The 110,537-nt window shown below is 69.2% G+C and carries 115 protein-coding genes and 1 riboswitch (2 of these 116 cut by a window edge); of the genes, 63 read left to right on the forward strand and 52 right to left on the reverse strand.

The genetic code is table 11. The features are described 5' to 3' along the window. Positions 1-115: the final stretch of a hypothetical protein gene (locus tag ABZ412_RS21420; protein ID WP_357282910.1), read on the forward strand. The gene continues 617 nt to the left of window position 1, outside the view; 115 of the gene's 732 nt are visible here — the last part of the coding sequence; its start codon lies off the left edge, out of view; it ends in the stop codon at positions 113-115. On the opposite strand, the gene ABZ412_RS21425 is transcribed toward ABZ412_RS21420, so the two are convergent. Then, entirely contained in the window at positions 63-980 is a 918-nt protein-coding gene (locus tag ABZ412_RS21425) for a helix-turn-helix transcriptional regulator (protein ID WP_357282911.1), read from the reverse strand. The two genes, ABZ412_RS21420 and ABZ412_RS21425, sit on opposite strands and share 53 nt — an antisense overlap. Positions 981-1,632: 652 nt before the next feature. Here ABZ412_RS21425 and ABZ412_RS21430 point away from each other — a divergent pair. After that, positions 1,633-2,418, forward strand: a complete 786-nt coding sequence (locus ABZ412_RS21430) for an alpha/beta hydrolase (RefSeq protein ID WP_357282913.1) — start codon at positions 1,633-1,635, stop codon at positions 2,416-2,418. Between the two features lie 6 nt (positions 2,419-2,424). On the opposite strand, the gene ABZ412_RS21435 is transcribed toward ABZ412_RS21430, so the two are convergent. Beyond that, on the reverse strand, positions 2,425-3,222 hold the full coding sequence (locus ABZ412_RS21435; protein ID WP_357282914.1) for a thioesterase family protein: 798 nt from the start codon (positions 3,220-3,222) through the stop codon (positions 2,425-2,427). 98 nt (positions 3,223-3,320) lie between these two features. Here ABZ412_RS21435 and ABZ412_RS21440 point away from each other — a divergent pair, with 98 nt between their 5' ends. After that, positions 3,321-3,947, forward strand: a complete 627-nt coding sequence (locus tag ABZ412_RS21440; RefSeq protein WP_357282915.1) for a TetR/AcrR family transcriptional regulator — start codon at positions 3,321-3,323, stop codon at positions 3,945-3,947. On the opposite strand, the gene ABZ412_RS21445 is transcribed toward ABZ412_RS21440, so the two are convergent. Beyond that, complete coding sequence (locus ABZ412_RS21445; RefSeq protein ID WP_357282916.1) at positions 3,934-4,191, reverse strand: hypothetical protein; 258 nt, start codon at positions 4,189-4,191, stop codon at positions 3,934-3,936. The two genes, ABZ412_RS21440 and ABZ412_RS21445, sit on opposite strands and share 14 nt — an antisense overlap. A 579-nt stretch (positions 4,192-4,770) precedes the next feature. On the opposite strand from ABZ412_RS21445, the gene ABZ412_RS21450 reads away from it, so the two are divergent. The 6 genes from ABZ412_RS21450 to ABZ412_RS21475 all read left to right on the forward strand — a co-directional run bounded on the left by ABZ412_RS21450 (position 4,771) and on the right by ABZ412_RS21475 (position 11,492). After that, a complete protein-coding gene (locus tag ABZ412_RS21450) occupies positions 4,771-5,829 on the forward strand; it encodes a helix-turn-helix domain-containing protein (protein WP_357283194.1) in 1,059 nt (352 codons plus the stop codon). A 96-nt stretch (positions 5,830-5,925) separates the two neighbouring features. Then, positions 5,926-6,477 carry a nuclear transport factor 2 family protein gene (locus tag ABZ412_RS21455; RefSeq protein ID WP_357282917.1) on the forward strand — a complete coding sequence of 184 codons (552 nt, stop codon included), beginning with the start codon at positions 5,926-5,928 and terminating at the stop codon, positions 6,475-6,477. A gap of 37 nt (positions 6,478-6,514) precedes the next feature. Continuing rightward, the gene (locus tag ABZ412_RS21460) at positions 6,515-8,206 is read left to right on the forward strand and encodes an AMP-binding protein (RefSeq protein ID WP_357282918.1); all 1,692 of its coding nucleotides are present in this window, start codon (positions 6,515-6,517) and stop codon (positions 8,204-8,206) included. Between the two features lie 70 nt (positions 8,207-8,276). Beyond that, entirely contained in the window at positions 8,277-9,152 is an 876-nt protein-coding gene (locus ABZ412_RS21465) for a lysophospholipid acyltransferase family protein (RefSeq protein WP_357282920.1), read from the forward strand. Between the two features lie 181 nt (positions 9,153-9,333). Next, positions 9,334-10,479, forward strand: a complete 1,146-nt coding sequence (locus ABZ412_RS21470; RefSeq protein ID WP_357282922.1) for an acyl-CoA dehydrogenase family protein — start codon at positions 9,334-9,336, stop codon at positions 10,477-10,479. A 284-nt stretch (positions 10,480-10,763) separates the two neighbouring features. After that, positions 10,764-11,492 (forward strand): enoyl-CoA hydratase/isomerase family protein, encoded by a 729-nt coding sequence (locus tag ABZ412_RS21475; RefSeq protein WP_357282924.1) that lies wholly within the window; start codon positions 10,764-10,766, stop codon positions 11,490-11,492. A gap of 27 nt (positions 11,493-11,519) precedes the next feature. Here the strand turns inward: ABZ412_RS21475 and ABZ412_RS21480 are convergent, their stop codons facing one another. From ABZ412_RS21480 to ABZ412_RS21490, 3 genes are all read right to left on the reverse strand, one after another. Continuing rightward, on the reverse strand, positions 11,520-11,891 hold the full coding sequence (locus ABZ412_RS21480) for a hypothetical protein (RefSeq protein ID WP_357282925.1): 372 nt from the start codon (positions 11,889-11,891) through the stop codon (positions 11,520-11,522). 198 nt (positions 11,892-12,089) lie between these two features. Beyond that, positions 12,090-12,422 carry a DUF732 domain-containing protein gene (locus tag ABZ412_RS21485; protein WP_357282927.1) on the reverse strand — a complete coding sequence of 111 codons (333 nt, stop codon included), beginning with the start codon at positions 12,420-12,422 and terminating at the stop codon, positions 12,090-12,092. Positions 12,423-12,507: 85 nt separating this feature from the next. After that, positions 12,508-13,428, reverse strand: coding sequence for a hypothetical protein (locus tag ABZ412_RS21490; RefSeq protein ID WP_357282928.1), 921 nt, complete (start codon positions 13,426-13,428; stop codon positions 12,508-12,510). A 357-nt stretch (positions 13,429-13,785) separates the two neighbouring features. Between ABZ412_RS21490 and ABZ412_RS21495 the strand changes: the two genes are divergently transcribed. The 5 genes from ABZ412_RS21495 to ABZ412_RS21515 all read left to right on the forward strand — a co-directional run bounded on the left by ABZ412_RS21495 (position 13,786) and on the right by ABZ412_RS21515 (position 18,032). After that, positions 13,786-14,160 carry a hypothetical protein gene (locus ABZ412_RS21495; RefSeq protein ID WP_357282930.1) on the forward strand — a complete coding sequence of 125 codons (375 nt, stop codon included), beginning with the start codon at positions 13,786-13,788 and terminating at the stop codon, positions 14,158-14,160. A gap of 143 nt (positions 14,161-14,303) precedes the next feature. After that, complete coding sequence (locus ABZ412_RS21500; protein WP_357282931.1) at positions 14,304-15,527, forward strand: MFS transporter; 1,224 nt, start codon at positions 14,304-14,306, stop codon at positions 15,525-15,527. 38 nt (positions 15,528-15,565) lie between these two features. Next, a riboswitch (SAM riboswitch) is annotated at positions 15,566-15,675 on the forward strand. Positions 15,676-15,688: 13 nt separating this feature from the next. After that, positions 15,689-16,477 carry an AfsA-related hotdog domain-containing protein gene (locus tag ABZ412_RS21505; protein WP_357282932.1) on the forward strand — a complete coding sequence of 263 codons (789 nt, stop codon included), beginning with the start codon at positions 15,689-15,691 and terminating at the stop codon, positions 16,475-16,477. Then, positions 16,474-17,193, forward strand: coding sequence for an HAD-IB family hydrolase (locus tag ABZ412_RS21510; protein ID WP_357282934.1), 720 nt, complete (start codon positions 16,474-16,476; stop codon positions 17,191-17,193). The genes ABZ412_RS21505 and ABZ412_RS21510 overlap by 4 nt, the downstream gene beginning before the upstream one ends. Continuing rightward, positions 17,187-18,032 (forward strand): hypothetical protein, encoded by an 846-nt coding sequence (locus ABZ412_RS21515; protein ID WP_357282936.1) that lies wholly within the window; start codon positions 17,187-17,189, stop codon positions 18,030-18,032. The genes ABZ412_RS21510 and ABZ412_RS21515 overlap by 7 nt, the downstream gene beginning before the upstream one ends. 6 nt (positions 18,033-18,038) lie before the next feature. On the opposite strand, the gene ABZ412_RS21520 is transcribed toward ABZ412_RS21515, so the two are convergent. Beyond that, a complete protein-coding gene (locus ABZ412_RS21520) occupies positions 18,039-18,365 on the reverse strand; it encodes a hypothetical protein (RefSeq protein WP_357096746.1) in 327 nt (108 codons plus the stop codon). 243 nt (positions 18,366-18,608) lie between these two features. On the opposite strand from ABZ412_RS21520, the gene ABZ412_RS21525 reads away from it, so the two are divergent. Together ABZ412_RS21525 and ABZ412_RS21530 are read left to right on the forward strand one after the other, a co-directional pair. Continuing rightward, positions 18,609-19,271, forward strand: coding sequence for a hypothetical protein (locus tag ABZ412_RS21525; RefSeq protein WP_357282937.1), 663 nt, complete (start codon positions 18,609-18,611; stop codon positions 19,269-19,271). A 76-nt stretch (positions 19,272-19,347) separates the two neighbouring features. Continuing rightward, complete coding sequence (locus tag ABZ412_RS21530; protein WP_357282939.1) at positions 19,348-20,004, forward strand: hypothetical protein; 657 nt, start codon at positions 19,348-19,350, stop codon at positions 20,002-20,004. 3 nt (positions 20,005-20,007) lie between these two features. On the opposite strand, the gene ABZ412_RS21535 is transcribed toward ABZ412_RS21530, so the two are convergent. Next, positions 20,008-21,021 carry an NADP-dependent oxidoreductase gene (locus ABZ412_RS21535; protein WP_357282941.1) on the reverse strand — a complete coding sequence of 338 codons (1,014 nt, stop codon included), beginning with the start codon at positions 21,019-21,021 and terminating at the stop codon, positions 20,008-20,010. A 107-nt stretch (positions 21,022-21,128) separates the two neighbouring features. Here ABZ412_RS21535 and ABZ412_RS21540 point away from each other — a divergent pair, with 107 nt between their 5' ends. After that, a complete protein-coding gene (locus tag ABZ412_RS21540; protein ID WP_357282942.1) occupies positions 21,129-21,824 on the forward strand; it encodes a DUF2993 domain-containing protein in 696 nt (231 codons plus the stop codon). A 24-nt stretch (positions 21,825-21,848) separates the two neighbouring features. Here the strand turns inward: ABZ412_RS21540 and ABZ412_RS21545 are convergent, their stop codons facing one another. Then, on the reverse strand, positions 21,849-22,451 hold the full coding sequence (locus tag ABZ412_RS21545; RefSeq protein WP_357282944.1) for a TetR/AcrR family transcriptional regulator: 603 nt from the start codon (positions 22,449-22,451) through the stop codon (positions 21,849-21,851). A 74-nt stretch (positions 22,452-22,525) separates the two neighbouring features. On the opposite strand from ABZ412_RS21545, the gene ABZ412_RS21550 reads away from it, so the two are divergent. From ABZ412_RS21550 to ABZ412_RS21565, 4 genes are all read left to right on the forward strand, one after another. Next, the gene (locus ABZ412_RS21550; RefSeq protein ID WP_357282945.1) at positions 22,526-23,548 is read left to right on the forward strand and encodes a GlxA family transcriptional regulator; all 1,023 of its coding nucleotides are present in this window, start codon (positions 22,526-22,528) and stop codon (positions 23,546-23,548) included. 106 nt (positions 23,549-23,654) lie between these two features. Next, a complete protein-coding gene (locus tag ABZ412_RS21555; protein ID WP_357282947.1) occupies positions 23,655-24,620 on the forward strand; it encodes an alpha/beta hydrolase in 966 nt (321 codons plus the stop codon). A gap of 29 nt (positions 24,621-24,649) precedes the next feature. Continuing rightward, positions 24,650-25,360 (forward strand): alpha/beta hydrolase, encoded by a 711-nt coding sequence (locus ABZ412_RS21560; protein ID WP_357282948.1) that lies wholly within the window; start codon positions 24,650-24,652, stop codon positions 25,358-25,360. A 38-nt stretch (positions 25,361-25,398) separates the two neighbouring features. After that, positions 25,399-26,364, forward strand: a complete 966-nt coding sequence (locus ABZ412_RS21565) for a DUF1152 domain-containing protein (protein ID WP_357282949.1) — start codon at positions 25,399-25,401, stop codon at positions 26,362-26,364. A 10-nt stretch (positions 26,365-26,374) separates the two neighbouring features. On the opposite strand, the gene ABZ412_RS21570 is transcribed toward ABZ412_RS21565, so the two are convergent. Continuing rightward, positions 26,375-26,986 carry a DUF4126 domain-containing protein gene (locus tag ABZ412_RS21570; protein ID WP_357282950.1) on the reverse strand — a complete coding sequence of 204 codons (612 nt, stop codon included), beginning with the start codon at positions 26,984-26,986 and terminating at the stop codon, positions 26,375-26,377. A gap of 187 nt (positions 26,987-27,173) precedes the next feature. Between ABZ412_RS21570 and ABZ412_RS21575 the strand changes: the two genes are divergently transcribed. After that, complete coding sequence (locus ABZ412_RS21575) at positions 27,174-28,469, forward strand: lipopolysaccharide biosynthesis protein (protein ID WP_357282952.1); 1,296 nt, start codon at positions 27,174-27,176, stop codon at positions 28,467-28,469. On the opposite strand, the gene ABZ412_RS21580 is transcribed toward ABZ412_RS21575, so the two are convergent. The 8 genes from ABZ412_RS21580 to ABZ412_RS21615 all read right to left on the reverse strand — a co-directional run bounded on the left by ABZ412_RS21580 (position 28,442) and on the right by ABZ412_RS21615 (position 36,087). Then, on the reverse strand, positions 28,442-29,659 hold the full coding sequence (locus ABZ412_RS21580; protein ID WP_357282953.1) for an Ig-like domain-containing protein: 1,218 nt from the start codon (positions 29,657-29,659) through the stop codon (positions 28,442-28,444). The genes ABZ412_RS21575 and ABZ412_RS21580 overlap by 28 nt on opposite strands. 160 nt (positions 29,660-29,819) lie before the next feature. Then, complete coding sequence (locus tag ABZ412_RS21585; RefSeq protein WP_357283195.1) at positions 29,820-30,722, reverse strand: metallophosphoesterase; 903 nt, start codon at positions 30,720-30,722, stop codon at positions 29,820-29,822. A 53-nt stretch (positions 30,723-30,775) separates the two neighbouring features. Then, positions 30,776-31,273 carry a cupredoxin family copper-binding protein gene (locus ABZ412_RS21590; RefSeq protein ID WP_357282955.1) on the reverse strand — a complete coding sequence of 166 codons (498 nt, stop codon included), beginning with the start codon at positions 31,271-31,273 and terminating at the stop codon, positions 30,776-30,778. 108 nt (positions 31,274-31,381) lie between these two features. Next, on the reverse strand, positions 31,382-32,077 hold the full coding sequence (locus ABZ412_RS21595; RefSeq protein ID WP_357282957.1) for a Rieske 2Fe-2S domain-containing protein: 696 nt from the start codon (positions 32,075-32,077) through the stop codon (positions 31,382-31,384). Continuing rightward, complete coding sequence (locus ABZ412_RS21600) at positions 32,074-32,646, reverse strand: sigma-70 family RNA polymerase sigma factor (RefSeq protein ID WP_357282958.1); 573 nt, start codon at positions 32,644-32,646, stop codon at positions 32,074-32,076. Before ABZ412_RS21600 ends, ABZ412_RS21595 begins: the two co-directional genes overlap by 4 nt. 124 nt (positions 32,647-32,770) lie before the next feature. Beyond that, the gene (locus tag ABZ412_RS21605) at positions 32,771-33,916 is read right to left on the reverse strand and encodes a TDT family transporter (protein WP_357282960.1); all 1,146 of its coding nucleotides are present in this window, start codon (positions 33,914-33,916) and stop codon (positions 32,771-32,773) included. A gap of 80 nt (positions 33,917-33,996) precedes the next feature. Further along, entirely contained in the window at positions 33,997-34,563 is a 567-nt protein-coding gene (locus tag ABZ412_RS21610) for a DJ-1/PfpI family protein (protein WP_357282961.1), read from the reverse strand. A 75-nt stretch (positions 34,564-34,638) separates the two neighbouring features. Further along, a complete protein-coding gene (locus ABZ412_RS21615) occupies positions 34,639-36,087 on the reverse strand; it encodes an AarF/ABC1/UbiB kinase family protein (protein WP_357282963.1) in 1,449 nt (482 codons plus the stop codon). Between the two features lie 142 nt (positions 36,088-36,229). Here ABZ412_RS21615 and ABZ412_RS21620 point away from each other — a divergent pair, with 142 nt between their 5' ends. Next, the gene (locus ABZ412_RS21620) at positions 36,230-37,006 is read left to right on the forward strand and encodes a GntR family transcriptional regulator (protein ID WP_357282965.1); all 777 of its coding nucleotides are present in this window, start codon (positions 36,230-36,232) and stop codon (positions 37,004-37,006) included. A 387-nt stretch (positions 37,007-37,393) separates the two neighbouring features. Here the strand turns inward: ABZ412_RS21620 and ABZ412_RS21625 are convergent, their stop codons facing one another. Next, the gene (locus ABZ412_RS21625; protein ID WP_357282966.1) at positions 37,394-38,653 is read right to left on the reverse strand and encodes a KasA/KasB family beta-ketoacyl-ACP synthase; all 1,260 of its coding nucleotides are present in this window, start codon (positions 38,651-38,653) and stop codon (positions 37,394-37,396) included. A gap of 248 nt (positions 38,654-38,901) precedes the next feature. Between ABZ412_RS21625 and ABZ412_RS21630 the strand changes: the two genes are divergently transcribed. Then, the gene (locus ABZ412_RS21630; protein WP_357282967.1) at positions 38,902-39,876 is read left to right on the forward strand and encodes an oxidoreductase; all 975 of its coding nucleotides are present in this window, start codon (positions 38,902-38,904) and stop codon (positions 39,874-39,876) included. A gap of 224 nt (positions 39,877-40,100) precedes the next feature. Here the strand turns inward: ABZ412_RS21630 and ABZ412_RS21635 are convergent, their stop codons facing one another. Together ABZ412_RS21635 and ABZ412_RS21640 are read right to left on the reverse strand one after the other, a co-directional pair. Continuing rightward, positions 40,101-40,613, reverse strand: coding sequence for a DinB family protein (locus ABZ412_RS21635; protein WP_357282968.1), 513 nt, complete (start codon positions 40,611-40,613; stop codon positions 40,101-40,103). Positions 40,614-40,656: 43 nt separating this feature from the next. Then, complete coding sequence (locus ABZ412_RS21640; RefSeq protein ID WP_357282969.1) at positions 40,657-40,932, reverse strand: YggT family protein; 276 nt, start codon at positions 40,930-40,932, stop codon at positions 40,657-40,659. A 171-nt stretch (positions 40,933-41,103) separates the two neighbouring features. Here ABZ412_RS21640 and ABZ412_RS21645 point away from each other — a divergent pair, with 171 nt between their 5' ends. After that, positions 41,104-41,358 (forward strand): hypothetical protein, encoded by a 255-nt coding sequence (locus ABZ412_RS21645; RefSeq protein ID WP_357282970.1) that lies wholly within the window; start codon positions 41,104-41,106, stop codon positions 41,356-41,358. 16 nt (positions 41,359-41,374) lie between these two features. Here ABZ412_RS21645 and ABZ412_RS21650 read toward each other — a convergent pair whose 3' ends face one another. Beyond that, positions 41,375-42,415 carry a YbhN family protein gene (locus tag ABZ412_RS21650; RefSeq protein ID WP_357282971.1) on the reverse strand — a complete coding sequence of 347 codons (1,041 nt, stop codon included), beginning with the start codon at positions 42,413-42,415 and terminating at the stop codon, positions 41,375-41,377. Positions 42,416-42,633: 218 nt separating this feature from the next. Between ABZ412_RS21650 and ABZ412_RS21655 the strand changes: the two genes are divergently transcribed. From ABZ412_RS21655 to ABZ412_RS21675, 5 genes are all read left to right on the forward strand, one after another. Then, positions 42,634-43,614: an acyl-ACP desaturase gene (locus ABZ412_RS21655; protein WP_357282972.1), complete on the forward strand. Its 981-nt coding sequence runs from the start codon at positions 42,634-42,636 to the stop codon at positions 43,612-43,614. A 112-nt stretch (positions 43,615-43,726) separates the two neighbouring features. Further along, complete coding sequence (locus ABZ412_RS21660) at positions 43,727-44,035, forward strand: hypothetical protein (protein WP_357282973.1); 309 nt, start codon at positions 43,727-43,729, stop codon at positions 44,033-44,035. 80 nt (positions 44,036-44,115) lie between these two features. Continuing rightward, complete coding sequence (locus tag ABZ412_RS21665) at positions 44,116-45,789, forward strand: alpha/beta hydrolase (protein WP_357282974.1); 1,674 nt, start codon at positions 44,116-44,118, stop codon at positions 45,787-45,789. 291 nt (positions 45,790-46,080) lie between these two features. After that, complete coding sequence (locus ABZ412_RS21670) at positions 46,081-46,728, forward strand: hypothetical protein (RefSeq protein ID WP_357282975.1); 648 nt, start codon at positions 46,081-46,083, stop codon at positions 46,726-46,728. Positions 46,729-46,813: 85 nt separating this feature from the next. Beyond that, positions 46,814-47,278 carry a DUF2231 domain-containing protein gene (locus tag ABZ412_RS21675; protein WP_357282976.1) on the forward strand — a complete coding sequence of 155 codons (465 nt, stop codon included), beginning with the start codon at positions 46,814-46,816 and terminating at the stop codon, positions 47,276-47,278. 68 nt (positions 47,279-47,346) lie between these two features. On the opposite strand, the gene lexA is transcribed toward ABZ412_RS21675, so the two are convergent. Next, entirely contained in the window at positions 47,347-48,039 is a 693-nt protein-coding gene (gene lexA / locus ABZ412_RS21680; RefSeq protein WP_357283197.1) for a transcriptional repressor LexA, read from the reverse strand. A gap of 513 nt (positions 48,040-48,552) precedes the next feature. On the opposite strand from lexA, the gene ABZ412_RS21685 reads away from it, so the two are divergent. The 3 genes from ABZ412_RS21685 (at position 48,553) to nrdR (ending at position 50,746) form a co-directional block, all read left to right on the forward strand. After that, positions 48,553-48,762 (forward strand): hypothetical protein, encoded by a 210-nt coding sequence (locus tag ABZ412_RS21685; protein ID WP_357282977.1) that lies wholly within the window; start codon positions 48,553-48,555, stop codon positions 48,760-48,762. Between the two features lie 178 nt (positions 48,763-48,940). Next, complete coding sequence (locus ABZ412_RS21690) at positions 48,941-50,164, forward strand: hypothetical protein (RefSeq protein ID WP_357282978.1); 1,224 nt, start codon at positions 48,941-48,943, stop codon at positions 50,162-50,164. Positions 50,165-50,269: 105 nt separating this feature from the next. Continuing rightward, the gene (gene nrdR / locus ABZ412_RS21695; RefSeq protein WP_357282979.1) at positions 50,270-50,746 is read left to right on the forward strand and encodes a transcriptional regulator NrdR; all 477 of its coding nucleotides are present in this window, start codon (positions 50,270-50,272) and stop codon (positions 50,744-50,746) included. A 110-nt stretch (positions 50,747-50,856) separates the two neighbouring features. Here the strand turns inward: nrdR and hrpA are convergent, their stop codons facing one another. Then, entirely contained in the window at positions 50,857-55,185 is a 4,329-nt protein-coding gene (hrpA, locus tag ABZ412_RS21700) for an ATP-dependent RNA helicase HrpA (protein WP_357282980.1), read from the reverse strand. A 138-nt stretch (positions 55,186-55,323) separates the two neighbouring features. On the opposite strand from hrpA, the gene ABZ412_RS21705 reads away from it, so the two are divergent. After that, positions 55,324-55,953 carry a Pr6Pr family membrane protein gene (locus ABZ412_RS21705; protein WP_357282981.1) on the forward strand — a complete coding sequence of 210 codons (630 nt, stop codon included), beginning with the start codon at positions 55,324-55,326 and terminating at the stop codon, positions 55,951-55,953. A 9-nt stretch (positions 55,954-55,962) separates the two neighbouring features. On the opposite strand, the gene ABZ412_RS21710 is transcribed toward ABZ412_RS21705, so the two are convergent. Both ABZ412_RS21710 and ABZ412_RS21715 read right to left on the reverse strand, forming a co-directional pair. Beyond that, entirely contained in the window at positions 55,963-56,418 is a 456-nt protein-coding gene (locus ABZ412_RS21710; RefSeq protein ID WP_357282982.1) for a GNAT family N-acetyltransferase, read from the reverse strand. A gap of 336 nt (positions 56,419-56,754) precedes the next feature. After that, positions 56,755-56,949: a hypothetical protein gene (locus tag ABZ412_RS21715; RefSeq protein ID WP_357282983.1), complete on the reverse strand. Its 195-nt coding sequence runs from the start codon at positions 56,947-56,949 to the stop codon at positions 56,755-56,757. A gap of 188 nt (positions 56,950-57,137) precedes the next feature. Here ABZ412_RS21715 and ABZ412_RS21720 point away from each other — a divergent pair, with 188 nt between their 5' ends. Both ABZ412_RS21720 and ABZ412_RS21725 read left to right on the forward strand, forming a co-directional pair. Further along, positions 57,138-57,767 carry a DUF5134 domain-containing protein gene (locus ABZ412_RS21720; RefSeq protein ID WP_357282984.1) on the forward strand — a complete coding sequence of 210 codons (630 nt, stop codon included), beginning with the start codon at positions 57,138-57,140 and terminating at the stop codon, positions 57,765-57,767. A gap of 127 nt (positions 57,768-57,894) precedes the next feature. After that, complete coding sequence (locus ABZ412_RS21725) at positions 57,895-59,121, forward strand: aminotransferase class III-fold pyridoxal phosphate-dependent enzyme (RefSeq protein ID WP_357282985.1); 1,227 nt, start codon at positions 57,895-57,897, stop codon at positions 59,119-59,121. Between the two features lie 12 nt (positions 59,122-59,133). Here the strand turns inward: ABZ412_RS21725 and ABZ412_RS21730 are convergent, their stop codons facing one another. Further along, positions 59,134-60,690, reverse strand: coding sequence for an MFS transporter (locus ABZ412_RS21730; protein ID WP_357282986.1), 1,557 nt, complete (start codon positions 60,688-60,690; stop codon positions 59,134-59,136). A 120-nt stretch (positions 60,691-60,810) separates the two neighbouring features. Here ABZ412_RS21730 and ABZ412_RS21735 point away from each other — a divergent pair, with 120 nt between their 5' ends. Continuing rightward, positions 60,811-61,170: a VOC family protein gene (locus tag ABZ412_RS21735; RefSeq protein WP_357282987.1), complete on the forward strand. Its 360-nt coding sequence runs from the start codon at positions 60,811-60,813 to the stop codon at positions 61,168-61,170. A gap of 4 nt (positions 61,171-61,174) precedes the next feature. On the opposite strand, the gene ABZ412_RS21740 is transcribed toward ABZ412_RS21735, so the two are convergent. From ABZ412_RS21740 to ABZ412_RS21755, 4 genes are all read right to left on the reverse strand, one after another. Then, complete coding sequence (locus ABZ412_RS21740) at positions 61,175-61,867, reverse strand: PhzF family phenazine biosynthesis protein (protein WP_357282988.1); 693 nt, start codon at positions 61,865-61,867, stop codon at positions 61,175-61,177. 21 nt (positions 61,868-61,888) lie between these two features. Then, positions 61,889-62,578 carry an HNH endonuclease family protein gene (locus ABZ412_RS21745; protein ID WP_357282989.1) on the reverse strand — a complete coding sequence of 230 codons (690 nt, stop codon included), beginning with the start codon at positions 62,576-62,578 and terminating at the stop codon, positions 61,889-61,891. 219 nt (positions 62,579-62,797) lie between these two features. Next, complete coding sequence (locus tag ABZ412_RS21750; RefSeq protein WP_357282990.1) at positions 62,798-63,337, reverse strand: carboxymuconolactone decarboxylase family protein; 540 nt, start codon at positions 63,335-63,337, stop codon at positions 62,798-62,800. Positions 63,338-63,361: 24 nt separating this feature from the next. After that, a complete protein-coding gene (locus tag ABZ412_RS21755) occupies positions 63,362-63,949 on the reverse strand; it encodes a peroxiredoxin (protein ID WP_357282991.1) in 588 nt (195 codons plus the stop codon). Positions 63,950-64,056: 107 nt separating this feature from the next. On the opposite strand from ABZ412_RS21755, the gene ABZ412_RS21760 reads away from it, so the two are divergent. From ABZ412_RS21760 to ABZ412_RS21775, 4 genes are all read left to right on the forward strand, one after another. Then, complete coding sequence (locus tag ABZ412_RS21760; RefSeq protein ID WP_357282992.1) at positions 64,057-64,965, forward strand: LysR substrate-binding domain-containing protein; 909 nt, start codon at positions 64,057-64,059, stop codon at positions 64,963-64,965. Between the two features lie 91 nt (positions 64,966-65,056). Beyond that, entirely contained in the window at positions 65,057-65,833 is a 777-nt protein-coding gene (locus ABZ412_RS21765; RefSeq protein ID WP_357282993.1) for an MBL fold metallo-hydrolase, read from the forward strand. Beyond that, on the forward strand, positions 65,830-66,288 hold the full coding sequence (locus tag ABZ412_RS21770) for a gamma-glutamylcyclotransferase family protein (RefSeq protein ID WP_357282994.1): 459 nt from the start codon (positions 65,830-65,832) through the stop codon (positions 66,286-66,288). The genes ABZ412_RS21765 and ABZ412_RS21770 overlap by 4 nt, the downstream gene beginning before the upstream one ends. Positions 66,289-66,322: 34 nt before the next feature. Next, positions 66,323-67,918 carry an acyl-CoA synthetase gene (locus tag ABZ412_RS21775; RefSeq protein ID WP_357282995.1) on the forward strand — a complete coding sequence of 532 codons (1,596 nt, stop codon included), beginning with the start codon at positions 66,323-66,325 and terminating at the stop codon, positions 67,916-67,918. Here ABZ412_RS21775 and ABZ412_RS21780 read toward each other — a convergent pair whose 3' ends face one another. The 3 genes from ABZ412_RS21780 to ABZ412_RS21790 form a co-directional block, all read right to left on the reverse strand. Beyond that, entirely contained in the window at positions 67,919-68,356 is a 438-nt protein-coding gene (locus ABZ412_RS21780) for an RpiB/LacA/LacB family sugar-phosphate isomerase (protein ID WP_357282996.1), read from the reverse strand. Positions 68,357-68,394: 38 nt separating this feature from the next. Beyond that, complete coding sequence (locus ABZ412_RS21785; RefSeq protein WP_357282997.1) at positions 68,395-69,378, reverse strand: aldo/keto reductase; 984 nt, start codon at positions 69,376-69,378, stop codon at positions 68,395-68,397. A gap of 100 nt (positions 69,379-69,478) precedes the next feature. Further along, complete coding sequence (locus ABZ412_RS21790) at positions 69,479-70,063, reverse strand: TetR/AcrR family transcriptional regulator (RefSeq protein WP_357282998.1); 585 nt, start codon at positions 70,061-70,063, stop codon at positions 69,479-69,481. 97 nt (positions 70,064-70,160) lie between these two features. Here ABZ412_RS21790 and ABZ412_RS21795 point away from each other — a divergent pair, with 97 nt between their 5' ends. Beyond that, complete coding sequence (locus ABZ412_RS21795; RefSeq protein WP_357282999.1) at positions 70,161-71,198, forward strand: beta-ketoacyl-ACP synthase III; 1,038 nt, start codon at positions 70,161-70,163, stop codon at positions 71,196-71,198. A 102-nt stretch (positions 71,199-71,300) separates the two neighbouring features. On the opposite strand, the gene speD is transcribed toward ABZ412_RS21795, so the two are convergent. The 4 genes from speD to ABZ412_RS21815 form a co-directional block, all read right to left on the reverse strand. Continuing rightward, on the reverse strand, positions 71,301-72,515 hold the full coding sequence (gene speD / locus ABZ412_RS21800; RefSeq protein WP_357283199.1) for an adenosylmethionine decarboxylase: 1,215 nt from the start codon (positions 72,513-72,515) through the stop codon (positions 71,301-71,303). 12 nt (positions 72,516-72,527) lie between these two features. Beyond that, positions 72,528-73,628, reverse strand: a complete 1,101-nt coding sequence (locus ABZ412_RS21805; RefSeq protein ID WP_357283200.1) for a type III PLP-dependent enzyme — start codon at positions 73,626-73,628, stop codon at positions 72,528-72,530. Between the two features lie 223 nt (positions 73,629-73,851). Beyond that, positions 73,852-76,362 (reverse strand): DUF3516 domain-containing protein, encoded by a 2,511-nt coding sequence (locus ABZ412_RS21810; RefSeq protein ID WP_357283000.1) that lies wholly within the window; start codon positions 76,360-76,362, stop codon positions 73,852-73,854. Positions 76,363-76,408: 46 nt separating this feature from the next. Then, on the reverse strand, positions 76,409-77,362 hold the full coding sequence (locus ABZ412_RS21815; RefSeq protein ID WP_357283001.1) for a PAC2 family protein: 954 nt from the start codon (positions 77,360-77,362) through the stop codon (positions 76,409-76,411). A gap of 232 nt (positions 77,363-77,594) precedes the next feature. Between ABZ412_RS21815 and ABZ412_RS21820 the strand changes: the two genes are divergently transcribed. Continuing rightward, complete coding sequence (locus tag ABZ412_RS21820) at positions 77,595-78,269, forward strand: sensor domain-containing protein (RefSeq protein WP_357283002.1); 675 nt, start codon at positions 77,595-77,597, stop codon at positions 78,267-78,269. A gap of 67 nt (positions 78,270-78,336) precedes the next feature. Here ABZ412_RS21820 and ABZ412_RS21825 read toward each other — a convergent pair whose 3' ends face one another. Together ABZ412_RS21825 and ABZ412_RS21830 are read right to left on the reverse strand one after the other, a co-directional pair. Beyond that, entirely contained in the window at positions 78,337-78,891 is a 555-nt protein-coding gene (locus ABZ412_RS21825) for a hypothetical protein (protein WP_357283003.1), read from the reverse strand. Between the two features lie 123 nt (positions 78,892-79,014). Next, on the reverse strand, positions 79,015-79,962 hold the full coding sequence (locus tag ABZ412_RS21830; protein ID WP_357283004.1) for a YafY family protein: 948 nt from the start codon (positions 79,960-79,962) through the stop codon (positions 79,015-79,017). A 94-nt stretch (positions 79,963-80,056) separates the two neighbouring features. Between ABZ412_RS21830 and ABZ412_RS21835 the strand changes: the two genes are divergently transcribed. Both ABZ412_RS21835 and ABZ412_RS21840 read left to right on the forward strand, forming a co-directional pair. Next, entirely contained in the window at positions 80,057-80,464 is a 408-nt protein-coding gene (locus ABZ412_RS21835) for a VOC family protein (RefSeq protein ID WP_357283005.1), read from the forward strand. A 327-nt stretch (positions 80,465-80,791) separates the two neighbouring features. Further along, a complete protein-coding gene (locus tag ABZ412_RS21840; RefSeq protein ID WP_357283006.1) occupies positions 80,792-82,027 on the forward strand; it encodes a DUF4192 domain-containing protein in 1,236 nt (411 codons plus the stop codon). Between the two features lie 34 nt (positions 82,028-82,061). Here ABZ412_RS21840 and galE read toward each other — a convergent pair whose 3' ends face one another. Both galE and ABZ412_RS21850 read right to left on the reverse strand, forming a co-directional pair. After that, positions 82,062-83,042: a UDP-glucose 4-epimerase GalE gene (gene galE, locus ABZ412_RS21845; RefSeq protein ID WP_357283007.1), complete on the reverse strand. Its 981-nt coding sequence runs from the start codon at positions 83,040-83,042 to the stop codon at positions 82,062-82,064. 3 nt (positions 83,043-83,045) lie between these two features. Further along, positions 83,046-83,732, reverse strand: a complete 687-nt coding sequence (locus tag ABZ412_RS21850) for an iron dependent repressor, metal binding and dimerization domain protein (RefSeq protein WP_357093423.1) — start codon at positions 83,730-83,732, stop codon at positions 83,046-83,048. A gap of 213 nt (positions 83,733-83,945) precedes the next feature. On the opposite strand from ABZ412_RS21850, the gene ABZ412_RS21855 reads away from it, so the two are divergent. From ABZ412_RS21855 to ABZ412_RS21880, 6 genes are all read left to right on the forward strand, one after another. Continuing rightward, positions 83,946-85,202, forward strand: coding sequence for an acetoin utilization protein AcuC (locus tag ABZ412_RS21855; protein WP_357283008.1), 1,257 nt, complete (start codon positions 83,946-83,948; stop codon positions 85,200-85,202). A gap of 55 nt (positions 85,203-85,257) precedes the next feature. Further along, positions 85,258-87,951: a GNAT family N-acetyltransferase gene (locus ABZ412_RS21860; protein WP_357283201.1), complete on the forward strand. Its 2,694-nt coding sequence runs from the start codon at positions 85,258-85,260 to the stop codon at positions 87,949-87,951. A 30-nt stretch (positions 87,952-87,981) separates the two neighbouring features. Further along, positions 87,982-90,744, forward strand: a complete 2,763-nt coding sequence (gene ppc / locus ABZ412_RS21865) for a phosphoenolpyruvate carboxylase (RefSeq protein WP_357283009.1) — start codon at positions 87,982-87,984, stop codon at positions 90,742-90,744. 125 nt (positions 90,745-90,869) lie between these two features. Beyond that, positions 90,870-91,325 carry a hypothetical protein gene (locus ABZ412_RS21870; protein ID WP_357283010.1) on the forward strand — a complete coding sequence of 152 codons (456 nt, stop codon included), beginning with the start codon at positions 90,870-90,872 and terminating at the stop codon, positions 91,323-91,325. Positions 91,326-91,399: 74 nt separating this feature from the next. Beyond that, a complete protein-coding gene (locus ABZ412_RS21875; protein ID WP_357283011.1) occupies positions 91,400-91,768 on the forward strand; it encodes a metalloregulator ArsR/SmtB family transcription factor in 369 nt (122 codons plus the stop codon). Next, on the forward strand, positions 91,765-92,208 hold the full coding sequence (locus ABZ412_RS21880; RefSeq protein ID WP_357283012.1) for an SRPBCC domain-containing protein: 444 nt from the start codon (positions 91,765-91,767) through the stop codon (positions 92,206-92,208). The genes ABZ412_RS21875 and ABZ412_RS21880 overlap by 4 nt, the downstream gene beginning before the upstream one ends. Before the next feature lie 7 nt (positions 92,209-92,215). Here ABZ412_RS21880 and ABZ412_RS21885 read toward each other — a convergent pair whose 3' ends face one another. Continuing rightward, positions 92,216-93,067, reverse strand: a complete 852-nt coding sequence (locus ABZ412_RS21885; protein WP_357283013.1) for an NAD(P)H-binding protein — start codon at positions 93,065-93,067, stop codon at positions 92,216-92,218. 86 nt (positions 93,068-93,153) lie between these two features. Between ABZ412_RS21885 and ABZ412_RS21890 the strand changes: the two genes are divergently transcribed. Next, the gene (locus ABZ412_RS21890; protein WP_357283014.1) at positions 93,154-93,966 is read left to right on the forward strand and encodes a helix-turn-helix domain-containing protein; all 813 of its coding nucleotides are present in this window, start codon (positions 93,154-93,156) and stop codon (positions 93,964-93,966) included. Position 93,967: 1 nt separating this feature from the next. On the opposite strand, the gene ABZ412_RS21895 is transcribed toward ABZ412_RS21890, so the two are convergent. The 3 genes from ABZ412_RS21895 to ABZ412_RS21905 all read right to left on the reverse strand — a co-directional run bounded on the left by ABZ412_RS21895 (position 93,968) and on the right by ABZ412_RS21905 (position 97,491). After that, on the reverse strand, positions 93,968-94,342 hold the full coding sequence (locus ABZ412_RS21895; RefSeq protein ID WP_357283015.1) for a hypothetical protein: 375 nt from the start codon (positions 94,340-94,342) through the stop codon (positions 93,968-93,970). A 229-nt stretch (positions 94,343-94,571) separates the two neighbouring features. After that, entirely contained in the window at positions 94,572-95,540 is a 969-nt protein-coding gene (locus ABZ412_RS21900) for a sigma-70 family RNA polymerase sigma factor (RefSeq protein WP_357093448.1), read from the reverse strand. 433 nt (positions 95,541-95,973) lie between these two features. Continuing rightward, a complete protein-coding gene (locus tag ABZ412_RS21905; protein ID WP_357283016.1) occupies positions 95,974-97,491 on the reverse strand; it encodes a methyltransferase in 1,518 nt (505 codons plus the stop codon). 234 nt (positions 97,492-97,725) lie between these two features. Here ABZ412_RS21905 and ABZ412_RS21910 point away from each other — a divergent pair, with 234 nt between their 5' ends. From ABZ412_RS21910 to ABZ412_RS21940, 7 genes are all read left to right on the forward strand, one after another. Next, the gene (locus tag ABZ412_RS21910; protein WP_357283017.1) at positions 97,726-98,064 is read left to right on the forward strand and encodes a DUF485 domain-containing protein; all 339 of its coding nucleotides are present in this window, start codon (positions 97,726-97,728) and stop codon (positions 98,062-98,064) included. Continuing rightward, a complete protein-coding gene (locus ABZ412_RS21915) occupies positions 98,061-99,692 on the forward strand; it encodes a cation acetate symporter (RefSeq protein WP_357283018.1) in 1,632 nt (543 codons plus the stop codon). Before ABZ412_RS21910 ends, ABZ412_RS21915 begins: the two co-directional genes overlap by 4 nt. A gap of 184 nt (positions 99,693-99,876) precedes the next feature. Continuing rightward, positions 99,877-100,236: a hypothetical protein gene (locus ABZ412_RS21920; protein WP_357283019.1), complete on the forward strand. Its 360-nt coding sequence runs from the start codon at positions 99,877-99,879 to the stop codon at positions 100,234-100,236. Next, positions 100,233-100,997 (forward strand): F0F1 ATP synthase subunit A, encoded by a 765-nt coding sequence (atpB, locus tag ABZ412_RS21925; RefSeq protein ID WP_357283020.1) that lies wholly within the window; start codon positions 100,233-100,235, stop codon positions 100,995-100,997. The genes ABZ412_RS21920 and atpB overlap by 4 nt, the downstream gene beginning before the upstream one ends. A gap of 68 nt (positions 100,998-101,065) precedes the next feature. Then, positions 101,066-101,323, forward strand: coding sequence for a F0F1 ATP synthase subunit C (locus ABZ412_RS21930; RefSeq protein ID WP_040810042.1), 258 nt, complete (start codon positions 101,066-101,068; stop codon positions 101,321-101,323). 26 nt (positions 101,324-101,349) lie between these two features. Further along, positions 101,350-101,838, forward strand: a complete 489-nt coding sequence (locus tag ABZ412_RS21935; RefSeq protein WP_357283021.1) for a F0F1 ATP synthase subunit B — start codon at positions 101,350-101,352, stop codon at positions 101,836-101,838. Next, entirely contained in the window at positions 101,835-102,407 is a 573-nt protein-coding gene (locus tag ABZ412_RS21940; RefSeq protein ID WP_357283022.1) for a hypothetical protein, read from the forward strand. The genes ABZ412_RS21935 and ABZ412_RS21940 overlap by 4 nt, the downstream gene beginning before the upstream one ends. A 90-nt stretch (positions 102,408-102,497) precedes the next feature. On the opposite strand, the gene ABZ412_RS21945 is transcribed toward ABZ412_RS21940, so the two are convergent. Together ABZ412_RS21945 and ABZ412_RS21950 are read right to left on the reverse strand one after the other, a co-directional pair. Continuing rightward, entirely contained in the window at positions 102,498-103,241 is a 744-nt protein-coding gene (locus tag ABZ412_RS21945; RefSeq protein ID WP_357283023.1) for a VOC family protein, read from the reverse strand. Continuing rightward, complete coding sequence (locus ABZ412_RS21950; protein ID WP_357283203.1) at positions 103,238-104,164, reverse strand: helix-turn-helix domain-containing protein; 927 nt, start codon at positions 104,162-104,164, stop codon at positions 103,238-103,240. Before ABZ412_RS21950 ends, ABZ412_RS21945 begins: the two co-directional genes overlap by 4 nt. A 200-nt stretch (positions 104,165-104,364) precedes the next feature. On the opposite strand from ABZ412_RS21950, the gene ABZ412_RS21955 reads away from it, so the two are divergent. Continuing rightward, positions 104,365-105,660, forward strand: coding sequence for an MFS transporter (locus ABZ412_RS21955; protein ID WP_357283204.1), 1,296 nt, complete (start codon positions 104,365-104,367; stop codon positions 105,658-105,660). On the opposite strand, the gene ABZ412_RS21960 is transcribed toward ABZ412_RS21955, so the two are convergent. Continuing rightward, the gene (locus ABZ412_RS21960) at positions 105,657-106,124 is read right to left on the reverse strand and encodes a DUF3099 domain-containing protein (protein ID WP_357283024.1); all 468 of its coding nucleotides are present in this window, start codon (positions 106,122-106,124) and stop codon (positions 105,657-105,659) included. The genes ABZ412_RS21955 and ABZ412_RS21960 overlap by 4 nt on opposite strands. 79 nt (positions 106,125-106,203) lie before the next feature. Between ABZ412_RS21960 and ABZ412_RS21965 the strand changes: the two genes are divergently transcribed. From ABZ412_RS21965 to ABZ412_RS21975, 3 genes are all read left to right on the forward strand, one after another. Beyond that, the gene (locus tag ABZ412_RS21965; RefSeq protein WP_357283025.1) at positions 106,204-106,437 is read left to right on the forward strand and encodes a DUF3039 domain-containing protein; all 234 of its coding nucleotides are present in this window, start codon (positions 106,204-106,206) and stop codon (positions 106,435-106,437) included. A 151-nt stretch (positions 106,438-106,588) separates the two neighbouring features. Further along, the gene (locus ABZ412_RS21970) at positions 106,589-107,968 is read left to right on the forward strand and encodes an FAD-dependent oxidoreductase (protein WP_357283026.1); all 1,380 of its coding nucleotides are present in this window, start codon (positions 106,589-106,591) and stop codon (positions 107,966-107,968) included. Between the two features lie 65 nt (positions 107,969-108,033). Continuing rightward, positions 108,034-108,414 carry a hypothetical protein gene (locus tag ABZ412_RS21975; protein ID WP_357283027.1) on the forward strand — a complete coding sequence of 127 codons (381 nt, stop codon included), beginning with the start codon at positions 108,034-108,036 and terminating at the stop codon, positions 108,412-108,414. Between the two features lie 7 nt (positions 108,415-108,421). Here the strand turns inward: ABZ412_RS21975 and ABZ412_RS21980 are convergent, their stop codons facing one another. From ABZ412_RS21980 to ABZ412_RS21990, 3 genes are all read right to left on the reverse strand, one after another. Then, positions 108,422-109,312: a DUF5995 family protein gene (locus ABZ412_RS21980; RefSeq protein ID WP_357283028.1), complete on the reverse strand. Its 891-nt coding sequence runs from the start codon at positions 109,310-109,312 to the stop codon at positions 108,422-108,424. A 66-nt stretch (positions 109,313-109,378) separates the two neighbouring features. Continuing rightward, positions 109,379-110,284, reverse strand: coding sequence for a helix-turn-helix domain-containing protein (locus tag ABZ412_RS21985; protein WP_357283029.1), 906 nt, complete (start codon positions 110,282-110,284; stop codon positions 109,379-109,381). Positions 110,285-110,528: 244 nt separating this feature from the next. Beyond that, a protein-coding gene (locus ABZ412_RS21990) for a hypothetical protein (protein WP_357283030.1) crosses the window boundary here: on the reverse strand, positions 110,529-110,537 show its 3' portion. 660 nt of this gene lie beyond the right edge of the window; only the last 9 of its 669 coding nucleotides appear in the window; its start codon lies beyond the right edge, outside the window; its stop codon occupies positions 110,529-110,531.

Genomic DNA, 110,537 nt, shown 5'->3' on the forward strand with positions numbered 1-110,537 from the left:
CGTGCTGGCGAACCCGCCCGGATTCCTGAAGGTGCTGACCGATGAGGACCGGGAGATCATGATCATCGGGATCGATCACGTTCGTTCCCGCGAGGAAATCCAGGCGAAGTCGTGACGCCCGGCTCCTGACGGTGGGAGCGGTGGGCCATGTCGGGTCCCAGGGCGCGCAGGACTTCGAGGGCCTCGACGGAGGGGGAGCCGGGCGGCGGGGTGAACACGCGCAGACGCTGGTCCTCGGCCTGGGTGTGCAGGAGTTCGTAGTCGAATTCGATCGTGCCGATGTCCGGATGGCGAACGCGCACATGGCTTTCGCGGCGGACGGCGACCTCGTGGCGTTGCCAGAGGTCGGTGAATTCGGGGCTCGCGGTTTCGAGGCGCTCGATCAGAGCGGTCGAGGCCCGGTCGTAGCAGCGGCGGGTCGCGGCGGCGCGCAGGTCCGCGACGCGCAGGCGGCCCAGCCGGTCGTGTTCCTCGGCGGGATAGGCCTCGCGAACCGACGGGTCGGTGAACCAGCGCCACGCGATATTGCGGTCCGATTCGGCGATGGCGCACACGCATCCGAACAGCGCCTCGGCCAAGGCGTTCTGGGCGAGCAGATCGCCGAGGTCGGTGATGAGCTGGACCGGGGTGTCACTCAACCGGTCGAGCAGGTAGCGCAGCGCGGGCCGCACGGTGTTCCCGGCGCGCACCCCCTCGGGCGGGCGATGACCGGCCAGCAGATACAGGTGGTCCCGCTCGTCCAGGCTCAACCGCAGGCTGTGCGCGAGCGCGGCCAGCACCTGGACCGACGGCTGGGAACTGCGCGCCTGCTCGAGCCGCATCACATAGTCCGCGGACACGCCGGACAGGTGCGCCAGCTCCTCGCGCCGCAGGCCCGGCGTGCGCCGACGCGGTCCACCGGCCAAACCCACATCCCCCGGCTGTAGTCGCTCTCGGGACCGGCGCAGGAAATCCGCCAGCTTGTCGCGGTCCATCGTCATGCCCTCCATCCTGCGCGACCCGAACTCGATCCTCGACCGCCCCGGAGCGCACGCGGTCATCGGACTACTGTCCGGCGGCGGGCGCCGGACAGGAAGCCGTAGCTGAGCATGCGCCGCAGCACCACCCGCTGCCAGTCCTGCCGCTTCAGCTCCTCCACATCACGGGCAAGGGCGTGGTCGCGGTCATCTCGCCGTGGAACTATCCGCGCCGAATCCGGCGTGTGCCCGTTCCTCGGCCGGCCCGTCGTCGAGCGGCTGCTCGGGCGGCAATCTGCTGGATCGCGAACATGCGCGGCATCGGCGCTTTTGATCCTCGACCCTGGCCCTCCGGAACGCATTCCCGCCGCAGGCTGGCGGATTCTCGTGAGTCGTATGGCAGCGCTTCGGCATTGCCGCGGCGCTGACCAGCCGCCGGCTTCGCGGGTCGGGCCGATGGCGTGCGACTGCGCGAGCACCTCGCGCACCGGGGGCGCCGGCCGACGAGTCCGCGTCGGCCGCGTTGAGTGCGGCGCCCACGACGCTCGGGTGCGCGGAGGCTGAGGTCGCCCTCCTCGGGGCTGGGAGCGCCGCTCCTAGGGAAAGCTCTCCGCTCCTCACCGCTCCGAGTTCGCGAGAAGGTCGATCCCGTCGAGCGATACGAGAGGAGCCGGATATGGGTGAGGCGGAAATGCGGGAGGTCGCGGTGGGTGACGCGCGTGTGCCGTATCGGGTGCTGGGTGCCGGGCGTCCGTTGGTGCTGGTGCACGGCGGCGGTGCGGGCGCGCGAGCCTGGGATGGTGTGGCGGACGCGTTCGCCACCGCCAATCTGGTTGTGCTGCCGAATCTGTCGGGCAGTGATCCGGCTCGCGACGATGGCGGTGAGCTCACCATCGAGCTGCTCGCCGAGCAGTTGGCAGCGGTTGTCGCGGACCTGGGTGCGGGGCCGGTCGATCTGGTGGGGCATTCACTGGGCGCGGTGGTGTCGGCCGCGTTGGCGGCGTGGCGGCCGGAGCTGGTCCGCAGCCTGGTGCCGGTCGCGGGTTTCGCCGGACCGGGTGACGAGTATCTGCGCAACTCACTGACCGTGTGGCGTGATCTCCTCGGTGACGCGGACACCTTCGCGCGGTATTCGATGCTGCTGGCGTTCAGCCGAACGCACCTGCGGTCGATCGGTCATGTCGCCGTGGAGGAGCTCGCCAGCCGGTTCCAGTCCACCCCGGACCGCCGTCGCCAGATCGAACTGGCTCTGCGCCTGGACATTCGGGCTCTGCTGCCTCGCGTCCAAGCACCGACGCTGGTGATCGGGGCGGCCCAGGACGGGTTCCTGCCCGTGGAGAACGCCCGGGAGCTGGCCGCCGCCATCCCGGGCGCGGTGTACGAGGAAATCGATACCGGTCACGTCGTGATGGTCGAGCGGCCGCGCGAATTCGTGAAGCTGGTCAGCGATTTCATCGCCTGACCGGGGTCAGCTGGTCGGCTGCGGTCGCAGGGTGAGGCTCTGCTGGGCGTAGCCGATCGGGCCGCGGAGGTCGTGCAGGACCGTGGTGGTCAGGCCCTGGCCGCTGTGGCCGAACACCACCGAGGTGTCCATCCCGACCCACGGGGCTTCGGGCTGCCGGTACAGGTGGATGGTCATGTCGACGTTCGGGAACATCCATTTCGTGGGTTCCTGCCGGACGGCGATGCCGTTCGCGGTGTCGACCAGCGCGATGTAGGAGGCCAGCGGATCGGCGTCCTCGCCCTCGACCAGGTCCACGGCGGTGGTGATCCACGCGGTGGCGCGGCCGGGTTCGGGGACGCCGACCTGCCGGGCCTCGATCGATTCGATGTAGCCGCCGGGCCAGACGGGGGTGAGGGACCACGGTGCGAGCGAGTCGGGGGCGGGCAGCCGGTCCGGTTCGCCGCCCGCGACGATGCCGGTGTCCTGCGCGCCGAGGAACCAGGCCCGCGCGCTGATGGTGTCGCGGCCGCCGATGACCACCGTGGCTTCCACCAGTTCGATGGTGCGGCCCGGTCGGATGGTCTCGACGCGAATCTCGAACTCCTCGAACGCGATCCGGCCGAGGATGTCGAAGCCGATGCGGCTCAGCACCAGGTCGGGGCGATCGGTGCGGGCGCGCAGGATCTCGTGCACGATCAGCCCGGCCACCGGGCTGAAGTGCTGCTCGCCGGAGGACCAGGCCCCGCCCGCGTGGTGAGTGGGGACGAAGCGGCGGTCGCCGACGCGCCGGAAGTAGGCGGTTTCGGGTGCGGTCGTATCCATCACGTTTCTCAACCTACGGGTCGAGTTTTGATATAGCCAGTCGGTAGACCAGCTTTGTGGTTGATCTAACGGACCCTAGGGGCGGATATGATCGGGCGATGAGTACGACCGTGGACGAGGAAGCCGCCCCCACCGGGCGCGCGGCCCGGCGCCGTGATCGCCGCAAGGCGGAGATGATCGCGACCGCGCTGCAGATCCTGTCCGGCAGCGGCTACCAGGGCATGCGCTTCGAGGACGTCGCGGAACGCACCGACATCGCCAAAGCCACCCTCTACCACTACTTTCCGAGCAAGGACGCGCTGGTCTCGGCCGCGCTGGAGAAGCTCACCACCGATGTGCTGACCCGCCTGCGCGAAGCGCTCGACGCCGCGGCCGACCGGTCACCGGCCGAGCAGCTGCGGATTCTGATCGCCGAACAGCTGCACATCCTGACCGTGCTCTACCCCGAAGTGGGCAAGCTGTTCTCGTTCCCCGCCCCCTGGCCCGCCGAGCACAGCGAGGCCATCAAGACCATGCGCCGCCGCCACGACCGGATGTTCCGCGAGGTGATCGACCGCGGCATGGATTCGGGCGCATTCGATTGCCCCGATCCCGCGGTGGCCCTGCACTGCCTGCACGGCATTCTCAATCACGCCTCGATCTGGCTGCGTCCCGACACCGACCCCGACCACCACGCCCGGGACGGGGTGGTCGAGGCCTCCCTGCGGCTGTTCATCCGAGGCTGACCGCGGGCTCGATGGCGCACCGCTTGATCAGCAGGATGATCGCGAGCAGCGGATACACCAGGACCGGCAGCATCGTTCCGGCGTAGAACGTCTGCCCCGCGGTGATGGCGGTACCGGTCAGCAGCGTGAAATCGAGCAGGCCGTGCAGCACGGAGTTGAGCACGTTGCCGCGGCTGACTCGCCGGACGGACAGCGAACGGCGAGTCGGCGAGAGGCGGGCCGACGTGACATCGGTGGTGCTCATGCGCAGAACATACCGGCCGTTTCTTCCGTCTGGTGATATTCCGATCCGTCCCACCCAGTTGGACGATTCGCCCGTTCCTCTTCCGGTCGACCGGGCGGCTCGTCAGTCTGGTCGGATGCCCATCAGTGTGGAGGGAGCAGCGTGACCGATCCGTCGCCCGCGAATCCGCTCCGGCTGTCCGAGCTCGGTTCGGACCCGGCGGCGGTGCTGCGGCTGATCACCCATTTCGACGCCTTCGACGAGTCCGCCGCCAATGCCGACACCGTGATTCGCGCCGCCGCACTCCTGGCCGAATGCCCGGCCGGAGCGAGCTGGCCCTCGGGCACCGTCATCCGCTACGACGCCGCCGGTCGCCTGCTCCCCGCCACGGCCGCCCCCGCCCACGCATCCGGCTCGGACCCAGCCGTCTGGCTGGAGCGTCACCCGCCGACCTCGCTTCCGGCCACACCAGGCGCGGACGCCACCCACGCGCAGGATGCGGATCGTGCGCGCGAAGGGGCGGCTCCCCGACCCGGCGACCGCGGTGTGACGGTTGACGGCACGGGGAATCGTCTGCACGGCAACGAGATCCGGACGGGCGTGCTCGCGTCGCCGCCGCAGCGGTGGCCCGCGGAGACGTCGGCCCGGCCGCATCCCTTGGACGGCGTCGTGCTCGATCGCCTCCGGCATTGTCTGCGTGTGGTGGCGGCGCGGCAGGTGGCCGATCCGCTGCGGATGGATGATCCGGCGCTGCTGGAAGTGGTGCTGTCGGAGAAGGAGCGGCGAGAGGATCGGGTGCGGGCCATGCGGCTGCTCGGTCTGGATCCCGGGCGCGCCACGCGAGTGCTCGCGGTGACCGGGCCAGGGGCGGCGGCGGCCGTGCGGATCATCGGCGAGCACGTGCCGATCCTGCGGCAGGCGGTGATCGGGGCGACGACGGCCGTGCTCGTCCAGGATCTGGCCGCCCTGGGTGGATCCGCCGGTCGTGCCCTCGGCTCGGAGGGTTCCACGCGGCCGTCCGGCCCCCGTACGGCGGGATCCGCGGCGACGCCGCGCGCCGGCGAGGAGTCCGCGTCCGGACCCGGGCGGCCCTCCATGGTGGATCGTGGACTGTCGGATACCTTGAATGCCGCTGTGGTGCAAGCATTCCCGGCGTCCCGGGCCGGCGCGGCCGGTCCCTGGATCGGGGTAGGCGAGCGGTTGCCCGCGCTGGCGGCGGCCGCGTCGTGGGAGCAGGCGCGGCGGGCCTTGCGGTTCGCGTCCTCGACGTGGCACGGGCGCAGGGTGATCGCGTTCGAGCGCTTGGGGGCGCTGGAGCTGCTCGCGGATCTGCCGGTGCAGCGCCTGCTGGGAACCGCGGATGTGACGCGGATCAACGAATTCGCCGCGACCGAGGCGGGCGCGCTCGCGGTCGACACGCTCGAAGCGTTCTGTGTCTTCGGCACGCTGCGGCGCACCGCGACCGAGCTGCATCTGCACCACTCCACGGTGGCCGCGCGAATCGCGCAGGTGGAGGCCGTGATGGGCTGGGATGTCGACGACGCGCTGGACCGGTTCACGGCGACGCTGGTGCTGTTCGTGCGCCGGATGGCGCTGTCGTCCGCGCAGTTGGCGGGTCCGTCCGTGGTCGACCCGACAAGCGTCGGGTCCCGGCGGTGATACCGGCGACGGGCGGCGGGTGATCCGGGTCACGTCGATGGCCGACGATCGATGGGCACGGCACCGCCGCCGTTGCGGGAGAAGGAGATTCACAGCATGGCCATCGTGGAACCCACCAAGACCTGGAAGCTGCTCGAGGAGCGGCTGGCCGTCACCACCAACGAGCGCCACCGTCAGGTGCTCTCGATCGTCATCGATCACATGAAGGCCGAGGCCGTGCCGGATCTCGACGGTCTGATGAAGACCCTGACGGCGGAGCCGGACTACCACTTCTGGCAGTTCGGCCAGGATGTCGGCCCGAAGGGCTGGGACGGCGTGCGCGACTACTACGCGGCGTTCGTGGAGAGCAAGTCCAACATCCTGGAGTTCGAGCTGGACCGCCTGCTGGTCGACGACGACTGCGTGGTCACCGAGGGCTACCTGCGCCAGATCTACCCCGGCGCGTACGCCGGCCAGATCGGCCTCCCGGTCGAGGACCCCGAGGCCGACTACCTGATCTCGTTCCGTCAGCTGCTGCTGTGGCCGGTGGACGAGGCGGGTCTGATCATCGGCGAGGACTCCTACCACTCGGGTCCGGTGGAGATCCGCAAGCTGTCGTTCGACGAACTGCCCAGCGAATACGTCGAACTCGTGTACCCGGGTATGTGACAACGGCGAGACTCGGCAGATGGAAGGCGAATCGGACATGACGGACCTATCAGTGGCAACCCCGGCGGCGCAGGCCCCGGCCGAGCGGCGCGCGGACATCGCGAGCCTGCTGCTCGACCGGCTCGGTGACGAGCGGCTCGGCCTGCGCACCCGGGAGCGGGACTGGACCTGGGACGCGGTGGTGCGGGAGTCGGCGGCGCGCGCCGAACTGGCTCGCGACCTGCGGCGCGACGGGCCGTTCCACATCGGTGTGCTGCTGGACAATGTGCCCGACTTCGTCTTCTGGCTGGGTGCGGCCGCGCTGGCGGGCGCGACCGTCGTCGGCATCAATCCCACGCGCGGCAACGCTCAGCTGGAAGCCGACATCCGCTATGTCGACTGCCAGCTGATCGTCACCGACGCCGCCGGCATGGCCCGGCTCGGCGCCCTGGACCTGGGCCTGGAACCGGATCGGTTCCTGCTGGTGGACGACCCGGCCTATATCGAGCGGGTGGCGGCGCACGCGGCCGAGCCGGTCGCGCACGCCGGCGCCGAGGCGTTGCTGCTGTTGCTGTTCACCTCGGGCACGACCGGCACCTCGAAGGCGGTCAAGTGCACCCAGCGCCGCCTGGCCATCCTCGGCTACGCGGCCAGCGACAAGTTCGGGCACATCCGCGCGGACGTGGACTACTGCTGCATGCCGCTGTTCCACGGCAACGCGATCATGGCGTTGTGGGCTCCGGCCCTGGTGAACGGTGCGACGGTGTGCTTGACCCCGAAGTTCTCCGCCACCGGATTCCTTCCCGACGTGCGGTATTTCGGCGCGACCTTCTTCACCTACGTGGGCAAGGCGCTGGGCTACCTGCTCGCCACCCCGGCGACCCCCGAGGATGCCGGCACCACCCTGGTCCGTGGTTTCGGCACCGAGGCGTCGGTGGCCGACCAGGCCGAGTTCCGCCGCCGCTTCGGGGCTGAGCTTTTCGAGGGGTACGGCTCGAGTGAGGGCCCGGCCCTGGCGGCGCTGGATCCGGAGGCTCCGGCCGCCGCGCTGGGCCGTCCGGCGCATCCGGGCGTGGCGGTCGTGAATCCGGACACACTCGAGGATTGTCCGCGCGCGGTATTGGATGAATACGGTCGCGTATTGAATCCGGACGAATCGGTCGGCGAGATGGTCGACAAGGCGGGCGCGATCGTATTCGAGGGCTATTACAAAAACGATGTCGCGGATGCCGAACGTTTGCGGAACGGTTGGTATTGGACAGGTGACCTGGGCTATATCGACGAAGCCGGATTCCTGTATTTCGGCGGTCGCAAAGGCGATTGGCTGCGCGTCGACGGTGAGAACACCTCGACGCTGTCCATCGAACAGGTCATCCGGCGGCACCCGGCGGTCATCGCCGCCGCGGTCTACGGCGTGCCTGATCCGCGCTCGGGCGACCGGGTGATGGCGGCCATCGAGGTCGCGGACCCGGACGCCTTCGACGCCGCCGAGTTCGCCGAATTCCTCACGGCCCAGGACGATCTCGGCTCCAAGGGCGCGCCGCGCCTGCTCCGGGTCTCCAGCAGCCTCCCGGTCACGGGATCGAACAAGGTGCTCAAACGTGAACTCCAGGAACAGCGCTGGCACACCGGCGAGCTGCTCTTCCGCTGGTTCGGCCGCGGGAAGCCCGAATACGAACGCCTGACCGATTCCGGCAAATTGGAACTCGAAGCCGAGTTCGTCTCATTCGGCCGAGGGAACCTGTTCTAACCCTGATTCGGTGACCTGCGCAGACTTTCGTTAGCATGGCGTAATCGAAGGTTCTGCAGGGAGGGTTGCCTTGTCTCACGACGGTCATGGGTCCGAAGAACAAACGCCGAAGGGGCTGACCGACGGCGCGCCGTTGCACGTCGATCTCACCGATACCGATCGCCGGATTATCGACGCGATCATCGCGCCGTCGCGGGCCTGGTTCAGCCCGCGCTTCTACGGGATGGAGAACTTCCCGCTCGAGGGTCCGGTGCTGCTCGTCGGCAATCACAGCCTGGCGGGCGGCACCGACGCGCCGCTGCTCGCGCACGAGATCCTGGTGCGCCACGATCGGCTGGTGCGGGGGCTCGCCGAGAACGTCCTCATCGACGTGCCGGGGCTGCGAGATGTGTTGCACCGCTGGGGAATCGTGCGCGGCAACCGCCGCAACTGCACCACGCTGCTCGAGCAGGGCGAAGCGGTGGCGGTGTTCCCGGGCGGCGGGCGCGAGGCCATGCGCGGCAAGGGCCAGAAGTATCAGTTGGTGTGGGAGGGCCGCACCGGCTTCGCCAAGATGGCCATCGCGACCGGCGCGCCCATCGTCCCGATCGCCATGGTCGGCGGCGACGACGTGTTCGACATCGTCTTCGACGGCGATCACCCGGCCATGTTCCCGGTGCGCAAGGCCGTCGAGGGCCTGGGCCTGCGCTCGACCCTGACCCCGCCGCTGATCCGCGGGCTGGGTCCCACCCTGGTGCCCAAGCCGGAGCGCTTCTACTTCTCGCTGGGCACGCCGATCGACACCAGCCCCTGGCGCGACATCCCCGACACCGACGCCGCGGCGAACGAACTGCAGGCCGTGGTGAAGAAGGCCCTCGAAGGCGAACTCGACTTCCTGCTCGGCGAACGCGACCGGGACCGCGGGCGCAGCCTGCTGGGTCGCACCCTGGGCCGCCTCGGCCTCTAGATCCGACTCCCCGAACCCCCGGTAGGTTTACCCGGGTTCAGGACCTCCGTTCCGCGACGTCAAGGGCGACTGTCGCAGTTCGGACCACTTTCTCGGCCCGTGAAGTTAACCTCCGTTCGACTTTCGAGTACGGTATTGAGCACAGGCGATGGTGCCGATGTGGTCACTGTAGGAGGTTGGCGTGGAGCGCACCCTTTTCGAACCCGAACACGAGCTGTTCCGGGAGTCGTTCCGTAAGTTTCTCGATCAGCATGTGGCCCCGAACCACGAGCAGTGGGAGCACGACGGCGTCGTCGATCGCTCGGTCTGGCTCGAGGCCGGCAAGCAGGGATTCCTCGGCATGGCGGTGCCGGAGCAGTACGGCGGCGGGGGCGAGGCCGACTTCCGCTACAACGCCATCGTGACCGAGGAGGTCACCAAGGGCATGTACTCCGGCCTGGGTTTCGGCCTGCACAATGACGTGATCGCGCCGTATCTGCTGGAGCTGGCGAACGAGGAACAGAAGCAGCGCTGGCTGCCCGGCTTCTGTTCCGGCGAGATCATCACCGCGATCGCGATGACCGAGCCCGGCACGGGTTCGGACCTGCAGGGCATCAAGACCCGCGCGGTGAAGGACGGCGACGACTGGATCCTCAACGGCTCCAAGACTTTCATCACCAACGGCATCAACGCCGACATCGTGATCGTGGTCGCCCAGACCGATCCGGCCGCGGGCGCCATGGGCTTCTCGCTGCTGGTGGTCGAGCGCGGCATGGCCGGTTTCGAACGCGGCCGCAATCTGGAGAAGATCGGCCTCAAGGCGCAGGACACCGCCGAGCTGTCCTTCGCCGACGTCCGCGTCCCGGGTAAGAACCTGCTGGGCACCGAGGGGCAGGGCTTCATCCACCTGATGCAGAACCTCCCGCAGGAGCGTCTGTCCATCGCCGTCATGGCCGCCGCCGCCATGGAGGGCTGCCTGGAGCTGACCTGCCAGTACGTGCGCGACCGCAAGGCCTTCGGCAAACCGATTGGCGCACTGCAGAACACCCGCTTCGTGCTGGCCGAGCTGGCCACCAAGACCACCGCGGTCCGGGTCTTCGTCGACCGCTGCATCGAACTGCTCAACGATCGCAAACTGAGCGTCGAGGAGGCCGCCATGGCCAAGTGGTGGTCCACCGAGGAGCAGCTCGACCTGATCAACCGCTGCCTGCAGCTGCACGGCGGCTACGGCTACATGCGTGAGTACCCGATCGCCAAGGCCTACATGGATGCCCGCATCCAGACCATCTACGGCGGCACCACCGAGATCATGAAGGAGATCATCGGCCGCAGCCTGAAGCTGACCTGACCCGGGTGCCGGCTTCCGTGGAACGCGACCGGAATGCGTTCCGCGTCAGCGCTTTCCGCGGAGGCCGGGTCGGATGCCGACCCGGGTGGCCCCCGCGACACGCGATGGGTTGCTCTAATACTGGGTGGTCCTCGACGACCGGGCCGTCACGAGGCGGATCCGGCAGTATCCGGAGACCGGCTTCCGAATCACCAAGCGTCCATTTGCCCTGTCGGGGCTCTCGGATCTGTCATGATCCCATCGGGACCGGCGGCGGGCCGGATGACCGAGGAAAGGCGTGTCGCGTGAGTTCAGAGCTGGTTGTCCGCACCCTCGAAGACGGCGTCGCCACCCTCACCCTGAATCGGCCCGAGAAGCTGAACGCCCTGACCGCGGGCAGTTTCGAGGAGCTGCGCGCCCACCTGGACGCGCTGTCCGGCGCGGACGTGCGCTGCATCGTCCTCACCGGCGCCGGCCGCTCCTTCTGCGCCGGGCACGACCTGGAGTCGCTCGCCGCGGGCGACGCCGTGGAATCGCGCTACGACGAGGCCAAGACCGTCACCATGCTCGAGGAGTTCCCGGCCCCGGTGATCGGCAAGATCCGCGGACACTGCTTCACCGGCGGCCTCGAACTCGCCCTGGCCTGCGACTTCCTGGTGGCCGGTGACACCGCGCAGTTCGGTGACACCCACAGCCAGTGGGGCCTGGCCCCGGTCTGGGGCATGTCGGTCCGGCTCCCCGAACGCGTCGGCATGGCCCGCGCCAAGGAACTCAGCTTCACCGCCCGCCGGATCAGCGGTGTCGAGGCCGCCGACATCGGTCTGGTGAACCACTGCGTCTCCGATGTCGGCCTCGACGAGTTCGTCGCCCGCCTGGCCGCTCAGATCGCCGCCAACTCCGCGGGCTCGAACCGAATCTACAAGTCCCTCTACGCCAATTCCCGCGACCTGCCCCGCGCCGAGGCCCTGCAGACCGAAACCGACCTCCCCTTCGGCATGCCCGACGACGCCATGGAGCGCCTGACCCGGCGCTGACGCGACCGCCCCGGGCGGCGCTCCGGATCAGACCTCGAGGGTTTCCTCGATGTCGCGCAGGCGGTGCCGGGCCAGGGCCAGGTTGCCGCGGGTGCGGTCGATGGCCACGTACAGGAACAGGCCGTGGGAGCGGCGGCCGCGCAGGGGGCGCACCAGGTGGTACTGGTTGTTCAGGGTGATGAGCATGTCCTCGATCTCCTCATTGAGGCCGAGTTGCTCGATGGTGCGCAGTTTGGCCCGCACCACTTCGGTATTGCCGGCCGCCGCCACCTCGAGATCCAGGGATTTCGAGCCGCCGAGCATGCCCAGGGGCATGCCGCTGCCGTAGTCGACGACGGCGGCGCCGATGGCGCCGTCGAGCATCATCATGTCCTTCAGGGCAACTTCCAAGTCCGCCATGGGTTTTCCTCTCCTAGCCGTGACGGGTTCTCGCGATCGGTGACGCTACGCCGGTACGGGCCCGGCGGTAGGTGGTTTGCTGAAGAATTCCGCAAGGTACGCAATTAACAACTTACGCAATCAGTTAGGACGGGTGGGCGCGAAAAAACGGCGGGCGCAACCGTTTCCGGTTGCGCCCGCAGGCATCACGTCAACGGGTCAGCCGCAGAGGCTGCCCGTGGCCGTGGCCGCCTCCAAAATCAGCGCGGCCTCCGCGTCCTCGCCCGCGCCACCCGGCAGCCGCGTCGACAGGTGCTCCCGGGGCACGCCGGCCGCCAGCGCCGAGCAGTACGCCTTGCCCAGGTCGACGGCCGCGAGCTTCTGGTCCAGATCGACCAGGATGTCCCCGTGCTCCTCGAGGTAGCTGACGAACACCTGCTCCTGCCCGGTGAGCGCGCGCTCCGCGGCGGCCATTCCGGCGGTCGCGCCCATCGTGGCGGCAGCGGCGGCAACCAGTGCGAAACCCGAAGCGAGACGGCTCTTCTTACCCACGAACTCTCCTTCAACATCGAATGAACCCGGCGAGCGTACCGCGCGCCCGGCCGATGGCCGCGTTGCCGAAGGCGATGGGCTCGGACTACTTCAGCGCCGCGTGCAGCAGCGTCACCCCGGCGGTCAACGCCGCGCCGGCGACCGGCCAGCTGGTGCCCGCCGGTTGGGTCGACAGCACCACGACGGCGTACCGGTAGGGCTGATCCGGCGACGTGCCGACCAGGCCCGTGGTGTCGAGGGTGGTCGACGAATTCAGGTCCATCCAGCCCTGTTTGACCGCCCAGCTCTTGCCGGTGAGCCCGTCGGGGATGCCGAAGAACTGATCGGTGCCGTCGGCGGCGGTCCGGGCGGTGTCGCGCAGTGCGCCCAGGATCAGATCGCGGGTCGCGGCCGGGGCCGCGGTGGTGATGTAGTGGAAGATCGCGACGACATCGCGTGGGGTGGTGAGGGTTTCGCCCCACTGCGCGGTGTCCTCGGGCGCGGTGGTGGCGGTCAGCCCGATCGCCGCGACCATCCGATCGATGATCGCGTTGTCGCCGCCGGCCTCCCAGAGCTGATCGGCGATGTCGTCGTCACTGGCCGAGAGCATCTGGGTCACCCTCGTGGCGGTATCCGGATCTGGTTGCGCGCCTTGGCTTCCCAGGGTGTCGAGCGCGATCAGGAGCTTGACCACCGACGCGGTGTAGAACTGCTGGTCGGCATTGAGACTGGCGATGGCCGTCCCGGTGGTGGTGTCCACCACGTCGATTCCGACCGTGGTGCCCGGCGAGGCCGCCTGGACGGCGGTCTGCATCTGCTGGGCGATGGCGGTCACCGAGATGGGATGCGGCGCGGCCACCGCCGCGGGCGCGGTGGCCTGCGGCGCCTGACCCGGCCCGGCCTGGTCGTGCGAGGTGGCGAAGGCGGCGGGCGCGCCCAGCGCCGACAAGGCGACCACGGCGACGAGACCTCCGGTCGCGATCCACGACCACCGTGCGCGCGGGGTGTGGGCCTGAATCGAGCTCATGCTCCATTACATCGACACGAAGCTCGAGACATTTCCAGCGGAAACCTGTCAATTTCCTGTTAAGCACGCGTCGATCTGATCTCGGTTCGGCGACGGCGCTGACCGGCTATTTTGTGGCGAACTAAGATTATCGCTAGGTCGGGGATTATCCCGATGGAGGCAACCATGAGTGCATACCGTGATATTTTCCGAAATGTCCTCATAAGAAGCCTCGCCCCGGTCGGATTCGGGGTGCTGGCGCTGATTGTCCCGGTGTCCTCGCACGCCGACTCGGACCATGGAAACGGCTGTGTTCTGTACTCCGACAACACATCAGCAACTGTGGACTCGCTCCGGTTCAGATGTGCGCTCGAGCAGGTGGACGCGATCTATCGGGACGCCCCGCGCGGCGACGTCCCGGTCGGCGCGAAGGACGGCTGGGTCGCCGCACCCCTCCAGGCGCAGTCCTGGACATCGCTGGTCTGGATCGGCAAGGACTTCTACACCGGTCCCACCGGCGGATACCTGCACAACCGCATGACCCCCGCGGATCTGGAAGCCTGGCCCGCCACGGTGTATGCCGGGCCGTCCGTCGTCGACGGCGAGCCCGCCTGGATCCTCGACTACGCCCCGTCCCCGACCCCAGCCGTGTACGACGAGATCCGCGAGGTCACCCCCGGCGTGTGGCTCGGCTACACGTGGTTCCGCCTGGGCGGCAACTTCATACCGCAGTTCAGTTTCGTCCTGGCCTGAGCCGCCCGGCGGCTTCGGATCAGCGCGCACGTAACCGTCGTGCCCGGTGGTCTCGGATTGATAGACGTGGACTCCGTTGTCCACGAAAGGAATTCGATGACCACCTCGCTGTTTCTCCCTGCCCGCGTCCGGGTCGTGCGGTCATGAGCGCGCCCGCGGAAACCGAGGTGTGGGCGCCGGTCGGGCGCACCGTGGGGGCGGTGTGCGCGGTCGGTATCCTCGTGGTCGGGCAGTTGTACGTGGTGCTGCCGGTGCTGAATCGGCTGGCGGCGGACTGGGATACGTCCAAATCCGCGGCCACCTGGACGACCACGGCCTTCGGGCTGGCCTACGGGGCGGGCTTCCTGGTGACCGGGCCGCTGTCGGATCGGTGGGGGAGGCGGCCGGTCATCGTCGGCGGGCTGGCGGCCACCGTGGTGAGTACCCTGCTGGTGGCGGCCGCGCCGGGGCTGGTGACCGGGCTCTCGGTGCGAATCCTGCAGGGGCTCACGGCGTCGTTCTTCGCCCCCGCGGCGTTCGCCTATCTGTCGGAGCGGATCGCGCCGGAGCGCAGGATCTTCGCGCTCACCTGCCTGACGAGCTCGTTCCTCGGGGCGGGGGTGGTGGCGCAGGTGCTGGCGCAGCTCATCGGGAACGCGCTGGGCTGGCACGCGATCTTCGTGGCCGGGGCGATCGCGTTCGCGGTCTCGGCGGTGGTGCTGCGGGTGGTGCTGCAACCGCCGGCCCGGTCGGCGGATCCCCTGGCGGACGACGGTGATTCAGGAACCGGTGTCGTGCCGTCGCGGTCGGTGTTCGCGCCGTTCGTGGAGCTGCTCCGGCAATCCCGCCTCGCCCTGCTGTATCTGAGCTGCCTGGCGATCCTCGGCTCCTTCGTGGGCGTCTACACCGGCATCCAGCTCGCCCCGCCCGAGGGCGTGGGCTCCGGCAACGGCGCGCTGCTCGCCCTGCGGGCCAGCGCGATTCCCGCCATGGTGGCGATTCCGCTGCTCGCCGGGCGGCTCGGCGGCATCACCCCAGCCACCCGGCTGGTCGCCGCGCTGGGAGCCGCCGCGCTCGCCGTGGCCGTGACCGCGGTGCCGCTCGGCGGGGTCTGGGTGGCGGTGTGGTTGTTCGTGTTCGTCGCCGCCATCGCGGTGGCCGCCCCCGCCGCCGTCCAGACGATCACGGCCCGCGCGGGCGCGGCCCGCGGCGCGGCCACCGCGCTGTACACCTTCGCCCTGTTCCTCGGCGCGAGCGCGGGCCCGCAGCTGGCCAATCTCGTGGCTCGGCACGGCTATTCGGCGGTGGCCCTGGCCGTCGCGGCGCTTTCGGCGACCGGCGCCGCCCTGGCCGCCGCAGCCGGGTTTCGATCGGCGTGGTTGAAATGATTCTCGAAAAGGTCTGCCCCCCATACTGTTTCGATCACGGTCATGAGTTCCAGCGCGAAGCCCCGGCTCGCTGGGCGGCAACCCTCCGGGCGGTGGGGTGCTCCGGGTGACGACCGGATGGCGGCGAGCGTCGCCATAAGCGTCTTGTTCTCGGAGGGAAAATGTCTGTAGCTCAGCTCGATTCGGCATCCGCGACCGTGGTGGAGACGGCCGTCGGCGAGGTGCTGCTGGTGGCTGATCGGTTCCGCGGGATCGCCGCGGACGATCGCGCCTTCACCGTGTCCGGTCTGGTGGCCGCGCTGCGCGCGGGTCGCTGGCGGACGGCGGAGGAGCCGCTGACCGTGCGGCTCGGGCAGGGGGTCACCCGCCACGATCTCGACTACGTCGAGCACGTGGCGATCGTGCACGCCCCGGCGGGCTTGCGGGTTGCCGGGGCGGTCGCCGAACCGGCCCCGCGCCACCAGGTGCACAAGTATCAGCACTCGAATGTGCTGCTGGCCGGGCTGGTCCGGGAATCGGAGACCGCGTTCCGGGCGGATCTGCGGATCCACGGCGACAACGAACTACTGCTCGACCATCAGACCGGCGAGCACGTGCAGGGGATCGTGATCGTGGAGGCCGTGCGCCAGCTGTTCCTCGGCGCGTTCGAGCTGGAGTACGGCCGCCGCTGGCCCGAACAGCACTTCTACATCGTGTGGAACAGTATCGAATTGGAGTTCAAGTCCTTCCTGTTCCCGCTGCCCGCCACCCTGCACGCGACGCTGACCCCGGTGTCCATCGACGATCCGGGGAAGCTGGAATTCAGCATCGAGGTGGAGGTGCGCCAGCTCGGCCGCGCTGTCGCCACCGCACGCATCGGCTACGCCGCACTGCCCAACGAACGCATCTCGCAGATCGAACGGCACAAGGCGGCCAAGGCGATCGCGGCTTACCTCGACGAGGTGGCATGAGCGCGGGCGCGGCGTTCTTCGACGTCGACGAAACCCTGATCACCGTCAAGAGCATGTTCGCGTTCCTGCGGTTCTGGCTGGCCGAGAACGGCGACGACGGTGGCGAATACGCGCGCCTGACCGGGGAGATCCAGCAGCGGGCCGCCGCGGGCACACCGCGGGAGGAGGTGAATCGGCACTACTATCGGGTCTATCGCGGAGTCGAGGCCGCGGCACTGGACGCGGCCGGGCGACGCTGGTTCACCGAATTCGCCGCGAGCGACACCGTTTACTACACCGACACGGTGGAAAGGCTGCGCGCACACCGTGATTCAGGGCACGCCACGGTGCTGCTGTCGGGCTCCTTCGGCGCGGCCGTCGCACCGGTGGCGGCGGCGGTCGGAGCTGACCACCTCATCACCACCGTGCCCGTCGCCGACGAGCACGGCGTGCTCACCGGCGAGGTGTGGCGGCCCATGATCGGCGAGGCCAAGGCCGCGGCCGTCACCGAGTTCCTGCGCGAACACGCGATCGCGCGGGAGAACAGTTTCGGCTACGGCGATCACGCCAGCGACCTGCCGTTCCTGCGGGCCGTCGCGCACCCCGGCTATCGCGGTGACGACGCGGTGCTCGCCGTCCACGGCACCGGCTGGATCCACCTGTCCGACCGGGTCGGCGCCTCCGTCGACGACCCGGGCCGCCTTCTCTCCGACCAGGAAGTGCTCTCCGTATGGTGACCAAGCGCTACGAACTCAGCCCGACCACGCAGGGGCCGCTCTACCCGCCGAGCGAAGTGCTCGACGCGGACGGCGATTTCATCGTCGTGGGATACCTGACTGTCCCGGGGCCCGGCGGCGCCGTCACCCGACGGTGGGGGCGGGCCATCGTCGCGGCCGACACCCCCGTGCCCGCTTTCGGTGAGTCGGCGGCCTACACGATCGTGCGGGAACTGCCCGACGAGCTGTCGGCGGAGGACGCGGCGGGGGTCCTGCACACGCTGCCGCTTCCGCTGCCCGCCAACAACTATCCGGTGGTCTTCGCGCCCGATCAGCTTCCCGAGGCCGCGAGTGTGACGCGGCCGAGCTACCCGTTCCACGAGACGCCCATCCCGGACTTCCGGCCCGAGGACGGACGCAAGCTGACCGGACCGGTGACACTGGGGGACTGGCTGCGGGCCCGCGGCACCCTGGACGTGACCGTGGATTTGGACGATGCGCGGCAGGCGGAGTTCCTGTTCGAGTTCACCGGGCTCATTCCGGATTCGCTGTACACGGTGATGTCCTTGCGTGCCAAGGACTTGGACCCGGACGCGCCCACCCGGCCCGGGCCGCTGGGCGTGCCCAATGTGTTCGTCACCGACGAGCACGGCACGGCGAGCTACCGGGCGGTGCTGCCCAACCCGTTCCCGGATCCGGCGCTGCCGGGCGCGAACCGCATCATCAGCGTGGTCGTGCTCTGGCAGAGCTACCAGCAGAACTACGGCGGCGCGATAGGGCATTTCGGGCTGGGCGGTGATATCCACGCCCAGCTCAAACTGCCGGACCCGTCCTTCGACGAGTTCCTGACCACCGACTGAGGTCGATCACCGCGCGGCGCGGTACACCCGTCGCGCGGTGAGCACCAGCGGAATCTGCAGCGGGAGGCGGAGCAGGGCACCGGCTTTCAATGGCAGGGCGCGGTCGCTGCTGAGCCAGTCGTAGGCCATGTACAGGTTGCCGGGGAAAACGGCGACGAACAGCAGCGCGGCGAGCCGCGCGCCCAGGCCGCGGGTGCGCGGGATCGCGAGCAGAGCGCCCGCGGTGAGCTCGGCCGCGCCCGAAACGTGGGTGTAGGTGCGGGGTTCGCCCGGCAGCTGGGGCGGGATCAGGGTGTCGAACGGCTTGGGCATGAGGAAGTGCAGGGTGCCCATACCCAGCAGCAGGCCGGCGAGCGCGAGGGCGCGCCCCCGAATTCCATTGGTGCCGACGGGTTGGATTGTCGCCGGAGAGTGCGACAGATCTGCTGTCATTGGTGCAGCATAACCGGTTGGTATGTATTGCTCGACGGGCGGCGGGGATCCGCGTTTCCGCGCGGTGTGTCGTCGCGGGCGAGTGGCCGATCACCAAGGGATAGCGCACAATTAGGCTGCCGTCCGGGTCGAGCAGGGGATGTTATGAAGGCGCACAAAGGGCTTGCGATGGCCCTGCTGGTCCTGAGCATGACGATCGGATGCTCGAAGGAGGCCGCCACCCATCCGGCCAATGTGCCCGCCCAGGCGGTTCCGCAGCCCGCGCCCAAACAGAACAATTCCGCGATCCCGGTCGGACCCGGACCCCAGGGCACCTACACCGTGCAGGCGCAGCCCGCACCCGGCAGCTGCCACTACCGCAAGACCGCCGACGGCCAGCCGCTGCCCGACCCGGCCTGCACGCCGGGCGCGCTGAATCCCACAGTGACAGCGGCCAATCTGGCCGACACCATCTGTAAGTCGGGATACACCGCCTCGATTCGGCCCAACAGTAATATCACCGGCCGCGAGAAGACCGAGAACATCAAGTCCTACGGCTACAACGGCGACCCCCGCGACGGCGAGTACGACCACCTCATCTCCCTCGAACTCGGCGGCGACCCCAATGACGCGCGCAACCTGTGGGTCGAGCCGCCGTCCCCGGGGCACAAGGACGGGGCCGGGCCGAACAACCCCAAGGACGGCGTCGAGTCCAAGCTGCACACGCTGATCTGCGACGGCAAGGTCGCCCTCAGCGACGCGCAGGTCGCCATCGCGACCGACTGGACGACCGCGCTCGCCACGGTGGGCTTCCCTGCCGGCAAGTGAATGCGGCGCGCGCGTCGGCCCCGGCGTGCCGCCGCGAAACCACCTCACGCCGCTGCCACCGGCCTACGATCGAACGATGCCGGCGTCGCAGGACCGCTCGACCATGATCGAGGGCCGGGTCGTGCACAAGCTGAACAACGCCCTGGAGATCACCTTCAGTGTGGGGCCCGAGGACGCGCTGGCCACCGGGGTGCAGGGCGCGGGCAACGGGCTTGCGGCCAAGGCCGCCATCCTGTTCGGCTTCAAGAACGGCGGGACCGGCCGGCATCGCATCACCTACGCCGACGGATCGGTGGTGTGGGTGGAGTCCAAGGACTCCGCGCCCACCGTCATCAGCCGCGGTGACGGCACCTCCATCGGCTCGATCCAGCGCGCCGACACCTCCACGGCCGTCGGGTCCACGGCGGGAACGCTTTTCCACTTCGTGCCAGACCCGGACGAGCCCCGCACACCCGAGCTGTTCCGGCTGCTCGTACTCGACCGCATGGGCGCGGAGGTCGGCCGGCTCGACGTGGTGCGCACCGCGGGCGGCTGGACCGTGCGCCGGCTCGTGAACGACGTCTACAACGAGTCGTTCTGGTGGGATCGAGCGGGACAGCCGCTGCCGGTACCGATCCTGGGCACCCGGCTGTGGCTGAAGCACCCGCTCGACCCCGTCGAACGCGATGTGCTGCTGGGGGTGTGCGTGGACATCGCGCTCGGGCTGCGGCCCTACATCACCGCCATGCGCTAGCCGTCAGTCCGCGACCTTGATGATCAGCTTGCCGACGTTCTTGCCGGTGAGCAGACCCTGGAAGGCCTCGACCGCGTTCTCCAGGCCGTCGACGACGTCCTCGAGGTAGGTGAGCTTGCCCTCCGCGATCCACTGCGCCGCGGTCGGCTGGAACTCGCCGATCTGATCCCAGAACTCCGACACGATGAAGCCGCGCACGGTCAGGCTCTTGCGCAGGATGTTCGAGGTGAGCAGCGGCAGCCGGTCCGGGCCGGGCGGCAGATCGGTGTCGTTGTAGTTGGCGACCAAGCCGCACAACGGAACCCGGGCATAGGTGTTCAGACGCGGCAGCACCGCGTCGAACACCGCGCCGCCGACATTCTCGAAGTACACGTCGATGCCGTCCGGGGTGGCGGCGGCCAGCTGCTCGGCGAAATCGGGTGCGCGATGGTCGATCGCGGCGTCGAAGCCGAAGCGGTCCCGCAGCAGTGCGACCTTCTCCGGGCCGCCCGCGATGCCGACGGCCCGCGCGCCCTGGATCTTCGCGATCTGGCCGACCGTCGCGCCGACCGGGCCGGTCGCGGCCGCGACCACCACCGTCTCGCCCGGCTTCGGACGGCCGATGGTGAGCAGGCCCGTGTAGGCGGTCAACCCCGGCATACCGAGCACGCCGAGCGCGGTGGTGAGCGGCGCGGCCGCCGGATCCAGCTTCTGCAAGGCCTGCACGTTCTCCACCGAATGCGTCTGCCATCCGGCCCAGCCGAGCACGATATCGCCGGGTTGCAGTGCCGGATCGGTGGATTCGATCACCCGCGACACCGCGCCGCCGCACATGGTGTCGCCGACCTCGACCGGCGGGGCGTAGGACGGCGCGTCGCTCATCCGCCCGCGCATGTAGGGGTCCAGCGACAGGTACAGCGTCTGCAACATCGCCTCGCCCGGCCGCGGGGGCTCGAGCTCCACGGTCTCGGTCCGGAAGTTCTCCTGCTCGGGCATCCCGACCGGGCGGGAGGCGAGCACTATGCGGGTGGATTTCATGCGTACATTGTGGCGATTTCGTGGGGATTCGCGCCCGGTTCCGCGTGCCCGTCCTCGTCACCGGGATTCGCCAGCATGATGGGTGGCATGGCTGAACAGATGAACACATGCGCGGACTGCTGATCGTGCTGGTCGTGCTGGCGATCGCGCTGATCGTCGGCGACCGCGTCGCGGTCGGCATGGCCCAGAACGAGATCGCCCGCCAGATCGCCGCCGATTACAAGCTGCCCGAGCAGCCCAAGGTGACCATCGGCGGAATTCCCTTCCTCACCCAGGCCCTGGATGGCACCTACGCCGACATCGGCATCCGGATCGGCGACTGGAGTGACCCCGACATCTCCGTCCGCGACCTGGACGTCAAGCTCACCAATGTCTCGGCGCCGCTGGATGACGTCATCAACAAGCGCACCGAGAAACTCACCGCCGAAACCGCCACCGCCACGGCCCGCGTCCCCTACGACACGGTCCAGCGCTATGCCCCGGCCGGGGTCGAGTCCATCTCCTACAGCCCCGAGGGCCTCCGTGTCTCGGGCACCTTCACCGTGGCCGGTATCCCGGTTCCCGCAACGGTCTTCGTCACCGTGGCTCTTGCCGACAACGGCATCGTCGTGACCCCGACGTCCATCCAGCCGGCGGCGGGCGGCCCCACCCTGTCCCTGGCGGCGCTCAGCGAATCCCTGACCTTCACCATCCCGCTGGAGAAGCTTCCCCTGGGGGCCCGCTTGACGTCGCTCGAGCCCGCTTCGGACGGCCTGCACGTCACCGCCGTGGCTCACACCGTCCGGTTCTCCGACCTGTCCTGAGCCGCTGCTCAGCGGCCGAACAGCTCAGATCCGGGGTAGGTCGGCCCAGTCCGGGGGGAGGACTTCGCAGGACACGTCGGCGATTTCGCCGAGGCGGGACGGGGGGACGCCGATCCGGCTCAGTTGGATGAGGCCCTGGGTGGTCATGATGACGCTCGCGCCCAGGGTCGAGAGCAGGGCCTCGTCGGGGTGCGGCATGGCCGGGCGGAGTCGGTCCGCCACAGCGGTTTCCATGGCCGTGGTGGTGCGGGTGGCGATGGTGGCCACCTCGGGGATGCGGGTGGCGAGGTGGGCGATGCTGTTGAGCATGAGGCAGCCGCGGTGGTCGGGGTGGGCGGCGCAATCGTCGATGACGGCACGGCAGAGGGTGCGCACGGCGTCGCGCGCGGAGCCGGGGGCCGACTCGAGGGTCTCGCGCACGAAGCGGGCGCGCTGCTCGCAGTAGCGCTCGAAGGCGGCCAGGAACAGGCCGCGTTTGCTGGTGTAGGCGGCGTAGATGCTGCCGTTGCCGATGGCGGTCGCGCGGGAGACGTCTTCAACCGACGTGGTGTCGAAACCCTTCGCCCAGAAGAGTTCCACCGCGGCAGCGAGCAATGCCTGCTCGTCGAACTGCCGTGGTCTGCCCATGGGGTCACCGTATCAATCTGCGATCTCGCGCACTCCGCTTGTTATGGAGCCGTGCCTCCAGAATAATAGTGGACATGTCAGCCAAATCTTCCGGTCCGAACCGCCGCCGGGTGGGGATCCTCGTCTTCGATGGTGTGAAGATGCTCGACTTCGCCGGTCCCGCCGAGGTCTTCATGGAGGCCAACCAGGCGGTGCACGGCTACGACGTGGTGTTGCTGTCACCGGACGGACGGGAGGTGCAGACCTCGATCGGCGCGAAGGTGGCGGTGAACGGGGCCGCGGCCGACGCCGGACCCTTTGACACCGTGGTGATCCCGGGCAGCGAGCTGCCCGCTTCGGTCTTCGTGACACCCGAACTGCGGGCCGCGGCCCGGCACCTGTCCGCGCGCACCCGGCGGCTGGTGTCGATCTGCAGCGGGACCGCGGTACTGGCCGAACTGGGCCTGCTGGACGGGCGGCGGGTGACCACGCACTGGAAGTTCGCACCGGACCTGGCCCGGCGCTTCCCGGCGGTCGAGGTGGATGCCGATGCCATCTTCGTGCGCGACGGAAACCTGTACAGCTCCGCCGGAGTCGCGGCGGGCGTGGATCTGGCGCTCGCATTGGTGGAGGAGGATCACGGCGCGGATGTGGCGCGGCGGACGGCGCAGCTGCTCGTGGTCTATATGCAGCGGGCGGGCGGCCAGTCGCAGTTCTCGGCCTCGCTGACCGGTCCCGTGCCGCGCAGCCCGCTGGTGCGCCGGGTCGTCGATCTGATCTGCGCGGATCCGGCCTTCCCGCACACGGTGCAGACCCTGGCCGCGCACGCACAGGTCAGCGTGCGGCATCTGACCCGGCTGTTCCGGTCCGAACTCGAACGCTCACCGGCCGAATACGTGGCCTTCATCCGCTTCGGTGTCGCTCGCGACCTGCTGCACGCCGGGTCCACGGTGACCGAAGCGGCCATGATCGCGGGCTACGGTAGTGGTGAGGCGCTGCGCAGGGCCTTCATTGCGCGCCTGGGCATTTCGCCGCGCAGCTACCAACAGCGGTTCCGGACGACCGGGTCGGCGAGCTGGGCGGATGTCCAGGAATCGGCGGTGGCGGCCGTGTCCTGAATCGTGGATTTCGCGGCCCGTAGGGCGGGGCGGCGCGAGGTGTTTCCGGACGAAAATGACTACCGTGGCGCCTGCCCCCATTCCCGGCGTCGCGGAAAGGATCACAATGTCCGGAAACCCGCACTACCTCTCGCTCGAACCGGCCGCCCAGGAGTTCGTGGACGCCACCTCCCAGCCGCCGTTCCTGTACCAGCTGCCCCCGGAGGAGGGCCGCAAAGCCGTTGACTCGGTGCAGGATTCGCCCATCTTCAAGCCCGAGATCGACGAGGAGTGGATCACCGTCGAGGGTGGTCCCACCGGGTCGGTGCGCGCCCGCATCGTCAAGCCCCAGGGGGTGACCGAACCGCTGCCGGTCATCGTCTACACCCACGGCGCGGGCTGGGTCTTCGGTGACGCGCACACCCACGACCGGCTGGTGCGCGACCTCGCGGTCGGCACGCGGGCGGCCGTCGTGTTCCCCGAATACGATCGCTCGCCGGACGTGAAGTACCCGGTCGCCAACGAGCAGTCGTATCGAATCGCGCAGTGGGTCACCACCGATGGCGCGAGCAAGGGCCTCGACGCCACGCGGCTCGCCGTCGCCGGCGACTCGGTCGGCGGCAATATGGCCATCGCGCTGACCCTCATGGCCAAGGAGCGCGGCGACGTCACCTTCGCCCAGCAGGTGCTGTTCTACCCGGTCACCGACGCCAACTTCGACACCGGCTCCTACCGGCAGTTCGCCGAGGGCTACTTCCTGACCCTCGACGGCATGAAGTGGTTCTGGGACCAGTACACGACCAGCGCCGAGGACCGCGCCCGCATCGACGTCTCGCCGCTGCGCGCCACCGCCGACCAGCTCGCCGGACTGCCGCCCGCCCTCGTCATCACCGCCGAGGCCGACGTGCTCCGCGACGAGGGCGAGGCGTACGCCGCGAACCTGCGCGCCGCCGGCGTTCCCGTCACCCAGGTCCGCTACGGCGGCATCATCCACGACTTCGTCATGGTCAACGCCCTGCACGACACGCACGCCGCGAAAGCCGCTGTGGCCCAGGCCGTCGCGACATTGCGCGCGGCGCTGTACCCGGCCTGACCATCGACCCCAGCTCAGGAGCAAACCGTATGACCACAACCCCGACCGTCGTCCTGGTGCACGGAGCCTTCGCCGATTCCTCCAGCTGGAACGGCGTCATCGAAACCCTTGCCGCCGAGGGTATTCCGGTCCTCGCGGCAGCCAACCCCCTGCGCGGACTCACCTCCGACGCCGACTACATCGCCTCCGTCGTCGACAGCGTCGACGGCCCGGTGGTGCTGGCCGGTCACTCCTACGGCGGCAGCGTCATCAGCGTTGCCGCCCAAGGGAAGTCGCAGGTCACCGCGCTCGTCTACGTGGCGGCGTTCATTCCCGAGATCGGTGAGAGCGCACTGGAACTGACCGGCAAGTTCCCGGGCTCCACCCTCGGCCCGACCACCCGCCCCGCGACCTATCGCCGGGCCGACGGCAGCGAAGCCACCGAACTCTACATCCGCCGGGAAGAGTTCCCCCAGCAGTTCGCCGCCGACGTCCCCACCGCCGCCACCATGGCGGTGATCCAGCGCCCGGTCGCCGTCGCCGCCCTGGAGGAACCGGCCGCGGCCGCCGCCTGGCGAACCATCCCGGCCTTCGCCGTGCTCACCACCGCAGACAAGAACATCCCCGTCGAGGCCCAGCGCTTCATGGCCGAACGCGCCGGAGCCCACACCACCGAGGTCGACGCCTCCCACGCCGTCACCGTCTCCCGCCCCGACGCGGTCGCCGACCTCATCCTGCGCGCGGTCCGCCACAACCTCTGAGCCCCTTCCCGACACGAAGCGTGCCTACACTGGGCCCGGTGTCAGCGCCTACCTTGTTCGATGCTCCGGTCCTGCATCGGCTGCGGGACTGTGAGCGGGTTCTGATCGCCGGGGCCGGTGGGGGTTTCGACGTGCTCAGCGGGCTGCCGATCGCGCTGTCCCTGATCGAGCAGGGGCGCACGGTGTTCCTCGCGAATCTGACCTTCACCGCCGCGAAGCGCACCTCGGCGGTGGAGGTCGGACCGGGGGTTTTCGACGCGCGGCCGGATTCCGATGGGCCGCGGTCCTATTTCCCGGAGAAGCATCTCGCCGCGTGGTTGGCCGAGCGGGGGTATGGCGACCGGGTGTACCTGATCAAGAAGGGTGGGACGAAGGCGGTTCGGGCCGCCTATCGGTGGCTGGCGGACGAATTGGGCGTCGACGGGATCGTATTGGTCGATGGCGGGACCGATCTGCTGATGACCGGCGACGAGGCCGGGCTGGGGACGCCGGTCGAGGACATCACCAGTCTGCTGGCGGTGCAAGCGCTGGATGTGCCGGTGAAGGCGGTGGCGTGTGTCGGATTCGGGGTGGACGCGCATCACGGACTGTGCCACGCGCATTTCCTCGAGAACGTGGCGGCGCTGGCCACAATGGGCGCCTATCACGGGGTTTTCGGTTTGACGCCGGGTATTCGGGCCGTGGACGAGTGGCTCGAGGCGGTGGCGTACGTGCAGGGGAACACGCCTGATCGGGAGAGCATCGTGTGTGCGTCGATCACCGATGCGGCGCGCGGGGAGTTCGGGGATCACCGGTCGGTGCCGCGGACTCGGAGCGGGGATTACGAGCTGTTCATCAACCCGCTCATGTCGATGGTGTGGGGGTTCGACCTGGACGCGGTCGCGGGACGGGTGTTGTACCGCAACGAGATCGAGGATGCGGCGACACCGTACGACGTCGCGGCCGCCATCGAGGCGTTTCGCGATCGGATCCCGCTACGGGCCAGGCGCGCGATTCCCGGCTGACGAAGCGGGGTCACGGCTGTAGTCGGTCCGGTTGGCTGTCCTTGCGGGCTCGCCGGGTGCGGAGCCAGCGGCGGGCTCGGAAAGCCAACCAGCCCAGGAAGATGAGCAGCAGCAGGATGGCGGCGAAGGCGAGGACGGGGACGGCCAGGGCCAGCACCGTCAGGAGCAGGGAGGTGCCGTCCTCGGCGGTGGAGACCACCGGGTTGCCCACGCCCGCAGTGGTTCCCGTGACGAAGGGGCGCGCCACCGTACGGCCCGCGTGGACGCTGCCCGCGGTGACCGCGCCCAGGATGGCGGCGACGGCGGGCGGGAGGTTGGAGGAGATGCTGGTCTCGGCGGTGAAGAGAATCGCGCCGGAGGCCGGCGCCACCAGGGTGCCGATGGCATGGAGGACCGAGTCGATGGCGGGGATCTTGTCGCCGATGAGGTCGAAGACCAGCAGCAGGGCGATCACGATCAACGCGGGGGTGGAGGAGAGCCAGCCGTAGGAGGAGCCGAGGTCGATCCAGCCCATGCGGTCGGCGGCGCCCACCACCAGCAGGGGAAGCCAGGCATTGAGTCCCGCCGCGCCCGACAATCCGAACGCGCCGAGGATCGCTCCGACGGCCGATGTGATCTCCATGGGACCAGTGTGCAGGCATCGGGGGGAGGCGGCCGGTATTTGGGAGCGGTTGCGGGACTGCGCGGTTCATTTGAACAGGGCGTTACGGTTTCCCCCAACCGGGCGGGATCGGGTGGCGGGGCGGGTGGTGCGGCGCGAGAATTTCGTCGTCGGCCCGGGGTGCGCGGTCGGGGAGAGAGGGACCGCCATGGCGGATCGGCGACACCTGGGTGGCGCGTTGGTCGGACGCGTGCGGGCGAAGGTGGCCGAGGACGGGCTGCTGTCGGTCCTGCGCGACATCGGGTTCGTCAGCCTCGGGAAGTACGGGCAGTTCCTGGTGACCGCGGTGACGGTGCCGCTCACCGCGCGGATGCTCGGGGTGAGCGGCGTCGGGCTGCTGGCCATCGGGATGTCGGCGTACTTTCTCGGATCGCTGGTCGTGGATCTCGGGATCAACACCTTCCTGGCCGCGCTGCTCGGGGATGAAGGACTCGATGAACTGCGGGGGAGTTACCTCGCGGTGCGGGCGGCCGGGCTCGGCGCGCTCGGGGTGGCGCTCGCGGCCGGACTGTCTGTCGGAGCCGGAGCGCACCTGCGGATGATCCTGCTCGGATTGTTCGTGGGCGGATTCCTGTCGATGTCCGAGGACTGGCTGCTGGTGGGGCAGGCCAGATTCGGGGCCTCGATGTCGTATCAGATCGCCGGGCGGGTGGTGTATCTGGTGCTGCTGGTCGGGGTGCTGCCGCGACTGCCGCACGCCGAGGTGGTGCTGGTGTGCCTGCTGCTGTCGTCCGCGGTCACGGTCGCGCTGACCTGGTGGGACGCGAACAAGCGGTTCGGGAAACCGGGGCGGCCGAGAAAGGTGGTGATGATCCTGCGCAAGGGCGCGCCCGTGCTCGCCTCACGGCTGCTGGTCACCAGTTACGGGCAGGGGACGGCCACCGTGTACTCGTCGGTGCTCGACGCCGCCTCGCTCGGGTTGTATTCGGCGGGCGACAAACTCGTGCGCGCCACCCAGTCGCTGCTGGATCCGATCGGGCTGGCGCTGCTGCCCCGGATGGCGCGCGAGCGCACCGAACCCGGCTTCTGGCGGCACGAGCTGCGCGCCCTGGCCGCCTGCGTGATCGTGGCGGCCGTTGCGGTGGCGGGGATCTGGATCGCCGCGCCGCTCGCGGTGCGGGTCATCTACGACGACGAGTTCCGCGCCGTGGTGCCGATGCTGCGGGTCGAGGTGTGCATCCTGATCGCGACCGCCACCACCTCGTTCGTCACCACCGCGATCCTGCCCGTCCGCCAGGACACCGTCGGCATCATGATCGGCGCGGTGATCGGGACCGCGGTGGCGGCCACCGCCCTGCTGCTCACTCTGCGCACCCACTCGGTGTGGACGCTGGTGTGGGGCACGGTGGCCGCCGAATTCTGTGTCGCGGCCTGGTATCTCGCGCGCACCGGGCAACTGGCCGCGCGCGAGCGGCGTCAGCCGGCGCTACCGGCCAGCCACTGATCCCACGGCAGCGTCCAGTCGCCGTTCTGCCACACCTCGAGCTGCGCGCCGCCGGTATTGCGCACCTCCACCACATCACCGGGCTGCGCGAAGTTGAAGAACCACTGCGCGTTGTCGAGATTGAGGTTGAGGCAGCCGTGCGAGAGGTTGGTATTGCCCTGCGCCCACACCGTGGAGTCCAGCTGATGCAGGTAGATGCCGTCGGTGCTGATGCGGGTCGCCCAGCCGATGGTCTCCTTGTACCCGAGCCGCGAATTGATCGGCAGCCCGTAGGACGAGGAGTCCATGATCACCGGGTTGGCCTTGTCCATCACCGTGTAGGTGCCGGGCATGGTCCAGAACGTGAACGTCTTGCCCGCGACGGTCTCCGATCCGCCGCGCCCCATGGAGGTGGGCATGGTGCGGATCAGCTGACCGTTCTCGAACACCTGCACCTGTTTGGTGTTGTCGTCGGCGATGGACACGTGCGAGGGCCCGATCACGAAGCGCGACTTCGCGTCCTCCTGCCCGAACAGCCCGTTGCCGACCTCCACGCCGTACAGGTTGGCCGCCACGTTCACCTTGGTGCCCGTCTTCCAGTACTCCTTGGGCCGCCAGTGCGCATTGCGGTTGTCCAGCCAGTACCAGGAGCCCTCCACCGGCGGATCGGTGGTGACGACCAGTCGCTTCTGCGCGGCCGCCCGGTCCGGGATGTCCTCGTCGAAGTGCGCGACGATGACCATGCCCACGCCGTAGCTGTTGCCGTCGACGATGGCCTGCCCGCCCGTGGTGTTGAAATACACCTTGGTCTGGTTCTTCGGGTTGATGGTGGTGAAGGTGGAGGTGACCGGTCCGATGGGGCCGGTCACATCGACACCGGAAGCCTTCAGCGTGTAGGTGCGGCCGTAGCCGAGCTGGTCGTTGGGCTTCCACGCGGTCTTGTCCGGCGTGTACGTGCCCTCGATGACCTTGCCATCGTCATTGGAGAGCACGACGTCGGTCAGCACGCCCCCGGTGGTGCTCACCTTCACCGGCGCCGACGGATCCACCTTGTCCGAGCCCGCCGCGGGCGACACCACGATGGACTGCTCGACCGGCGTGCGCGGACCGACCTTCCCGCTCGGGAGATTGGACGAGCAGGCCGCCAGCACCAGCGTGAGCGTGACCAATACGCTCGCTGCGGCGTTCGTCCGAAAACGGCGGGGTGGCATGGCTTCCCTCCTGTAATCGCCGTGCGCCGCATCGCTGCACAGCATCTTGTTACTGCCCAGCGTAGTAGATTACTCGCCGCTTTCGATCGTCCGTCACGAGGTCATCCCTGAGAAATGACACCGATGTGAGACCCGCGAGCGACACGCCGGTCGGCAGTGGTCATTTCAGCGCCTGTTCCTTGATAGCGAGTTGCTGTTGCCCCTTCTGGAAGGTCACCTCGCGAATTCCCAGTGCCTCGTGCAGCTTGCCTGCGGGCAACGTCACCGGTTTGGGCGCGGGCCCGTCGCCGGGTTTGGGCAGGGGATAGGCGGTGGTGGTGCCGCTGTAGAAGGTGACAGTGCCCTCGGTCTTCGTGAACAGCTGGTGCACATGGCCGTTGAGACAGGTGACCGACGAGAACCGCCGCAGGTAGCTGAGCGCCTGCGTGGCATCGTCTGTGCCCCAGCCCCATTGGGGGTACATGGCGAACAGCGGGATGTGGCTGAACACGATGATCGGTGTGTCGCTGGACAACCCGGCCACATCCTTCCGGACGAAGTCGAGCTGATCCTGCCCGAGATGGCCGAGGTCCTTCAGATTGAGCGTATTGACCAACCCGATCACGTGGACGCCCGCGATGTCGAAGCTGTACCAGCCGTCGCCGCGCGTGCCGTTGCCGAAGACTGACCGGTATCGAGAGCCGCCGTCATCACTCGAATCATGTTCTCCCGGAACCGTGAACACGTGCGGCGTCGACAACCCGCCCATCATCTGCTTGACCTGATCGAACTGCTCCGCCGTCGCCAGGTGGGTCAGATCACCGGTGTGGATCACGAAATCGGGCTGATAGCCCAGCGAATTCACCTGCGAGACGGCCTCGGAGAAGGTGTCGGTGACACTGGTGTTCGCGGTCCCGGTGAACCCGATGTGGCTGTCGCTGACCTGTGCGAACCGCAGCGTCGGCCGGGCCGGGGCGGCCGACACGCTGCCCGCCACGTGCGACACCACCTCGCCGCCCACCACCGCCAGGCCCACCGCCGCGCCGAACCAGGCGCTGTGCCGCATGAGCTGGCGGCGGGTCATCCGCTGCGGATCGCGGGAGTCTTCCGCGTGGTCGTCGCCGGGGAGATCGGTGCTCACGGCGTCACCACCACGGTCGCGTGCATGAACGGATGGATCGAGCAGACGTAGGCGAAGGTGCCCGGCCTGGGGAAAGCGAACGTGTAGGTCGCGCCCGTCCCCAGCGTCGGCGAGCGGAAGCTCCCGTCGTTCGCCACGACGGTGTGCGGCTCCTCGTCCTTGTTGGTCCAGGTCACGGTGGTCCCGGCCGTGACGGTCAGCGAGCTGGGACCGAACGCGAAATTGTCGATGGTGACGGCATCGGGCCCGGCCGGCGCCCCGGGCGCCCCGGCGGCGGAGGTGCCCGCCGCCGAGGTCATCCCGGGCATGGCCGGGCCCCCGCCGTCCGGCACCATGCCGGGCGTGGCGGTGCCGGAAGCGAAGGTGAATCCGGGCGCGGCCGGATCCGCGGCTTTTCCGCCGCCGGTGGAGCCGCACGCGCTCACCGTGAGCAGGGCCGCCGCGGCGACCCCGACGGCGACGGCTACACGTCGCGGGGTACAGGTGGGTCTCATGAATCCGGTCCTCCGTCCGGGATGGGTCCGTTCGCTGTCGCGAACCGGTCATCCATGGATAGGGGAGCGAGTTACACGGGAACCGTTGCGCCCGAACACCATTGATCCCTAGGCGGGCTCGGTGGGCGCGAACACCTCGATGGTGCCGTTGTTCTCGCGCACCTGGACCAGCGGCAGCGGCGCGGGCGCCACCGGCAGCTGATGGGTGACCACCTGACCCTCGATCGAGAACGACGTCGAATGGCAGGGGCAGCGCAGCCGTTCGGCCGGGGCGTCCAGCCACAGCTTGCAGCCCTGATGGGTGCACACGCCCGACACCGCGACCGGATTCCCCTTGTCGCGGCGCACGAATCCGTTCACCGTCCCCACGTCGAAGGCGACCGTCGCGCCCTCCGGCAGATCCGCGGACCGCGCGATCGGCAGCCACGCACCGGAATTGGGCGACAGCGGCGTCTGCCGCGCGGCGGGTGGTGAACCCTCCTGACCGTGCCCGAGCAGGGTGCGATCCACGACCGCGCCGACCGTGGCGGCGGCCGCGGCGGCGGAGGTCCCGATCAGCAGATTGCGGCGACGATGCCCGGTGGGCGCCGCCGATTCCGGCTCCGGCTCCGCCATCTCGGCGGCCAGCCGCCGATGCAGGCCGCTCAGGAACTCCTCGCTGGGCGCGTCACTGCCCAGCCGGGCGGCACGCAGCTCGATGGCCGTACGCATCTCCTCGGCCTCGGCCTCGTCGGGGGTGAACCCCGTGGACCGCTTGCCCGCCAGTAGTTCGTCGACGAACCGCCGCACATCCCGCCCGCTCACCGCACACCTCGCTCAGTCAGCTGGGCCGCCATCCGCACCGCCCGATGCTGCAACACCTTCGCATTCGCCACCGTCACCCCGAGGGTCTGCGCCGATTCCCGGATCGAGAGACCTTGCAGGAAACGCAGTTCCAGGATCCGGCGGTAGCGATCCGGGAGGTCGGACAACACCGCCTTCGCGCGCGCCTCGGCGCCCGAGTCGTGGAACTCCTCCGGCGGATCGTCGGCGATGTCGCCGTCGATGGTGGTGATCTCCCGGCCCATGCGGGCCTTCCAATGCGCGGCCAGCACGGTGCGGGCGGTGGCCCGCAGGTAGGCCCGCACCTCGGGGATGCTGGCCGTCATGCGCAGCGGTTTCAATGCCGCGGTGAACACCTCGGCGGTCAGATCCTCGGCATCGGGCCGGTTGCCGACCTTGCCGAACATCATCGCGTACACCCAGGTGGCGTTGTCGCGGTACACCGCTTCCCAGCCCGGGTAGCTGTCACCGGACACCAGCCGCAACTCCCGACCCGAGCCGGAAGGCGCGTCCGGCCGCGTCCGGCGCTCGGACTCGACCCGTCGCACCATGAACCGCCGCTTCCCGCATCCATCGAAGAACTCGACGCGTGTTCACGTCTGTCAGTAGATAGCGGGCGGGGTTACAGCGCGGCCGTTTCGACCGCATCGGGCACGATCGGTCCCGGACCGTGCCCTAGCGGGCGGGCCGCAGCAGCTCGCCCAGCACCAGCCCGCGGACGGTCTTCGCGGCCACGACCAGCCAGGCGGCGACCAGCAGCGCGTAGAGGGCCACGGCGATGACCGCGAACAGATTCGCGCCGGTGTGGCCGTAGAGGGCGGTGCTGCCGGTGACACAACAGCCGAGCGGGAAGGTGAAGCCCCACCAGGTCAGGTTGAACGGCATCGAGGCGCGGGCGTGCCAGGTGACCGCGACCGCCAGGGCCAGCCACAGCATGGCGAATCCCCAGGTGGGAACGCCGAACAGCACGGTGAAGACATCCATGCCGGCGGCGGTGCGCTCATCCACCACGCCGGGGGCGACACCGGCCAGCGCGCTCGCGGCGGTCACCGACTGGCCCAGCGGGCCCAGCACCAGCCACACGGTCGCGACCATTCCGGCGGGTGGCAGCCCGTGATGCAGCAGCCGCGACCAGACCAGGGTGATGGTGACCAGCGAGGCGATCAGGCTCAGGCCGAACATGGCCAGGCACGCCACGAACATGGTCAGCCGGGCCTGCCCGGAGGGAGTGTGCGGCACCAGCAGCGCGCCCAGCGCCGCCGACACCATGGGCGGCACCACCGGCATGAGCCAGCCGCCGAACGCCGAATCGGGATCGAAGTGGTGCCGGGTGATCATCCGATAGGGGATGCTCGCCGCGGTCAGCAGTCCGAGAACGGTTCCCGCCGACCACAACACCCAGTCGACGGTCACGGCGGCGGACAACCCGATGACGTCCTTGCCCAGCATCAGGGTGCCCGCGCCGACGGTCATCAACGCCATGGGCGCGGCGCCGTAGAACTGCATCATCACCGGATGCATCCCGTGCCCGCGGGCCTCCTCGGGATAGCGCCGCCAGTGCAGCGCCCACGCCCCGGCCAGGACGATCAGGATCAGCGCGGCCAGCGCCCACGCGAGAGTCGCGGCGCCCCGCAATCCGGGAAACTGCACCGGCAGGGTCGCCGCCGCGTTCCCGATGATCCCGGTCCCCATCACCACGGCGAACCAGTTCGGCGCCAGGTACCGCAGCGGCTCCCTGCCACCCGAACGTTCCGCGGTCGCCGTGCCCACGCGGGCGGTGGTCGCGGTGGGAACGGTTCGGCGGAAGGTCACTGTGGTCATGCCTCAACCTTGGCCCGACCGCACTTCCGCCGGTAGCGGCCGCATTCCGATGGATGCATAGACTCGGTCTATGCCCTGGTTCAGTGAACCGATGGGGCCGCCTTGCGCAGGACCTCCAGGAACGCGCGCATCCACCGCGGATGGTCGGGCCAGGCGCGGCCGGTGACCAGATTGCCGTCGACGTGATCCGGGCTGTCGACCCAGCGGGCGCCCGCGGCGGCGATATCCGGTTCCAGGGCCGGGTAGGCGCTCGACGAGCGATCGCGCAGCACCCCGGCCGCGGCGAGGATGAGCGGGCCGTGGCACAGGGCGGCGATCGGCTTGTCGGCCTGGGCGAAGTGCTGGACGATGCGGCGGCAGTCCGGATCGCCGCGCAGATACTCGGGCGCGCGGCCGCCGGGCACCACCAGGGCGGCGTACTCGGCCGGATCGACCTCGCCGAACGCCAGATCGGCGGGCCAGGTGCGACCGGGCTTCTCGGTGTAGGTGTCGAAGCCCGCGGTGAAATCGTGGACCACGAACTGGAGTTGTTTGCGTGCGGGAGCCGCGATGTCGACCTCGTACCCCTCCTCCAGCAGCCGCTGGTACGGGTACATGACTTCGAGGTCTTCGGCGGCATCGCCGGTGATCAAGAGCACTTTCGTCATGGCGCACCTCCCAGTCGATGGTATCGGGATCGGCTGCGCGGCTACGGGTTTTCGGTTCAGCGGAGGGTTCTCGATTCAGCCGACGACCCGGGCGCGCCGGTCGTTCGGCACCGGCCGCAGGTGGCGCACCACCGCCAGGTCGGCAGGCTCGGCGTGCAGGGTGTCGTAGCGGTCGAACACCGCGGCCAGTTCCGGTGACCAGCGGGCGAATTCGGCGCGGATCGCGCCCTCGGTCTCCAGCTGGCAGACCACGCCCAGGGCGGTGAGGAAGCAACGCGCGAAGGGGGTGAAGTAGGCGGGCATGTCCAGTTGGCGGTGGACGTTCGAGAGCCGGGGCGCCAGGACCGAGCGGACGTGGCCGCGCAGCCAGGCGGTAGTGAGGCGGAAGGTGGGCACGGTGAGCGGCTCGCCGACGGCGTCCAACCCCTCGGCGAGCGCGGCGACGTCGTAGTCGCGGCCGGGGCGGACGAAGCCGTGGCGGCGGACCGCCGCGTTCAGTTCCGGGATGCCGCCGTTGAACGCGGCGTCCATCACCTCGCCGACCAGTTCCTCGAATCCCGGGGGCGGCCAGGGCGTGCAGGCCCCGAAATCCACCACGCCCAGCCGCCCGTCCGGGAGGATCCGGAAATTTCCCGGGTGCGGATCGCAGTACAGCAGGCCGGTACGGGTCCACGCCGAGAGCAGGAAGCGGATGATCAGCATGCCGACCCGGCTGCGCTCGGCGGGCGTGCCCGACTCGATGATCCGCGAAACCGGTGTGCCGGTGAGCCATTCGGTGACGATCACATCGCCCTGCTGGACGATCACGTCCGGGATGGCGAAGTCCGGGTCGCCCATGTAGGCCTGCGCGAAGCGGCGCTGATGGTCGGCCTCGGCGACGTAGTCGAGTTCGTCGGCGACGCAGGTGCAGATGGCCTCGGTCACCGCGGGCACGTCCGCCCCGGGCGCGAACACCGTCGCCAGCACCGAGAGTCGGCGCAGCTGTTCGAGATCGGCGAGCACCGCCGCGTGCGCGCCCGGATACATGACCTTCACCGCCACCGGGCGGCCGTCGTTCCACACCGCGCGATGCACCTGCCCGATCGAGGCGGCCGCCGCCCGGCGGTCGTCGAATTCGATGAACCGCGAACGCCACTGCTCGCCCAGGCCCGCGATCATCGCCTCGTGCACGGTGGCGGGCAGCATGGTGGGCACCGATTCCTGCAGCTGGGTCAGCGCGGTCCGGTAGGGCGAGGCGATCTCGGCGGGCAGGGCCAGCTCGTAGAGCGAGAGCAGCTGGCCGAGTTTGGTTGCGCAGCCCTTCAATTCGCCCAGCACTTCGAAGATGTGCTGGGCGGTGCGCAGCCGGATCTCGGAATCCACCTCGGCGGCCGAGCGGCCCAGAGCGCGCTTGCCGACGCCGGCGGCCTGGCGGCCCGCGAATGCGACCGGGAGACTGGCGATCCGGGCATTGCGGACGGCAGCGCGAATCGGCGGGCCGCCGGGGTCGCCCGCTGTCCGTTCCCGGATTCGCCGAATCGACATTGCTCACCCCATTGTGTGCGCGGCAGGGCCATCGTGTGCGCGGCAGCGTCAGGGTCTGCGGAATAGCCCATGCACGTGCAGTTTGGCACACCAGAGCCTAAACTGTCTGGGACGTATCCGAAAGTTGTCGAAAGGTGACGGGATGGGTGCCCAGACGGTCGTGGCCGATGTCGCCGACGAGCTCGCTCGCCGCGTCGCGACCGGGGAATACGCACCCGGTGACCTGATGCCGTCGGTTCGCCAGGTCGCCGAGGAATTCGAGATGAACCGGGCCACGGCGCAATTGGTGCTGGGCCGGTTGGAGTCCTACGGTTTCGTCGACGCCCACCGCGGCCGCGGGTTCAGCGTGCGCGACGTGCGCCGCGCCGGCGGGGTGGACGTGTACCGGCGGCTGTTCCGGCTCAGCCTGCACGCGCCCGAGGTCGCCTCGGAGATGTTCGGCAATATCGTGGCCGCCGAACGCGCCATCGTGCTCGACGCCCTGCTCGACTACACCGCCGCCGAGCGTGGCATCGCCCCCGCGGAACTGGCCGCCCGGGTCGACGCGCTCGAAACCGAGGCCCGCGGCCCGGAACCCGACCACGCCCGCCTGCTCGAGTTCGAGCTCGGTCTGGTGCGCGCGATTCTCACCGACCTGGGCCACACCATGCAGCGCGCGGTGCTGAACTCGGTGGGGGAGATGCTGTTCGAGGTACCCGAAGCGGTCGAAGCGTACTTCGCGGTCTCCGCCGATCTGCACGTCCTGGTGTGGCGTGCCCTGCTCGCGGTCTGGGAAACCGAGGGCGGGCCCTCACCGGCGCAATTGGCGCTGTTCGAGGACCTGTTCGCGATCTATCACGAAAAGGTGCGGGCCCGCTTCGAGGAATCGGTAGGGCTGGACCCGGATTCGGGGACCCGCCCGCACAGCGCGACGGCGTAGGCGTCGCGCTGCGTCGGACTCACGAAACGGGCCGGGATCTCGGGCAATTCGGGAAGATGTCTCAGACGATCAGCCTCCGGCGAGCATGGCCGCCGCCACGAGTGCGCTGATAATGGCTAGCGCCAGCACCGCGAGGATCACCCGGGCGCTCTTGGTGGGTGGTTCGGCGGGCGGTTGGTCGGCCATGCGTTCATCTCCCTCGTCGGTAACGGGTCGTGCGCGGCTATCGTATTCCGGCGGCTCCCAAGATGTTTGGTGTCCCCCGGGTTCCGGCATAAACACTGCCATTTCCCCGGCCACGCCGGGGAAACCGGGGTGGCCGAATACGAAACGCACGACCCGCTGACCTACGGTCGGCCGGGCACCCGCGGCGCCCGACTGTACCGGTCAGTAACGACCGAACAACACCGCCGCATTGTGCCCGCCGAATCCGAACGAATTGTTCAGCGCGAACTCCACTCCGGTCTTGCGCGGCTGCGTGTGCACCACATCCAGCTCCACGTCCGGATCCTGGTTCTCCAGGTTCAGCGTCGGCGGAATCACCTGATCACGCAGCGTGAGCACCGAGATGATCGCCTCCAGCGCGCCGACCGCGCCCACCGAATGCCCCAGCGCCGACTTCGGTGCGTACACCGACGGATGCGTGCCCACCGCGGCGGCGATCCCCTTGGCCTCGGCCAGATCCCCGATGCTGGTTCCGGTGGCGTGCGCGTTCACGTGATCCACTTCCTCGGGCCGCACGCCCGCGGATTCGATGGCCCGCCGCATGGCTCGCGCGCAGCCCGCGCCCTCAGGATCCGGGGCGACCATGTGATAGCCGTCGGCGGTGAGACCGGCGCCCAGCAAGCGGGCCAACGGCTTCGCGCCGCGCGCCCGCGCGTGGTCCTCGGATTCGACCAGCAGCAGCGCGGCCGCCTCACCGAACACGAAGCCGTCACGGTCCCGGTCGAAGGGGCGGGAGGCCCGTTCGGGTTCGTCGAGCCGGGTGCTCAGGGCGCGCGCCATCGAGAATCCGGCGATGGCGACCGGATTGATGTAGCCCTCGACGCCGCCCGCGACCACCATGTCGGCCTCGCCGAGCACGATCGAACGCCAGGCGTGCACCAGCGCCTCGTTGCCGGACGCGCAGGCCGAGACCGGGGTGACCAGGCTCGCGCGCGCCCCGATCTCCAGGCCGACCACGCCGGAGACGCCATTGGGCATGGACATCGGCACCGCGAACGGCGAGACCTTGCGGTAGCCGTGGTCGCGCATGGCGTCATTGGCGTCCACGATGGTGTCCGCGCCGCCGAGCCCGGTGCCGATGCACACGCCCAGGCGGTCCTTGTCGACGTCGGGGTTGCCCGCCATGTTCCACAGGCGTTTTCCCATCACGTACGACATTTGCTGCACGTAACACATGCGGCGCTTCTTGACCCGATCGAGTTCGCCGGTCGGATCAGCCGCGAGTTTGCCACCGATGGTTACCGGCAGGTTCAGCTTGGTGATCTCCGGGTCGTCGAGGGTGCTGATGCCACTGGCTCCGGACAAAAGTCCCTGCCAGGTGCCCTCGGTGTCGGGGGCGATCGAGGTCGTCATCTCCACGGCGGTGACCACGACATTTCGGAATCCGCCATTCCGGGTGGAGAATTCTGCGAGGCTATTCACTTTTCGCGTGTCCTTTTCGGCCAATTGGCAAGTCCTGCAGAGAATTCGCGAGCGCCTGCGAGGTTAACCCGAGAATCGCCGGAGTGTGGCACCGACACTCGGGACCGGTAAGTAACCTGCGTGGCCTCCGATGGAAATGCGACCGACCGGATTTGGGCGGGATTTCCGGCCGCCCGCTCGACTGTCGCGGTCCGGCGGCTCCGGGTACATTGTCTCAGACGGAGATTCGCTGCAAGGAGACCGATCGCATGACCGAGGCCCCGCACCGGCCCACCGTGACCAGCCCGCCCGTGATCGCCCGCCGCTGGACCATCCACGACATCCCCGACCAGACCGGCCGCACCGCCGTGATCACCGGCGCCAACAGCGGACTCGGCCTGCGCACCGCCGAAGCCCTGGCCGCCAAGGGCGCGCATGTCCTGCTGGCCTGCCGCAACGAGATCAAGGCCGCGGTCGCCCTGGAACAGGTCGGGGCCGCCGCCACCGGACCGAAACCCGAAGTGCTGCCACTGGATCTGGCCGATCTGGCCTCCATCCGCCGCGCCGCCGACCACCTCGACGTCCGCGGTACGCCGATCGACATCCTGGTCAACAATGCGGGAGTCATGGCCCTGCCGCGCGATCAGCGCACCGCCGACGGGTTCGACGCCCAGTTCGGCACCAATCACCTGGGCCACTACGCGCTGACCGGATCCTTGCTGCCGTTGCTGCTGCGCGCCCCCGAACCACGAGTGGTGACCGTGTCGTCCATCGCGGCGTGGGGCGGGGTGATCAACTGGCTGGATCCGAACTGGCGGCGGGTGTACGTGCGCTGGCCGGCCTACAGCCAATCGAAACTCGCCAATCTCCTGTTCACCGCGGAACTGCACCGCCGCGCCGGGGCGGCGGGGGTGAATCTGACCGCGGTGGCGGCGCATCCGGGTCTGTCGGCGACCAATCTCTACACGTCCGCGCCGGAAAGGGGTGCGGCGGCGGCCCTCGCGGCGGTGCAGCAGCGAATGCTGTTCTCGCTGGCCCAATCCGACGCGAAGGGCGCGCTGCCGCAGCTCTATGCCGCCACCACGCCCGGGCTGGCCGGAAACTCCTACTGCGGGCCCGCGTTCGAAACATTCGGGTATCCGCGCCGGACGCTGCGGAATCCGATCGCCCACAGCCGTTTCCAGGCGCGACGGCTCTGGGAGCTGAGCGAGAAGCTGACCGGCGTCGCATACGCCTGGTCCTGATCGTCACGTGCTCTCGGTGAGCGTAAGGCTCGGCAGCGGAACGGTTCCCGCCTCGTCGGTGGTGTCGAGCCGACCCTGGGGTGTGGCTCGCTTGCCAGTGGGGAGCGCGGCGACGAAGGCCCGCACCGCCGACGGGTCTGGTCCTCACCAGCCCTCTGGCCCCGGATCCGTCCGGGTCCGCGCCATCGCGAAACACTGTGTCGAAGAACGGAATTGGCAACCGCTCACCGACGGCGCAGGAGCATTCCCCGGATGTAGGCGGCCTGGCCCGCGTGCTGGATGTCGTCGTCGATGACGCTGATGAGGCGGACGCCGAGGGTGACCGGGGGATCCCAGCGGGTATCGACGACGCGGGGGAGATCGGCGTCGGTGAGAGTGGAGACGTAGGTGATGGTGGCGGCGTGGACGGCGTCGTAGTAGGCGAGCAGGAGGTCGGCGGGGACGGCGGCGAGGGCGGCGACGTCGGCGGGGCGCTGGGCGTAGCCGGTGGCGGTGTCGTCGAAGGGAAGGTCGAAGCGGGTGGACCAGCCGCCGGCGGTCCAGAGCTGGTCGGTGCCGGCGACGTCGGCGATGTGGTCGTCCTGGACGCGGGTGAGGTGCCAGATCAGCCAGGCGACGGAGTTGGCGTCGCCGTCGGGCTGGATGCCGAGCTCGGCCTGGGTGAGGTCGGCGACGGCGCCGTGGACGTTCTCCTTGATCCGGCCGAAGGCGTCCACCAGCAGGTCAGCGCTTGTCATGGTGCGATCCGATCGTCGAGGGACGGAGGATGTTCCGGGCTTGCTACAGGCTGAAGGCGATCGCGCGCAGCACCAGCACGGCGATGAAGACGACCGTGAATGCCAGGTCGATCTGGACGCCGCCGAGACGAATCGGCTTGAGGACCCGGCGGACCGGGGCGATCAGCGGCTCGGTCAGGCGGTGCACGACATCACGGGCCTTGCGTAGCGCGGGCGGGGTGTCGCCGAGGACGCCGATCCAGTCGATGATCAGGCGGGCGATCAGCAGCAGCATGAACAGCGTCAGGGCGAGCCCGATCAGTGAACCCAGTAATGACATGGCGGACTCCTTCTTCGTGGCCGGCCTTACGTCGATCAACGCCCGGCGTCGGTCGAAAGTGCCCCCCATCGTCGACCATGACCGTCCGGTTCGCGGGCGGGCTCGCCGGAGCCGTGCGAGAATCTGGGCTGCTGTTCGCCCAGCTCACCCGCGACCGCACAAGGAGTCCCCGTGCGCATGAAGTATCTGGTCGGCCTGCCGGCGGCCGTCCTCTCGCTGACCCCGGTCGTCGTCGCCGTCGACGCCGCGACCGCTCAGGCCGCCGCGCCGACCTGGACCTGCAACGCCCAGACCTGGGACGGCCAGACCCTGCCCACCCTCACCGTCGACGCCAAGCGCGGCAAGCATCAGGCCGCGGGCGTCGCGCAGACCAAGTGGGGCGGCATCGCCAAGTACGCGACCATCGACTGCAAGCCCAACAACTGAGCCCGGACCCGTCGCGTCAGATGGCGCGACGGTGGTTCAGATAGGCGAAGGAGGCGAGGCCCAGCGGGATCTGGCACCAGAAGGTGAGGAGCCGGAACCCCAGGGCCGCGCCCACCGCCACCCCGGCGGTCAGGCCCGCGACCGCGGTGAGGCCCGCCGCGATGGTGATCTCCTTGGTGGCCACGCCGTTCGGGGACGGTAGCAGCGGAGCCAGCGCCACGGTCACCAGTTCGACCACGAAGGTGTCCGGCAGGCTGAGATCCGCCCCGACCGCGTGCAACACCGCCCACAACGCCACCACCATGAGCAGCGGCTGCAACAACGCACAGATCCAGAGCGCCGCCGCCCGCCGCGGCCGGAAAGCGGTGGTGGCCACCGACTTCCACGCGAACTCGGCATCGGAGCGGGCATGCCGCAGCCGTTGCGGCAGTCTTCGCCAACCGCCCTGCGCGGCCACCCGCCGATGCAGGACCAGGCCCGCCACGGCCGCCGCCACACCGGCCGCGATCAGCACCGCGACCATGATCAGCGCTGTGCGCCAAGGATTCTCGCCCGCGAAGTGATGCCACGTACCCGATGTTCGCGCACCGAGGTCGTGCCACGGGGGCTGTGCGCCATTGCGACTCATCAAACTCGGCGCGGCCAGCACCGCGACCACCACCAGCGGCACCCGGACCATGAGCGCGGCGAACCCCATCAATCCCATGGACGCCATCGCCCCGGCATGGCTGAGCCCGGCCCGGCGCAGGAATCGCAGGCGCAGCAGCAGTGAGGCCGCGGGCACCAGCCCGATCGCCGGCACCGCGAGCTGCAGGGCGAACAACTGCCCGGTGGTCGTCGGCCGCGCGGGGATGGAGCCGCGCAACATGAAAACCGAGGTGGGCCACAGGGCGAGGGTGGCCAGCGCGGCGACCAGCAGCCAGCGTGGGTCCGCTCCGGCGAGGGCGTGCACTCCGGTCAGGACCGCGTCCCGCTGCCAGACGGCCGCGGCCGCCACCAGCAGGGTGCACACGACAGTGGGCAGGGCCTTCCTCGCCGTCGCGGGAACGGCCGCCATCCGCCCCTCCTCAGGTATCGCAGACGAAATTTCCCTGGTGAATCGCATACGCGGGGAACATTAACGCGATCGGAGGGCCGTGACCAGGGCTGTCTGAATAGTCCTGTGCGCCATCGGCAACGGAACGGTCGTCTTGTGAACGCGCCCCGGTGATACGCCGTATACCCGAGTAGGCTCACGAACGGATGGGGAGACAAGTCGTAATACAGGGACACGACATGACGAAATCCATGATCACCGAGACCCGCGAGACCGGCTCGATGACTCCGGTGGAGTTGCTGGCGGAACTCGAACCCGTGGCGGAAGCGAATCTGAACCGGCATCTGGGGTTGGCCAAGGAATGGCATCCGCACGATTACGTCCCGTGGGACGAAGGCCGCAATTTCGCCGCCATGGGCGGAATCGATTGGGAACAAGATCAATCTCGACTCAGTCCGGTCGCGCGCGCCGCCATGGTCACCAACCTGCTCACCGAGGACAATCTGCCCTCCTATCATCGGTTGATCTCCCACGCCTTCTCCCGCGACCGCGCGTGGGGCGCCTGGGTCGACCGCTGGACCGCCGAGGAGAATCGCCACGGCATCGTGATTCGCGACTATCTGATCGTGACGCGCGCCGTCGATCCGGTCGCGCTGGAACGCGCGCGAATGATCTGCCTCTCCCAAGGCATCGACGACCCCACCGGGACCGGCGACAACACCATCCTGCACGGCGTCGCGTACGTGACGTTCCAGGAGCTGGCCACCCGCGTCTCGCACCGCAATACCGGCAAGGCCTGCCACGAACCCCGCGCCGACCGCATGCTCACGCGCATCGCGGCCGACGAGAACCTGCACATGGTCTTCTACCGCAATATCTGCGCGGCCGCCCTGGACCTGGTTCCCGACGACGCGCTGGCGGCCGTCGCGGCGGTCGTCCAGAACTTCCGGATGCCCGGCGCCGGCATGCCCGAGTTCCGGCGCAACAGTGTCCTCATCGCCAAGTACGGGATCTACGACCTGCGCCAGCATCTCGACGAGGTGGTCATGCCGGTGCTGCGCCGCTGGAACATCTTCGATCGCACCGACTACTCCGGCCGCGGCGAGCGGATCCGCGACGACCTGGCCGCCTACGTGGAGCGGCTCGGAAACGACGTCCTGCGCTTCGAGGAACAGCGCGACCGCGCCCTGGCGCGCGAAGCCGCCCGCCGCGAGCGGTGAGCTCCCGGCGCCGAAATGTGAACAGCCACCGCGTTGTCCACAGCGCGCCGTTCTCACCGAGCCCACCCGGTCGACCGCCGCTAGGGTGTGGTGCACGACGACAGGGGGAACCATGGCGGACATGCTGCGCGCCGACATCACGGCGCTGCGCATCATGGCGGCGGGTCTCAGGGGTGAGGCCGACGCCGTCACGGATATCGACCCGGTGGATCTGATCGCGAAAGTCGGGCAGGCCATGCCCAATTCGGCGATCGGCGCGGCCGCGGTCACCGTCGGCGAGCCACTGCTCGCCTCGCTCGGGCACATGGCGGATCGGTTCCGATCCTTCGCTGCCGCGGCCGATCACGGAGCCACCACCTACGAAGCCACGCAGCTGGCGCTATCCGCCGAGCTGGACGGGTTACTGCACGCCACCTCCTGACCGGCGGCGTCCAGCCTCGACCGGCACGCATTACCAGGAAGCAGGTTCGGTAGGCGATCCGGTCACGGGCGGGAGGGGCGGTGGCGCGAGCGAGCCTGTCCCAGGTGTGCGGGTGGGATCCCACTGCCGCCGACCGCGCGAGTACCGCTGTGGTGGAAGCCGATTCGGCGTTCTCCGCGGCGCGGACACGGGTGGCGCGAGCGGTCGACACCGCCGTTTCCGGGTGGCGGGGAGCGGCGGCGACCGCGGCGGCTGTGCGGGCCGTGGAATCCCAGCTGGCGGCGAACCATATCGGCGCGGCGCTCATCGAGGTCGCGGACGCGCTCGCCGAGGCGGGCGCACTCGATCGGGTGTGCTCGCTGGTCGGCCACATCCGCGACGAGGCGCACGACAATGGATGCCGGATCGCCGAGGACGGCACGGTCACCGGCCCGCGCTCCCAGATCGGGGACCTGGCGCTGGACTGCATCTTCCAGGCCGGGTTCGACGCGAGGGCGCTGGCCCTGCAGGCGCGGCTGGTGCCGCTGCTCGACACCGCCGGGGAGATCGACGAGCGGGTCGGCGCCCGGCTCGCCGCGGCCGCAATCGCGCTGACGGAATTGCGGGCGGATCCGCGCGGCGGTGGGCCGAGTACCCGGATCAGCGGGTTCCTCGAGGGAACCGCGCTGCTGCCAGAGGACCCGAAAGCGCTGGGTGCGCTGTGGAAGGCGCTCGGCCCGGCCGACCGCGACGAGCTGTTCGCGGCCGATCCGCTGATCGGGAACCGGGACGGACTGCCCGCGCTCGCCCGCGACCACTACAACCGGCTGGTCGTGCGGAAGCTGCGCGCGGCGGCGGTGGCGGAGGACCGACGGCTGGTCGACCGGCACCCCGACTGGTATCGGGGTGAGAATCTGCCCACCAGCAGCGGGGATTGGACGCGGCTGCGGGAGTGGGAGGCGGCGCGAGCCGAGACGCTCACCAGGGTCGCGGGATACGAGGCGCTGGAGGAGCAGCTCGGTCCGGCGCCGCGCGGCCGCCTCCTGCTCGCGGTCGACACCGCTGGGCACGGTGCGATCGCGCTGAACAATCCGGACACGGCCGCGAATGTGGCGACCTTCGTGCCGGGCACCGGCTCACCGCTGACGGCGATCGGGGCCGGGGTGCGACGGGTCCGAGCGCTGCTGGCCGCCGCCGAACGATCCGATCCGCCGGCGCGGACATCGGTCATCGCGTGGTACGGCTACGACGCACCACCGGATCTGGCCGGGGCGCTGGGCGATCGGCGAGCCCACGCGGGCGCGCTCGCACTGGACCGGTTCGAATCCGGACTGCGCGCAAGCCATCTGGGCCTCGCGTCCCATCAGACCGTTCTCGGCCACAGCTACGGGAGCACGGTGATCGGGGCGGCCGCCAGTGGAGCGAACACGCTGGCCGCCGATGACGTGGTACTGGTGGGAAGTCCTGGGATAGAAGTTGACAATGTTTCAGAATTGCGTTTGATGGGTATTCCGGCGGGCCACAACAGCGCGCATGTCTATGCCACTGCCGACCCCGCTGACCCGGTTCCCGTGTTCGGTCAATTAGTACACGGTGTTAACCCGGTCGATCGCGAATTCCGCGCAACGGTTTTCACTTCGTCGGGGGCAACTCTCGACCTGCCTGTGTTGCGGGCCTTGCCATTCGATGTGCTGTCGCACGGAAACTACTGGGAGCCGGGCAATCCGGGCCTTCGCGCCCAGGGTGACATCATTGCGGGCCGCTATCGCCAATGAGGCCGAGCGGCCTGTTCGTTGCGCCGAGATAGCCGCAACTGCGGGTAGCGGATTCGTTGCGGACCATGCCGTACCACTACTGTGGGCGCCCGACCAAACTAGTTTGAAACGGTTGGGTTCATGCTAGGGTTTCGTGAAGTTGGAGTGGGAAGTCGGAGACAAATGCGCACTGAGAACATCAATAGGAAGTTCAAACTGCATGACGAGCGCAGGATCGCCGCCCAACTTCCCGAGCAACTTCTTGGTTTGGATGTTGTTGGATTTGGGAAACCGGATGAGTTTCCGGGCGAGTTGCTGAACTACTTCGGCGAATTCGCGAACGGCTCGATCCCGCCGCGCTCGCGCATCTACCGCAATGCGCAGCCCAATCTCATCGACGCCTGGCTGCTGGAGCTGTTGCGCGGCGCCCGCATCGGTGACCGCTTCTACCTCCGCACCGGACTCGAGTACTTCCCGTGGGCCGACTGCCGCGTGCTCGACCACCGCTGGCTCGAATCCCTGCGCCGGGTCCTGGGTGCCAATCAGGGCTACATCGCGCACGACAAGAGCTCGGCCGTCATGACCCTCGGCACGCAGTACGAGGTGCTCGGCTTCGCGGCGGGCGCGGGCCTGCCCGGCGCCGTCGACGCCGGCCCGGCCGAGGACGTGCCGACCCGTCGGATCGTCCATGCTCCCGCGGTGATGGCCGTCCACGACCTGACCCCCGCCGCCGCTCTCGCAGGCACGCCCGACGTGGCCGCCGCCGCGGTGCCGGATCTATCGATCCCGCAGGTCACCGAGGTGATCCCGGCTCCCGAGCCGGCCGTCGCGCCCACCCCGGAGCCCGAAGCCGCCGCACCGCGAGCCGCCGAACCGGTCGCCGCGGAGCCGGCGGCCCCGGCCGACGAAGCGCCCACCCAGCTGCTGACTCGCATCGTGGAGCCGGCCGAAACCGACTGAACGCCCGGCTCGCGATCGAACCGGTCGGGCCCGTCGTACGTTGTACCGTTTACGCCGGGCATTCACCGAGTTCGAAAGAGTCGATATGTCGACAATCAATGGGCTGCCCGCCCATGTCCTGCTGGTGCACGCGGTGGTGATACTGGTCCCGCTGACGGCGGGCCTGCTGATCCTGTGCGCTGTATGGCCCGCGGCCCGCGCCCGGCTGATCTGGCTCGTGGTCGTGCTGGCCGTGGTGGTGACCGTGCTGACCCCGATCACCGTCGACGCGGGGGAGTGGTTCCAGCGTCAGCTGGGCATGCCGCCGCTGCTCGACGAGCACGCGCGGCTCGGGCGGCAGATGCCGTACTTCGTTGCGCCGCTGCTGGTTCCGGCCGCGCTGCTCGCCTTCGTGCAGCTGCGGTCCCGGCGGGAACGGCCGCTGGGCCGGGCGCTGGTGGCGATGATCGCGGTGCTCGCGCTGGCCGCCGGCGGGGCCGCCACCTGGCAGACCTTCCGGGCCGGGGATTCGGGCGCGCACGCGGTGTGGAACGGCGTGGTGAATCACTGAGAAGGCGACTGTCGTGACCCGGCGGCCGGTCTGCGGGGCGGCCACCGAGTCACGACAGTGCGGCACGGTCAGATCTTGCGGATGACCGTGACGACCTTGCCGAGAACCTGGGCGTCATTGCCCGGAATCGGCTCGAACAGGGGGTTGTGCGGCATCAGCCACACCTGGGAACCGGTGCGCTTGAAGGTCTTCACGGTGGCCTCGCCGTCGATCATGGCCGCCACGATGTCACCGTTGTCGGCGACGTTCTGCTGGCGCACGACCACCCAGTCGCCGTCGCAGATGGCCGCGTCGATCATGGACTGACCGACGACCTTCAGCAGGAACAGCGAACCCTCGCCGACCAGTTCGCGCGGCAGCGGGAAGACATCCTCCACCGCCTGCTCGGCCAGGATCGGGCCACCGGCGGCGATCCGGCCCAGCACCGGGACGTAGGTCGGGATCGGGTGGTCGTCCGAGGGCTCCGCCTCGGCATTGACCGCGCGGAGCTGCGATACCCCGGCGGTGGCGCGCACCACCGTCTCGTCCAGGCCCCGGACGTCCACGGCGCGTGGCCGATTCGGGTCGCGGCGCAGGTAGCCCTTGCGCTCGAGCGCCCGGAGCTGGTGCGCCACCGAGGAGGTGGAGGTGAGGCCGACGGCATCGCCGATCTCGCGGATGCTGGGCGGGTAGCCGCGGTCGTGCACCGAGGTGCGGATGACCTCCAGGACCCGGCGCTGACGCACGGTCAGATCGGCGCCGGCGCCGGACGATTCGGACAGGGGGCCGTTACCTTCGGGACCAAGGGGTCCGTTCTCACCGTCCACGCCGCCGTGTTCGCTCACCGCCGCCGTCCTCCGTTCACTGCTGTCGCTCACCGGAATTCGTTCCCGCACGCGCCGTGTTGTACGTCCGGGCAACTCGTGACTCGACTGTAGACCGTGTGACGCGTGTGATCAAACATCTGTTCGACGCATGTCGCGGAAATCAGTGACATTGGCGGTCCGCCGTGATAGAAATTCGAACATCAGTTCATCGAACACATGATCGAGTCAGTTGTCCAGCACTCTGCGGCCCGCCCTACCTTGGAGGTTACTTCGATGCGCGCCATGGTCAGCGAGATCGACACTCTGGAAAGCGATTTGGGATTCGACAGCCTCCCCTGGGAGCTGCGTTCCGATCAGTCCCCGGCCACCCCGTCCGGGGCCTCGGCACACCCCGTCCGGAACCGCCGGCCCTGCCGCGCGCGCGTGCGGCCGATGCCTCGCCCGGGTGTTCGAACCGATCATGTCGTCGTGCGACACGCCGCGGGACGCGCCCGTGGAACGCATCCGCTGGACCGGGTGCAGCGCGCTCGGACCGGCCTCGCCGCGCTGGCGATCACCGCGCTGCTGAGCGCTCTGGCCGTGGCCGGCCTGATCGGCCTCGCGCAATTGCGCTCCGGTGACTTCGATTCGCAGACCACACCACCCACGGTGCAGATGGTGCAGCCCCCGGTTCGATAGCGGTGGTGATGCTCGGCCGATTGCCCGGTCGTAGCCGGTTTCCGGGATGGGGATCACCGGCCACGACGTGGCCGAAATTGCAGATTGAAAACTGAAACGTGTTGCTACCGTCCCCCTGAATGTGACAGAGGCTACATCCGCGCGACCGCATCGCGGCGCGCGAGCGACAGGGGGCGTAATGCCGAGAGTTCGAGGGTTGGTCCGGGTGGCCGGAGTGCTCACCTGCCTGATGATCGGGTTGGTGACCGCACCGGCGGTGCACGCCGAAGCCGTCTATGCCGAATATCTGGACCTGCCATCGGTGAACGGGGACGGCGCGGCGGGCGGCGGCTTGAATCCCGCCCTGCCCCTGGATCCCGACACCCTGCGCGGCGCGCTCGACGCCGCGCGCGCGGCGGGGGTGCCGCCGCGGCACTACGCCACGCTGCTGCACCAGTACTGGCTGGTGGTCGCCACCCGCAATGCCGAGATCGATCTGGCCGGGTGGGATCCCGGGCGTGGCGTCGCGGCCAACACCGCCACCTTCACCCAGGTGTACGTGAACTACCTGCGGCTGAACAACTCTCACCCGGAATACTGGTGGACCGGCCTGGCCGGATTGGCCGGCGGCTCCTTCGCCTCGGGCTTCTTCGACATGGGCGACGTGTCCGCGATCGTCAGCGTGCCGGGCATCCATCAGCTCGGCGACGCGGTCGCCGACCTGTTGCGCGGCACGCCCGGGCCGCTGCTCGACATCCTGCCCTCCGACATCCGCGCGCTGGGGACCGAGGGAGAGCGGCTCACCGCCGACGATCTGGCCTGGTACCAGACCCGGCTGATGATCATGCAGAAGCACATCTTCATCGACCAGGTGCCCATGCACGAGGCGTACGCCGCCGCGGGCGCGGCCGGGGTCGAGGAGATGTACCAGGCCGGGGTGCTCGACGAGAACGCCATCACGGCCTGGCGGGAACTGGCCGAGGGCGCCCCGGCAGGGCTCGCCGACGCCGCGCTGCGCATGACCGACCGGGAACAGAACCAGATCATCGCCGACCAGTGGGATGTCACCTCGCACGGTCGCGGGGCCATGGGGCGGGTGCTGACCTACGTCAGCACCATCGCCGGGAAGGCCGCCGTCCCCGGCGTGCGGGCGCCCGGCGTGTTCGCGCCCACCACCCTGACGTCGGGAAACATGTCGCTACGGGCCCCGCTGCCCGACTTCAACTGGGCCGACCGCGACACGCGGTGGAACTACATCACCAACGACCTGCTGCCCCGCTACCTGGAACTGTGCGCGAACCCGGCCATCGCGAGACCGGTTCTGGCCGAACCGTTCTCCGTCAAACTGGTCCAGGGGCGGCTCGTCCAGCGGCTGCCGGACCTGCTGGCCGACATGACCTCGCAATGGCGGTTGACGGCCTGATTCGGCGACGCCGACCCGGGCGGACGCCGCAGACCGCGTCCGCCACGGTATCCTCGAGATTGCTCGAGGTTGCTGTGGAACCCAGGCATCGACGAAGGATCCCGGATGCATTGCCCGTACTGCCGCCATCCCGATTCGAGGGTGGTCGACTCGCGTGAGGCCGAGGAAGGCACCGCCATCAGGAGGCGACGTGCCTGTCCGGAATGTGGGCGCAGGTTCACCACCGTCGAAACCGCCATCCTGTCGGTGGTCAAGCGCAGCGGTGTCACCGAGCCGTTCAGCCGTGAGAAAGTGATCCGCGGCGTCAGCCGCGCCTGCCAGGGTCGCGAGGTCGACTCCGACGCCCTGAACCTGCTCGCCCAGCAGGTGGAGGATGCCGTGCGGGCCAAGGGTTCCCCCGAGGTGCCCAGCCACGAGGTCGGCCTGGCCATCCTCGGACCGCTGCGCGATCTGGACGAGGTCGCCTATCTGCGCTTCGCGTCGGTGTACCGATCCTTCAGCTCCGCCGAGGATTTCGAGCGCGAGATCGCCGATCTCCGCAAGCACCGCGACGAGCACGCGGTCGGGGCGACCGCGGAGTAACAGCGTCCCCACAGGGCGCTGCGCCCCGCGTCCCACTGATTCACGGTCCGGCCCCGAGTAATTCGGAGCCGGACCGATCCGTATCCGACGGCGCTGCCGATCGGGATTCGTCAGCGCTTCTGCGGTGGGCGGCGCGCGGCGTCGATCGCCTTCTCGATCCGCTTCGCCGAGACCGGGTACGGGGTGCCCAGCTGCTGGGCGAACAGGCTGACCCGGAGTTCCTCGATCATCCACCAGATCTCGACGATGTCGCGTCCGCCACGACGGCCCTCCGGGAGGTTGGCCACCAGCCGGTCGTAGGCCGCGTGCACGCGATCGAGTTCGGTCATGCCCGCACGGTCCCGATTGGCGGCCGCGGGCAGCGCCTCCAGCCGCAGCCGGGCGGCCTCCAGATACCGTGGCAGTTCCCGCAATCGGGCGCTGCCCCACTCGGAGATGAAGCCGGGGAAGATCAGATCGTCGAGCTGATGGGTGACGTCGTCGGTGGCGTCGCGGTCACGCGAGTCGGCGAGGGCGGCGCGCACCCGATGCGCCTCGGCCAGTACCGGAACCACCGAGCGGACGATATTCGCCACCGCGGTGGTGAACTGCGGGCGGACCTTCTCCACCAGGGCCTGGAACTGCTCGGGGCTGCGCACCGGCCCGCCATTGGCGGCGATCAGTTCATCGGCGGCGCAGGCGCGGCAGTCTTCCACCAGGGCGTGGAGGGTGCCGTACGGATTCTGGCTCAGCGCAAGCCGATCCGTGGGCGGCAGGCCGGCGGTGACGGCGCGGGTACTGGTGGTGATCGCGCCCAGGAGCAGGGCGCGGGTGCCGGTGCGCATGGCGGTGGCCTGCTCGGCGGGGGAGCTGAGCACCCGCACGGCCACGCCCTCGGACTCGGCGACCAGGGCCGGATAGCCGGTGATGGTCTGCCCGCCGACCTGGCGCTTCACCGCGGACGGCAGGGTGCCCAGGGACTCGGAGGTCCACACGGCGGCCGGGGACCGCTCCGCGGCATTGTTGGCGCGCGCCACCGACTTCGAGACCTGTTCGGCGAGACGAGTTTTCAGCTCGGCGAGGCTCTTGCTGCGGGCCACGATCGTGCCCGACGGGTCGATGGCGGCGAAGGTCATGCGCAGATGGTCGGGCAGGCCCGCCGGGTCCAGTGTGGCGGCGGCGATGGTCACCGCGCCGAGCTGGGACAGCTCCCGCGCCAGGCCGGTGCGCAGCGGTTCGGCGCGCGGGGTGAGACGGTCCAGCGCGGCCTTGGCGAAGTCCGGGGCCGGAACCACGGTGCGGCGCAGCTGCTTGGGCAGCGTCTTGATGAACGCCGAGGCCAGCTCCTCGCGCATACCCGGTACCAGCCAGTCGAAGCCGACCGAGCGCACGTGCGCCAGCTGGGCGATCGGAATGTGCACGGTGACACCGTCGTCGGCCTGGCCCGGCTCGAACTGATAGGTGAGCGGGAAGGTCAGCTCGCCCTGACGCCAGCTGTCGGGGTAGGCGGTCGGATCCAGCAGGGCCGCGTCCTCGTTCACCACCGTGGAGGCGGTGAAGTCCAGCAGGTTGGGGTCGGTGCGCTGGGTCTTGCGCCACCAGCTGTCGAAATGCCGTACCGAGACGATGTCCGAGGGGATGCGCTTGTCGTAGAACTCGAACAGCACCTCGTCGTCGACCAGGATGTCGCGACGCCGCGCCCGATGCTCCAGATCGGCGACATCCTCGAGCAATTCGCGATTGCGCGCGAAGAAATCGTGCTTGGTCTGCCACTCGCCCTGCACCAGCGCATGCCGGATGAACAGTTCCCGCGACAGCTCCGGATCGATGCGGCCGAAATCCACCCGGCGCTGGGTCACCAGCGGAATTCCGTACAGGGTGACCCGTTCGTAGGCGGCCGCCGCACCTCGCTTGGCCGACCAATGCGGTTCTGAGTAGGTGCGTTTCACCAGATCCCCGGCCAGCCGCTCGGCCCACTCCGGTTCGATCCGCGCCGCCGTCCGACCCCACAGCCGTGAGGTCTCCACCAGCTCGGCCGCCATCACCCACCGCGGCGGCTTCTTGGCCAGCGACGACCCGGGGAAGATCATGAACTTGGCATTGCGCGCCCCGAGGAACTCCCGGCTCTCCGCCTCCCGCACCCCGATATGCGACAGCATGCCCGCCAGCAGCGCCTGATGAATCGACGTCACATCCCACGGCAGCGAGTCATCCACCGGCCCGGCCTTGGCCGCCGGCGATTCCGCGAGTCCGCGCCTGCCGGAGCCGGATGCGCCGCTGCCCGAGCCGCGCGCGCCACGAGCCGTGTCGCCGGCGGCAGGCGAATCGCCCGAGGTCTTGTCGCCCGCGCGCCTACCGCGCCCAGCGACGCGCCCGCGCTCGCCATCGGCGCGTTGCGTGCCGCCGGACTGCCGGGAGTCGTTGCCGCGCTTGGCTTCCGGGGTGCGGCCCGGGTTCGCGCCCGACCTCGCATCATCGGCTCCGGCGGACCCGCGGCCGCGGCGACCACGGGTGGCCTCGCCGCCGCCGTCGGATCCGGTTGCGGTGCGGTCGAATTGGGCATCGGAGCCCTCCGTGTTCCAGCCCAGGCCGCGGGTGATGGTGCGGAGCTGGCCGTGCAGGTCCTGCCATTCGCGGATGCGCAGGTAGTGCAGGAACTCGTCGCGGCACATGCGGCGGAACTGGTTGGAGGACAGGGCGTTGCGCTGTTCGCGCAGGTAGTCCCACAGGCGCAGGGAGGACAGGAAGTCCGAGCCCTCGATGGTGAAGCGGGCGTGCTTGGTGTCGGCGGCCTGCTGGTACTCGACGGGCCGTTCGCGGACGTCCTGAATCGACAGGGCCGCCACGATGATGAGGACCTCGGCCAGGCAGCCGCCGCGGTTGGCCTCCACCAACATGCGGGCCATGCGCGGATCGACGGGGATCTGCGCCATCTCGCGGCCGATGGGGGTGAGGACGAGTCCGGCGTCCGGGATCTCGCGCCGCGCGGAGGCGTCGGCCTCGGCGCGGGCGAGCGCGCCGAGCTCCTCGAGCAGGGCGATGCCGTCGCGGATGGCGCGGCCGTCCGGCGGCTCGACGAACGGGAAGCCCTCGATGTCACCGAGTCCGAGCGCGGTCATCTGCAGGATGACGGCCGCCAGATTGGTGCGCAGGATCTCCGGTTCGGTGAACTGCGGCCGGGATTCGAAGTCGTCCTCGGAGTACAGGCGGATGGCGATACCGTCGGCGACACGGCCGCAGCGGCCCGACCGCTGCCGCGCCGAGGCCTGCGAGATCGACTCGATCGGCAGCCGCTGCACCTTGGTGCGCATGGAGTAGCGCGAAATACGCGCCGTACCGGGGTCGATCACATAGCGGATGCCCGGCACCGTCAGCGAGGTCTCGGCCACATTGGTGGCCAGCACCACCCGTCGTCCGGTGTGCGCCTCGAACACTCGGTGCTGCTCGGCCGCCGAGAGGCGCGCGTACAGCGGCAGGATCTCGGTGCGCGGCAGGCGCAGATCACGCAACGAGTCGGCGGTGTCGCGGATCTCGCGTTCGCCGGACAGGAAGACCAGGATGTCGCCGTCGCCCTCGGCCTGCAGTTCCCGCACCGCGTCGCCGATGGCGTCGGTGGGGTCGCGGTCGACGATCGCGGTGTCCTCGTCGTCGGGATCCTCGGAGGTGACCGGAACCTCCAGCGACAGCGGCCGATACCGGACCTCGACCGGATAGGACCGCCCCGAGACCTCGACAATCGGTGCGGGCGTGCCGTTCTCGTCACTGAAGTGCCGCGCGAACAACTCGGGGTCGATGGTCGCCGAGGTGATGACGACCTTCAGATCCGGCCGCTGCGGCAGCAGCTGCTTGAGATATCCGAGCAGGAAGTCGATATTGAGGCTGCGCTCGTGCGCCTCGTCGATGATGATCGTGTCGTAGCGGCGCAGCAGCCGGTCGCGCTGGATCTCGGCGAGCAGGATGCCGTCGGTCATCAGCTTCACCAGCGTGCGATCCGACGCCTGATCGGTGAACCGCACCGTGTAACCGACCACGTCGCCCAGTTCGGTGTTCAGTTCCTCGGCGATGCGCTCGGCCACCGTGCGCGCGGCCAGCCGCCGCGGCTGGGTGTGGCCGATGGTGCCGCGAATTCCGCGCCCGAGCTCGAGACAGATCTTGGGCAGCTGCGTGGTCTTGCCCGAACCCGTCTCACCGGCAACGATCACGACCTGGTGCGCGGCGATGGTCGCGGCGATGTCGTCGCGGCGCGCGGAGACCGGTAGTTGTTCGGGGTAGGCGATGGCCGGGACGGCGGCCCGGCGGGATTCCACCCTGCGCTGGGCGGCGTCGAATTCGGCTTCGAGGGAGGTGAGATCGCCGCCGCGGGCCTTGTCGAGCCGGCGACGCAAGCGATGTTCGTCGCGGATCGAGAGATCGGCCAGGCGGGAACGAAGCTCGCGAGAGGTGGCGGCGGTCCTGGTCATTGCACTGTCAACGATAGCGAAGAGTCGGTCCGTGCCGGTCGCCGCGGTCTCGGACCGCCCGGTCGCACGCTTGCCGGAAGTGTGCCGCATCGGCGTATCGTCCGCATTCGAGCGGATCGTCATGCGACGATCTGGGCCATGGTCGTCAGAGGTGGTACGCCCTTGTGGATCCGGGCGCTGCGGGTCGTCTTCGCTGTCGTGGGCATCGTCGCGCTGGTCTGGATCCCGCTGCGCAACCTGGATAATCCGGACTACTCGTACCTGAACTTCTTCAGCTACTTCACCATCCAGTCCAACCTCATCGGCATTGTCGTGCTGCTGGTCGGCGGCCTGCGCGACCCCGGTGGCCGCCGGTGGGAACTGGTGCGGGGCGCGGCCACCCTCTATCTGACGATCACCCTCATCATCTACGCGGTGCTGCTGTCGGACATCGACGTCCAGCTGACCGAGAAGTGGATCAACGACATCCTGCACCGGCTGATCCCCATCGTGCTGATCGCGGACTGGTTGCTGGTGCTGGCTCCCGGCATCAAGCCGACCGTCAAGCTGGTCCTGGGCTGGCTCGCCTTTCCCCTGGCCTACGGCCTGTACGTCCTGATCCGCGGTCCCTTCGCCGACTGGTACCCCTACCCGTTCATCGACCCGCGCGAACAGGGCTACGGCTCCCTGACCATCGGCCTGGCGGTGATGGCCGTGGTCTTCGCGATCCTCGGCGTCATCGTGGCCGCGGTGACCGGCGTGGTACCCCGGGCGGTCGCCCGTCGTTGACCCGCGGGCTCAGATCGCGCGGGTCATGAACACGCTGTGCGGGTCCTCGGCGTAGTCCGCGAACGGCCCGCCGCGCTCGAACCCGTAGCGCTCGTACAGCCGCACCGCGGGCTGATAGAACTCCGACGATCCGGTCTCCAGGCTCAACCGCGCGTACCCGCGGGCCTCGGCCTCGGCGAGGATGTGCCGCAACATCTGTGACGCGACTCCGCGCCCGCGGTACCCGGCCGTGGTCCGCATGGACTTGATCTCCCCGTGCGTCGGATCCAGCTCCTTGAGCGCCCCGCATCCGGCGAGCTCGGTCCCGTCCCATGCGGACCAGAAGGTGATCTCCGGCTTGCGCAGCGCCGCCACGTCGAGCGCGTGCATGCTGTCCTCCGGCGAGTTCGCCAGCATCTCGGCCACATGCGCTTCGAGCAAACCGATCACCCCGGGCCCGGTCAGATCATCGACCACAATCCGCATGTGGTCAGGCTAGCGAGCCGCTGGCCCAGGGTCGTGCGCGGACTGACCTGGAGCGCCAACTCGCCGACCTGGCGTGCCGTCGGTCCCGGTGTGCCCTGTACACAGCCGCCCGACCGGCGATACTCGGTGTGGCCGGAAGGGTTTCGTGATCTTGTCGGGTTACTCCGCCGGTATTCGGAGCGTCGTGGGGCGAACCGTGAAGTGCACATTTCCGAGAGTGCCGGCGCGGGGCGTCGGATACGTGCACGGCGGCCCGAAGCTCGAAGACGGCCCGGTAGCCGCAAGGCTCCGGGCCGTTGCCATGTCAGCGTCCGATCAGCGCTCACCCCACCTCGGTCAGCGCTCGGCGGCACCGGCCTCCAGGGCGCTCAGCCGCGCGTCGACGCTGCGCATCTCCTGCAGGATGCCCTTCATCGCCTCGGTCATCTGCTCGACCGAATGGCGCAGCAGGTTCAGGTTCGCGCGCAGATCGGCGATCGGGTCGACCGGATCGTCGGTTCGACGCGGGCGCTCGGCTCGACTGTGACGCATGGAGCGACTCCTCTGTTCATTGTCTCGATACGAACGTTTCAGGGGCGCCGGGCGAGTGAATCGGCCGGGCAATCGGTCACGAGTGGCGGTGCGGGGCGGGGGATTCGGCAGCGCAAGTTCCGGGCGGCGCGCGCCGAGGATGTCAGCATGGAAGGGGAGCCGGTCGCCGCGGTGAGAGGTGGTGGGGCGTGGGGTTGTTCGTGGAGCAGTACGGGCTGGTGCGGTGGAGCGCGGTGATCGCCTTCTGCCTGGCCGCCGCCCTGGTGGTCGCCAGGCTGGCGCGGGTGCGGCCGGTCGGGTGCGACGGGCCGCGCGCGGACCGCGAATCCGATGCCGCGCATCTGGTGATGTGCCTGGTGATGGTGGGAATGCTGGTGTTCCCGACCGCCGTCGACGCGCACGCGGTGCGCGGGGTGCTGACGGCCATGGTGGTCGTGTACACGCTGGTACTGGGTGAGCGGATCCTGCGGTGGCGCAACGGGATCGGGGACGCCGGGGCGGGTGCCGCCGGGGCGGGTGCCGCCGGGGCGTTCGCGTATCACGTGCTGGCGGCCGCGGCCATGTTGTACGCGATGAGCGGGCACGGGGCGCACGAGCACGGTGTGCCCGGGCTCGGGGGACCCGCGCCCGGGCCGCTGCTGGCGCTCGCGGCGCTGTTCGCGCTCGACGCCGTCGTCATGCTGACGCCGGGCCTGCGCCGCCGTTTGCCGGGAGTGTTCCCGCACCCCGGCGGTACGGCCGGAGCCCCGGCCGTGGTGCCGCACCTGGTGATGGACCTCGGCACCGCCTACATGCTGGTGGCGGCCGCCGCCGGTTGAGCCCGCCGCCCGTTCCGCGCAGCCGGGGGCCGTTCGACCTGTTCACCGTCCTACGGGGTTAGATAGTGAGCAAAGGTCGGTTCGCCCGGTTGGGGGTGGCCGGTATCGGGTGATGGAGGTGCTCTGGATGGGTTCGCTGTGGCATGGCTTCGCCGATATGGGTGCGGTCGAGCGGGACGGGTCGTTCGTGGTGGCGCGGGGCGAGGGCGCCCGCATCTGGGACGAGGGTGGCACGGAGTATCTCGATGCCACCGGCGGACTCTGGTTCGCCAATGTCGGCCACGGCCGCCGCGAGATCGCCGACGCGGTGGCCGCGCAGCTGACCCAGGTCGCGCACTACTCCAACTTCGGTGACCTGGTCTCGCCGGTGACCCGCGATCTGGCCGAGCGGCTCTCCGCGCTCGCCCCGGTGCCGGGCAGCAAGATCTTCTTCACCTCGGGCGGCTCCGACGGCATCGACACCGCCGCCAAGCTGGCCCGCCGCTACTGGCAGGAGATGGGCCGCCCGGAGAAGACCATCCTGGTCGGACGGCAGAAGGCGTACCACGGCATGCACGTCGGCGGTACCTCGCTGGCCGGGATTCCGGTCAACGGCGAGGGCTACACCGGGGTCTTCATGCCCGACACCCGCACCATCGAATGGGATCAGGCCAAGGCGCTGACCGCGCTGATCGAGGAGCTCGGCGCGGAGCGCATCGCCGCCTTCTTCGCCGAGCCCATCATCGGCGCGGGCGGCGTCTACCTGCCGCCGGAGGGCTATCTGGCCGAGGTCCGCCAGATCTGCCGCGACAACGACATCCTGTTCGTCGCCGACGAGGTCGTCACCGGCTTCGGCCGCATCGGCGGATCCTGGTTCGCCTCCTCGCGTTTCGGCCTGGAACCGGATCTCATGACCACCGCCAAGGGCCTCACCTCGGGCTATGTGCCGATGGGTGCGGTCTTCATCGCACCCCGCATCGCCGAGCCGTTCTTCTCCGGCGGTGTGTGGTGGCGGCACGGCTACACCTACGGTGGTCACGCCGGTGCGGCCGCCGCGGCCATGGCCAATCTCGACATCTTCGAGCGCGAGCACCTCCTGGAGGCCAGCAAGAACCTGGAAGCGCTGCTGCACGAGCACTTCTCGCCGCTGGCCGACCATCCGCGTGTGGCCGAGGTGCGCAGCGGCCTGGGCGCGGTCGCCGCGGTCCAGCTCGCCGATCCCTCCGAGGCGCTGGGGATGGTGAAAACCCTGCGCGCGCACGGCGTCTCGACCCGCGCGGCCGGTCAGGGCGCGCTGCAGATCTCGCCGTCGTTCGTCATCACCGAGGCCGAGGTCGTGCAGATGGCCACGCGGTTCGCCGGCGCTCTGGGCTGAGCGACGAGCGGATCAGTGATCGTGCCCGCCGGACAACTCTCCGGCGGGCACGTGGCGTAGCCGGGCCACGGCCAGCACCGCCACCAGCAGCGCGCCGACCGCGGCCACCCCCGCGGTGATGTGCACCCCGTGGATGAAGGCCGTGCGCGCCGCCACCAGCACCGACGCGCCGACGCTGTCGGGCAGCGTCGCCGCTACCTGTACCGCCTCGCCGAGGGTCTCGCGCACCGCGTCCGCGCCGGGCAGACCGTGCGGCAGCGAGTCGGCGAGATCGGCCCGGTAGATGGCCAGGCTGATACTGCCGAGGATCGAGATGCCCAGCGCGCCACCGAGTTCCGCGCCGGTCTCGGACACGCCCGAGGCGGCTCCGGCCTGCTCGGGCGGCGCGGAGCCGACGATCAGTTCGGTGGTGATGCCGAAGACCGGCGCCAGCCCCAGCGCGATGAGCAGCGACGCGACCACCGCCGCGACCGGTCCGCCGTCCACCGTGAGCCGGGTGAGCATGGCCAGACCGATGGCGGCCAGCACCATTCCGGCCCCGATCAGATACGCGGGCCGCACCACGCGCACGATGCGCGGGGCCGCCTGCGAGCCGATGATGAACCCGACACTGGACGGCGCCATGGCGATGCCCGCCGCCATCGGCGTCATGTCCAGCACCAGCTGGAAGTACTGGGCCACGAACAGGAAGTAGCCGAACGCCACGAAGATGGCGATCACATTGATGCCCAGCGCCGTCCGGAACGCGCCGAGCCGGAACAGCCGCAGATCCAGCATGGGATCGGGCCGCGTGAGCTGCCGTCGCATGAACAGTGCGCCCGCCACCAGGCCGACCGCGACGGCCACCAGCGCCACCGGCCCGAGGCCGTCCTGCGCGACCGTCTTCATGCCCAGCACCAGCGACACCATGGCGACCACACTCAGTGCGGCACTGGTCAAGTCGAGCCGCCCGGCCTCGGGATCGCGGAACTCCGGCAGCACCCGGGGACCGAGCACCAGCAGCAGCGCCATCACCGGGACGGCCAGCAGGAACACCGAGCCCCACCAGAACCGTTCCAGCAGTACGCTACCCAGCAACGGGCCGACCACGCCGCCCGCGGAGAACGCGCTCACCCAGGTGCCCACGGCCAGCGACCGCTGCCGGGGATCGCGGAACATGGTGAAGATCAACGACAGTGTCGAGGGCGCGATGGTCGCACCGGCGACCCCGAGCAGCGCCCGGCACCCGATCAGGAACTCGGCGGTGGGGGAGAAGGCCGCCACCACAGACACCGAACCGAACAACGCGCCGCCGACCAGCAGCAGACGTCGCCGCCCGATCCGGTCGCCGAGCGTGCCCATGGTGATCAGCAGACCGGCCAGCATGAAGCCGTAGACGTCGATGATCCAGAGCAGTTGCGTGCTGCTGGGATGCAGCGTCGAACTGATCTGCGGCACCGCCAGATGCAACACCGTGAGATCCATGGCGTAGACCAGGCAGGCCAGCGCGAGCGCCCCGAGGCCGATCCATTCGCGGCGCCCCGCCAGCTCCGGCCGCTCGCGGGCGGCTGTGACGAGGGCGGTATCCACGACGAATCGTCCTTCCGGTGGGGGTATGGCCGCAGGGGCGACGGCGCGCCCTCCACCTCTCACCGCCCACCGACGGACGCGCAACCGAATTTCGGCCCGGCAACGGCAGTATGCTGCGGAATGGTCGAATTCGAGAGCTACCGGGCCAATCTCGAGGTGGCCGACCTCACGCCCACCGTCGAATTCCTGCGCGATGTGCTGGGCTTCGAGGTCGAGGTGGACGAGCCCGCGATGGGACTGGCGCTGCTGCGGCGCGGCGGGGTCGGACTCGGGGTGGTGCGCACGCCGAATCCGGCGGTCAACGAGACCACCGCGGGATATGTCGGCGTGGCCGATGTGGACGCGCTGTACGCGCATTGCCGGCGGCACGGCGGCGAGATCACCGCCGAACTGGCCGAGCACCCCTGGGGGCTGCGCGATTTCGTGCTGCGCATTCCCGGCGGCCACCGGCTCGCCTTCGGTCAGCGCATCGCTCGGTGAGTCGCTAGATCACGATGGGATGGTCGGCGGCTACCCGCCCGCCGATCCGGGCCCAGCCGTCGGAGTCCCATTCGGTGAACAGCTGCGAGCCCTGCCCCTGCGTGATGTGCAGGCCGCGGGTGAGCAGCGCGGTCAGCTCGATGGCTGCCGACCCGGTGGCCTCGTCCTCGGGAATTCCCAATCCCGGGGCGAACATTCGGGCGCGGACGCCGGCCCGCGGTTCGTTGGTCCAGGCCCAGCAGTAGTGCTGGCCGCCGGGGAAGTCGGCCGGGTCGAGGGTGGCGAGCAACGCCGGATCCTCGAACTGGTGGAATTCGAACGACGGTGACCAGGCGGCGCGAGCGCGGGCCCAGGCCAAACCCTCGGTGAGCGCGACCTCGACCGGTCCGGCGGGGACATCGATGACCTTCACCGGCGTGCGCTGCTCGTTGAGCCACCACGTGGCGCCGATGGCGGGCAGCCCGGCGAAGGACAGTTCGACGGCCGGGGTGTAGATGCGCATCGCCGCCCGCCCGTCGGCCGGGTCGTCGACCACCGCGGTCAGCGCCTGGCCCGCGCGGGCGGCGAGCGCCTGATGGTCGATGTGCTCCACGGCGGAGCGGCGGACGATGCCGAGCGGGCTGCCGAATCGACCGGCCGCGTCGGTGAACACACGCACGACCTCGATCTGGGCGCTATCACTTTCCGGAACGGTCATGTCACGCGAGCTTACCGACAGTTATCGATTCGCGGGAGGTCCGCAGATATCGAGCATGTTGGCCAGGGCGCTCTTCTCGGTGGGTTGCACGCTCAATCCCCAGCGCTCCTTGACGCTCACCCAGCGGCGCGCGTACTCGCACTGGTATGCCTGCCGCGGCTGCCACTGATCCGGTGATTTGGCGCCCTTCTCCTGATTGGCTTGTTTCTGGACCGCGAGCAGATTGCCGACGTCGTTGGCGAACTTCTCGCGCTGCTCGGGCTTCCACTGCGAGGCCCCCGAGCGCCAGGCGTCGCCGAGCGCGACCACATGGTCGATCTCGATATTCGAGGATGTGAAGCGGTCGTAGGGAATTCGCTCCCCGGTGTAGGGATCGTCGAGTGTCCCCGACAGCACCAGGCACGAATTGCTGTCGCCCACAAGGGTTTCTGTGAGGTCGCGCTTCATCACCTGTTCGCGTGCGGTGCACCCGCCGCTGAGCACCGGCTCGCCGCCGCGCCCGGACCAGCCGGGGCCGAAGGCGTTGCGGTCGTAGGTCTCCCAGTTGCGGTTCCACGCGACGGGGAGGCGGTCCAGTCCGGCCCGCGCCCGGGCGGCGTCGAGGATCGGGGTGCCCGCCTGCTCGGGCGGCGAGGGCGGTTCGGCGGTGGGGGTCTCGTGGCGATTCAGATATAGCGCCAGACCACCCGCGGAGAGCGCGATGAGAAGCACGGAGGAGGCGAAGATTCTGCGCCGGCGACGCCGGGCTGGGGTCCGGGAGCGCGGAGGCATGCGGGGAGTCTAGGTGGGCAATTCGGATATTTCGGGCATTGTTGCCGGATTGCAGCAAGCTACTGGCAAATATGCAGGCAGATAAGACGAAGGGCCGGACACCCCGTGGTGTCCGGCCCCTCACCGAGAATCCGCGTCCCGGGCAACGCCCGCGATCGACTAGACGGCGGCCGCGGCCAGCGCCTCGGTCGACGCCACGGCCTGGCCCACGCCCGCCACGATCGCGGCCGCGCGCAGCGCCTCGAAGATCACCTCGCGCGACACGCCCGCCTCGCGCAGGGTGTGCTCGTGCGCCTCCAGGCAGTGCTGGCAGCCGTTGATCGAGGAGACCGCGAACGACCACAGCTCGAAATCGACCTTGTCCACGCCGGGAGTGCCGATGATCTGCATGCGCAGGCCCGCGCGCAGATCGTCGTAGCGGCCCTCCAGGAACGCCTTGCCGCGGTAGAACACATTGTTCATACCCATGATCGACGCGGCGCCCAGCGCGGCGTTGTACGCCTCGGCCGACAGCACGTCGGCCGCCTCCTCGGCGATCTCCCGCAGCGTGGTCGCGGACTTGGTGGCCGCGGCCGAGGCCAGCAGGGTGCCCCACAGCTGCTGCTCGTTGAGCACGGTGCTGCGCGCCATGGAGGACAGGTTGAGCTTGAGGTCCTTGGCGTACTCGGGCAGCGAGTTCTTCAGGTTATCGATGGTCACGACGAAATTCCTTACGAGCCTTGCTTACACCGACGCGGTCATGAGCTCGCCGGCCTGGATGGTCGGGTCGCCCTTCTTCCAGTTGCAGGCGCACAGCTCGTCGGACTGCAGGGCGTCGAGCACGCGCAGCACCTCGTCGACATTGCGGCCCACCGAACCGGCGGTGACCGACACGAACTGGATCTCGTTGTTCGGGTCGATGATGAAGGTGGCGCGGTCGGCGACGCCGTCGGCGTTGAGCACGCCGGTGGCCGCGGCCAGTTCCCGCTTCAGGTCGCTGAGCATCGGGAACGGGAGGGTCTTGAGGTCCTCGTGCTGTGCGCGCCACTGGAAGTGGACGAACTCGTTGTCGACGGAGGCACCCAGCACCTGCGCGTCGCGATCGGCGAACTCCTCGTTCAGCTTGCCGAAGGCGGCGATCTCGGTCGGGCACACGAAGGTGAAGTCCTTGGGCCAGAAGAAGACGATGCGCCACTTGCCGGCGTAGTCGTCGCTCGAGATCTGGGTGAAGTAGTCGTCGGGCTGCTGAGCGTTCACCTTCGAGAGATCACCGCCGATGACAGCCTTCAGGTTGTACGCGGGGAACTGATCGCCGATGGTCAGCAGTGCCATGAATGCTCCTCGTTGTAGTCATGCCGATTGTGTCGAGACTTCTGTAGATGATCCTGGCCGAACAGGGGTGAGAGGTAAAGGTGATCGGTCGCACTACACTCATAGGCGTGACTGATCAAACTTATCAGCCCACCCTGTCACAGCTGCGTGCGTTCGTGGCCGTCGCGGAGTACCGGCACTTCGGTACCGCGGCGACCCGGCTCGGCGTGAGCCAGCCCACGTTATCCCAGGCGCTGGCATCACTGGAAAACGGACTGGGGCTGTTGCTGATCGAGCGCAGTACGCGTCGTGTGCTGGTCACCGCCGACGGCAAACGTTTGCTGCCACAAGCCATCGCGACCCTCGAGGCCGCTGACCGATTTGTCGCGTCGGCCGCCGGGGAGGGGCTGCGCGGCACCCTGCGGCTGGGCATCATCCCGACCGTCGCCCCCTACGTGCTGCCCACCCTGCTGCCCGAATTGCGCAGGCGGGTACCCGCTCTCGCGCCGCACGTCATCGAGGACCAGACCGCCCGGCTGCTCGACGGCCTGCGCTCGGGCGTGCTCGACGTGGCCATGCTGGCGCTGCCCGCCGACGCGCCCGGCCTCGTCGAGATACCGCTCTACACCGAGGAGTTCGTGCTGGTCGTGCCGCGCGGCCACGAGCTGGCCGGCCGCTCCGACCTGACTCCGGCCGACCTCGACGCGCTGCCGCTGCTGCTCCTCGACGAAGGCCACTGCCTGCGCGATCAGACCATGGACCTGTGCCGTACCCACGACGCGCACCCGGGCGCGGTCGGCGACACCCGCGCCGCGTCGCTGGCCACGGTGGTGCAGTTCGTCGCGGGCGACCTCGGCGTCACCCTGATCCCGGCCATGGCGGTCCCGGCCGAGACCGCGCGCGGCACCCTGGAGGTGGCGACCTTCGCCGCGCCCGCGCCGGGCCGCACGGTCGGGCTGGCGTTCCGGTCCTCCACCGCGCGCGGCGACGACTACGAGCTGCTCGCCGAGATCATCCGCGAGGGCCGTCCGCGCTGAGCCCTCGCGCCGGACCGGCCCGCCGGCCGCCACGACGAATCCGACAACCTGCGCGGTTGCGTCACTCTGGGGCGTCTGAAACGCTCGAGCCATGCGCGTCCATCACCTCAACTGCGGCACCATGGGATTCGGCGTCATCGATCACTGCCTGCTCGTCGAGACTCGCGACGCGCTCGTGCTCGTCGACACCGGGTTCGGGCTCGAGACCGTGCGGCAGCCCGGAAAGATGCTGGGTGCCAGCCGTTTCCTGATGGGCGCGAAACCGTCCGAGGGTGAGACCGCGATCCGCCAGATCCAGGCGCTGGGCTACGACCCGCGCGACGTCCGGCACATCATCCTCACCCACCTCGACCTGGACCATTCCGGCGGCCTCTCGGACTTCCCCGAAGCCACCGTGCATATTCACGGACCCGAATTCCGGGCCGCCACCGCCACGCCCACGCTGTCCGAGAAGCTGCGCTACCGGGCCGCGCAGTGGGCGCACGGACCCAAGTGGATGGTGAACGAGGTCGAGGGCGGCGAGGACTGGTTCGGCTTCACCGCGGTGCGTGACCTGCCCGGGCTGCCGCCGGAGATCCTGGTGGTGCCGCTGCTCGGTCACACCCGCGGTCACGCCGGGGTGGCCATCGATCACGGCAACGGATGGCTCCTGCACGCCGGTGACTCGTTCGTCACCGAATCCAGCATCCACCCCGAGGAGCCGTTCACGCCGTTCTGGTGGAAGGTGTACGAGACCGGGTCCATCGCGGGGGAGGCGTACCGGCTGAACCAGCGGCGATTGCGGGAACTGCGGAAGCTGCACGGGGACACGGTGACCGTCGTCAACTCCCACGACGCGGGCCTGTTCGCGCGGATCGCCGGGCGATGAACGACCGGTGGGCACGGAGGCTTCCGGCCGCGAGTGATCCACTGTTCGTCTACGGCACCCTGCGGTTCGAGGCCGTGCTGACCGCATTGATAGGCCGCGTCCCGCGGATGGAGCCCGCGCGGTCGATCGGGCGGCGGGCCGCCGCGCTGCCCGGGCGGGCGTATCCGGGACTGGTCACCGCGACCGACGCCGTGACAGATGGCTTCGTGCTCACCGGGCTCACCGCCGACGACTGGCGGGTGCTCGACGCCTTCGAGGACGACGAGTATGACCTGACCCCGGTGTCGGTGCACACGGGAGAGCGCGTCGGGTACGCGTGGACCTACACCTGGACCGCCGAGGTCTCCGGGGCCGATTGGTCGGCCGCGGCCTTCGAGACCGGGCACCTGCCGTATTACGAGTCGAAATGTGCTGCGTGGCGGCGAGATCTGGTCCTGCTCAGCGAGACTGTATGACACGGGACACACTCGTGCGGTAGAAGTTGGTCGCATGGATGCACAGGGCATTGATCGGACCGTGACGGGCGCGCGCTCACAGGCGCTCGGAGATCTGCTGCGGCGCAGCGCCGCCCGGGTCCCGGCCAAGACCGCGCTGGTGTGGCGCGATCGGCGCGAGAGTTACGCCGATCTGGACGTGGCCGTGAACCGGGTCGCGCACAGCCTGGCCGATCGCGGTGTGGGGCAGGGGGATCGGGTCGCGATCTACTCGCACAACTGCCGCGAGTTCGTGCTCCTCTACTTCGCGCTGGCCCGGCTGGGTGCGATCTCGGTGCCGATCAATTTCATGCTCACCGCCGACGAGGTGGCGTTCATCCTCGAACACAGCGGGGCGGTCGGTTTCATTGCCGAGGACGGCCTCGCCGAGCAGGCCGAGGCCGCGGTGAAACAGCTGGGCGACGGCCAGATCCGGCTGCTCGGCCACATCGGCCTCGGCGAGCTGCCCCCGACGACCGGATGGGAGGACGTGAGCGCCTGGGAAACCCATTCCGACGCCTCCGCCCCCGAGGTGTTCGTCGCCGACGACGACCCCATCCAGATCATGTACACCTCCGGCACCGAGTCGCGCCCCAAGGGCGCGGTGCTGTCGAGCCGCGCGCTGATCGCGCAGTACACCAGCGTCGTCGTGGACGGCCGCATGAGCGCCGACGACATCGAGGTGCACGCGTTGCCGCTGTACCACTGCGCGCAGCTGCACTGCTTCCTCACCCCCGACCTGTGGCTGGGCGCGACCAGCATCCTGCTGCCCGGCCCCGACCCGGCCACGGTGCTGCGCACCATCGAGACCGAGCGGGCCACCAAACTGTTCTGCCCGCCCACGGTGTGGGTCTCGCTGCTGCGCCACCCCGACTTCGACAGCTACGACCTGTCGTCGCTGCGCAAGGGCTACTACGGCGCGAGCATCATGCCGGTCGAGGTGCTGCACGAACTGGCCGAGCGCCTGCCCGGCGTCGGCCTCACCAACTTCTACGGCCAGACCGAACTCTCGCCGCTGGCAACGGTTCTCGCACCCGAGGACCAGCTCGCCAAGCCCGGGTCGGCGGGCCGTCCGGCGCTCAATGTCGAGACTCGGGTCGTGGATGACGACGACAATCCGGTCGGCGTCGGTGTGGTCGGCGAGATCGTGCACCGGTCCCCGCAGGCCATGCTCGGCTACTGGAACGATCCCGCCAAGACCGCGGAAGCCTTCCGCAACGGCTGGTTCCACAGCGGCGACCTGGGCGTGCTCGACGCCGACGGCTACCTCAGCGTGGTCGACCGCAAGAAGGACATGATCAAGACCGGCGGCGAGAACGTGGCCAGCCGCGAGGTCGAGGAAGTCCTCTACGAACACCCCGACGTCTCCGAGGCCGCGGTGGTCGGCATCCCGCATCCGCGCTGGATCGAGGCGGTCGCCGCGATCGTGGTGGCGCGCACCGGAACCGAGCCGGACGCGGCCGCCGTCCTCGCCCACTGCAAACAGCGCCTCGCCGGATACAAGGTCCCCAAGTACGTGACCTTCGTCGAGGCGCTGCCCAAGAACCCCAGCGGCAAGATTCTCAAGCGCGAATTGCGCACGCGGCACGCGCATCTGGCCGCGCAGGACTGATCACCCGATCAGATCCACATGGGCGATGTTCGCCCGATCGCCGGGGTCCGCACTCGGGGCCCCGGCGAACCAGGCGTCGAGAATCTCGCTCAGCTGCGCGCGCGAGGTGAGGCGCAGACTCAGCGCCAGCACGTTCGCGTCGTTCCACTTCCGCGCTCCCTCAGCGGTATACGCGTCCACGCACAGCGCCGCCCGTACCCCGGCGACCTTGTTGGCCGCGATGGACGCGCCGGTGCCGGTCCAGCAGCACACGATCGCCTGCTCGGTCCGGCCGTGGGCGACATCGCGCGCCGCCGCCTCGCAGGCCCACGCCCAGTCGTCGCGCTCGTCGGGATCGAGGGCCCCGTGCACGGTCACCTCGTGCCCGCGCGTCCGCAGCTCCTCGACCACGGCCGTGGCCACCCCGGTGTCCTCGTCTGCCGCAACCGAAATCCTCATGCGGTCATTCTCCTCATCGAGGGCCGGGATCGGGGGGACTAGCGCTTGGTGACGCGCGCGAGCGCTTCGGGATAGCGCGCCCCGGCCACCGATTCGACCGGAGCGGCGGCTTCGATACGGGCCAGATCCTCCGGCGACAGGACGATCTCGGTCGCGGCCACGTTCTGTTCGAGGTAGGCGCGGCGCTTGGTGCCGGGGATCGGAACCACGTCGTCGCCGCGGGACTGCACCCAGGCCAGGGCCAATTGCCCCGCGGTGACGCCCTTCTCGTCGGCCAGTTCCCGCAGGGCCGCGACGATGGCGAGATTGGCGTCGATATTGCCGTCGGCGAACCGGGGCAGGCGGCGGCGCATGTCGTCGGCGGGCAGGTCGGCGGTGGAGGTGATCGCGCCGGTGAGGAAGCCGCGGCCGAGCGGCGAGAAGGGCACGATGCCGATCCCGAGCTCCCGGCAGGCGGGCACGATCTCCGCCTCGATGTCGCGGGTCCACAGCGACCATTCGCTCTGCAGCGCGGTCACCGGGTGGACGGCGTGGGCGGCGCGGATGGTGTCGGCGGAGGCCTCGGAGATGCCGAGGTAACGGACCTTGCCGGCCTGGACGAGTTCCGAGAGCGCGCCCCAGGTCTCCTCGATGGGCACGTTCGGGTCCACGCGATGCTGGTAGTAGAGGTCGATGTGGTCGACGCCCAGCCGCGCGAGGGACTCGTCGCAGCACTGCCTCACATACGCGGCGTCGCCGCGTGCGCCGAGCGTGCCCTGCTCACCCCAGACGATGCCGAACTTGGTGGCCAGCACGACGCGGTCGCGGCGGTCGGCGACAGCGCGGCCGAGCAGTCGCTCGTTGGTCTCCGGGCCGTAGACGTTCGAGGTGTCGAGCAGGGTGACGCCGAGGTCCAGGGCCCGGTGGATGGTGGCGATGGACTCGGCGTCGTTGTCCTGGACGCCGTAGGCTCCGCTCATGCCCATGCAGCCGAGGCCCTGGGCGCCGACGGTCAGCTCGCCAAGCTTCCTGGTAGCGATCATGCGATGAATCCTCCTCGGTAGGAATGGAATTCGCGGCGGTTCGCCGCCTGCCCTCGACGCTACGACCTGGAGTGCGCTCCAAGTCAACCGCGTCGCGGGATCAGCGGCGGTTGGGCAGGTGGTGATGCAGCAGGACGGTGAGCTGGGTGCCCGCGTCGGTGAAGGGGAGGGCGGATTTCAGGGCGCGGCTCTGCACGATCGCACCCTCGATGACCGAGAGGGCGAAGCCGGACAGGGAGCAGGCGGTGGCGCGCTCGATGCCCGCGTCGACCAGGCCGTCGGCCAGCCGGGCGGTCCATTCGGAGAAAGCCTGACCGGCGGCCGATTGCAGGGTCGGGTCGAGTTCGTCGAGGGCGGCGGCCATCATGAACGATCCCGCGCGGAACTCGCTGGTCTCGAGCTGGCCGCGCCAGAAGCCGAGCAACTCGTCGACCCAGGCGTCGAGGGAGGGCGCGACCGGCAGCGCGTCGGACATGCGGCTCACGTGGGAGTAGACCATGCGCGACACGATGCGGGCCGCGGTGGCCACCAGTTCCCCCTTTCCCGAAGGGAAGTGCTGGTAGAGCGAGTTTCGGGAGGCGTTGCTGCGTTTGAGGAGTTCGTTGAGACCGGCCGCGTGCACGCCGTGTTCCTGGACGGTGGTGATGGTGCTCGCGATCAATCGGGCGCGTGGTCCCGCCGTCATTGCAATTTCCTCCAGCCCTTGTGTGAACCGATCGGTCCATGTTAAACCTAACCCATGTGGACCGATCGGTTCATATGGGAAAAGAGGAAATCCGCGCATGTCAGCCCAGATCGCCACCGCCACCCCGGTAGCCCACGCCGCCCTGATCGGCCTGGGCGTGTACCGGCCACGCCGGGTGGTCCCCAACGCCGAGATCGTCGACCGCATCAACTCCTCCGACGAATGGATCCGGACCCGCTCCGGCATCGAGGCCCGTCACTGGGCCGATGACGACGAGACCATCGTCGGCATGAGCACCGCCGCCGCCCGCGACGCGCTCGCCGCCGCCGGGGTCACCGCCGAGCAGATCGACGCGGTCATCCTGGCCACCTCCTCGCAGATGGTGTTGGGACCGTCCGCCGGAGCCGTGGTCGCGACCGAACTCGGCATGCAGGACACCGCCGCCTTCGACGTCTCGGCCGGGTGCGCGGGCTTCTGCTACGCGCTCGCCAACGGGGCCAACCTGGTGCGCGCCGGTCAGGCCCGCCACGTGCTGGTGATCGGCGTGGAGCGGCTCTCGGACCTGCTCGACCAGGACGACCGCACCTGCGCGTTCATCTTCGCCGACGGTGCGGGCGCGGTCGTGGTGGGCGCCTCCGACGTCGAGGGCATCGGGCCGGTGGCCTGGGGCTCGGACGGCAGCCAGACCGCCGCGATCAAGCAGGACAAGGACTTCAAGACCTACTTCGCCGAGGTCGCCGCGGCGGAGGCGAGTGGCGGCACCAGCGAGCGGCCCTACATCCGGATGAACGGCGCGGCCGTATTCCGCTGGGCCGTAACGTTCTTGGAGAAGGCCTGCCGTGACGCGCTGGACCAGGCGGGCGTGAACGTGGAGGATCTGGACGCGTTCGTGCCGCACCAGGCCAACGGGCGCATCACCGACGCGCTGGTGCGGGCGCTGCACATGCCCGAAAACATCACTGTCGCACGGGATATCGCGGAGGCGGGCAATACCAGCGCCGCGTCGATCCCGATGGCGATGGAGCAGCTGCTGCGCTCGGGCGCCTCGAAGCCGGGCGACACCGCGCTGCTGCTGGGCTTCGGCGCGGGCCTGGCCTACGCCGGTCAGGTGGTCACCCTCCCCGCGATCGCGTGACGAACGGCCCGCGGGCAACGAAATCCGTTGTGTGAAACGACGAAAAACGAAGCGCCCCGCACAGCCAGGCTGTGCGGGGCGCTTCGCTACGGAGCCGATCGACTAGACGGTCACGCTCGCACGCAGCGCGTGCGGCTCGATCGCGCCGCGGACCAGGGCCCGCTCGTCGATGGTCTCGGCCTTGTAGGGCAGGGTCGACAGCGTCTCGGTCATCTTCGCGACCGGGTCCGCGATGGCGGCCGGGGTGCCGAAGATGAACGTCCACTCGTGCTCGTCGCTGACGTACGGAACGACGGTCTCGAACAGGTTGTGGAACCGGGTCCACGAACGCTTCAGGGTCTCGTTGCGCCACATGGTCTGACAGCCGGCCTGCGCGGCGAGCACGCCGCCCTCGGCCAGCAGCGCCTTACAGCGGTTGAGGAAGTCGTCCTCGTAGAGGCGGTTGTGCTGCGCGTCCTCGACCCGCTCGTCGGGCAGGTCGATGCAGATCATGTCGTAGCGCACACCGGCGGCCTCGGCCTTGGCCAGGAAGTCCCAGCCGTCGGCGTAGTGCATCTTGATCGGGCCGGTCTGCGCGACCGCCTCGGCCAGGTCGGCCTCGGAATAGCCGTAGGGGAGGTGCTCGGCGCACAGCTCCACCTCCAGCTGGTCGATGTCGACGTGGTCGACGAGCGAGGCGCCCGCGGCCACCGACATCTGCGAGGCGACACCCTCACCGGAACCGATGATCAGCACCTTGTCCAGCTTCGCGGCCAGCGCGTACCCCGGGACCAGCATGGCCTCGTGGTAGGTGAGCTGCGAGAACTCGGTGGACTGGCGGTCGTCGTCGGAGAACAGGGAGATGCCCTGCTCGGTCTTGGCGATGACCATGTGCTGGTACGGGGTGTTGGTGTCGACGATGGTTTCCGTCGTGTTCCACACCCGGGTCAGACCCTCGCCGACCGGCTCGTGGATCCGGCGGGCGGTGTGGCCGCGCTGGATGACCTCGATGTTGACCGACCCCGGGGACAGCTCCTGCTGCAACAGTTCGACGGCCTTGGTGGCGCCGGAACCGATGCTGCCGCAAGTGAATACGTCGACGAAGATGTCGCCGGACTCAGGGTAGGTGTGGATCGAGGCGTGCGACTCGGCGAGCAGGGCCAGGATGGTGACACCCTGCGGCTCGAACTTCTTGCGCACGACATCGCAGATGGTCACCCCCGCGGCGACCAACGATTTTCGAAGCGCGGTTTCGAGTCGTTCCAGGTCGTCGCAGAGGCCAGCGTCGACACCACCGAACTCGGCCAGCACGTGCCAGCCGGTGAATTCTGCCGTGATCATGGCTAAAACTCACTCTCGCTCAGCGCCAGTGACATGGACTGTCAGTGGCGGAAAACCGTTGAAGGACACCGACGAATAGCTCGCCGTATAAGCGCCGGTCTCGAGGATCCGAACGGGATCACCGGCTCGCAACGTGGTCGGAAGGAGGACACGCGTGCGTTGATAGAGTACATCGTCGCCATCACACGTAGGACCGGCGACTACCGCCTCGTCCTTCGGATCCGCGTCCCGATCGGTTTCGAATCGGTAGGCGATGTACTCGTTCTCGGTTTCGGCCATGCCGTTGTAGCGGCCGATATCGAGGTATATCCAGCGCCGCCCGTCCGGCGCTCGGCGAACATTCACCACTTCGGCGTGGATCACGCCGGTGTTGCCCACGAGGGCGCGACCGGGCTCCACCACCAGGGCGGTGTGTTCCGGGAGATAGCGGGCCGCCGCATCGGCGATCGCCGCACCCAGCTCCGAGACCCCCGGAGCCGGATCGGCGTACGAAATCGGAAGTCCCCCACCGATATTCACCGCCGTCACTGGAATGTCTTTGACCGCCAACGCTTCCGCGATGGCGCCGGCCTGCTCGATCCCGATGCCCCAGGCCTTCGGGTCCAGCTGCTGCGAGCCGACGTGAAAGTAGGGGCCGACCACCGTCAGGCCCAGATCGTGCGCCCGTACCAGCAGCCGCTTGGCCTCACCCGGCGCGCAGCCGAACTTGGTTCCGAACGGGGTCTGCGACTGCGGGGCCGAGGACAGGAACCGGCACTCGACCTCGGAGCCCGGCGCATGCTCGGCTATGCGCTCCAGATCGTCCTCGGTATCGAAGGCGTAGCGTCGCACGCCCGCCGCGTAGGCGGTGGCGATCTGGGAGGCCTTCTTGATCGGATTGCCGTAGCACATGACGGCCGGATCCACGCCCTGCGCGAGGCAGAGCTCGATCTCACCGACGCTGGCGACGTCGAACTCCGCGCCCTCGTCGTTCAGCAGCCGGATGATCTCCGGCACGGGACTCGCCTTGACGGCGAAGCGAATTCGTGCCGCAGGTAGGGCGGCGTGCAGTGCGCGATAGTTCGCGCGGACCTTGTCGAGGTCGATGACCAGACAGGGCGACTCGGGCATGTTTCGACCGGGCAATCTAAGGGAACTCTTTTCTGTCGGCCAGGGCGGCAGGGACTCAGGCAACCTGCGAGACAATACACGCGTTGAGCCTCGAAAAACGAACCGGTGGACGATCGATTACGTCACTCTAACGCCGGGATTCGTTCATCTGCCCCCGGCGGCTTCTTACGAGAGCGTGTCCTCCGACGGCCGGGGCCCCGCACTCGATCGGCGGCCGCCGGAGTCAGCCCGCGGTGATCGACAGATCGTCGAAGACCACTTCGCCCGCGGCGTCGGACTCGGCCAGATCCACGATGGCGTCGATGGACCACCCGTGATCGCCATTGGGGTCGTCGAGCACCTGGCGGACATCCCAGAATCCCGGCCGCTGCTCGACCCGGAACAGCTGCGGCCCCCGCGCGTTCGGACCGGTCCCGATGGTTTCGTACTCGTCGAAATAGGGCGCGAGTTCGGCCGCCCAGTCCAGGTCGTCGCCCATGTCGTCGAGCGCGTCCCAGTGTCGCAGCGCTGCCAGATCCACCCGCCGGAACATGGCGTTGCGCACCAGGACCCGGAACGCCCGCTCATTGGCGGTGATCGGCCGCACGGACTCCGCGCCGAAGGCCACCTGCTGCTCGTCGGACTCCGCGCCGGGATTGGTGAGCTGCTCCCATTCGTCGAGCAGGCTGGAGTCGACCTGCCGGATCAGCTCGCCCAGCCATTCGGTGATGTCGTCGAGTTCCTCGGTGCGGGCCTGCTCGGGCACGGTCCGCCGCAGCGCCCGGTAGGCGTCGGCCAGATACCGCAGCACCACGCCCTCGGAGCGGGCCAGCTCGTAGCCCGACACCAGTTCGGCGAAGGTCATGGACCGCTCGACCATCTCACGCACCACGGCCTTGGGGGAGGGCTCGAACTCCGACACCCAGGGATGCCCGGCCTTGTAGGTCTCGAACGCGGGCTCGATGAGTTCGGCGGCCAGGGGCTTGGGCCAGGTGACCTCTTCGAGGAGCTCCATGCGCTCCTCGTATTCGATCCCGTCGGCCTTCATCTCCGCGACCGCCGCGCCGCGGGCCTTGTGCTGCTGAGCCATCAGCAGCTGGCGCGGATCCTCGAGGGTGGACTCGATGAGCGAGATCACGTCGAGGGTGTAGGTCGGCGACTCCTTGTCCAGGAGCTCCAGCGCGGCCAGCGCGAACGGCGAGAGCGGCTGATCGAGCGCGAAGTCGCGCTGCAGATCCACCATCAGCCGGGCGTGGCGGCCGTCCGCGTCGGGTTCGTCGAGCTGTTGCACCACGCCCGCGTCGCGCAGCGCCCGGTACAGCCGGATCGCCTTGAGGATGTGCCTGCGCTGCGCCGCGCGCGGCTCGTGGTTCTCCTCCAGCAGATGCCGCATGGCGTAGAAGCAGTTGCCCTTGCGCGCAATCACATTCAGCAGCATCGAGTTGGTCACGTTGAACCGCGACACCATGGGTTCGGGCGAGGCCGCCACCAGCCGGTCGAAGGTCTCCTCCGACCAGGACACGAAACCCTCGGGCGGCTTCTTCTTCTGGACCTTCTTGAGCTTCTTGGGGTCGTCGCCCGCCTTGGCGATCAGGCGCGCGTTCTCCACCTCGTGCTCGGGGGCCTGCACCACGACGGTGCCCATGGTGTCGTACCCCGCGCGCCCTGCGCGGCCAGCGATCTGGTGGAACTCGCGGGCATTGAGCCGCCGCGTGCGCACGCCGTCGTACTTGGTGAGCCCGGTCAGCATGACCGTGCGGATCGGGACATTGATGCCGACGCCGAGGGTGTCGGTGCCGCACACCACCTTCAGCAGCCCGTCCTGCGCCAGCTTCTCGACCAGGCGGCGGTACTTGGGCAGCATGCCCGCGTGGTGCACGCCCACGCCGTGGCGGATGAACCGCGACAGCGTCTTGCCGAAGCCGGTGGCGAAACGGAATTCGCCGATGGCCGCGGCGATCGCCTCCTTCTCCGCCTTGGAGGACATGTTCACGCTCATCAGCGCCTGCGCCCGCTCCATGGCCGCGGCCTGGGTGAAGTGCACGACGTACACCGGCGCGAGGCTGGTGGTCACCAGATCCTCGAGCGTCTCGGTGATGGGGGTTCGCACGTACGAGAAGCTCAGCGGCACCGGCCGTTCCGAACCGGAGACGATGGCGGTCTCGCGGCCGGTGCGCCGGGTCAGGTCCTCGGCGAAGAAGTCGACCTCGCCCAGGGTGGCCGACATGAGCAGGAACTGGGCCTTGGGCAGCTCGATCAGCGGCACCTGCCACGCCCAGCCGCGATCGGGATCGGCGTAGTAGTGGAACTCGTCCATGATGATCTGGCCGACATCGGCCGCCGCGCCCTCGCGCAGCGCCAGATTGGCCAGGATCTCCGCGGTCGCGCAGATGATGGGCGCGTCCGGGTTCACCGCCGCGTCGCCGGTCACCATGCCGACCCGGTCGGCGCCGAACACCTCGCACAGCGCGAAGAACTTCTCGCTCACCAGCGCCTTGATCGGCGCGGTGTAGTAGCTGCGCTCGCCCTTGTTGAGCGCGGCGAAGTGCGCGCCGATCGCGACCAGCGACTTACCCGACCCGGTCGGGGTGTTGAGGATGACGTTGGACCCGGTCACCAGCTCCAGCAGCGCCTCTTCCTGGGCCGGGTAGAGGTTCAGGCCCTCCGAGCCCGCCCAGTCGGCGAAGGTCTCGTACAACCAGTCCGGGTCCACGTCGGAGACGGCACGGTCGGGAACCAATTCGGACAGCTGCACGCCGACAGACGTTACCGGTCGGCGCCGGGTAATCCCGCAACGACCACTACCGCAGCGGCGGGTTCTCCGGTCCGTCGCCGTCGGCGAACCCGGCCTGCTCGGCCAGGAAGCGCTCGAACTCCGCGCCCAGCTCGTCGCCGGTGGGCAGATCGTTCTCGCTGGCCAGCAGGCTGGACTGGCGTTCCTGGGCGGTGACGAAGCTGTCGTACTGGCGCTCGAGCGCGGCGACCACGGTCTCCACCTCGGAATTGCCCGCGATCTGCTCGTTGACCTGTTCGCGCACCCGCGCGGCGGCGTCGGTGAGCGCGGCCAGCGGCAGTTCCAGGCCCGCGTTCTCGGCCACGTTCTCCAGAAGCGTCTGCGCGGCCTCCGGGTAGGCGGTCTGGGTCAGGTAGTGCGGCACGTGCACCGAGAAGCCGACCGACTCGTGTCCGTGCTGGGCCATCCGGAACTCCAGCAGCGAGGACGCGCTGCCGGGCACCTGCAGCTCACCGGGCCAGCGCTGATGCTCGCCGACCAGGTCGGAGTCCGAGGCGTGCGCGGTGACGCCGAGCGGGCGGGTATGCGGGATGGCCATGGGGATCGCGCTCAGGCCGATGGTCCGGCGCACGCCCAGCTGTTCGGCCAGCAGGCGCACGGCGGTGACGAACCGCTCCCAGCGCAGATCCGGTTCCAGCCCGGCCAGCAGCAGGAACGGCGTGCCCGCGGTGTCCTTGAGGGCCCACAGGCTCAGTTCCGGCTCGGAGTAGTCGGAGAAGTGATCGGTCTTGAAGGTCATGAGCGGACGCCGCGACCGGTAGTCGAGCAGCTCGTCCATATCGAACGAGGCGACCAGTTCGTGCTCGAGGCTGTCCTTGAGATGCGAGGTGGCGAGGCGTACCGCGTGTCCGGCGTCGGTGAAACCCTCGAGGCCGTGCACCAGCACCGGGCCCGAGCCGTCGGCAGAGGACAGTTGCGGAGCCGGGAATTCCAGCTCGTACATTCGCGACTCGTAGTCCATCGCGTACTCCTTCCTGCGTGGCCCACTTTCGCGACCAACCCCATTGTCCCTCATGCCCATGACAGGCGCGCAGCACCCGCACTCGCTGTGCAACAAGCCGAACCCGAACCCGCATTCCCGCCGTCCCGGCGCGCGGCGTGGCATTCGGTGTGAACAGCCGATTTTCGGCATAGTGGGCGGAGTGACCGAGCCCTTCGCACCCTCCGTAAGCAGCACCCTCAGGACCGCGCGGATGGTGGGGATCGTCACGCTGGGCACGGTGCTGGCGGCCTGCGGGACCACGGTCACCGGGCATCCGACCGCCGTGCGCAATCCGGCGCCGGTCGCCACCGTCGACCAGACGCTCACCGCGATGCTGCCCGATCCGTCGAAATTCCCGTCGCGCTACACCGCGGTCGTGCTGTCGCCGGAGACCGCGGCACAGGCCGCTGACGACCTCGAGGGGTATCTGCCGGGTGCGCAGGTGGATCCGAGTATCTGCGCGCCGATCGCGCCGAAGACCGGTCCGGCCGTGTCGGTCGGGACCGACGACCACGGCCAGGCGACGCTCACGGTGGTGCTGACCCGCCCGGGCAAGCCGCTGTCGACGCTGCGGGATCAGGTGCAGCAGTGCGGGACCGTGAAGGTCGGGCATGCCGGGGTGACGTCGGTGGTGACCACGCAGCTCGATCCGCCGCCGCCGGTCATCGCCGACGACTCCCTGGCCCTGCGCCGGACGGTCGGACCGGAGAATCGGCCGGGCGGCCCGGAGAACCGCGACGGCCTCACCCGCAGCATGCAGACGCTGATCGGTCAGGTCGGCGAGGTGCGGGTCGCTGTGACGTACATGACTTCCGGGTCCACCTCCGATACCGAGGCGCTCGACACCCTGTTCACCGCGGCCGTCCGCAAGGTGCGCAAGGGCTGAGCGTCCCCGGGGCCCGGGAAGCCGCGGGAAAGGGAGCCGACCCTGCCTGCTCGGCTCCCGGACCCCATCAGCAGGCGGGAAGCGGCTGGTTCGAACCCGAGTTGGAACCGGTGCCGCCCGAGCCGGTGCCCGAGCCGCTGTCGCCGGAGCCGGTGGCCGAGCCGCTGCCGCCGGAACCGGTGCCCGCCGAACCACCCGACGAGCCCGGGATCAGCGAGGAGATCGGCGGGCAGGTTCCGCCCTTGCCGACGATGTAGACGGTCTGCGAGGTGCTCAGCCCCTGGCGGATACCCACGGTGTAGGTGCCGTCATTGGTCGGGTGCCAGGCCAGGTTCGCGGCCGCGCCGGCGCCGTAGGAGACGGGGGTGAGGGTGCCGATGACCGCGCCGTTGACCAGGAAGTCGACCGGGGTCAGCTGGTCGGCGCCGGTCAGCGAGGCTTGGATGACGCAACCGTCGGCGACACTGCACGGCTTGTCGCTGGTGAGGCCCGCGACATTGACGCCCGCGATGGCGGCGCCCGCCGGTGCGGCGAGCATCGAACCGGCCACCACGGCGAGCGCGACGGCCGCCGTCGCACCGGCGGCGGGCCGTCGCAGATCTGGGTAGAGCTGTTTACTCACGGAGAATCCTTTCGGCGCGTTGAAGGGGTCGCGCCGGGCGGACTGTAACAGTGGCGGACTGTGAAAGTTCACGAAATCGCCACTGCTGCAACATCATTCGATTTTCGCATAACAGGGAAGCGGTTACTCGCCGGTACGGTAGCGGGTGACGAGCTCCGCTCCCAGGCGCGCCAGTTCCACACGCACCGATTCCGGCTCCACCACCTCCACGGCCGCGCCCCAGCCCGCCAGCTGCTGGGCGATCATGAGCGCCGTCGGCGCGGTGACCGTGGCGCGGACCCGCCCGTCGCCGGTGGGGCCGCCCAGAACGCAGTGCCGCCCTTGCTGTTTGCGCAGCACCGGGGCCAGCTCGGCGGTGATCAGCACCGTCGCCGCGAGTGAGGAACGCTGCCGTTCGACCTCCTCGACCACCTCCGACCAGGCTGTCGACAGGTTGAAATCCTCCGGCCGGGAGGCGATCTCGCCGGTCGGCTCGGCACTCGCGATCCGGTCCACGCGGAAGGTTCGCTGCCCGTGCTCGGTTCCGGCGACCAGGTACCAGATGCCGTCCTTGTCGACCAGGCCCCACGGATCGACCAGCCGTTCGGTCCGCTGTCCGGCGCGGTCGTAGCGCAGCCGGATTCGGCTGCGGCGCACCACCGCCCGCTGCAGCTCGTCCACCAGCGCCGGTGGCCGGTCGTCGGGTTCGCCCCAGCCGGCCGGGTCCACCACGATCGCGCCCGCCGCCGCCTCCGCGGTGTCGCGGAAGGTGGGCGGCAAGGCGCGCAACAGCTTCCGCAGCGCGGACTTGGTGGCCGGGCCGGCCGTGGCGACCGGGCCCAGCAGTAGGAACAACGCCTGGGCCTCGGGGCCGGTGAGGCCGCTCAGGTCCGTGCGCGCGCCGCCGACCAGCGCCCAGCCGCCGCCGCGTCCGGGCTGCGGGTAGACCGGGATGCCGGCCGTCGACAGGGCTTCCAGGTCCCGGCGCGCGGTCGCCACCGACACCTCGAGCTCGGCCGCCACCTCGGCCGCGGTCACCCGGCCCCGGGTCTGCAGGAACAGCAGGGTCGCCACCAATCGATCCGCGCGCATGGCTGGAATTCTGCCCGGAAAAGTGCTCATTCGGTGAGCACTTTGTGCGCGACGATGGTGTGGTAACCAGCTGAACCGACCGAGGAGAACCGCCATGCTGCGTGGAATGGCCACCGTCAACTACTTCGCCGACGATCTCGAGGCGGCCAAGGACTGGTACAGCGAACTGCTCGGCGTGCAGCCGTATTTCGCCGTGCCGGGCGGGTACTACGAGTTCCGAGTCGGTGACTACCAGGCCGAATTGGGCATCATCGCGGGCAGGTTCGCGCCCTCGCGCCCGGATGTCCCGGGTGGTCAGATCGTGAACTGGCACGTCGATGATGTCGCGGCCACCTTCCGGCGGCTGCTCGACATGGGGGCGACCGTGCACGAGCCGATCATCGAGCGCGGCGAGGGCACCGGCTTCGTGACGGCCTCGGTGGTGGACCCGTTCGGCAATGTCCTGGGGATCATGTCCAATCCGCACTACCTGGCGATCCTGGCCGAGTCCCGGCCCGCCTAGGCGTCTTTCGGTGCACACGGTCTCCTTCCGGCGCTGCCGCGGGGCAGTGCCAGGCGGACACTAGCAGCGGAAACGTGGCCGGGCGGGCAAAATGAAATGATTGCATTTCAGGTTTGCGTCCCGAGGGCTCGGTGCGGGCGTCCGGGCACGGCGGCCGCGCGGGCGGGCGGACGATAACAACGGGCACCGACACAGTCCGCGCTGCGGCTCCCGGGCCACGCCGAGTACTCCACGACGCGCGATCGGGGCGATGAATCATCCACAGCCCCAGCGAAACCCGAGGTCGCCGATCGGGGGCGGGTGGTGGCCGGGCGCACGCTCGACGGCATGAACGCACCCATCGAGCCCACGCCGCCCGTCGAGCCCGCCCTGCCCGTCGAACCGACTCCGCCCGCCGAGTCCGCGCCGCGCCCGGCATCCGGGCTGTCCGATCGCCCGGACACCGCGACCGACCCGCCGTTCGAGGATCCAGGGGAGTGCGGGCTGCGGCTGCGCGAGCCCGGTGACCTGATCGCGGCCGTCCCCGCGATGCTCGGCTTCATGCCCGCGCGGTCCTTGGTGGTAACCGTGCTGCGGGCGGACCCGGAATCGCCGGAGGCCGCGGCGGTCGAGGTGGTGACCCGCATGGATCTCGACGATCGGGGCCGATCCGCGATCGGACTGCTGGTCGAGCGGGTCGCGGGAATCTGTGTGCGGCACCGGGCCGTCGCGGCGCTGGCCCTCGTGATCGACGACCGCGCGACCGAACCCACCGGGCGGGACGCGGGGGTGCGGGCGCGCAAACACGGTGATCTCGTCGCCGCCCTGGAACATCGGCTCGACGCGGCCGCGGTGCCGCTGGCCGGAGCGTGGGCGGTGCAGGCCATCGGGCCGGAACTGCCCTGGTGGACGCTGTCGGGACCGTGGTCGCGCGGGCTCCAGCACGATCCGGCGACCTCGATGGTGACCCTGCGCCACGTCCTCGACGGCCGCCCGGTGCGCCGGTCCCGCCGGGAGTTGACCGACCTGCTCGCGGTCGACCCCGGGGCGCGGGACGCGACAGCCGCCGCCCTCGAGATCGCGGCCGCCGCCGCGGCCCGGCGGCTGGCCGGGCTGGTGCAGCACGGTGATCCGCGGGTGCGACTGCGGCTCGAATTGTGCCGGGTGCTGGGCTATCTCGAACGGGTCGAGGCCGGGGTCCGGCTCACGCCGGTCGAGCTGGCGGATCTGGCCGTGGCACTCCGGGATCCGGCGCTGCGCGACATCATGTTCGGGTTGGCCCCGGGCTCGCACGCCGACGGCGCGGAAGCGTTGTGGACCCAGCTGGCCCGGGCGCTGCCCGATCCGGATCGCGCCGAAGCGGCAGCGCTGCTGGGCTATTGCGCGTACACGCGGGGTGACGGCCCCTTGGCCGGTGTGGCGCTGGATGCCGCGCTGACCGCGGATCCGCAGCACCGCATGGCGAACCTGCTGGAACTGGGCTTGCAGACCGGCATGCCGCCCGAGCGTTTGCGGCGGCTCGCGGACTCCGGCCGCGAGACCGCCGCCGATCTGGGCGTGCGCCTCGGGCCGGAGCCGCGGTGATCACACCGCGGACCCCGGACCGGTTCGGAAGGGCTCAGCGGGCGCTGTGCGCGCGGTCGCCGAGGGAGCGCAGGAATTCCCAGGCGTCGGAGACGATCTCGTCGAGATCGGTGTGCTCGGGCGTCCAGCCGAGTTCGGCGATGGCCTTGGCGCTGGAGGCGATCAGCACGGCCGGGTCACCCGCGCGGCGCGGGGCGTCGACCACGTTGATCGGCAGCCCGGTCACCCGCGCGCAGGCCGAGATGACCTCGCGCACCGAGAAACCGGTGCCGCTGCCCAGATTGAAGATGCGATGCGCACCCGGCTGCGACTGCTCGAGCGCCTTCAGATGCGCCTGCGCCAGATCGCGGATGTGGATGTAGTCGCGCACCGCGGTGCCGTCCGGCGTCGGGTAGTCGGTGCCGAACACCGAGATCGACTCACGATGACCCAGCGCGGTCTGCAATACGAGGGGGATGAGATGGGTTTCCACCACACGGTTCTCGCCGAGCCCGGCGTACGCGCCGGCCACGTTGAAGTAGCGCAGGCTGGTCGCGGCCAGGCCGTGCGCGGCCGCGTACGAGGTGATCGCGTAGTCGATGGACAGCTTCGACGCGCCGTAGGGATTCGTCGGCGCCTTGGGGGCGTCCTCGACGATCGGCACCTGCTCCGGTTCGCCGTACACCGCTGCGGTGGAGGAGAACACCAGCTTCGGCGTGCCCGCCGCCCGCATGGCCTCGAGCAGGGCCAGGGTCTTGACCACATTGCCGTGCCAGTACTTCTCCGGCGCCACCACCGATTCGCCGACCAGCGACTGGGCCGCGAAATGCAGCACCCCGTCGAAGGATTCGGCGGCGATCAGTTCGGTGCCGACGGTGGCGATATCGCCCTCGACGAACTTCGCCCCGGCCGGGACGCCGTCGGCGTTGCCGGTGGACAGATCATCGACGACCACGACCTCGTGGCCGTCCTCGAGCAGAACCTGCGCGCACACGCCACCCACGTAGCCGGCGCCGCCAGTAACCAGAAGCTTCACGGATCAGACCAACTTCACCTGGACGGCGTGCGCCATCTCGTCGGACAGTTCGAATCCCTCGTGCCCGGGCACCGAGATGACCACCGCGCCCGGCTTGTTCTCGACGGTGACGCGGGCGTCCGGCACCACACCGGCCTGGCGGAGCTGGTTGATGGTCTCCGGGTCGGTCTGGATGTGCTCCGACAGCCTGCGCACCACCACGGCTTGGGCCTGCCCGGCGGGCAGGTCGCTGAGCCGGACCAGCTTCTCCTCGGACCCGGCGGCGGGGTCGATGCCCAGTTCGTCCAGGCCCGGGATCGGATTGCCGTAGGGGGAGGTGGTGGGGTGGTTGAGCACCTCGACCAGGCGGCGCTCGACCTCCTCGCTCATCACGTGCTCCCAGCGGCAGGCCTCGGCGTGCACGTTCTCCCACTCGAGACCGATGATGTCGACCAGCAGCCGCTCGGCCAGCCGGTGCTTGCGCATCACGGCGACCGCCATGGCGCGGCCCTTCTCGGTCAGTTCGAGGTGGCGATCACCGGCGACATTCAGCAGACCGTCGCGCTCCATCCGCGCGACCGTCTGGCTCACCGTCGGGCCGCTCTGCTCGAGGCGTTCGGCGATGCGCGCACGCAGCGGCGTGACGCCCTCCTCCTCGAGGTCGTAGATGGTACGGAGGTACATCTCCGTGGTGTCGACCAGATCCTTCACCTGTTAAACCCCTTCGTCGGCACGAATTCTACCCATGCACGGCGGCTGCACCGGGCGACAGCTTATTTCGCGAACGCACGGTCAACAGCCAGGACGGGCAGCGTGTTCCCAGCAGGTTTGCTCGGTGGCAGCCTGCCATCCCGGTACGACAGCCCGGCGGGCACCGCGGTGTGCCAAGCCTACGAACCGGCGCGACGCATTAGCGTGGCAGGTATGCCTGGCCGAGCTGGTGGTGAACCGAACCTCGCAGTGGATGGAACGGTCGTATGGACCGATCGATTCCTCGACTACACCTGGACCCCCGAGCACCCCATGCGCCCGGTGCGCCTGCAGTTCACCATGGCGCTGGCCGAGGGACTCGGCCTGCTCGACGGCGTGGAGCAACTCACACCGGACGCCGCGGGTGAATCGGAGCTCCTGCGCGTGCACACCCACGACTACATCGAGGCCGTCAAGCACGCGCGGCAACCGCTGGGCTCGGTGCCCACCGCCCCGCCCTACGGACTCGGCTCGGCCGACAACCCGATCTTCCCGCACATGCACGAGGCGGCGTCGGTGATCGTGGGCGGCACACTGGCCGCCGCGCAGGCGATCGCGGCCGGGCACACCCGCCGGGCGGTGAGCATCGGTGGTGGTATGCATCACGCCATGCCGGCCTCGGCAGCGGGGTTCTGTGTGTACAACGATGTAGCGGTGGCGATTTCGTGGTTGCTCGACAACGGTTTCGACCGCATCGCCTATCTCGATGTGGACGTGCACCACGGTGACGGGGTGCAGCGGGTGTTCTACGGGGACCCGCGGGTGCTGACGGTGTCCATCCACCAGCACCCGGCGACCCTGTGGCCCAATACCGGCTGGCCGGAGGAGACCGGCATGGGCGCGGCCGAGGGCACCGCCATCAATCTGCCGATCATGCCCGGCACCCGGGATTCGCTGTGGCTGCGCGGATTCCACGCGGTGGTGCCCGGCGCGCTGGCGGCGTTCCGGCCGCAGATCGTGATCAGCCAGTGCGGTGTCGACACTCACCGTGAGGATCCCCTGGCCGATCTGGAACTCAGCATCGACGGTCAGCGCGCCGCCTTCCTGGCCATGCGCGAACTCGCCGACCGGTACGCCGAGGGCCGCTGGCTGGCGGTGGGCGGCGGCGGGTACGGCCTGATCCGGGTGGTGCCGCGGGCCTGGACCCATCTGCTGGCCACCGCCTTGGATCGCACCATCGACCCCACCACCGCGACGCCGCCCGAATGGCGTGAGCTGGTCGGCCGATACGCGCCCACGGTGGCGGTGCCCGAGACCATGGGCGACGGGGCCGACACCGCGTTCGCGCGCTGGGACGGCCCCGGCGGCGGCCGCGACACCGGCGACGAGCGCGTGGACCGCGCCCGCCGGGCCCTGGACACATCCGTATTGGCAACGCGCCGGGCGAGTTTCGGCCTGCTCGGCCTGGATCCGGAGGATCCCCGTGACTGACCCCTCCCACTCCGCCGACCCGGCCGCCGTGTCCGGCAACGGCAGCGTGCCCGCGGTGTCGGCTCCGCCGCTGCCGCCGGACACCCCCGGCACTCCGGTGAATCCGCCTCCGCCGCCGGAGCATTGGTTCGCCGACGTGCTGGCCTCCGACGGCGGTGTGGTCGGGCTGCGGCCCATCACCCCCGACGACGCCGAGGCGCTGGAGCGCTTCCACACCGCGCTCTCCGACCGCACCCGCTACCTGCGCTACTTCGGGCCGTACCCGCGGATGACGCCCAAGGACCTGTACCGGACCACGCACGTGGACTACCGCGACCGGGTCGGGCTGGTGACCGAACTCGGCGACGAGATCATCGCGGTGGGCCGCTACGAGTACCTGGCCGACCGCTCGGGACCACGCGCGGCCGAAGTGGCGTTCGTGGTCGCCGACGAGCATCAGGGCCGCGGGCTGGGCTCGATCCTGCTCGAACACCTGGCGGGCGCGGCCGCGGAGAACGACATCGAGACCTTCGTGGCCGAGGTGCTCGCCGAGAACAACGCCATGGTGCAGGTGTTCCGCGACGCCGGTTATCAGGTACAGCGCAGCCGCGACGGGTCGGTGCTGCACCTGGAATTCGCCATCGACCCCACCGAAGCGCTGCTGTCGGTGCGGGATTCACGCGAGCGCGCCTCGGAGGCGCGCAGCGTCGGGAACCTGTTGTCGCCCAAGTCCATCGCGGTGATCGGAGCCACCCCGTCGACCAGCCGGGTGGGTGGCGCGGTGCTGGCCAACCTGCTCTCGGGGGCCTACCAGGGGCCGGTGTTCCCGGTGAACCGGAACCGCACCGCGGTGCGCGGCGTCCGCGCGTATCCGACCGTGCGCGACATCCCCGACGAGGTCGATCTGGCCGTGATCGCGGTGCCCGCCACCGAGATCGGGTCGGTGCTCGACGACTGCATGGCCAAGGGCGTCAAGGGCCTGGTGGTGCTGACCGCCGGATTCTCCGAGACCGGTCCGCACGGCTATCAGGCCGAACGCGATCTGGTCGACGCCGCGCGGGCGCACGGCATGCGGGTGGTGGGTCCGAGCGCGCTCGGCATCGCCAACACCGATCCGGCGATCGCGTTGAACGCCACCCTCGCTCCGGTGCTGCCCGGGCGCGGGCGGATCGGATTCTTCTGCCAGTCGGGCCCACTCGGCGCGGCCATCCTGGGCGAGGCCGCGGCGCGGCAGCTGGGGCTGTCGACCTTCGTCTCCGCCGGTAACCGCGCCGACGTCTCCGGCAACGACCTGCTGCAGTACTGGGACAGCGACCCGGACACCGATGTGGTGCTGCTGTACCTGGAGACCTTCGGCAATCCGCGCAAGTTCTCCCGCATCGCGCGCCGGGTGGCGCACACCAAACCCATTGTGGCCGTGAACAGCGGCCGCAACGCGGCGCGGGTGGACGGGGATCAGGATCTGGATCGCTCGCTGGTGCGCAACCTGTTCGCGCAGGCCGGGATCATCCAGGTCGATTCCATCACCGAGCTGTTCGACTGCGCCATGCTGCTGGCCTATCAGCCGCTGCCCGACGGTCCTCGGCTGGCGGTGATCGGCAACAGCGCCGCGTTGAGCTGGCTGGCCGTCGACGCGGCGCGCGGTGAGGGCTTGACCGTGGACGAGCCCACCGACCTCGGGCCGCAGGCGGGTCCGGCGGACTACCTGACCGCGGTGGCCGCCGCGACCAGCGATCCCGCGGTGGACGCGGTCATCGTCATCTACTCGCCGCCGGTGCCGGCCGCCGTGGCCTCCTTCGCCGAGGCGATTCGCGCGGGCGCGCAATCGGATCCGGCGACCCCGGTGCTCACCACCTTCGTCGCCGATCAGGGGATGCCGAACCTGCTCGCCACCCGCGGCCTGGGCGGCATCCTCGAACGCGGCTCCATTCCCTCCTACGGCGATCCGGAGCGGGCCGCCCGCGCGCTGGGGCGGGCACGGCGTTATGCCGAGTGGCGCACCCGGCCGCTGTCGCCGATCGCCCGGCCCGGCGGCGCCGACACCGCGCGGGCGCGGGAACTGGTGGCGCGGTGGATGTCCGACGACGCCACCGCGTGGCTCACCGACCTGCAGGCCGCGGAACTGCTGGGCTGCTACGGGATCGACGTGGTCGAGTTCCGGGAGGTCCGTGACGCCGACGCCGCGGTGGCGGCCGCCGACGAACTGGGATTCCCGGTGGCGGCGAAGGCCACGGGCGAGATCTGGCGCAACCGGCCCGATCTCACCGGTGTGCGCCTGGACCTGTGGCGGCCCGACGCCGTGCGGCGGGCCTTCACCGATCTGGCCGAGATCTCTGGCAACCCGGTGCACATTCAGCGCATGGCCACCAAGGGCGTGGGCTGCACCTTCCGGGTGCAGGACGACCCGTCGTTCGGTTCGGTCATCAGTTTCGGCCTGTCGGGCACCATCATCGACCTGCTCGGCGACCGGGTGTACCGGGCGTTGCCGCTGACCGAGGCGGAGTCGGCCGAGCTCATCGACGCGCCCCGGGCGGCCCCGCTGCTGTCGGGCAGCGTCGGCGGGCGCGATCTCGGCAAGCCGGTCGACAAGAGCGCGCTGGCCGAACTGGCGCAACGGATCTCGGCGCTCTGCGACGACTTGCCGGAGGTGCGAGAGTTGCAGTGCGAACCGGTGCTGGCCTCGCCGGAGGGCGCGGCGGTGCTGTACGCGCGGGTGCGAATCGGGCCGGAACCCAACCGGTTCGATATCGGGCCGCGCCGGATGGGTTGAGCAGTAGCCGAACTCGGAGAGGTGAACGTAGTGCAGGCGAATCAGATCGAGACTGCGACCGCGCCGCTGCGCGACGACATCCGGTTTCTCGGGGGCGTTCTCGGGGACACCATTCGCGACCATGAGGGCCCGGAGATCTTCGACCTGATCGAACGGGTCCGGGTGGAGGCGTTCCGGATCCGCCGCTCGGAGGTGGAGCGCAGCGCGGTCGCCGACATGCTGCGCGATGTCGACATCCGCACCGCCATCCCGGTGATCCGCGCGTTCAGTCACTTCCTGCTGTTGGCCAATCTGGCCGAGGACCTGCAGCGCGATCGCCGGCGCGCGGTGCACGTCGCGGCCGGGGAGCCGCCGCAGGACTCCAGCCTGGCCGCCACCTACCAGAAGCTCGACGCCTCCGGGCCCGATGGGGCGGTGGTCGCCGACCTGCTGTCGGACGCGCTGGTGTCACCGGTCATCACCGCGCATCCGACCGAGACACGGCGGCGCACCATTTTCGACGTGCAGGGCAAGATCACCGACCTGATGCGGCAGCGGCAGCGCTACAACAGGTACGAGCCCGAGTTCGCCGAGCTCGAGGTCGACATCCGCCGCCAGGTGCTGCAACTGTGGCGGGCGGCGCTGATCCGATTGGCGCGCTTGCGGATCCAGGATGAGATCGATGTGGGGTTGCGGTACTACGACCTGACGCTGTTCGACGTCATCCCGCGCATCAACGACCAGGTGCGGGCCGCGCTGCGGTCGCGCTGGCCGGGGCACGACCTGCTGGCCCGGCCGATCCTGCGGCCCGGCTCGTGGATCGGCGGCGACCGCGACGGCAACCCCAATGTGACCGCCGAGGTGGTGCACCGCGCCACCCACCGCGCGGGCACGGTCGCGTTCGAGCGGTACCTGAGCGCGCTGGTCGAGCTGGAGAAGACGCTGTCGCAGTCGGCGCGGCTGGTGCCGGTGACGCCGGAACTGGCGGCGCTGGCCGACGCCGGATTCGACGAGTCGCCGCAGCGGGCCGACGAGCCGTATCGGCGGGCCGTGCGCGCGATCCGGGCCCGGCTGAGCGCGACCGCGATCCGGGCGCTGGGCGAGCTCCCCGCGGACGGCATCGATGCCGGGGCGCTGCCCTACGCCGGGCCGGGGGAGTTGCTGGCCGATCTGGACGTCGTCGACGCGTCCATGCGGGCGTCCGGGGACGGCCTGCTGGCCGATGATCAGCTGGCCTCGGTGCGATCGGCCGTGGAGACCTTCGGATTTCACCTCCAGGGCCTGGACATGCGCCAGAACTCCGAGACCCACGAGCAGGTGGTGGCGGAGCTGTTCGCCTGGGCCGGAGTGCATCCCGACTACGCCTCGCTCGACGAGGACCAGCGGGTAGCGCTGCTGTCGGCCGAATTGACCACGCGCCGACCGCTGGTCGGGCCCGCCGCGCGGCTGAGCGACCTGGCCGCCAAGGAACTCGCGGTGGTGCGTGCCGCCAGGAGCGCGCTCGACGATCTGGGCCCGGACACCGTGCCCAACTACATCATCAGCATGTGCACCTCGGTCAGCGACATGCTCGAGGCCGCGCTGCTGCTGAAGGAGGCGGGCATTCTCGATCCGGGCGACGCGGACACCGCGCCCTCCAGCCCGGTCGGCGTGGTGCCGCTGTTCGAGACGATCGATGACCTGCGCCACGGCGCCGACATCCTGTCGGCCGCGCTGGAAGTGCCCGCCTATCACCGCCTGGTGGTCGCGCGCGGCATGCAGCAGGAGGTCATGCTCGGCTACTCCGACTCCAACAAGGACGGCGGGTACCTGGCCGCCAACTGGGCGCTGTACCGCGCCGAGCAGAACCTGGTGGACGTGGCCCGCAAGACCGGAATCCGGTTGCGGCTCTTCCACGGTCGCGGCGGCACCGTCGGCCGCGGCGGCGGCCGCAGCTACGACGCCATCCTGGCCCAGCCGGCCGGGGCGGTGCGCGGCGCGTTGCGGCTGACCGAGCAGGGCGAGGTCATCTCCACCAAGTACGCCGATTCCGGCACCGCGTACCGCAATCTGGAGGCGCTGGTCGCGGGCACCCTGGAATCCACTCTGCTGGATGTGGAGGGGCTGGGCGCCGAGGCCGAACCCGCCTACGAAATCCTCGACGAGCTGGCCGAATCCGCGCGCATCGCGTACTCGAAACTGGTGCACGAGACCCCGGGCTTCGTCGAGTACTTCCGGGCCTCCACCCCGGTGGCCGAGGTCGCGGACCTGAATCTGGGCAGCCGGCCCGCCTCGCGTAAACCCACCGACTCCGTCTACGACCTGCGCGCCATCCCGTGGGTCATGGCCTGGAGTCAGTCGCGGGTCATGCTGCCCGGCTGGTACGGCACCGGGACCGCGTTCGAGCAGTGGATCGGTGACGACCCCGAGCGCCTGGCCACTCTGTCGGACCTGTACCGCCGCTGGCCGTTCTTCAACACGGTCATGTCCAACCTGGCCCAGGTGATGGCCAAGGCGGACATGGACATCGCCGCCCGCTACGCGGACCTGGTGCCCGATGAAGCCTTGCGCGACACCGTCTTCCGCATGATCTGCGACGAGTTCACCCGCACCGCGCGTATGCACGCCGCCATTACCGGCGCCGGCGAACTGCTCGCCGACAACCCGGCCCTGGCCGAGTCCATCCACAATCGCTTCCCGTACCTGGAACCGCTCAACCAACTCCAGGTCGAGCTACTCCGCCGCCGCCGTGCGGGGGACACCTCCGAACTCGTGGAGCGCGGCATCCTGCTCACCATGAACGGCCTCGCCACGGCCCTGCGCAACTCCGGCTAATCGGTCGACCGGCTCTGCCCCGGAAACCTGGGGCAGCCCGGTTGAGTGGAATGTCTGAATTCCGCACTCTGCGAACGCTACTGTTCGTGAACCTCGCGTACGGGGTTCACGAACAGGAGTAGCGCATGAGCACAGGCTATGCGATCGCCCGCGGAATCGGCAGGAGTGCAGTGGTTTTGATGGCGACCGGCGCCTTGGCCGGGCTGGGTACGTCGACCGCGTCGGCGTCGGAAGTCGCCGTGACCCTCAACGCCCCGGCCGGTGGTTATGTGGTGGGTACCGAGGTGTGGATCGACCTGAAGGTCTCGCCCACGCTCTTTCATCTCCCGTGGGAGCGGGTGACCTTGCGGGACAATGGAACCTGCTTCTTCTCGGGCTTCCAAGGCTTCATGACCGGCTTCTACACCACCTGGATCCCGACCACCGCGGGCTCCCACACGATCACCGTGACCCAGGGGCCGCAGTCCGCGTCGCAGACCGTCGCGGTGGCCGCCGCACCGCCCGGCACGCCCACCCCGAACCCGGGGACCTACGGCTGCGACGGCGCCGGAAGCGTCGGTACCGGGAGCTTCGGGTTGTGATCGTGGCTTTCTCTGGGACTGAGGGCTGATGGTGGGGTTTGACGCGTAGGTAATATCCTACCTATCGTGATCGGGTGCCCTACCGCTTGAAATCCGGAGACGCCGATCGTGTGTTCGGCGCGCTGGCCAATCCGACCCGGCGCGACATCCTCGAGCTGCTGCTCGAGGGTGAGCAGTCGGTGCAGGTGATCGCCGAGCGTTTCGATATGGCCCGGCCCAGCGTGTCGGAGCACCTGAAGGTGCTGCGGGACGCGGGCCTGGTGGCCGAGGACAAGCGTGGGCGGCAACGGTTCTACCGCGTGGAACCGGACCCCTTGCACGACGTGCAGTCCTGGCTCGATCCGTTCGAACGGTTCTGGCGGGCCCGGCTGCGTGACCTGGGCGCGGTGCTCGACGCGATGCCCGACGATCCCCACGATCCCGACGATAAGGACCGACGATGACCGACGACACCACCAGAATCGAACTCGACCAGTTCTATCCGCACCCGCCCGCCAAGGTGTGGCGGGCGCTCACCACCCCGGAACTCATGGGGCAGTGGATGATGCGGCCGGTCGGGTTCGAGCCGGTGGTGGGCACGGTCTTCGAGATGACCACCCAGCCCATGCCGGGCCAGAACTTCTCCGGCGAGATCCGCGGCCGGGTGCTCGAGGTCGTCGAGCCGGAACTGCTCACCCTCGCCTGGAACGACGCCAGGGCCGAGCAGGACACGGGCTGGGTGATCAGCTGGACGCTGCGTCCCGAGGGGCATGGCACCCGAGTCCTGTTCAGCCACAGTGGCTTCGACCCCGAGGATCCGGTCATGCAGCGCGCCCGCAGCATCATGGGCGGCGGCTGGCGGGGCATGCACGACCGGCTCGGCTCGGTCCTGGCGGCCGCCTGACCCCGGTTCAGGCCCCGAATTCGGTGCGGTGGTCGCGCACCCAGTCGGCATAGGTGCGGGGCGCGCGGCCCAGGACCTGCTCGACATCGCCGGTGACGATCGCGTTCCCGCCGTCGCGGACGAAGGCCTGACCGGCCAGGGCGCCGTCCGCGTATTCCTCGGACAGGCCCGATTCGAGCATGAACCCGCGGGCCACATCCAGGGGGATGTCGGTGACCTCGACAGCACGGTCGAGCGCCGCCGCCAGCGCGGCGGCCTGATCATGGGTGGTCAGCGCCGCGGGACCGGTGAGGGTGTAGATCCGTCCCGCATGGTCATCGGAGAGCAGGGCTTCGGCCGCCACCGCCGCGACATCGCGCGGATCGACCACGCCCTGCGCGCCGGCGGCGGTCATGTTCGGGACCGGCTGGCCGGCCTGGATGGGCGCGACCCAGCTGCGCGTGTTGGAGGCGAAGCTGCTGGGCCGCAGGATGGTCCAGTCCACCCCGCTCTCGCGCACCGCCTGCTCGCCGGGCATATGCCAGGTGCCGACGCGCCCCAGCTCCGGATCCCCGGTGCCGATGGCGGACAGTTTCACCAGGCGGCGCACCCCGGCCGCGCGCGCCGCCGCGACCAGCGCCCGATCCAGTTCCACGTAGTCGGGGCCCAGCAGCCCGACCAGGAACGCCGCCTCCGCGCCGGAGAAGGCGGCGGCCATGGAGTCGGTGTCGGCGTAGTCGCCGCGCACCACCTCGACTCCCGCCGGAACCCGCGCCTGCTCCGGATTCCGGGTCACCGCACGGACTTTCACGTCCCGCTCGGCCAACAACCGGACGACTTCACTGCCGATGGTGCCAGTGGCACCGGTGATAACGACCATGTCCATCACCCTGCCGCCGGGCCCGGCTCGCGAGATAGGAAAAACCGGCACAGCCGGATCGGCCGATGCTGCCTAGAGTGGATTCGGTGACCACCGCGCAAACCCTGGCCCCCGTCGTGTCCGCCGAGGACCTCGAGCACCGCACGACGCCGCCCGCCGGTCTGCGCCCCTGGATCGCCGAGATCGCCCACATCCCGACCACCGATCCCGGACCGGTCGCCTTCAGCCACCTGCCCCTGGCCGCCACCTCGATCGTGTTGCGCCGCGAGGCATCCGGCCGCCGCGACGCCTGGGTGCTGGGCCCGCGCACCCGCGCCACCTACGCCCACCCGGAGCGGCCCGCGGGCTGCACCCGCATCCGGCTGGCCCCCGGCGCCGCCCAGCCGCTGCTCGGCGTCCCGGCGGCCGAGCTGACCGATCGGGTCACCCTGCTGTCGGCGCTGCCCGGCCCGGCGGCCGAGCTGGCCGACGTGCTGCTCGAGCTCGATCCGGACGAGGTGACGGCCTTCCTGGAAGCCGAACTCCCGCACCGGGTCACCGAGGATCCGGTGCGCCGCGACCACCGCCGACTCCTGAATTCGGTGGTGACCGCGATGGACACCACCGCACCGGTCGGCGAGCTCGCGACCGGTCTGGCGGTCTCGGAACGTCAGCTCCGCAACCTGTTCACCGCCGGAATCGGTGTGTCTCCCAAGCACTACGCGCGCATCACGCGGCTGCGTCAGGTGCTGGCGGCGGGCGGCAATACCCCGTGGTCGGATCTGGCCCACTCCTCGGGCTATTACGACCAGTCCCACCTGAGCGCCGATTTCCGCTCGCTCATGGGTGTCGCGCCGACCGCCTACTTCCGCGGCGACGTCCCGGCCCCGACGCCGTGCCAGGCGCTGACCCGGCGCTAGTTCAGGGCAGGGTGATCAACGGCTGGGTTTCGCTTGCGGGACACGGTGTTTCGATGACCGCGGTGAGCCGGATGCGGGAGTTGCCGAGGCTGCCGGTGAAGACGCGGCGGCCCGCGGCGGCGTCGCGCAGCTCGGTGGCGTCGGTGAGGGCGAGCGCACGCGCCCAGGTGACCAGCTGGATATTCGATTCGGCGGCCGGCAGATCCGGATGAACGATGCCGCAGAACTCGGCTTCCGCGCCGGTGGGGTCCAGCCGGGCGCGGCAGTCCCACATCCAGCTCACTGGCGGGAGCGGCTTACCGGCGATCTGGCTCGCATAGCTGTTCACCTGCATCGACAGGGCGTCGATGGCAATCATCGTCAGCGAATCGGTCACGGGCGACAGATTCCCATCCCCGAGAGCCGGTGCCCCGTAATCCCACTCGTGCCGCGTGTCGACGGCGTCCGGACACGGAAACGCCGGCCGACTCGGCTCGCCCGGAGGGGGACGTACGGGGGAGCGAGTCGGCCGGCGAAATCGGGCCGGCGCCTCGAGACGGCCCGATGACCGGTGTGGAGCCGGGCAGGGGGACCGGCTCCACGGGGTCGGAACCGCGGGAGCGGGACTAGCTGGCGTAGGCGCGCAGGCGGTCGGCGCGCTCGCCCTTGCGGAGCTTGGACATGACCTCGCGCTCGATCTGGCGGACCCGCTCGCGGGAGAGCCCGAAGAGCTTGCCGATCTGGTCGAGGGTGCGCGGCTGGCCGTCGTCGAGGCCGTAGCGCAACCGGATGACCTGCTGTTCGCGCTCGTCCAGGGTGGCGAGCACGACGCGCACGTCGCGGTGCAGCAGCCCGGCGATGACCGCGCTCTCGGCGGAGGTGGCCTCGGAGTCCTCGATGAAGTCGCCCAGCGGAGCCTCTTCGTCATTGCCGACCGGCATGTCCAGCGATACCGGGTCGCGGCTGTGGTCGAGCAGATCGGCGATCTTGTCGACCGGGATACCGGATTCGCGCGAGAGTTCCGCGTCGGTCGCCTCGCGGCCCAGCTGCTGGTGCAGCTCACGCTTGATGCGCGCCAGCTTGTTCACCTGTTCGACCAGGTGGACGGGGAGACGGATGGTGCGGGACTGATCCGCCATGCCGCGGGTGATGGCCTGCCGGATCCACCAGGTCGCGTAGGTCGAGAACTTGAAGCCCTTGGTGTAGTCGAACTTCTCCATCGCGCGGATCAGACCCAGGTTGCCTTCCTGGATGAGGTCCAGCAGCGGCATGCCACGACCGGTGTAGCGCTTGGCCAGCGAGACCACGAGGCGGAGGTTGGCTTCCAGCAGGTGCTGGCGGGCGGCCTGACCTTCGCGAACCAGGATCGCCAGATCCTTCTTCTTCGCGGCGGACAGGCGCTTGCTCGTCTCCAGCAGGTGCTGAGCGTAGAGGCCCGCCTCGATGCGCTTGGCCAGCTCGACCTCGTCGGCCGCCGTGAGCAGCGCCGTCTTGCCGATCCCGTTCAGGTACACGCGTACCAGGTCGGCGGCGGGGCTTGCGGCATCGAGGTCTTGTTCGCTGGTGCGCACGTCAGTGGTGGCGGGGCTTGTCATGACTTGCCTCCTGTCGGTGGTGTCTCGCTCCGTACAACGGGCCCGACTTCAGGAAAGTTCCCCGCCGGAGCCCCGGTAAACCGCATCTGAGCTGCGGTTTTTACGGCGCACGGCTGAGAAGTTCCTGAGAAGCGCGCGGTGCCGGGAACACGCGCCTCCGGCTACGGGACCGCTCGGTGTCCGGGTGGTTGCCATCGCCGAACTCGAACTTCCTGACGCGACAAGCGAATACGTGTGAACGGGCCTTGCCCGGGGTGTCGTCAAGCGAGTACGCGATAAAACGAAACGCGGTTCGACCGCATTCCCGCCACCGACCGGATCGGTATCCGCGCGACATGTGATCGTGACTGACCTCACCGCCCGTCAGCGCGGTTTTCCTGCGGAAACGCCGACGGCCGCCGGGGGATGCCCGGCGGCCGTCGAAGGAAAGCTCTCAGCTGGGATGCACGAGGCCGTGGCGGACCAGCCCGGCCACCACGGTCATCACCGCGGTCTCGAACTCGGGGGTCGCGGCGTCGCCGGTCTCGCTGAAGGCCAGCAGTTCGACGAGTTCCCGCAGCGGGAGGCCGCCCGGTCGCATGCCCGCCAGTAGCGCGGCGGTGGTGTCGTCGACCTCGTGCTGCCAGCGCGGCCCGTCGCCGCGATGCAGCCGGGCCACCGCCTGCGCCCAGCCCTCGTCACCGGGGAGGTAGACCCGCTCGAGCGCGGTGGCCGGATCGACCCGGTAGCGCGAGTCGAGGATGAGGTCCGGGTCGGCAGCCGCGGCCCGCAGCCACGCCGAGCGCTCGAAATAGGCCAGGGCCTCCGGGCCGAGCGGGTCGTCGAAGCCGTGGGTGAGGTCCTCGGCGAGCAGTTCGGTCGGGCCGTCGATGGCACGCAGGTAGACGAAACCGAAGCCGATGCCCTCGACCCCGGATTCGCGGAAGGCGTCGAGCCAGCGTTCGGCGCGGGCCTGGGCGGCGGGCTCGCGCGGGTCCAGTCCGGCATCGCGCAGCCAGGTTCCGACGTAGAGGGCTGGATCGGCGACGTCGCGCTGCACGATCCAGGCGTCGATGCCGTGGTCGGGCAGCCAGCTCGCGACCCGGCTGCGCCAGTCCTGGCCTTCGAGGTGCACCCAGGACGCCAGCAGCGCGGCGGTGCCGCCGGGTGCGAGCAGGTCCGGGATACCGGAGATGACGAGTTCGCTCGCGCCGTCGAGGGCCAGGCCGGAGTCCCGGTATGTGTGCTCGACCCGGGCGGGTCCGACCACGAACGGGGGATTGGCCACCACCTGATCGAAGCGGCGGCCCGCGACCGGCTCGAACCAGGAGCCTTCCAGCAGCTCGATATCGAGGCCGTTGAGCGCGGCGGTGGCCTCGGCCAGCCAGATGGCGCGCTTGTTCACGTCGGTGCCGGTGACGGTGCGTCCGTACGCGGCGGCGTGCACGGCCTGTACGCCGCAACCGGTGCCCAGATCCAGCACTGTGCCGGTCTTGGCGGTCGGGGTGGCGCGCAGCAGCGACAGCGAGGCGTGGCCGACGCCGAGCACGTGGTCGGCGTCGAGGCTGCGCCGGCGCATCGAGTCGTCGAGGTCCGACAGCACCCAGCGGGTGCCATGGCCGAGGTCGATCGGCCGCAGGTCCAGGGCGGCGCGGACCTGGTCGCCGTCGTGTTCGAGGAATCCGGCCGCGACGGCGCGGTCGATGCGCACGGGTGAAAGGGCCGCTGCCGCTTCGTGTTCGGGGACCGCGTCGCCGAGCAGCAGCAGTCGCACCAGGGTGCCCAGGTCGCCGAGTTCGGCGGCCGCGCGCCGGACGGGGACGGGTTCGCCGCGGCCGAGGGCGGCGTGGGCGGTGTCGCCGAGCGCCTCCAGCAGGGTGTCCGCGTCGTAGCGGACGCGGGTCAGCGCCGCGCGTAGGTCGGGCGCGAGGTCGGCGAGCAGGGACGATGTGGTCGTCTGATTCGTCGGCATGCCCGGAACTCTGCCACCGCTAGCTGTGGGCATCCGGCGGCGGGCCCGGTTCGGCGGTCCGGAGCCGGGAAATTCGCGCGCCGGGAACCGGAGAAACCGGTTGGTTGCTGGCGGCCGAGTGCCCCGAATCCCGGCTCACTTTCGGATGAATTCATGATCTCACCTGCGGTTATTCGCCCTTGTTACAACCACTTTCGTTGCTACTGTGACCGGCATCACCAGGAGGTATCGCAGTTGACAACTGAAACCCAGACCGGCGGACCGGATCCCGACTGGCCCCAGGTCTTCGACAGCCCCGAGTTCCAGAGCCTGCGGCGTCGCTTCCGCCGCTTCGTCTTCCCCATGACCGCTCTGTTCCTGGCCTGGTACGCGCTGTACGTGCTGCTCGCCGACTACGCGCACGGCTTCATGTCCCACAAGGTAGGCGGCAATATCACCATCGGCCTGATCTTCGGCCTGCTGCAGTTCGTCTCGACCTTCGTCATCACCGGCCTCTACGTCCGCTACGCCGACCGCACCCTCGACCCGATCGCCGAGGGGATCCGCGCCGAACTGGAAGGGCCGACCCGATGACCACCTATCTGGCCGCCGCCGTCGAGGGCAGCCGTCCCGGCCTCAATATCACCATCTTCGCGATCTTCGTGGCCATCACCCTGGGCATCGTGGTGTGGGCCAGCCGCGACAACCGCACGGCCGCTGATTATTACGCGGCCGGCCGTGCCTTCTCGGGCCCGCAGAACGGCATCGCCATCTCCGGCGACTACCTGTCGGCCGCCAGCTTCCTCGGTATCGCCGGGGCCATCGCGCTGTATGGCTACGACGGGTTCCTCTACTCCATCGGATTCCTGGTGGCCTGGCTGGTGGCGTTGCTGCTGGTGGCCGAGTTTCTGCGCAACACAGGAAAATTCACGCTCGGCGACGTCCTGGCCTTCCGGATGCGGCAGCGCCCGGTGCGAGCCGCGGCGGCCACCTCGACGCTGGCGGTGAGTCTGTTCTATCTGCTCGCGCAGATGGCGGGCGCGGGTGTGCTGATCTCGCTGCTGCTGGGTGTGTCCGGTTCGGCGGGACAGAATCTCGTGATCGCCGTGGTCGGCGCGATCATGATCGTCTACGTGCTCGTCGGCGGTATGAAGGGCACCACCTGGGTGCAGATCGTGAAGGCGGTGCTGCTCATCGGCGCGGCCGCCGCCATGACCGTGTGGGTGCTGGGCCGCTACGACTTCAACTTCTCCAGCCTGTTGCAGGATGCGGTGAACCACGGTGGCAAGACCGGCGCGAAGCTGCTGGAACCGGGCGCGAAGTACGGCAAGACCGGTACCAGCAAGCTCGATTTCCTCTCGCTCGCACTGGCTCTGGTGCTGGGCACCGCCGGACTGCCGCACGTGCTGATGCGGTTCTACACCGTGCCGACGGCCAAGGAGGCGCGCCGCTCGGTGGTGTGGGCGATCGGGCTGATCGGCGTCTTCTACCTGTTCACCCTGGTGCTCGGCTACGGCGCGGGCGCGCTGGTGGGGCCGGAGAAGATCGCCAAGGCGCCGGGCAAGGAGAATGCCGCCGCGCCGCTGCTGGCGTTGGAGCTGGGCGGGCCGGTGCTGCTGGGATTCGTTGCGGCCGTCGCGTTCGCGACGATTCTGGCGGTGGTCGCGGGGCTGACCATCACCGCGTCGGCGTCGTTCGCGCACGACGTGTACGCCAATGTGCTCAGGCGTGGCCGTGGCGAGGGCGCCGATGCGGGGGAGGGCAAGGACGGCGAGGTACGGGTCGCGCGGATCACCGCGGTGGTGATCGGCGCGCTGGCGATCGTGGGCGGCATTCTGGCGAAGAATCAGAATGTGGCGTTCCTGGTGGCGCTGGCGTTCGCGGTAGCAGCCTCGGCAAACCTACCGACCATTTTGTATTCATTGTTCTGGCGGCGCTTCAATACCGCCGGCGCGCTGTGGAGCATCTACGGCGGACTGGCCGTCACCATCGTGTTGATCGTGTTCTCCCCGGCGGTCTCCGGAGCGCCCACCGCCATGATCAAATCCCATGACTTCCATTGGTTCCCGCTCGCCAACCCGGGCCTGGTGTCCATCCCGGTTTCGTTCGCTCTGGGCTGGCTGGGAACCGTGCTGTCGAGGGAGCACGACGACGGCAAGTACGCCGAGATGCAAGTACGGTCGCTGACCGGCGTCGGAGCGGAAAAGGCTATGCAACACTGATGTCCGAATTAATTGGCGGGAAGTTCGCTGAAAAGCGTTTCAGAATTTCAAGATCAACAATTTGAAGATCAAAAATACTGCCCCGCAACGAGGTTGGGCTGTGTATGCTATTGATCATGCACGGCCCCACTACGAGGTGGGATGACGGCGAGGCGGTGTCGTATTGGACCTCAACAGGCTCCGGATGCGGAGAGCGACTGCAATTGCAATCGGTTTCGGCGTACTGGCATTGATGGTCACTGGTGCGTTGGATCGATTGTTGCTGGGTGTTTTCATGGCTACCGGTCTGACGCTCGGCTGGGTTAATGCCCGGCTCACGTGGATGTCCATCGTGCGCATCACGGATGCGGAAACTCTCAGCAAACAGAAGTTGGCGCTGTCCTCGGCGTCTCGATTGATCATTCTGACCGGGCTGTCGATTCTGGTGGCATTCCTGACCCGTCCCTACGGCGTCGGAATCTTCTTCGGGCTGGCGGTCTTTCAGCTGATTCTGGTTCTCCATACGGCTCTGCCCGAGGTGAAAGGGCTTCGACAGCAGTCATGAGCATCTACGCGATACTGGCCGCCGAGGAACCCTCGGGCGAGGCCAAGATCCACGTCGGCGATCACGCCCAGGCGCACCTGCTGGGCATGACCTTCAATGTCGACACCATCGTGTCCACCGCGGTGGCCGCGCTGATCGTGCTGGGCCTGGCCTTCTATCTGCGGGTGAAGATCACCTCGGGCGTGCCCAACGGGGTGCAGCTGTTCTTCGAGACCATTACCGTCCAGATGCGCTCCCAGGTGGAGACCGCCATCGGGATGACGGTCGCGCCGTTCGTGCTGCCGCTGGCGGTCACGCTGTTCACGTTCATCCTGCTGTCGAACTGGTTGTCGGTTCTGCCCGTTCAGTACGGTTCGGGCGAATTGATCGCGCCGCCGGCGTCCGATTTCAACTTCACGCTGGCGCTCGCGCTGTTCGTGTTCCTGCTCTATCACGCCGCGGGCGCGTGGCGGCGCGGGCCGGGCGGGCACGCCAAACAGTTGCTCAAGGGTCACACCGGCTGGGGCCCCATGGTTTTCATCAATGTGGTCGAGGAAATCGCCAAGCCGCTGTCGCTCTCCTTGCGACTTTTCGGCAACATGTTCGCGGGCGGCGTCATGGTTTCGGTGATCACGTTGTTCCCGTTCTGGATCAGCTGGGGGCCGAATGCCGTCTGGAAACTCTTCGACCTGTTCGTCGGGGCGATTCAGGCGTTCATCTTCGCCCTGCTGACCATTCTCTACTTCAGCCAGTCGATGTCGCTGGAGAGTGAAAACCACTGAGCGGCTTCGGTCGTTCGGCGTTGCACCCATTTGGGCTGCAGCTATTTTTCAAAACAAGGAAGTGAACAATGGCAGACCCAGCAACCGCGAGTATCGTTCAAGGCGCCCTCATCGGCGGCGGCATCATTCTGGCGGGCGGTGCCATCGGTGCGGGCATCGGTGACGGTCTGGCCGGCGCGGCGTTGATCAACGGCGTCACCCGGCAGCCGGAGGCGGAAGGCCGCTTGCGCGTGAACTTCTTCCTGACCGTCGGTCTGGTCGAAGCGGCCTACTTCATCAATCTAGCGTTCATGGCACTGTTCGTATTCGCTACTCCCGGTAAGTAGACGTCATCATGTCTCCCAGAACGGATGTGGAGGCCGCGGGGAACTTTCTGGTTCCCAACGGCACCTTCGTCGCCGAGTTATTGATCTTCCTGATCGTGCTCGCAGTCATCTGGTTCTTCGTGGTTCCGCCGATTCGAAAGGTGCTGGTGGAACGGGAGGCACGTGTCGAGGTCACGACGGCGACCGCCAAGGAAGCCAGCGAAACCTTCGCCGAAGCCGAAGCGCGCTACGAGGCAGCCCTCGAGAAGGCCCGACTGGAAGCGGCCGACATCCGCAACCAGGCCCGGGCCGAGGGGCGGGCAATCCTCGAGGGAATGCGCGGCGAGGCCCAGAAAGAGGCCGACCAGATTGTGGCCGAGTCCACGGCGCACCTGCGCGCCGAGGCCGACCAGGTCGCCGCCGAACTACGCGAAGCCGTCGAACCACTCGCTCAGGACCTGGCCGGCCGGGTCCTGGGCGGGAACGATCGTGCCCGGACCAGTGCGGGCCAGCAGAGAGGACGGGGGTCTGCATGATCCTCACCGATACCCATCTCGCCGAGGGTATTTACAACATCACCTTCGATTGGCCCGTCTTCCTCAGTCAGCTGTTCGGCTTCGCCGTCATCGTGTGGTTCATCATGAAATACGTTGTGCCACCGATGAAGAAGATCATGAACAACGCTCAGGACCAGATCCGCCGGCAACTCGAGGAGAGCGAGGCGGCGGCCGATCGGCTGGCAACCGCCAAAGCCGCCTACGACAATGCCGTCGCCGAGGCCCAGGCCGAGCTCGAGCGCATGCGCGAGGAGGCCCGCGCCGACGCCGACCGCATCATTCTCCAGATGCGCGAGGCCGCCGCGGCGGAGGTGGAGCGGGTCCGCAAGCAGGGCCGCGATCAGATTCTGCAGTACCGCAGGCAGATGATCCGGGACCTGGAACAGGATCTGGCGGCCGCCATGCTCGCGCTCACAGAGGAGAAGGTGCGCGAGCAGATCGGGTCACCGCAGTCCCGCGCCGACAGTATCGAGAGATTCCTCGAAGATCTGGAGGCGCTGGCCAATTCCGGTGAGGCGCGGCGCCAGCCGCAGACCGAACGGAAGTAGCACCAACTCTCGGTGGGGTTCTCGGGGATTCCCGAACCCTGTCCGACTCGAGCCCGGCACCCCGGATCCGATCCGGGGTGCCGGGCTCGTTCATGCCGGTTGGCGACTGGTCAGGCAGTAGGGCAGGCCCGAGGGGTCGGCCATGACGAGCCAATGCCTGCCCAGCTCGACGCGGCGCGCGCCCAGACCCTCGTGCCAGGTGGCGGTGGCTTCGATATCGGTGCAGGCGATATCGGGGTGCGCGGAGGTGGGGCGGTCCTCGCCGAGGCGCTGCAGCAGGAGCTCGAGCGGGAGGCCGGGGCGGGCCGAGAGCCGGGAGAACTCCGGCAGGCTGGCCGGTTTCCAGGCCCACCCGGTCAGTTCGGTCCAGAAGCGGGATTCGGTGTCGAAGTCGCTCGCCCCGATGTCGAGGCAGATCTGATCCAGCCGGCTGCGGTCGCCGGAGGGCCCGGTGACGGTGGGCGTGAGCGGGCCGGTGGCGTCGCGGAACGGCGTGAAACAGAACGGCATTCCGGCGGGGGAGCGCAGCACGGCGTAACCGATGCGTTCGGTGAGGATGTAGTCGCCGTCGAGGGTGGCGCCGAGCTGTTCGGCGCGTTCGGTGGCGGCCACGACATTGTCGACATCGAGGTCGAGGTGGATGCGCCCGGGTCCGCCGGTGGACTGCATCTTGAGCGTGGGCGCGCCGGAATCCGGAAGCAGCGTGAGGAATTCGTCGTGTTCACCGCGCGGCGCCGACCGGGTGGTGGCGGTGACCCGAGTCCAGAATTCGGCGCAGTCGTCGAATTTCGCGGCGGGCCGGTCGAGAAAGGCCCATACCCAGCGAATGGTCATGCTGTCTCCAGAGTTTCGCGCTTGCGGAAGGTCTTACGGTAGGTCAACGGCGGCACGCCCAGTTCGGAACGCATGTGATGGCGCAGTGAGGCGGAGGTGCCCAGGCCCGCGTTGCGCGCCACCTCGTCGACAGGCAGGTCGGTGGTCTCGAGCAGATGCCGGGCGTGCCGGACGCGCTGCTGCAGGATCCAGGCGCCCGGCGCCATGCCGGTCTCGGCCTTGAAGCGGCGGGTGAAGGTGCGCACGCTCATATGCGCGTGCGCGGCGAGGGCGTTCAGATCGAGTTCGTCGTCGAGGTGGTGCAGCGCCCAGCGGCGGGTGGGCGCGGTGCCGTCGCTGCCGGCCTCGGGGACCTGCCGTTCGATGAACTGCGATTGGCCGCCTTCCCGCCACGGCGGCACCACGCAGTAGCGGGCCGCGCCATTGGCGGCGGCGGTGCCGTGGTCGGTGCGGATCAGGTGCAGGCACAGGTCGATTCCGGCCGCCAGTCCGGCGGAGGACCAGAGGTTGGCGTCCTGGACGAACAATTGGTTCTCGTCGAGGGCGACCCGCGGATACAGGGCGCGGAACTGGTCGGCGAACCGCCAGTGCGTGGTGGCGCGGTGGCCGTCGAGCAGTCCGGCCGCGCCCAGCACGAACGCTCCCGTGCAGATGGACACGATGCGCGCGCCGGGGCGGATGGTGGCGAGGGCGTCCGCGAGCTCGGGCGGCAGCGTGCCGTCCTGCCGCGGCCCGGGGATGCGGGTGCCGGGCACGATCACGGTGTCGGCGAGCGCGAGCAGTTCCGGCCCGTGCTCGGGGATGACCGTGTATCCGCAGACCGCCGCGATGCCGCCGCTGCCGAGGCCGCAGATGCGCACGTCGTAGAGCGGTTCGCCGTCCTCGCCGGTGGCCGCGCCGAGCACCATGGACGGAATGGTCATGTCGAAGCCGACGGTCGGTTCCAGGACCAGGACGGCGACGAGGTGGGGTGCCTGCACGGTGTCTCCCCTCACGGTTGGCTAGATCTTGACGCATTGTGGCATTCAGGCCACTCGTGCCGGTAGGGGATTTCGGTCACGCTCGATCGGTGAGTGAACTCAGGGACCGCCTCGACGTGGAATCGCCGTCGGGCACAAGCTCGTTGGACGGCGCGTCGGCAGCTCCGCGGGGGCGGGCGCGGCGGGGTCCGCATCCGGCGTGGATCGTCGCCGCGGTCGGGTTCGTGGCGCTGCTGGGCGCGGCCGGATTCCGCTCGGTGCCCGGCGTGCTCATGGATCCGCTGCATCAGGAATTCGGCTGGTCGCACGGCACCATCGGGGCCGCGGTCTCGGTGAATGTGCTGCTGTACGGCCTGATCTCGCCATTCGCGGCGGCGCTCATGGACCGGTTCGGCATCCGCCGGGTGGTGGCGTGCGCGCTGGTGCTGATCGCGGCCGGGGCGGGGTTGACGGTGTTCATGACCCGGCCGTGGCAGCTCATGGCGACCTGGGGCCTGCTGGTGGGCGTCGGGGTCGGGTCGATGTCCATGCCGTTCGTGGCCACCATCACCGGCCGCTGGTTCGTGAAGCAGCGCGGCCTGGTCACCGGTGTGCTGACCGCGGCGGGAGCGACCGGGCAGCTGATCTTCCTGCCGTTGATCGCGAGCCTGGCCCGCGATCACGGCTGGCGCACGCCGTCGATCGTGGTGTCGGTGGCGGCCTTGGCGGTGGTTCCGCTGGTGCTGCTGTTCATTCGCGACTTTCCCAGCGATGTCGGGGTGCGCGCCTACGGCGCCGAGCCGGGCAGCGCGGTGGGGGTGCGGACCGCGGCTCCCGGTGGTGCGGCGCGGGCGCTCACGGTGCTGACGGCCATCGTCCGCAAGCCCGTGTTCTGGATGCTGGCGGGCGGTTTCGCTATTTGCGGGGCGTCGACCAACGGCCTGATCGGCACGCATTTCGTGAGCGCCGCCCACGATCACGGCATGCCCGCGACCACCGCCGCCGGGCTGCTGGCCGTGGTGGGCGCGTTCGATGTCGCGGGCACCATCGCCTCGGGCTGGCTCACCGACCGCCTGGACTCGCGCTACCTGCTGGTCGCCTACTACACGCTGCGCGGGGTCTCGCTGCTGTTCCTGCCAGTGCTGTTCGGGCCGGACGTGCAGCCGAGCATGTGGGCGTTCATCATCTTCTACGGCCTGGACTGGATCGCCACCGTGCCGCCGACGGTCGCGTTGTGCCGCAAGCACTTCGGTGAGGACGGTCCGGTGGCGTTCGGCTGGGTTTTCGCCTCACACCAGATCGGTTCGGCGCTGGCCGCTTTCGGCGCGGGCGTGATCCGGGATGTGCAGGGCAGTTATACGACGGCCTGGTTCGTGGCCGGCGCCCTGTGCGGTCTCGCGGCCTTGTTGTCCGCGGCGATCCCCGCCGACCGGAAGGCCCGGGCGATCGCGGGGAGCTAACCCTGCGAGCCCTGAGAGTTGGGCCGGCCTTCGACGGACTTGTGCGTTCCCGATTCGAGGGCCGTCTGATTCCGTCGCCCGTCCCAGCGGCTCGGTTCGTCGCTGGTGCGGGGCGGACGGTCGTTGGCGATGAGGACCGCGATCCACGGCAGCGGCACCGAGACGCCGATGATCAGCAGCGACAACCACCAGCTGTGCCACAGCCCGTAGGCGGCCGCCGCGCCGATCAGGCAGGGGATGCGGAACGCCATGATGGTGATGTACCGCCGCACGCGATCCCGATGCTGCTGTTCGAGCGAGGTCTGCGCCTCGGTGATCAGGGCAGGATGCTGCTTACCCTCGCCCGGGAAGTACCCCTGGGAGGGCCGGGGCGGTTTCGGGATCGAACCGGCGGGGTGGAACTCGACGTCCGGGCGACCCGCGCCGCTACTGCCGTCGGCCTGGGATTCGCCGTCACGCTGCATACCCCGAGTCTTCCACTACAGCGCGTCGGATGCACACGCCGCCCGCCCGGTGGCAAGCCGACCTGGCATCATTGAAGCCGTGAGCACTGACACCCTGGTCCGTCCGGAAGAGACCACCGACAACTCGACCGACAACGACACCCCCAAGGTCTTCCACTACGTCAAGAAGAACAAGATCGCCGAGAGCGCCGTCATGGGCACTCACGTCGTGGCCCTGTGCGGCGAGGTCTTCCCGGTGACCAAATCCGCCAAGCCCGGCTCCCCTGTCTGCCAGGAGTGCAAGCGCATCTACGAGCAGATGAAGAAGGACTAGCTTCTCCTCATCTCAGCGGGCCGCATTTCACCTGGTCATCGAACTGGGAATAGCCCGTCAGGGGGCGGCGCGGCGGCCGGCGTGGCGGCGCAGCGCGGCATCGTCGTCGAGTTGGGTGTCGTGCGCTCGGTCACCTCGTACCGTGTGAGCCATGAGCGAACGCGTGGTGATCATCGGTGGGGACGCGGCGGGGATGGCGGCGGCGTCGCAGGCGCGCAGGTTGAAGCCGGTGGGGGAGCTGGAGATCGTCGTGTTCGAGCGTGGGCACTTCACCTCGTATTCGGCGTGCGGGATCCCGTATTGGGTGGGCGGGGATGTCAGCGGGCCGGACGACCTGATCGCACGGACTCCCGCCGAGCATCGGGCGCGGGATATCGATCTGCGGCTGCGGACCGAGGTGGTGGAGATCGATGTCGCGGGGCGGCGGGTGCGGGCGCACGGGCTCGACGGCGGGCGCGAGGATTGGATCGAATACGACAAGCTCGTGATCGCCACCGGCGCGACGCCGATCCGGCCGGAACTGCCCGGTATCGATGCGGCCGGGGTGCACGGGGTGCAGACCCTCGATGACGGGCAGGCGCTCATCGACACCCTCGAATCGATCCCGGGACGGCGCGCGGTGGTGGTGGGCGCGGGGTACATCGGCGTGGAGATGGCGGAGGCGCTGATCCGCCGGGGATTCCAGGTCACCATGCTCAACCGGGGCGCCGAGCCGATGTCCACTCTCGATCCGGATATGGGTGCGCTGATCCGGAAGGCCATGCAGGGCATGGGAGTTCAGGTCATCGGCGACACCGAGGTGGCCGCGGTCCGCACCGACGCGCAGGGCCGCGTCACCGCCGTCGAGACCGACGATGCCGAGTATCCCGCCGATGTCGTGATTCTCGGCATCGGAGTCCGCCCGGCCACCGACCTCGCCCGAGCCGCAGGACTCCCGCTCGGGGAATCCGGGGGCCTGCTCACCGATCTCGCGATGCGGGTGCGCGGGCACGAGAACATCTGGGCGGGAGGCGATTGCGTGGAGGTGCTCGACCTGATCTCCGGCTCCGAACGCCATATTCCGCTGGGTACCCACGCCAACAAGCACGGCCAGATCATCGGTTCCGGCGTGGGCGGCGACTACGCCGTGTTCCCCGGCGTGGTGGGTACCGCGGTGAGCAAGGTGTGCGATCTGGAGGTCGCCCGGACCGGCCTGCGTGAGCGGGACGCGCACGCGGCAGGCCTGCAATTCGTCACCGTCACCATCGAATCCACCAGCCGCTCCGGCTATTTCCCGGGCACGGCTCCGATGACAGTGAAAATGCTCGCCGAACGTCGCACCGGCCGCCTGCTCGGCGTCCAGATCGTCGGCCGCGAGGGTGCGGGCAAGCGCATCGACATCGCCGCCGTGGCCCTCACCGCCCGCCTCACCGTGGATCAGATCGTCGCGCTCGACCTCGGCTACGCCCCACCCTTCTCCCCGGTCTGGGACCCGGTCCAGGTCGCCGCCCGCAAAGCAGTCACCGCGGTCCGCCGAGACGCCACGCGGTAGCGCTCCTGACCTGCGTCGCGGGCTGACCCGCGACGCCGGTCCGGTCGGGCACATAGACTGCCGTCATGACCGCGGCGCGTGAGATCCCCGATCCCTGGGCGCTGGGCCGCGCGCGGCCGCACTGGGTCCCTTCGCGGGGATTGAGCAACGGGCTCGACGCGCGAGGCTGGGGAGTACTCGCCGACCTCGACGAGTCCCACGTCTATCGGGTGCTCTTCGCGCTCTCCGATATCGGCGTGGCCGCCTATGTCCTGCCGGTCCGCGTCACCGTGCTCGAGGCCGGAGACCCGGAGGTCCTGTGGCGGCTGTGGGTCGACATCCCGCGGTATCGCGCGGCGGAGGACCTGCTGATGGTCCTGCTGCGGCACGGTCGCAAGCGCCGTTCCGATCGACCCGCCCCGGCTCGTCGCCGCCGTCGGCGCGTGCCGCTGGTCCGCGAACGCTGAGCTCCGGTCAGATGGCGTCGAATTGCGCCAGCACGTCGAACGCGCTTTCGGCGGTGCGGCGTTCCAGTTCGATCTCCGCTTCCACGGCCGGTGCGAGCGACGGATTCGCGAGGGCGAGGCCGTTGGCGAAGATGGTGGTGTTGGCCGCCAGGTCGGCGAACACCAGCATCGGCTTGGTCGCCACACCCTGACCGAGTGCGGCGTCGAGTCCCTCGCCGAGGAAGTAGAAGCGCCACAGCGGGCCCAGCTTCGCGCGGTAGATCCGGTCGGTGCGCTCGGTGATGACGTCGCCGATGCTCGCGATCCCGGCGACGATCGTGAAGTAGTCGCCCGCGTCGGCCGGAGTGGAGCCCGCCGCGGCCACGGCCCGGGGCAGGTCGACCACCAGGTGCGCGTTGTATCCGGCGAGCGCGACGCGGGCGGGGGAGGCCGCGCAGTCGGCGGCCAAGGCGAAGTAGTTGCGCCAGTGCGGTTCCGGCGTGCCGCCGCTGAACTCCGCGTGCACATTGTCGAGGAACCGGCGTAGTAGATCGAAGCTCACCCGATGGGCGTATTCCGGATCGGCGAACGCCCGCGGATTGTGCTGGAGCGGCATCACGGCGAGCTGTTCCACCGTGTCCAGGCCGGTCGCGAAGGTGCCGCGTCGATCGGTGTGGCGTTCGAGGATCTCGGTGAGGCCGTGATCGCGGGCCACCGCGTCGTCGAGCCGCGCGAGCTCGTCATCGCCGGCGAGGGCGCTGGTATCGGAGAGTCGCACGATCTCGTCGATCTCGGCGGGGGACAGGATGGGCGCGCAGTCCGAGGGTTCGGCCGGCGCGGCGAACGCGGTCGCGGGAGTGACGATCGTGGCGGCGGTGACGGACAGTGTGGCCAGGGAACGCGCAAATGCATTGAGCACGATGGATTTCTAGCAGGAGTCCTCGCGCGAGTACAGCCTGACACTCGTGTGCGGCGGGCTGATCTGTCAGGCGAGGCCGGGCAGATGCTCGAGGGGCTCACGTCGCGGGGTGAACAGTTCACGCGGCGGGTGGCTGATCCGGTCGGCCGGCGGCGTTGGGCTGGACCGGGATTCGGCGGGTGGGGCGTCCGCGGGGCGGATGCCGAGGAAGAACTGCATGCTTCCCGGGTAGGACGGGTCGTCGGTGACGCCGTAGAGCTGGGCGTTGATGGTGTACTCGTGGCCGGTCTCGGGGTCACGCAGGCGCATCGCCGGGTCCGGTCGGCCGTAGCTGGCGGGAGCTTCGTCCCACAGTTTCCGGACGATGTCGAAACGGGAGAGTTCGGCGAGGAATTCGCGGGCCCCGTCGGCCGCGCTGTTGTCGGAGAGCATTCCCCGCAATCCTTGGACGGCGAACCGGATCTCGTTGTCCAGGTCCGGGAGTACCCGGCGGGAATTGTCGTCCGTGAGATACCAGTGCAGCAGATTGACGCCGATATCCAGTCCGGGGAAGGCCCGCCGGTAATTCTCGTTGCACGCCAGCACGGTGCCCCGGATATCCAGATAGGCGGCCGGATTGGGTTCGTGCAGAACCAGCGCCTGCCGCATTTCCGGGCTGACCGCAGCCGTCAGCTCCTCGCTGGTCGGGAGCGCGGTGTGGCCGAGTCCGGCCAGGTCCAGCAGGTGCCGTTGTTCGGCGGACGAGATCGGGCTCTGCTGGTCCAGGTATCTGACGATAGCCTCGACCACCTCGTGGCCGGGATGGGTGCGGTACCCCTTCTCCAAATGCACGATGTAACTGGCGCTGGTCCCGATACCGAATGCCAGCCGCTCCCGCGAGATTCTTCGTGCCCGCCGCAATCTGCTCAGCAGCGCCCCGAACGTGGGCGGTCGTAACCGGGGTTCGTCGAGCTCCGGATTCACCTGCAGCATTGCGCCATCCCACCGTGTCGGATCAGCGCGGCAACCTATCCGAGTGACCCACATGTTGCCAAGCCGATCGAATATGCAAATCCGCCCGAACGTAACACCCGGGAAAGGACTTCCGGATATTCGACACGGCCCGAAACCTCACGGTTCGTCAGTGGGCGACCGTAGCAACAGATTTCGCTGCCTCAGCAAATATCCGACATAGGGGACATTGGAAACAATTACCCCACAATGGTATCCGTCGAGCTCAGCGCAG

Source organism: Nocardia sp. NPDC005746, from assembly GCF_040630785.1.
Taxonomy (GTDB): domain Bacteria; phylum Actinomycetota; class Actinomycetes; order Mycobacteriales; family Mycobacteriaceae; genus Nocardia.

Bases quoted from the DNA above. Each gene is read 5' to 3' on its own strand.
- ABZ412_RS21775 (WP_357282995.1), top strand. From the start codon at position 66,323: ATGGATGCACAGGGCATTGATCGGACCGTGACGGGCGCGCGCTCACAG.
- ABZ412_RS21660 (WP_357282973.1), top strand. From the start codon at position 43,727: ATGGCGGACATGCTGCGCGCCGACATCACGGCGCTGCGCATCATGGCG.
- ABZ412_RS21460 (WP_357282918.1), top strand. From the start codon at position 6,515: ATGACGGACCTATCAGTGGCAACCCCGGCGGCGCAGGCCCCGGCCGAG.
- ABZ412_RS21755 (WP_357282991.1), bottom strand. From the start codon at position 63,949: ATGGCACTGCTGACCATCGGCGATCAGTTCCCCGCGTACAACCTGAAG.
- ABZ412_RS21600 (WP_357282958.1), bottom strand. From the start codon at position 32,646: ATGGTGCGACGGGTCGAGTCCGAGCGCCGGACGCGGCCGGACGCGCCT.
- ABZ412_RS21560 (WP_357282948.1), top strand. From the start codon at position 24,650: ATGACCACAACCCCGACCGTCGTCCTGGTGCACGGAGCCTTCGCCGAT.
- ABZ412_RS21650 (WP_357282971.1), bottom strand. From the start codon at position 42,415: ATGGCGGCCGTTCCCGCGACGGCGAGGAAGGCCCTGCCCACTGTCGTG.
- ABZ412_RS21835 (WP_357283005.1), top strand. From the start codon at position 80,057: ATGCTGCGTGGAATGGCCACCGTCAACTACTTCGCCGACGATCTCGAG.
- ABZ412_RS21960 (WP_357283024.1), bottom strand. From the start codon at position 106,124: ATGCAGCGTGACGGCGAATCCCAGGCCGACGGCAGTAGCGGCGCGGGT.
- ABZ412_RS21640 (WP_357282969.1), bottom strand. From the start codon at position 40,932: ATGTCATTACTGGGTTCACTGATCGGGCTCGCCCTGACGCTGTTCATG.
- ABZ412_RS21540 (WP_357282942.1), top strand. From the start codon at position 21,129: ATGCGCGGACTGCTGATCGTGCTGGTCGTGCTGGCGATCGCGCTGATC.
- ABZ412_RS21855 (WP_357283008.1), top strand. From the start codon at position 83,946: ATGCCTGGCCGAGCTGGTGGTGAACCGAACCTCGCAGTGGATGGAACG.
- hrpA (WP_357282980.1), bottom strand. From the start codon at position 55,185: ATGACCAGGACCGCCGCCACCTCTCGCGAGCTTCGTTCCCGCCTGGCC.
- ABZ412_RS21440 (WP_357282915.1), top strand. From the start codon at position 3,321: ATGAGTACGACCGTGGACGAGGAAGCCGCCCCCACCGGGCGCGCGGCC.
- atpB (WP_357283020.1), top strand. From the start codon at position 100,233: ATGAGCATCTACGCGATACTGGCCGCCGAGGAACCCTCGGGCGAGGCC.
- ABZ412_RS21675 (WP_357282976.1), top strand. From the start codon at position 46,814: ATGTCGACAATCAATGGGCTGCCCGCCCATGTCCTGCTGGTGCACGCG.
- ABZ412_RS21590 (WP_357282955.1), bottom strand. From the start codon at position 31,273: ATGAGACCCACCTGTACCCCGCGACGTGTAGCCGTCGCCGTCGGGGTC.
- ABZ412_RS21505 (WP_357282932.1), top strand. From the start codon at position 15,689: ATGTCTGTAGCTCAGCTCGATTCGGCATCCGCGACCGTGGTGGAGACG.
- ABZ412_RS21580 (WP_357282953.1), bottom strand. From the start codon at position 29,659: ATGCCACCCCGCCGTTTTCGGACGAACGCCGCAGCGAGCGTATTGGTC.
- ABZ412_RS21530 (WP_357282939.1), top strand. From the start codon at position 19,348: ATGCCGGCGTCGCAGGACCGCTCGACCATGATCGAGGGCCGGGTCGTG.
- ABZ412_RS21975 (WP_357283027.1), top strand. From the start codon at position 108,034: ATGACCGCGGCGCGTGAGATCCCCGATCCCTGGGCGCTGGGCCGCGCG.
- ABZ412_RS21435 (WP_357282914.1), bottom strand. From the start codon at position 3,222: ATGGATACGACCGCACCCGAAACCGCCTACTTCCGGCGCGTCGGCGAC.
- ABZ412_RS21610 (WP_357282961.1), bottom strand. From the start codon at position 34,563: ATGACGAAAGTGCTCTTGATCACCGGCGATGCCGCCGAAGACCTCGAA.
- ABZ412_RS21970 (WP_357283026.1), top strand. From the start codon at position 106,589: ATGAGCGAACGCGTGGTGATCATCGGTGGGGACGCGGCGGGGATGGCG.
- ABZ412_RS21740 (WP_357282988.1), bottom strand. From the start codon at position 61,867: ATGACCGTTCCGGAAAGTGATAGCGCCCAGATCGAGGTCGTGCGTGTG.
- ABZ412_RS21490 (WP_357282928.1), bottom strand. From the start codon at position 13,428: ATGAGCTCGATTCAGGCCCACACCCCGCGCGCACGGTGGTCGTGGATC.
- ABZ412_RS21710 (WP_357282982.1), bottom strand. From the start codon at position 56,418: ATGCGGATTGTGGTCGATGATCTGACCGGGCCCGGGGTGATCGGTTTG.
- ABZ412_RS21985 (WP_357283029.1), bottom strand. From the start codon at position 110,284: ATGCTGCAGGTGAATCCGGAGCTCGACGAACCCCGGTTACGACCGCCC.
- ABZ412_RS21545 (WP_357282944.1), bottom strand. From the start codon at position 22,451: ATGGGCAGACCACGGCAGTTCGACGAGCAGGCATTGCTCGCTGCCGCG.
- ABZ412_RS21455 (WP_357282917.1), top strand. From the start codon at position 5,926: ATGGCCATCGTGGAACCCACCAAGACCTGGAAGCTGCTCGAGGAGCGG.
- ABZ412_RS21575 (WP_357282952.1), top strand. From the start codon at position 27,174: ATGGCGGATCGGCGACACCTGGGTGGCGCGTTGGTCGGACGCGTGCGG.
- ABZ412_RS21770 (WP_357282994.1), top strand. From the start codon at position 65,830: ATGAACGACCGGTGGGCACGGAGGCTTCCGGCCGCGAGTGATCCACTG.
- ABZ412_RS21550 (WP_357282945.1), top strand. From the start codon at position 22,526: ATGTCAGCCAAATCTTCCGGTCCGAACCGCCGCCGGGTGGGGATCCTC.
- ABZ412_RS21795 (WP_357282999.1), top strand. From the start codon at position 70,161: ATGTCAGCCCAGATCGCCACCGCCACCCCGGTAGCCCACGCCGCCCTG.
- ABZ412_RS21510 (WP_357282934.1), top strand. From the start codon at position 16,474: ATGAGCGCGGGCGCGGCGTTCTTCGACGTCGACGAAACCCTGATCACC.
- ABZ412_RS21905 (WP_357283016.1), bottom strand. From the start codon at position 97,491: ATGCCGACGAATCAGACGACCACATCGTCCCTGCTCGCCGACCTCGCG.
- ABZ412_RS21425 (WP_357282911.1), bottom strand. From the start codon at position 980: ATGACGATGGACCGCGACAAGCTGGCGGATTTCCTGCGCCGGTCCCGA.
- ABZ412_RS21630 (WP_357282967.1), top strand. From the start codon at position 38,902: ATGACCGAGGCCCCGCACCGGCCCACCGTGACCAGCCCGCCCGTGATC.
- ABZ412_RS21480 (WP_357282925.1), bottom strand. From the start codon at position 11,891: ATGGCGGACTTGGAAGTTGCCCTGAAGGACATGATGATGCTCGACGGC.
- ABZ412_RS21930 (WP_040810042.1), top strand. From the start codon at position 101,066: ATGGCAGACCCAGCAACCGCGAGTATCGTTCAAGGCGCCCTCATCGGC.
- ABZ412_RS21725 (WP_357282985.1), top strand. From the start codon at position 57,895: ATGGGTTCGCTGTGGCATGGCTTCGCCGATATGGGTGCGGTCGAGCGG.
- ABZ412_RS21615 (WP_357282963.1), bottom strand. From the start codon at position 36,087: ATGTCGATTCGGCGAATCCGGGAACGGACAGCGGGCGACCCCGGCGGC.
- ABZ412_RS21500 (WP_357282931.1), top strand. From the start codon at position 14,304: ATGAGCGCGCCCGCGGAAACCGAGGTGTGGGCGCCGGTCGGGCGCACC.
- ABZ412_RS21790 (WP_357282998.1), bottom strand. From the start codon at position 70,063: ATGACGGCGGGACCACGCGCCCGATTGATCGCGAGCACCATCACCACC.
- ABZ412_RS21950 (WP_357283203.1), bottom strand. From the start codon at position 104,164: ATGACCATTCCGTCCATGGTGCTCGGCGCGGCCACCGGCGAGGACGGC.
- ABZ412_RS21915 (WP_357283018.1), top strand. From the start codon at position 98,061: ATGACCACCTATCTGGCCGCCGCCGTCGAGGGCAGCCGTCCCGGCCTC.
- ABZ412_RS21605 (WP_357282960.1), bottom strand. From the start codon at position 33,916: ATGACCACAGTGACCTTCCGCCGAACCGTTCCCACCGCGACCACCGCC.
- ABZ412_RS21945 (WP_357283023.1), bottom strand. From the start codon at position 103,241: ATGACCATTCGCTGGGTATGGGCCTTTCTCGACCGGCCCGCCGCGAAA.
- ABZ412_RS21735 (WP_357282987.1), top strand. From the start codon at position 60,811: ATGGTCGAATTCGAGAGCTACCGGGCCAATCTCGAGGTGGCCGACCTC.
- ABZ412_RS21885 (WP_357283013.1), bottom strand. From the start codon at position 93,067: ATGGTCGTTATCACCGGTGCCACTGGCACCATCGGCAGTGAAGTCGTC.
- ABZ412_RS21900 (WP_357093448.1), bottom strand. From the start codon at position 95,540: ATGACAAGCCCCGCCACCACTGACGTGCGCACCAGCGAACAAGACCTC.
- ABZ412_RS21635 (WP_357282968.1), bottom strand. From the start codon at position 40,613: ATGACAAGCGCTGACCTGCTGGTGGACGCCTTCGGCCGGATCAAGGAG.
- ABZ412_RS21715 (WP_357282983.1), bottom strand. From the start codon at position 56,949: ATGCGTCACAGTCGAGCCGAGCGCCCGCGTCGAACCGACGATCCGGTC.
- ABZ412_RS21585 (WP_357283195.1), bottom strand. From the start codon at position 30,722: ATGACCCGCCGCCAGCTCATGCGGCACAGCGCCTGGTTCGGCGCGGCG.
- ABZ412_RS21785 (WP_357282997.1), bottom strand. From the start codon at position 69,378: ATGATCGCTACCAGGAAGCTTGGCGAGCTGACCGTCGGCGCCCAGGGC.
- ABZ412_RS21535 (WP_357282941.1), bottom strand. From the start codon at position 21,021: ATGAAATCCACCCGCATAGTGCTCGCCTCCCGCCCGGTCGGGATGCCC.
- ABZ412_RS21880 (WP_357283012.1), top strand. From the start codon at position 91,765: ATGACCGACGACACCACCAGAATCGAACTCGACCAGTTCTATCCGCAC.
- ABZ412_RS21705 (WP_357282981.1), top strand. From the start codon at position 55,324: ATGGTCGTCAGAGGTGGTACGCCCTTGTGGATCCGGGCGCTGCGGGTC.
- ABZ412_RS21525 (WP_357282937.1), top strand. From the start codon at position 18,609: ATGAAGGCGCACAAAGGGCTTGCGATGGCCCTGCTGGTCCTGAGCATG.
- ABZ412_RS21690 (WP_357282978.1), top strand. From the start codon at position 48,941: ATGCCGAGAGTTCGAGGGTTGGTCCGGGTGGCCGGAGTGCTCACCTGC.
- ABZ412_RS21840 (WP_357283006.1), top strand. From the start codon at position 80,792: ATGAACGCACCCATCGAGCCCACGCCGCCCGTCGAGCCCGCCCTGCCC.
- ABZ412_RS21870 (WP_357283010.1), top strand. From the start codon at position 90,870: ATGAGCACAGGCTATGCGATCGCCCGCGGAATCGGCAGGAGTGCAGTG.
- ABZ412_RS21920 (WP_357283019.1), top strand. From the start codon at position 99,877: ATGCGGAGAGCGACTGCAATTGCAATCGGTTTCGGCGTACTGGCATTG.
- ABZ412_RS21555 (WP_357282947.1), top strand. From the start codon at position 23,655: ATGTCCGGAAACCCGCACTACCTCTCGCTCGAACCGGCCGCCCAGGAG.
- ABZ412_RS21520 (WP_357096746.1), bottom strand. From the start codon at position 18,365: ATGGGCACCCTGCACTTCCTCATGCCCAAGCCGTTCGACACCCTGATC.
- nrdR (WP_357282979.1), top strand. From the start codon at position 50,270: ATGCATTGCCCGTACTGCCGCCATCCCGATTCGAGGGTGGTCGACTCG.
- ABZ412_RS21570 (WP_357282950.1), bottom strand. From the start codon at position 26,986: ATGGAGATCACATCGGCCGTCGGAGCGATCCTCGGCGCGTTCGGATTG.
- ABZ412_RS21620 (WP_357282965.1), top strand. From the start codon at position 36,230: ATGGGTGCCCAGACGGTCGTGGCCGATGTCGCCGACGAGCTCGCTCGC.
- ABZ412_RS21830 (WP_357283004.1), bottom strand. From the start codon at position 79,962: ATGCGCGCGGATCGATTGGTGGCGACCCTGCTGTTCCTGCAGACCCGG.
- ABZ412_RS21780 (WP_357282996.1), bottom strand. From the start codon at position 68,356: ATGAGGATTTCGGTTGCGGCAGACGAGGACACCGGGGTGGCCACGGCC.
- ABZ412_RS21655 (WP_357282972.1), top strand. From the start codon at position 42,634: ATGACGAAATCCATGATCACCGAGACCCGCGAGACCGGCTCGATGACT.
- ABZ412_RS21815 (WP_357283001.1), bottom strand. From the start codon at position 77,362: ATGGACTACGAGTCGCGAATGTACGAGCTGGAATTCCCGGCTCCGCAA.
- ABZ412_RS21515 (WP_357282936.1), top strand. From the start codon at position 17,187: ATGGTGACCAAGCGCTACGAACTCAGCCCGACCACGCAGGGGCCGCTC.
- ABZ412_RS21805 (WP_357283200.1), bottom strand. From the start codon at position 73,628: ATGCCCGAGTCGCCCTGTCTGGTCATCGACCTCGACAAGGTCCGCGCG.
- ABZ412_RS21430 (WP_357282913.1), top strand. From the start codon at position 1,633: ATGGGTGAGGCGGAAATGCGGGAGGTCGCGGTGGGTGACGCGCGTGTG.
- ABZ412_RS21445 (WP_357282916.1), bottom strand. From the start codon at position 4,191: ATGAGCACCACCGATGTCACGTCGGCCCGCCTCTCGCCGACTCGCCGT.
- ABZ412_RS21820 (WP_357283002.1), top strand. From the start codon at position 77,595: ATGGTGGGGATCGTCACGCTGGGCACGGTGCTGGCGGCCTGCGGGACC.
- ABZ412_RS21765 (WP_357282993.1), top strand. From the start codon at position 65,057: ATGCGCGTCCATCACCTCAACTGCGGCACCATGGGATTCGGCGTCATC.
- ABZ412_RS21940 (WP_357283022.1), top strand. From the start codon at position 101,835: ATGATCCTCACCGATACCCATCTCGCCGAGGGTATTTACAACATCACC.